Here is a 115,343-nt window from a genome sequence, read left to right as displayed (position 1 = left end):
ATGGAGCTCGTCGACGGCATCGCGCTCAACACCCTGCTCCGCCAGGAGGGCGCGACCGACCCGGAACCCGCCCTCACCGTTCTCAAGGGCTCCCTGCTGGGCCTGGCCGCCGCGCACGCGGCGGGCGTGGTGCACCGCGACTACAAACCGGCGAACGTACTCGTCGGCCCCGACGGCCGCTCCAAACTGGTGGACTTCGGCGTCGCGGTGCGCAGTGGCGAGAGCGGCAGCGTCGCCGGGACGCCCTCCTACATGGCGCCGGAACAGTGGGCGGGCGGTCCCGCCACCCCGGCCACCGACGTCTACGCGGCCACCGCCACGTTCTTCGAATGCCTCACCGGGACAAAGCCCTACGCCGGTTCGACCATGGTCGAGCTGGCCGTGCAGCACGCCGAAGCGCCCATCCCCAACGACCAGGTGCCCGAGCCGGTCCGCCCGCTGATCCGCCGGGGCCTGGCCAAAACGCCGCCCGAACGCCCGCAGAGCGCGGCCGACTTCGTCGCCGAACTCCAGGCGGTCGCGACGGCCGCGTACGGGGCGGACTGGGAGGAGCGCGGCCGGCGCAAACTCGCCGCGCTCGTCGCCCTGTTGCCGCTGCTCCTGCCGTACGGAGCCGGGCACGCCTCGGCCACCACGGCGCTCGCGCACACCGAGTTGGGAAAGGCTGCGGGTGGCGGCGCGGGCGGCGGGGGCGTGGCGGACGGTGCGGGCAGTGCGGACGGTGCCGTCGTCGTCGGCGCCGCGGCGGGTGCCGGTGCGGCCGGCGCCATGTCCCGCGGGCCCCGTTTCGGGCGGCGCGGGAAGGTGCCGGCCGGGGCGGTCGTCGCGGTGCTCGTCTCGGCCGGGCTCGCGGTGACGGCGGTGGCGACCGCCGGCGGCGGGCCGGACGACGCGGCCGGCGCGGGCGTCACCCCGTCGGCCCTCACCACTCTGATCTCGGGCACACCGGTCGCCCCCGCGACGGGGACCCCGGCCAGTGCCTCGCCCTCACCCACGGCGTCCCCCTCGGCCTCCGCGTCCGGGACCACCTCGCCGACCGCCACTCCGACGACCGTCACGCCCACCACGACAGCACCGGGCGGCACGGCCACGGCGATCCCTACGGGCGGCGCCACCGCCCCGGCCTCCGGCGGTCCTCCCGCGACGAAGGGGAGCCCCACCACCGCACCGCCGACGACGACGGCAGCGCCCCCGCCGCCACCCCCGCCCCCGCTGGACGTGACGTCGGTGTCCATCGCCGGCTTCGGCTGCGGCTCACCCGGCAGCGACGCGGCGGGCGGCACGGTCACCGTGCGGAGCAACGGGAGCGCGGCGGTGACGCTGACGCTCACCTGGTTCCACAGCCGTACGCCCGGGCCGTCGAACCTCGTGGTGGCCACCGCATCGGTGCGGGTCCCCAAGGGGAAGTCGTTCAGCCAGGCGTACGTCCACACCTTCGGCGCCGACACCACCAGGTACTGGGGGCTCACCGTCTCCACCACGCCGGCCGCGGACTCCGGAAGTGACACGGCGACGACCGCGGGCTGCGTCGTCATCACCTGACCTCCCCGCACTCCCCGACTCCCCGCCTCACCCTGGGACGACACCCATGCCGAACTCCCACGACCCCCGGCCGCACTTCAGCGGGCAGCCCGAAGAGCCCAGCCCGCCGGAAGAGCCCACGTTCCGGCTCGGCGGCACGGCCGCGGACCCCGGGGAGCCGACCCGCGCGACCGTACTGGACCCCGCCTCCTGGTCCAGCGACGTCCCGCACCCGGCCGCGCCTGAATCTGACCCCGGGCCTGAACCGTCGGCCGTGCCTGAACCGGCGCCCGCGCCTGAACCAGCGCCCGCACCCGTTGCCACCTCGGCTCCGCCCGCCGGAGGTCTGCGCAGGTTCGGGCCCGGCGTGCCCGGGCCCGATGCCTCCGCCGGGACCGCGCACACCGCCGCCGTGTGGCACGGCACCGTACGGCCCGGCGACCCCGTGGTCCCGCCCGGCCGGGGCGGGGGCCGTCGGCGGGCGCTGCGCGGCTGGCTGCTCCCGGTCGTGGTGCTGTTCGCGGTGGTGGCTTATCTGGTCTGGCGGCACTTCCCGGCCGCGGTACGGGTCGACGCCGTCTCGGTGCGCGACGCCGCCGCGGTCCAGGGCTGCCACAGCACCGCGAAGGTCGTCGGCACGCTGCGGACCAGCGGCGGCGCCGGGACCGTCCGCTACCGCTGGAAGCGCAGCGACGGCACGGTGTCGGACGAGCTGAAGCAGCACGTGGCGAAGGGCCGGCGCACCACCGACGTGGTCCTGCTGTGGACCTTCGACGGTCCTGGCGCGATCTCGGCGACCGCCACCCTGGAGATCCTCTCCCCGCAGCACCGCTCGGCCTCCGCCACCTTCCCGTACCGCTGCGCCTGACCGCCCCCTCCGCCCCGCCCGGGCGGGGCGGGGTGCACCTCAGGGGCCGGGTGCGCGGCTGCCGACAGCTCCCCCCGGCCCTGCCCTGGCGGGGTGCGGCTCAGGGGCGGGGCACGCCGGGCGGCCTGCCGGCGGCTCCTCCGCGCGGCCCGGGCGGGCGGGGTGCGGCTCAGGGGCGTTACGCCCTCGTGCCGTGCCGACGGTTCCCCTCCGCCCCGCCCGCCCGGGCGGGCCAGGGCTGGACCTCAGGCGCGGCCACCCCTGGCGCCTTGGCGGCTGCCGACAGCACTTCCCGCCCTGCCCGGGCGGGGTGCGCCTCCGGGCGGTCGCGCCGTCGTGCCTTGGCGGTTGCCGGCGGCTCCTCCTCCCCGCCCGGGCCGGGGCGCGCCTCAGGGTTGCCGGCGGCTCCTCCTCCCCGCCCTGCCCCGGCGGGACCCGTGCTGGACCTCAGGCGCGGCGGGGGCCGGGCTTCGCGGATTTGGCGGCCTTCGCCGCTGCCTTCGCCTGCTGTTTGTGGGCCCGCACCTTCGTCAGTGAGTCCGGGCCGGTGATGTCGGCGACCGAGCGGAAGGAGCCCTCTTCGCCGTAGACGCCGGCGGCTGAGCGCCAGCCCGCCGGCTGGACGCCGAGCTGCTTGCCCAGGAGCGCCAGGAAGATCTTCGCCTTCTGCTCGCCGAAGCCCGGCAGCGCCCTGAGCCTGCCGAGCAGGTCCGTGCCGTCCGCGACACCCGTCCAGACCGCCGCCGCGTCGCCGTCGTACGTGGCGACGAGGTACTGGCACAGCTGCTGCACCCGCTGGGCCATCGACCCCGGATAGCGGTGGACGGCCGGCTTCTCGGAGAGCAGCGCCGCGAAGGCATCCGGGTCGTACGCGGCGATCACCCGGGCGTCGAGGTCGTCGGTCCCGAGCCGCTGGGCGATCGTGTACGGGCCGGAGAACGCCCATTCCATCGGCACCTGCTGGTCCAGCAGCATGCCGACGAGCGCGGCGAGCGGGCTGCGGCCGAGCAGTGCGTCGGCCTCGGGCTGCTGGGCCAGCCGCAGGGTGTGCTCCATCCCGCCATTGTCCCGGCCCGCCCGCTTCCGCGCGCGGGCGGCCCGCGCAGTGGCTAGCGTGGGAAAAGGTGGTGCAAAGAGACCAAAGACCGTAAAGCTGATGATCGACGCATCACGTACCGGCCCCGAACGACGGAGACAGGATCATGACCGAGTTCCCGGAAGGCGCACCGTGCTGGGCGGACGCGATGTTCTCCGACCTGGAGGGTGCCAAGCGCTTCTACGGCGACGTGCTGGGCTGGACCTTCGGGGAGAGCGCCAGTGAGTACGGCCAGTACACCCAGGCGTACCAGGACGGGAAGGCCGTCGCGGCCGTCGTCCCGCCGATGCCGGGCGCCGAGGGCCACTCCGCCTGGTGCCTGTACTTCGCCTCGCCGGACGCGGCGGCGACCGCGGAGAAGGTGAAGGCGGCGGGCGGCGAGGTGGTTATGGAGCCGATGCGGGTCGGTGACTTCGGCACGATGGCGCTCGCCAAGGAGCCCAGCGGGGCGGCCTTCGGCATCTGGCAGCCGGGACAGCACAAGGGCTTCGAGAAGCACGGCGAGCCCGGCGCGTACGCCTGGGCCGAGGTCTTCACGCGCGACGCCGACGCGGTCGACGCCTTCCTGCCGAAGGTGTTCCCGTACACGGCCCAGCGGATGGAGAACGACCAGGTCGACTTCAAGGTCTTCAGCGTCGGCGGCAAGGAGAACCCGGTGCTCGGCCGGATGACGATGGACGACCAGTTCCCCGCGGACCTGCCGTCGTACATCAACGTGTACTTCTCGGTCGACGACTGCGACGCGACGATCAAGAAGGCGGTCGACCACGGCGCGGTGCTCCGGTTCGGACCGATGGACAGCCCCTTCGGGCGGTTCGCGGCCATCTCCGACCCGCAGGGCGCGGACTTCTCCATCATCGACATGACCACGACCACCGGCATGATGCCGCCGATGTCCGACGCGTGAGCCTGCCGCCGATGCGCGATGCGTAAGCCTGACGCCGATGCGTGACGCGTGACGCGTGACGCGTGACCCGTGACCCGTGACCCGTGACCCGTGACCCGTGAGCCTGCCGCCGATGTGCGAGGCATGAGCCTGCCCGGCAGTGCGTGCGGGGCCCCGACCGGAAGCCGGCCGGAGCCCCCGCGCCGTACCGGCGGAGCCGACCGCTCCGGAAGCCTGTACGAAGGCTTTGCCCAATGCGGCCGCTGATGTCGGACCGGACCGATAGCGTCCCTCTGCTCCACCACGGCGAAGACGTGGCGACCAGCGTGGTCAGCCCCTTCGCCGTTTTCGATGCGTACATCCCGTGGGGGGACCTCATGCGTTTTTCCAGGACTTCGGTCACCACGGCCCTGGCCGTTCTGATCGGGGTCACCGGCGGTATCGGCCTCACCGGCACGGCCTCGGCCGCCGACGGCCTGCCGCTCGACCTGCCCGGCTACTCGCACCTGCTGGTGGACGGGCCGCACGGGCATCTTTTCGTCAGCGGGGGCGAGGGCAGCACCGGTATCGCCGTCCTCGACTTCGACGGCGCCAGGGTGGGGACCGTGGCCGGCGAGCCCGGGGCCACCTCGATGGCCCTGTCGGCGGACGGCGGCACGCTCTACGTCGCGCTGCCTGGCAGCGACGCGGTGTCCGCGGTGGACACCTCCTCGCTCACCGAGACCGCCCGCTACCGCACCGGGACCAGCAGCCAGGACGACCCGCAGTACCTCGCGTACGCGGCCGGCAAGCTCTGGTTCGGGTACGGCGCCGGCGGGCAGGGCGGCATCGGCGCGATCGACGCCGCCGGCACCGTCTCGCTCGACGGCGGCGGCTGGTACGCCGCGCCGACGCTGGCGAGCAGCCCGGCCGCGCCGGACACCCTGGTGGCCGGCGACAACTACACCGAGCCGTCCCGGGTGACGGTCTACGACGTCTCCGGCGGCTCCCCGGTGCTCACCGCCACCAACGCCGACGGGGGCACGTTCGTCCAGGACATGGCGATCACACCGGACGGCAAGGACGTCATCGTGGCGAGCGGGTCGCCTTACCACCACCAGGTGCTGAAGCTGAGCGATCTCTCCGAGGACGGGCAGTACTCCACCTCGTACTACCCCGACTCGGTGGCCGTGGCCCCGGACGGCACGGTGGCGGCCGGTGTGGCCTCGGGGCAGCCGGACATCTACGTCTTCCCGCCCGGCGGCACCTCGCCCCTGCACACCTACGACGTCTCGTCGCAGGGCGGCAACGTCGACCTCGCCAGTGCGGCACTGGGCTGGGCCCCGGACGGCAGCCGGCTCTTCGCGGTCGCCACGGACGTGTACGACCAGCACCCGGTGCTGTACGTACTCCGTGACCCCAAGAAAGCGGGCACCCAACTCACCCTGCCGGCACCGCAGTTCGGCTACCCGTACCAACCGGTCGCGATCAGCGGGAAGTTGACCTCGGACATTCCGCTCGCCGACAGCCAGGCGGTGCACGTCACCCGTACCGACCCGGCCCATCCGGCGGGCATCGCGCTGCCCGCCGCCGGCGTCGCCGCGGACGGCAGCTTCTCCTTCACCGACACCCCGCAGACCGGCGGCACCGACAACTACACGGTGAGCTACGCCGGGGACGTCTCCCATGTGGCGTCCACCGCCAACCACGAGATCCAGGTGTCCCGTTCGGCCGCCACGGTGTCGGTGACGACCAACGCGACCAACTACACCTACGGCGCCACCGCGAAGGTCACCGCGCACCTCGGCACCGCGTACAACAACCGCACGGTGGCGGTCTACGCCCAGCCGTACGGCGGCACGAAGAAGCTCATCAGGACCGGCACGGTCGACACGCACGGCAATCTGAGCGTGAACTACCCGGTCACCGTGCGCACCAGCTTCACCGCCGCCTTCGCCGGCGACTACCGCTACGCGCCCGCGAGCGCTCCCACCCACACGGTCTGGGCGTACGCCCGGGTCACCGAGGCACAGAAGGGCTACTACACCAGCGGGCGCATCGGCACCGCCACCTACCGGATCTACCACCACAAGGCCAACCCCGTGACGGGGGCGACGATCGCGCCGGTCAAGAAGAACGAGTGCGTCGCCTTCACCGCCCAGATCTGGTCCTCCGGGGCCTGGCGCACCATCGCCACGGCGAACTGCGTCCGCACCGGCACGACGAGCGCGGCCTGGGCAACCTTGACCGGCACCCACGTCATCGGCGCGCACTACCGTTTCCGCGCGGAGTACGTCCGCCCGTCGACGGACCCGGCGAGCCTCACCACCTACGGCGCCTGGCAGTACTTCCTCTTCCGTACCTGACCCCCGCCCCACCGCCGGACGTGCCCGCCACCCGCCCCCGGCAGGCACGTCCGAGCACCGGCCCCCGCCGCGCCCAACGGCGAGGTGTGACAGCTCTGTTGCCGGAACTGTGGCCTCCGTCACAGCCGCTGCGAAGGTGGACCTGCTCCACTCGTGGCATGCGCAGACGAGCACGTACGGTCCCGGCCCCCGCCCCACTGCCCACAACCGGTGGCCCGGCCGCCGGGCTGTCCGATTTCGGTGGCGGCGAAGGGTGATGCTCGCCGTGCTCGCGCTGATCCTTCTGATCGCGGCCGTCACCGTCTTCGGGCTGGCCGGCTACGGCTTCGGCACGCTCGGCCGGGCCGGCCTGCGCCGGCCGGGCCCCGGCGTGGTGCTCCGCAGCGCCGCGGCGGTCCTGGGCGCCGTCGCCGTCGCCTGCTACGCGGTCGGTCTGCTCGGCGTCGCCGGCGCCGTGCTGGAGGCGCACGACGGCGGTGCGGACTCGGCGCCCATCCGCCCGTGCCGTACGGGTTCGCCGGAGCGGGACGCCCATATCGCCGACTATTCGGTGCGTTACGTGCCCCTGGGATTCGTCTGCGAGACCGCGGACGGCGCGAGCTACGTCACCGACGACGTCCCCGCCCACCTCAACTCCGCCGCGGCCGGCACCGCACTGGCCGCGGTCGCCTGCGCGGTCGCCGCGGCGCTTCACTCCGAGCGGCGTGCCCGGCAGAACCGCCCCCGCCCCCAGCCGCAGGGATCCTGACCACCACGCTCGGGGGCCAGGCCATCCGGCCCGGCTGCCGGGCACGCTGGTCAGCGGGGCGGGGCCGAGGCGCAGGTGACGCAGGTGTTCGTCGCCGGGCGGATCTGCAGGCGTTCCGCGGGGATCTGCCGTCCGCACCGCTCGCACCGGCCGTACTCGCCGCGTTCGAGCCGTTCCAGGGCCCGGTCCAGTTCGGCCAGCTGCTCGCGGGCCTGTCCCAGCAGCGCGGCGACATGAGCCCGCTCGAAGGCGGTGCTCGACCCCTCCGGGTCATGCTCGTCGTCCACCGCCACCAGGGCGTTTGCCTCGACGATCCCCTCGAAGTCCCGCCGCAGCGCCTCGATCCGCGCTTCCGTCTCCGCCCGCGCGAGCGCCAGCCGCGCCTGGACGGAGTCGTACTCCCCGGGCTCCTCGGGCACCGAACCATCACCACCGGACGAATCGCTCATAAGCCCCACAACATCACCTCCGGCGCCCGCATTCCACCCCGCGCCCCGCGCGGCACCCGGAACCGATCCCCGGACGCAGGCAACCCCACGGCCCGGCGAGGCCGTATGGAGGGTAGTGATCAGCGGCCACCGCCTCAGGCGGCAGCCGCGTACCGGCTGACAACTGGAGTCCCGACGTGTCTTCCCGTCCCGCCGGCGCCAAGCGCCGGACCCTCGTCGTGGCGGCCGCCCTGGCGGCAGCCGCTTCGGTCCTGTTCACCTCCGGCCCGGCCACCGCCGCCCCGGCAGCCGCTTTACCCGCACCCGACTACGCAGGGCTGCGGCAGGCGCTGCGGGACGTCGTCGCGGCCGGCTCACCCGGGGCCTTCGCCCAGGTCAGCGACCGGGGCGGCGCCGGCGGCACGGTCGTTACGGGCACCGGTGACATCACCACTCAGGCGCCGGTCGACCCGCACGGGCAGTTCCGGGTCGGCAGCATCACCAAGAACTTCGTCGCCGTACTCGTCCTGCAGCTCGTGGCCCGGCACCAGGTCGGCCTCGACGCACCCGCCGCCGGCTATCTGGCCGCCGGCGTGCTGCCGGCGGATTCGCCGATCACCGTGCGCCAGCTGCTCGACCACACCAGCGGGCTCTACGACTACAGCAACGATCTGCCCGGCATCCTCGTCGGCGACACCGTCACCGGCTACCAGCAGTTCCGGTACGCCACCTACGACCCGGCCGACCTGGTGGCGGACGCCCTCACGCACGGCTCGCAGTTCACCCCCGGCAGCCAGTACCAGTACTCCAACACCAACTTCGTGGCGCTCGGCCTGCTCGTCGAATACGTCACCGGGAAACCCTTCGCCCAGGTCCTCGACCAGCGGATCCTGCGGCCCGCCGGCCTGACCGGCACCCGCTTCGTCGTCCCCCGCACGGACATCCCCGGCCCGCACGCCACCGGTTACCTCACCGAGGACGACCGCTCCAAGCCGCTGTCCGACGCGACCGAGCAGACCGCCTCGTGGATCTGGACGGCCGGCGCGGCCATCTCCACCACCGCCGACCTCAACACGTACTGGCGGGCCCTGACCGCCGGCGAGCTGCTGCCCGCGGCGCAGCTCGCCCAGATGGAGACCACGCGGCCTGCGGACTCCACCGGCACCTCCTTCTACGGTCTCGGCATCCGCGCGTACACCCTCTCCTGCGGCACGCAGGTGTACGGCCACGACGGCATCGTGCAGGGCTACCAGACGTACTCCTACACCACGAAGGACGGCTCCCGGCAGGTCACCGTCTCGGCGAACGCCTCCAACAACGGGGATGTCTTCGCCGCCGAACGGACCGCCCTGGACCCGGTCTTCTGCGGCAGCGCCGCCAAGGCCCCGGCCGCGCGCGCGGCGTCGGGCACCTCCGCCGCCCACACCGAAGAGGAGGAGACCGCCGGCGCCGCGACCAGGCCCCTGCGCAGGTGACCGCCCGGCGGCAGCGGGGCCCGGCCACCCGGGCCCCGCGAGCCGTCGCCGCCGCTACAGCGGGTCACGGCCGGGGGCCCTCCTCGCCCGGTACGGACCGGGTCGTCGCCACCGGCGCGGCCGGGATCTTCTCGCCGGCCTCGATCGCGATCGTCAGCCGGTTCTCGGCCGGCGGCAGCGGGCAGGTGGCCAGGTCGGTGTACGCGCAGGGCAGGTTCGTGGCCCGGTTGAAGTCGATCAGCACCGTGCCGTCCGCGTCGGGCGCGCCGATGGACAGCGCCCGGTTGGCCGCGTAGGTGGTCACGCCGGAGGTGGCGTCGGTGAGCAGCACCAGCAGGCTGCCGGCCCGGCCGTTGAACGCGGTCAGCCGGTGGGTGGCGCCGTCGAGCGTGAACTCGACCTGGCCGGGGGCGTCGTAGACGTGCTGGAGGCCCTCGACGGCCGCGCCCACCGTGGTCGGGCGGGGTGCGTCGAACGGCAGGTAGCGGCCGGTGCGGGCCCAGCGCGGGTCCGGGGCGTAGGTGGGGGTGCCGGTGTAGGCGAGCCGCAGCGCGTTCTCCGGGTGCCGGGGGCGGACGATGTCGTAGCCGCCGCGCTTGGCGACCTCGATCACCGCGTCGCCTGACACCGGGAAGAGGCTGCCCCGCTCCTCGATCACGCCGAAGTCGTGCCGCCCGCGCAGCTCCTGGCCGTCGAGGGTCAGTTCCTCGTCGTCGGAGAGCTCCACCACCACGCCGTCGGCGGTACTCGACCAGGCGCCGGGCGCGTCGGGGAAACGGGTGGGGGTGGCGTCCAGCCAGTGCAGGCCGGTGATGGCGAGGAATCCGTGCGGGTCGGCGCGCACCTTCTCGTGCTGGGCGTGCCACTGCTCCCAGTCCGCGGCGAAGCCGGCGCGGTCGGTCTCTTCTGCTTGTACGGTCATGACGACTCCTTGGGTCGGGGGCGCGGGGGGCGCGCGGGGCAGTGGTGCGGGGTGTTGCCGGGGAGGGCGGGGGTCGGGGCAGGGCACCGGGCGGGCGGCCCTGGCGCGGGCCTTCCGGGAACCCGTTGCGGGCACGCGGTACGGAAGGCCCGGGTGCAGGAAGGCGGTGGGGGACCGGCGCGTGGAGCGCGGCTAGCCGGCGGTGCGCGGCAGCGCGGTGGGCCGGTGGTCAGGCCCCGGTACGGCCGTCGGTACGCCCGGACACAGGGCGCCGGCGACGCGCTGAAGGTCGATGTGCCGCCGGGAGAACGTGGCGACGGAGGGCAGGGACCGTGCACCCTTTTCCCGCACCGCGTCACCTCCCGGTCCCGATGGGCTCGCGCCGTGTCGGGTTCGCACGTGCCGAGCCGTCATCGGCTCCGCCGGGTCGTCACCTGGAGCACCCCGCTCCGCGAGAGGGTTGCCGGTCAGCCTGCCAGGGCCTTGATCGCTGACGCTCATGACCTCCAAGAACGGTAACTCCGCCGCTCACTCGAACACAATCCCCTCCCCCCGCAGGCGACAGGCCCCACCCCCGTGAAGCGCACCCGCGGAAACTTTAGTTCTCCTTCACCGGGCCATTGCCGTGCGCTGGCCGGCCGTGCCGTACACATGATCACGGCGATGCCGTTGCCGGGGGGCTTCCGGTGTGGGGGGACCTCCTCACCCGTCGATCGCGACCCCTTTTGCGTTCTCGACGGGAGAAGTGAGTGACCCGACCTGCTCTGCTGCGGGTGTCAGCGACCCTTGCCGTGCTCTGTGCCACGGTCTCCGGCCTCGGTGCCCTGAGCACCGGCGCGGCGTACGCCGACCCGCCCACCGAGACGGTCGTACCGCCGACCCCGAGCGGCACCCCGCCCCCGGACCTGGTCGTCTTCGCCGGTCCGGGCGGGTTCCTGCACCACGTGGGAGGCCAGGCCGCCTACGTCTGGACGAAGTTCTCCGGCGGTGACGTACCGGTCGCCGGCATTCCCGCCGGCGGTGTCGGCCAGTCCGGCGCGGATGCCGACATCGTCTCCACGTCCGTCACCGGCGGCGTCCAGTTGCAGGACATGGACACCGGCACCACCACGGTCGTGAAGCCGCCCACCGGGGACCAGTTCCTCGGCACGTTCGGCTCCCACGTCCTCACCTACACCAGGGCCGCCAACGGTTCCGTCGGCACGCTGCACATCCTGGGCACGGCGGACGGGCAGCAGACGCAGCTCTCCGCCACCGGCTGGCCGGCCGGCGTCTCCGTCGCCACGCGCGCCGCCGCGGGCGACGCGGACACCGTCCTGATGCGGTACTCGGACGCGAGCGGGACCGGGCTGGCCCTGGTCGACCTGGACACCGGTCGGGTGACGCCCGTCTTCAGCGGGCTGACCAGCATCTTCAAGGTCGTCCTGACGGACAAGTACGTCGGCTGGTACAACACTTCCTCACCGGCGGTGCTGCACCTGCGGGACCGCTCCGACCCCGGCGCCGCGGAGACGACCGTCCCGGTGCCGGCGCCCCCGCTGCCCAGCGGCGCGCTGGCGACGGTCTTCCAGCTGGCGATCGCCGGGAACTCCGTACTGGCCGACGACGACGTGGACTACTCGCAGGGCACGCCCCCGGCCGGCTCCCAACTGGGCTCGACGCTCTATCAGTTCCCGCTGTCCGGCGGTCCGTTGACCACTCTGGTCGGGCACGTGGCCTCCGCGACGCTCCAGCAGGAGTCCGACCGGGTACTGGTGGTGGGCGGCTCGTCGGCCGCCGACTGGGCAGCCCGGGTGCTGACGGCCGGCGCCGACGGCACCGCGGTGGCGACCGTCGTGCACCCCGAGCCGGCGCTTCCGGAGTCCGTCACGGGGCTCGCGGTGGCCAGGGGCCGGCTCTACACCATCGAGAACGCCGACTCGGGCGCCCAGTCGCTCGCCACCCGCACCGTCACCTGGGGTGCCACGCCGTCCTACGGCGCCAGGACGGAGATCGGCACCCCGGCCGCGGTGTCCGACTGCTCCACGCAGGACACCTGCGCGCCACCGCTCGCCACCGGCGACGGAGGGATCTCCCAACTCGCCCGCACCACCGGCCCGTCGGGGGACGAGGTCACCGTGCAGCGGGGCGCGGCAGCGGACTACACCGTGGTGCCCGCGCTGGCGTCCGGCGCCGGTACCGGCGCGCTGACCGGCGGCAGCCTCGTCGACTCCGACGGCTCCTGGGTCGTCTACGACAGCGCCGACGGCCGGCAGTTCATCGGGACCTCTCCCGCGGCCGGGATGGCGGGCAACGTCCGGCTGATCCGCCAGACCACCGGCGCCGCGCTCTCCGGCTCGTACCTGTGGGCCTCCGACGGGGCAGCCGGCGCCCTCAGCCGGATCGACCTGAACACCGGGCAGACCCTCCAGACCGTCGACACCGGTGCCCCCTGCGCGCCGACGGAGCTGCAGAGCGCCGTCGACCGCTGGATCTACTGGTCCTGCGGTGCCGCCGGCCCCGCCGGCGTCCTGGACCTGACGACCGGCAAGGACATCGCCGTCCCCTCCGGCGCGGCGCAGCTCGGCGACGGCTATCTGGTCCGGCACGACACCGCCGCCGGGAAACTGGAGCTGACCGACATCCACACCGGCGCCGCCGTCACCACCGACCTGGCCACGCTGCCCGCAGGACCGGTCCCCGACGACCGCCGGGTGACGTGGACGGTCGACAAGTACAGCGGCGGTATCGCCTACGTCGACGCGCAGAACAACGTCCACCTGGTCGACCCGCACATCCCGGCCTCCGCCGCGCTGCCCGGCGCCGGCCAGTCCCTGCTGCCCGGGGAGCGGATCACCGCCGGGCACAGCGTCAGCAGTGCGTCGGCGACGCTGACCGTGCGGAGCGACGGCAACCTGGTGGAGACCCTCAGGACCGGCGGCGGCGCGAGCGGTCCGGTGATCTGGACCAGCGGCAGCTCCGGCCACCCCGGCGCGTACGCGGTGCTCCAGAGCGACGGCAATCTGGTGGTCTACGCCGCGGGCGGCGGTGCGGCCACCGGCGGCGCCCTGTGGTCGTCCCGCACCTACGGTCACCCCGGCGCGTACGCGGTGCTGCAGGACGACGGCGGCCTCGCGGTCCAGCTCCCCGGCGGCGGGGGCGTCGCCTGGAGCAGCGGATCGGCCGCCCGGCCGCAGACCATCGCTTCCGGCACGCTGCTGAAGCCCTACGGGTGGACCCAGGGCCGCTACACGCTCCTGGTCATGCAGGCGGACGGCAACTTCGTCATGTACCGCAAGCGCGACGGAAAGGCCATCTGGTCCACCGGTACGTACGGTCACGCGGGCGCGTACGCGGACATGCAGAGCGACGGCAATCTGGTGGTCTACGGCCCCGGTGGCGGTCCGTCCACCGGCGGCGCCCTCTGGTCGACCGGCACGTACGGTCACGCCGGGGCGTACGCGGACATGCAGGACGACGGCAATCTGGTGGTCTACCGCGCGGGCGGCGGGACGTCCACCGGCGGTGCCCTCTGGTCGACCGGCACTTACCACACCGCTCCCTGACCCACCGCGGGCACGGAGGGCGGCCGGCACCGGCCGCCCTCCGGCGGTTTTCGTCAACGGCCCTTCGCGGCAAGGAAGACCGGGTTGGTCAGCGCGGCCATCGGGCCGAAGAGCAGGGCGTCGCCCATGGTGTTGCCCTGGCCCGGCGAGCCGTCGGGCAGCGGGTGGCGGACCTCGGCACGGACATACGCGGCGAGTGAGGCGGTCGTCCGCCACACCACCGTGCCGGTGCCGGCGGCGCTCACCGACTCCTGGTGCATCTGGCCCTCGTCGGTGATGAAGCGGACCGTGCCGTTCGGCACCCCCTCGACGTCCAGCCGGATGTCCACGGGCGCGTCGGCGGGGACGGTGAGCTTCTCGCCGATCCCGGCCTGCCTGCCGTTGCCGGTGGCGGTGAAGGTGAGTTCGACGGCGGCCGACTCCGCGATCCAGTTACGGCCCGCGCGGATGCCGTCCATGATCGAGTCGGTGGCCAGGTCGTCCGCCCGGACGACGTTGTGCGGCAGGCCGATGACCTGCGGCTCGCTGTGCGCGTCGCTGTTGCCGATCGCGGGAAGCCAGCGCTTGCCGGTGCGTACCGCCTCGCCCAGCTTCTGGTCCCAGGTGCTGATCGCGTGCTCGTCGTCGTACGTCCACGGGCCGGTCCACACCTCGGTGGCGTCCGCGTCGTCGAAGCCGAACTTCCACTGGCTGGCGATGTAGGCGCAGTACATGTGCGCGGGCACCACGAGGCCCCCGCCCCGGCGCACTTGGCGCGAGAAGCGCTCGAAGGCGTCGTCGCGCGAGCGGTAGCGCCAGTCGATCCACTCGCCCGCCGGCAGGCCGAGGGCCAGCCAGTGCCCGTTGCGGGTGGTGACCTCCTCACCGGTGATGATCAGCAGGTCCGGTCCCGCGTACGCGCCCCACACCGCGTGCGACGACGAGGTGTTGTGGTCGGTGGAGACCATGAAGTCCAGCCCGGCGGCCCGCGCGCCGGCCGCCACCTCCGCCGGCAGGCGCTTGCCGTCGGAGTGGACGGTGTGCAGGTGGCAGTCGCCGCGGTACCAGTCCCGGCCGCGGCCCTTCGCCCGCTGCGGCGGGTGGTTCGGCACGTAGGCGGGGCCGGGCCGGCCGTAGGTGAGGGTGATCCGCACCTGGTAGTTCAGGCCCTGCGGCGCCACCTGGTACGGGCCGAGCACGATGTGCCAGGTACCGGAGTTGACCGGACCTGGCAAGTACCCCGGTGTGGCGTCACTGGCGCTGATCTCGAAGGAGGTGCGGAAGCCGCCGGACCAGCCGCGGAAGCCGCGACCGCCCAGCGCGGTCCCCCGCTCGTCGAAGATCCCGATGTCGCAGGAGTTGGCAGGGGTGCCCGCGGGGACGCCCGGCTTGTCGTACGCGTAGGAGACGGCGATCTTCCGCACGCCCTTGGGGATCTCCACCGGCAGGTGGACGAAGTCGGCGACGCCGGTCTCCAGGAACCCGGTGATGACCCGGGTCACCTCGCCGCCGGCCGGCGGCCTGGTGGTGGTGCCGGCGGTGGTGCCGGTCGTGGTGCCGGCCGTGGTGCCGGCTGCCTGCGCGAAGGAGACCGGCGCGAGGGTGACCGCGGCGGCGCCGGCGATCCCGGCGGCCAGCATGCGGCGGCGTCCCGGGCCGGTGGCTCCGCCGGCCGGGGCACCGGTGGGGGCGGCCTCGGGGACGAGGGGGGCGGCGTTGTGTTCGCAATGTCCGTCAAGACACATGTTTGTCCTCGGAGAATCGGTGGTGGACGCACGGAAGCTCTGTGGACCCTGAACGCGCTCCGCTAACGCCGGATGGCCCGGGCATGGCCCGCCCGGCAAGACGCTGTGGCGGGTGAGGGTCGAGGAACCGTCGTGACGGATGGGGGCGGGTGGTGATGGCGCGGGGCCGCGCGACGACCGCGGCACCGGGCCGGGCCGGCCGCCGGGGGACGGAAAAACGTCCAGGCCGGCCCCGTGCGGGGCCGGCCTGGACGTCGTGCTCAGGTCGTACTCAGATCATCGTCGGGCCGTACTCGGGCCCTGTTCGGCCTGTTCGGGCCGTACTCGGTTCTGTTCAGGCCCTGTTCAGGCCGTGCTCAGGCGAGGTCGAACCGGTCGAGGTTCATCACCTTGTTCCACGCCGCGACGAAGTCGGTCACGAACTTCGCCTTCGCGTCGTCGCTCGCGTACACCTCGGCGAGCGCGCGCAGTTCGGAGTTCGAGCCGAAGACGAGGTCGGCGCGGGTGCCGGTCCACTTGACCTCGCCGGTGACCGTGTCGCGGGCCTCGAAGGTGTTCGCGTCCTGCGACGTCGCCTTCCACGCCGTGCCCAGGTCGAGCAGGTTGACGAAGAAGTCGTTGGTCAGGGTCTCCGGGGCGGTGGTGAGGACGCCGAGCTTCGAGCCGTCGTAGTTGGCGCCCAGCACGCGCAGGCCGCCGACCAGGACCGTCAACTCCGGGGCGCTCAGCGTCAGCAGGTTCGCCCGGTCCAGCAGCAGGTACTCGGCCGGCAGCCGGTTGCCCTTGCCGAGGTAGTTGCGGAAACCGTCGGCGGCCGGCTCCAGCGCGGCGAATGACTCCGCGTCGGTGTGCTCGTCCGTCGCGTCGACACGGCCCGGGGTGAAGGGCACCTCGATGTCGTGACCGGCGTCCTTGGCGGCCTTCTCGACCGCCACGGTGCCGCCGAGCACGATCAGGTCGGCCAGCGACACCTTTGCCGCGCCCGGGCCGGAGTTGAACTCCTGCTGGATACCCTCCAGGGTGCGCAGCACCGCCGCCAGCTGATCCGGGTTGTTGACCTCCCAGCTGCTCTGCGGCGCCAGGCGGACGCGGGCACCGTTGGCGCCGCCGCGCTTGTCACTGCCGCGGAAGGTGGACGCCGACGCCCAGGCGGTGGAGACCAGTTGGGAGACCGACAGGCCCGACGCGAGGATCTTCGCCTTGAGCGCGGCGATGTCCGCGGCGCCGACGGTCTCGTACTCCGCCACCGGCAGCGGGTCCTGCCACAGCAGGGTCTCCGCGGGGACCTCGGGGCCGAGCAGCAGCGACTTCGGGCCCATGTCGCGGTGGGTCAGCTTGTACCAGGCGCGGGCGAAGGCGTCCGCGAACTGGTCGGGGTGCTCGTGGAAGCGGCGGGCGATCGGCTCGTAGACCGGGTCGAAGCGCAGCGCCAGGTCGGTGGTGAGCATCGACGGCGCGATCTTCTTCGAGGCGTCGTGGGCGTCCGGGACGGTACCGGCGCCGGCACCGTCCTTCGGCCGCCACTGGTTGGCGCCCGCGGGGCTCTTGAACAGCTCCCACTCGTAGCCGAAGAGGTTGTCGAAGAAGCCGTTGCTCCACTGGGTGGGCGTGCTGGTCCAGGTGACCTCCAGGCCGGAGGTGATCGCGTCCGCGCCCTTGCCGGTCCCGTAGGAGTTCTGCCAGCCGAGGCCCTGCGCCTCGATCGGGGCGGCCTCGGGGTCGGCGCCGACGTTCTCCGCCGGTCCCGCGCCGTGCGTCTTGCCGAAGGTGTGGCCGCCGGCGATGAGGGCGACCGTCTCCTCGTCGTTCATCGCCATCCGGCGGAACGTCTCGCGTATGTCGCGGGCCGCGGCGAGCGGGTCCGGATTGCCGTTCGGGCCCTCGGGGTTGACGTAGATGAGCCCCATCTGGACCGCGCCGAGCGGGCTTTCCAGCTCGCGGTCACCGGTGTAGCGCTCGTCGCCGAGCCAGGTGGTCTCGGGGCCCCAGTAGACGTCCTCCTCGGGCTCCCAGACGTCCGCGCGGCCGCCGGCGAAGCCGAAGGTCTCCAAGCCCATCGACTCCAGGGCCACATTGCCGGTGAGGATCATCAGGTCGGCCCACGACAGGCTCTGGCCGTACTTCTTCTTCACCGGCCACAGCAGCCGGCGGGCCTTGTCCAGGTTCCCGTTGTCCGGCCAGCTGTTGAGGGGGGCGAAGCGCTGCTGACCGGCCCCGGCGCCGCCGCGGCCGTCGCTGATGCGGTACGTGCCCGCGCTGTGCCACGCCATCCGGATCATGAACGGGCCGTAGTTGCCGAAGTCGGCCGGCCACCAGTCCTGGGAGGTGGTCAGGACCTCCGCGATGTCCCGCTTCACGGCCGCGAGGTCGAGCGAGCTGAACGCCTCGGCGTAGTCGAAGTCCTCACCGAGGGGGTTCGCCACGGCGGGGTTCTTGGCGAGGATCTTCAGGTTGAGCCGCTCCGGCCACCAGTCGCGGTTTCCGCCGCCCTTGGTCGGGTGCGGGGCGCGCGTGTGCGCGACCGGGCAGCCGCCCCCGTCCTCCGATTTCGCGTCTACGACGATTGCATCATGGTTCTCAGACATGGGAATCCTTCCGGACCAGGCGGGGCACGGTGCTCAGCAACTGCGGAGGTGGAGCGGGGTGAACGGGGGAACGGTCGGAGTCGTCGGGCGGGGGCCGGCCTGCGTCCTCGGAGCGGACCGGGCCGTACGGGCCGGCCGGGTGCGGTGTACGAGGTGCGCGGGTGCGGCGCCCCGGTACGGGGAGACCGGCCCGCTTGACCGCCCGCGTGCCGGCCCGGCACCGGGGTGGCAGGCGTCGCGGGGGATCCGGGCCGCTCCGGGCAGCGGACGCGGTCGGCCGTCACCCGCGGGCCGGCACCGCGCGGATTCTCGGCGGTGGTCGCGTCACGTCTCTGTCTCCTGCCGTGCTGGAGTCTTTCCGTCCCTTGGCTATTGCCGGAACCGATCCTACGATGGACGCAGTCCAAGTCAAGAAGAGCACCAAATGTATATCTCGTCGGAATTCGGGCGTCCGTGGGTGAACTTCCGGTAATCCACCAAACCCGTCGAACCCCTCGAACCCCTCGAACCCGTCGAACTCAGCGCACCGAACGCACCGAACGAACCCAACGAACCCCACGAGACCGAACAGGTGAACCGATATGAGTGACCTGCTGGAGCGACTGCGGGGCCGTGGCTGGCGGATGACCTCCCAGCGACGTGTCGTCGCGCAGGTCCTCGACGGCGGTCACGTCCATCTCACCGCCGACGAGGTGCACGCCCGGGCGGCACAGCACCTGCCCGAGATCTCCCGGGCCACCGTCTACAACACCCTGGGCGAACTCGTCTCCCTCGGCGAGGTCATAGAGGTCACCACCGACGGCCGCGCCAAGCGGTACGACCCCAACGCCCACCACCCGCACCAGCACTTGGTCTGCGCCGGCTGCGGCACCATCCGCGATGTCCACCCCACCGGCGACCCCCTGGCCGACCTCCCCGCCGACGAACGCTTCGGCTTCACCGTCTCCGAGGTCGAGGTCACCTACCGCGGCCTCTGCCCCTCCTGCGCGTAGCCGCCGCCCCGCGGCCCCCGAGCGGAAGCTGACCCGCCCAGGGGGCGCGCGGGCCTGCGCCGGGCCGGCTCTCCCTTCGCCCGCTGTTGCCGGATCGTGCGGGCCCGCACCGCGTTGGGCGGCGTACGGCCGCGAAGCGGAGGGAATCGCACCGACGTCCTAGGGGTGAACGTGGGCGGATTGCCACGTGCCCGGGGGCGGCCACGCGGCACGCTGCTGAGTGTGAAGCCGGGCGGCGCTCGTGGCGGGAGGCGTCCCCGGAACGTCCGTGACACGCACCCGCCCGCAGGCCGCGGGCAGGGCAGCCGCCCGCGGGTCGACGGTTCGGCGGTGGCCGCCGGGCGCCACGTAGGGCAGGCGGCGCCGGGCGCCAACGGACGCTGTGGGGCGGGACGTTGCAGGTGGTGGAGGCGGCAGTGCGACAGCCAGGGGGCACGTGTGACGGTTGACCGGGACAGCGGAATCCCCGCTCCACCGTCGGCCCCCGCCCCTCCGTACCGGCCCGCCGGTACGGACCGCCGCAGAAGCGTGCCGCGGCACGTCGCGTGCGTGATGGACGGGAACGGCCGGTGGGCACAGCAGCGTTCCTTACCGCGGACGTCGGGTCACCGGGCCGCCGAAACCACGGTGATCGACGTCATCGAGGCGGCCCGCACCGCTGGGGTGAAGTGGCTGAGCCTCTACGCCTTCTCCACCGAGAACTGGCAACGCCCCGGCGCCGAGGTCGACTTCCTCATGCGACTGGTCCGCCGCGTCGTACGCAAACACGCCCCGCTGCTGCACGCCCGCGGCATCCGCTGCCGTTTCCTCGGCGTGTCCGACCCGCGGATCCCCGCCCCGCTGGCCCGGGACTTCGCCGACCTCATGACGCTGACCGACGCCAACCGGGGCATGACGCTGACCGTGGCGTTCGACCACGGCGGACGCCAGGACATCGTCGAGGCCGCACGCTCCCTCATCCGCAGCGGGGTGCCGGCCGACGCCGTCGACGAGCGGCACTTCGCCGCCCACCTCCCCTTCCCCGACACACCCGATGTGGACCTCGTCATCCGGACCTCCGGCGAACAGCGCATCTCCAACTTCATGCTCTGGCAGGTGGCTTACGCCGAGTGGACCTTCCCACCGGTGCTCTGGCCCGACTTCCGCGCGCCGCACTTCCTGGAGTGCCTGCACACCTACCGGCAACGCGACCGCCGTTTCGGCGGCCTGACACCGTACGCGAACGGAGAACCTCACCCGTGACGGACCCCGGCAACAGCCGCGACAGGCACCCGCGTTCAGGCGCCACCGACCACCACGGCGACCCCGTACGGCCGGCCCACCAGGGACCGGCTGACTCCCTCTTCGGCCCCGACTCGCAGTTCTACCGGTTCTTCAACGACCCACGGTGGGCACTGGCCCTGGTCAGGGCAACGGTCCTTGAGGCCGCCCACCCGCAGGTCGGTGCGGCGCTGATCGACAACTCGACCTTCGTGGCGCATCCGTGGCGGCGGCTGCGCAACACCCTGGTGAGCCTGCAGCGGATGTTCGGCGAGGACGACTACACCCGGCAGCGGGAAGCCGCCCGGCTCAACCGCCTGCACGCGCGACTGAGCGGCACCGACACGCAGAACCGGCCGTACGACGCGATGGACCCCGAAGTCCGCGCCTGGGTGGTCGCCACCATCTTCGAGAGCTCCGTGACCATGTGCCGGCTGAGCGGACAGCCGCTCGACCAGGCCACCATGGAACGGCTCTACGCCGAATTCCAGGCGTTCCTCGCCGCCTTCGGCAGCGGCGCCGGCCAACTCCCCTCCACGCTGCCGAAGTTCTGGCAGTACTACGACCACATGGTCGAGGAGGAGCTGGAGAACACCGAGGCGCTGCGGATCATCCTCTACAAGCTCTTCGACCATCTCCCGGCGCCACCGCTGCTCGACGGCCTGCCCACCGTGTGGGCGGCGGGCCGCGCGCTCGCCGGGCCGGTCATCGGCACGATCACCGTGGCCTCTCTCCCCGAGCCCTTCCGCCGGCGGGCGGGACTGCCGGAAATCCCGGGCGCCCAGACGCTGATGCAGGGTGCCTACCTGACCGCCGGCCTCGCCCGCTTCCTGCCCGAGAACTGGATCAGGACCGAGAGTCTCACCAACCTGCTCTACCTCTCCCCGGACCGCGACGACCCCCAGGCCGCCACCCTCGCCGCGCTGCACGGCCGGATGAAGCGGGCCGGTGCCTTCCTCCGGCTGGTCACGCCCTTCCCCACGCAGCGCGGCCCCGCCGGAGGAGCCGCGCCGCAGCGCAGCGCCGGCGAATTCTTCACCGCGGTGCTGGACCAGACCGGGGACGGCTATCTGGACTGGCCCGATCTCGCCGCCATGGCAAGGGAGTTGTCCTCCCGCCTCGATCTGGACGAACCCGAGGAGACCCGGCTCTACAAGGCGTACGCCGAGTGGTGGCGGGAACTTCAGGAGGCCCTCGACGCCGACGGCGACGGCCGCATCAGCAAGGAGGAGTACGCCGCCGCCGTCCCCTCCCTCGCCGGTCCGGCCCTGATCCGGGTCGCCGAGGTGCTCTTCGACGCGACCGACGCGGACGGCAACGAGTTCATCGACGCGGACGAGTACCGGGCCCTCTTCCGCACCGGCTTCGGCCGCACCGTCCCCGGCACCGATGCCCGCTACTCCCGGGGCGCCTTCATCAAGGACTTCCTCTCCTTCATGTCCGGCCGCCACCCCTCCACCCCCTTCGACCCCCTCCTCACCGACGCCTGACCCCTCCGGGGCCCGGCGCACACGGACCGCGGTCGGGGCCCGCCCGCCCACCTGACCGTGAGCCGTGGGGTGGCCGGGCTCGCCAACCGAACTCCGCGGAGCCCCTCGGTCACGGGATGACGGGGCCGACGCCCTGCGTACTCCGCCAAGGTGCGAGGACGAGCGCCGCCGTGTGCCACCGTTACCGGCCGGCTTCGGACGGCTCCGCTCGCGGGCCGAGCAGGCCGGCCAGGAGTTGGAGCCGTTCGGCGTCGGGGCCGCCCTCCTCGGCGGTGCAGACGATCAGCATCGGGCCGGGAGCACCCGGCATCGGGTACGCGTCCCAGTCCAGATTGAGCTCTCCGACCAGCGGGTGGTTGACGCGCATCCGGCCGCGGGTCGTCTCCTCCACGTCGTGGCGGGCCCAGAGCGCCGCGAACTCGTCGCTGCGAACGGCGAGTTCGCCGACCAGTTCGGTGGCGCGCGGATGCCCCGGGTCCGCGGCGACCTGCGCCCGCAGCATCGCGGTCAGTTCGGCGACCGTGGCCGCGCGCTCCGGGCACGTCTGGTCGGCTTCCGGGTGCAGCAGCAGCGACAACAGGTTCCGGTCCTCCTGCCGTTGCTGGGTGAAGTCGCCCAGCAGGACCCCGGCGAGCGGACTCCAGGCCAGGACGTCCAGGAAACGGCCGACGACCAACGCGGGTCCCGGCATGGTGCGCAGCAGCCGCAGCGTGGTGGGCGGGACCTCCTCCGGCTCGTACCGTCGCGGGCGGCGCGCGGGAGTGCGTGCCGCCGCGGCGAGGCTGTGCAGGTGCCGGTGCTCCTCCGCGGTGAAGTTGAGGGCACGGGCGAGGGCGTCCAGGACCTGCTCGGAGGGACGTACGTCGCGCCCTTGCTCCATGCGCTGGTAGTAGTCAGAACTCACCCCCGCCAGCAGGGCAAGTTCCTCACGCCGCAGCCCGGCGACGCGCCGCCGCGGGCCGGGCTCCAGACCGACGTCCTGCGGGCGCAGCCGGGTTCGGCGGGTCCGCAGGAACTCGGCGAGTTCGCGTCGGGGATCGTCGGTCACGTCGAGCGGGGCGTCGGTCACGGCGCCAGTATGCCGCCGGCGGCCCCGCTGAGGGTGGGTCTGCTTGTCCCAGGAAAAGCCGGCCGACGGTGGGGGCGCGAGCGGGGGCCAGTATCGGTTCCACCACCGCTCCCCACGGAAGGACAGCGACATGAAGGCCGCCCAGATCACGAGTTACGGTGCCGCGGATGTGCTGCGGGTCAACGACGTCGACCGTCCCGCCCCCGCCGCGGGCGACGTGCTGGTGGCGGTCGAGGCGTCCAGCGTGAACGGACACGATGTCGTCGTCCGCTCGGGGGAGTTGAAGATCGTGTCGGGGCGCCGCTTCCCGATCGGCGCGGGGCTGGACTTCGCCGGCACCGTCGTCGAGACCGGCGCCGGCGTCGAGGGCTACCAGACGGGCGACCGGGTGTGGGGCATGGTGCACCCCCGCCGACGGCATGTCACCGCCGCGGCGGCGGAGTTCGTCGTGGTCACCCCGGACCGCATAGCCCTTGCCCCGGCGGACATCCCGCCCGCCGACGCGGCCTCCCTGGTCGTCGCGGGCGCTACGGCGCTGATCGCGGTGCGGGACACCGTGCACGCCGCGGCCGGCGAGCGGGTCCTGGTCCGGGGCGCGGCGGGCGGAGTGGGCACCGCTGCCGTGCAGTTGGCGCACGCGGCGGGCTGCCACGTGACCGCACTGGCCCGCGACCGCCACGCCGAACAGCTCACCGGCCTCGGCGCCGACGAGGTACTCGACTACGGCACCACCACCTCGGACCGGATCGGACCGTTCGACGTCATCGTGGACACCGTCGGCACCGAACTCAACTGCTACCGGGGCCGTTTGGCCAAGGGCGGCCGCATGGTCACCGTCGGCCTGTCGGCCGGCGCCCTCGCCGCGATCGCCGCCTCCAGCGTCCACGGCCCCCGCCGCATCCGCACCTTCAGCGCCAACCCCGACACCGCCCTCCTCCGCGACCTCACCGACCACGTCATCTCCGGCGCCCTGCGCCCGGTGGTCCACACCGTCCACCCCCTCGCCGACATCACCGCGGCCCACCAGGCCTTCGAACGCGGCGGCGTCCTCGGCAAACACGTGATCGCGATCTCCGCGTAACCCGTACCGCCCGCGGGTGAGCGGTCCGGGGGTGGGAACCAGGCAACGCTCCCGGCACGCCGAATCCCCGGCTCCTCGAACACCTGACCAGCGTTCTCCCGACCACAGGCAGGACATGGCGACCACGACCGGAGACGCCGGGGCAAAAGTCATGCGTGACGACCAGCTGTTCTAAAGTTCTCAGGTCAGTAACCCGTCACCTGGTGACCTGAGAAGGACCAACGGATAATGCCGACCGAGACGTTCGAGTTTCAGGTGGAAGCGCGCCAGCTTCTGCAGATGATGATCCACTCGATCTACTCCAACAAGGACGTGTTCCTGCGGGAACTCGTCTCCAACGCCTCCGACGCACTCGACAAGCTGCGACTCGAAGCCCTCCGTGACGACTCACTGGGCGCGGACGTGTCCGATCTCCACATCGCCATCGAGGCCGACCAGCAGGCTCGTACCCTGACCGTGCGGGACAACGGCATCGGCATGTCGCGCGACGAGGTGGTCCAGCTCATCGGGACGATCGCGAACTCGGGCACGGCGAAGTTCCTGCGGGAGCTCAAGGAGTCCGAGGGCGCGACCGCGGGGAGCGACGGGCTGATCGGCCAGTTCGGCGTCGGGTTCTACTCCAGTTTCATGGTGGCCGACGAAGTGACGCTGCTGACCCGGCGTGCGGGTGAGAGCCAGGGCACCCGCTGGACATCGAGCGGTGAGGGCACGTACACGATCGACACCGTCGACAACGCGCCGCAGGGCACCGCGATCACGCTGCGGCTCAAGCCGGAGGACGCCGAGGACCGGCTCTACGACTACACCTCTCCCTGGAAGATCCGCGAGATCGTCAAGCGCTATTCGGACTTCATCACGTGGCCCATCAGGATGGTCGTGCCGCCGGAGGCCCAGGCCGCCTCCGACGCCCAGGGCGACGCCGGGGCCTATGACGCCGCGGACGAGCCCGAGACGCTCAACTCGATGAAGGCGCTGTGGGCACGCCCGCGCGACGAGGTCACCGACGACGAGTACCACGAGCTGTACAAGCACATCAGCCATGACTGGAGCGACCCCCTGGAGACGATCCGTCTGCAGGCGGAGGGCACTTTCGAGTACCAGGCGCTGCTGTTCATCCCGGCGCACGCCCCGCAGGACCTGTTCACGCAGGGCTACAAGCGCGGTGTCCAGCTCTATGTGAAGCGCGTCTTCATCATGGACGACTGCGAGGAGCTGATGCCGCCGTACCTGCGCTTCGTCAAGGGCGTCGTCGACGCGCAGGACCTGTCGCTCAACGTGTCACGCGAGATCGTTCAGCAGGACCGCCAGATCCAGCTGATGCACCGCCGCCTGGCCAAGAAGGTGCTGTCGACGGTCAAGGACATGATGTCCGCCCACCCCGACCGCTACGCCACGTTCTGGCGGGAGTTCGGCCGTGTCCTGAAGGAAGGACTGCTGGGCGATGCCGACAACCGTGACGTGATCCTCGGCGTGTCCTCGTTCGCCACGACCCACGACAAGGACAGCCCGACGACGCTGGCGCAGTACGTGGAGCGGATGAAAGACGGTCAGGAGCACATCTTCTACCTCACCGGCGAGTCCCGGCAGGCCATCGAGAACTCCCCGCACATGGAGGCGTTCCAGGCCAAGGGCATCGAGGTGCTGCTGCTGACCGACCCCGTGGACGAGGTGTGGGTCGACCTGGTTCCCGCATTCGAGGGCAAGCAGTTCCGTTCCGTCGCGAAGGGGGAGGTCGATCTCGGGACCGCGGAGGAGAAGGAGAAGGCGGGGACCGAGCGTGAGAAGCAGCAGCAGGAGTACGCGGGTCTGCTCACGTGGATGACCGACCGGCTGAGCGGGAGTGTCAAGGAGGTACGGCTTTCCTCACGCCTCACCGTCTCGCCGGCCTGCATCGTGTCGGACGCGCATGACGTGACACCGGCGCTGGAGAACATCTACCGCGCCATGGGCCAGGAGATTCCCCACGTCAAGCGCATCCTCGAACTCAACCCGAACCACCCGCTGATCGCCGGCCTCAACCGGACCCACGCAGAACGCCAGGACGATCCGGCCCTCGAAGAGACCGCAGAACTGATCCACGCCATGGCGTTGTTGGCGGAGGGCGGCGAACTCAGTGACCCCTCGCGCTTCGTCAAACTGATGGCGGACCGGCTCGAACGGACTTTGTAGACCGGCCAGTTCGTCGCCTCCGGCGGGCGGGTGAGTGGGTGAGCGGGAGCCTCTTGACCGGATTCCCCGCCCCGCCCCGCCACGCCGCCTTGCCTTGCCTTGTCGACCGCCCCCACGGTCGCCGCGCCCTCGCCGTATCCGATCGCGGCGTAGGCGCGGGCGTGCCACGGGCACGTCCGCCACGACCGCCTGGGCGCGCTCGGCACCGATGAATCCGCTCCCCAGCAACTCCCGCACCCGCGCCAAGGCTTGCCGATCGGCTCCGGACGGGGACGGTTCTCCCGTGGACGTCATCTTCCGGGGTCCCTCGGAGCCGGGTGTGAGTTGTGCCCACGGTACGAGAGTCCGAACACGTCGCGGGACGCGGGCCGGATGCCGAAGTTCATCCCCCCCCGCAAGCCTGAACGCGCATCGCTGACACGACGAAGCCCCGCGGCGACCGTGTCCGGCTGGTGTCCGACTTGCCGCCTTACTCCGAGCGTTCGGGCGAGATGCCGAGCGCGTGCAGCCACTTGTCGAGGGCGTTGAAGTCCTCGTCGGTCAGCCCCACCCGGGGGTCGACCCGGTGGAGAAGGGCAGGGCCGGCGTGGTGGGCGGCCACCCACGTGCGGTCCGTGTCGGTGATCTCGTCGTCCGCCCAGGCGAACGGGCGCCCCCCGGACCAGTCCACCAGCGTGCGGGTTTTCCAGTGGGGGCCACCCCACTCGGGTTCGTCGGCCGGCATCGGCCAGGTGATGAAGGGCAGTTGTGGCAGGCCCAGGAGCGGCGCGAGGTACTCGTTGGCGTCGGACTCCCAGGTGGTGGCCCACACCAGGTCGCACGGCAGCGCCATGAGCCGAGGCCCGAGCGCGGGATTGACCCTGGCCAGCAGCGGGTTCCCGCCGGTTTCGGGCGTCGTGTACGTCGGGTAGCCGTCCGGCCGCTGTTCCCGCGTCGCCCCGAAGGGGATGAGCGGTCCGTCGACGTCGAGGAAGAGAAGGGGTCTCGGCGGGGAACTGATCACAGCGGCACCGTAACGCCCTCCACCCCAAGACCGAACCGGACCGGCTACCGGCGCTCACTCCGGCGAGCCCCCCGCCGCAAGCCGTACCTGCGACGGCGACCGGCCGCAGCGTCGCCGAACACCGATCATGACGAGCGGCTTGGCGTGCGCGCCCCCGCAGTTGGGCGCCGGCTCAGCGGCGAAAACCCGGTGGCCCGCCGCGCCACCGGGCGCCAGCATGTATCCGTGCCTGCTGCGCCGCGCGAGATACGCGCCCTCTACTCCGCCGAGACGATCACGGTCTACCAGGCGTACTCCCCGCAGGTCGCCGACCCGGCAGCGGCCCGAGGGCGCTTTCCCGACGGATACGACCGCGGCCGGATGACATGGATCAAGCCCTCGTTCCTGTGGATGATGTACCGCAGTTCCTGGGCCTCCGCCGTAGGACAGGAACGGGTGCTGGCCATCCGGATCCGCCGCGACGGGTTCGCGTGGGCGCTCGCCCACAGCGCGTTGTCCAGCTACGACGGCCGGGTGCACACCTCGCGCGACCAGTGGAAACGCGAGATGCGCCGCAGCCCCGTACGTATCCAGTGGGACCCCGAGAGGGACCTCAACCTCCAGCCGCTGCAAGGGCGTTCGCTCCAGATCGGCCTGAGCGGCGAGGCGGTCCACCGTTACGTCGACGAGTGGGTGGTGGGGATCGACGACGTCACCGAACTCGCCCGGACCATCAACGAATTGGCCCGCGAGGGGCTGAGGGAACAGGCGTCCCGGCTATTGCCGGCAGAACGCCCCTACCCGCTGCCCGGACCACTCGCCTCACGCATCGGTGCGTCGCGCGCCCAACCGCACCCGGGCGATGAGCGGACGACACCTCGGACCAACACGTGAAGGAAGGGTGCCGCGGGTGAGCGATCTGTCACGTACCTTCGGCACGCAGCGCGGCCTGCAACTCCGCCGTCAACTCGCCGTCGAGCCGGGCTGCGGCACCCGCCGCGGTGAACGCGAACCCCGCTGACCGGAGCCCGGCAGCCGTATCGCCTCAGACCATCCGGGGCGACGCATCCGCCGATGGACGTCGGAAGGCGCAACTGCGAGCAGCGGCTCCTCCGTACGTCGTCCGGGCGGGTTTGTCGACGCCGTGACTTGCCGCTGAGCGCTTCCCCTTCACCTGTGCGGAGCCGAACGTAGCTCGGACCGCAACCCTTCGTCACCGACCCTGCCCCGTAGCGGCGCCGCCAGGGCACCCCCGCGGGGCACCGGCCCGGTCAGCTGTCGGCGTCCGCGCCCGTGCCCGCCGCGAAGTCCGCGCCGTCCGGAGCCGTGTCCCCCGTACGCCCCGCCGCGGTCGGCTCGGGTTCGCCCGACCGCAAGGTGAGCACCGTGATCTCGCTCGGCGCGAAGACCCGGAAGGGCGGACCCCAGAAGCCGGTGCCGCGGCTGGTATAGAGCTGGGTCCGCTCGCCGTGCCGGCTCAGGCCGTGCACCACCGGCTGGTCGATCCGGACGAGGAAGTTGAACGGCCAGATCTGTCCGCCGTGGGTGTGCCCGGAGACCTGCAGGTCGATGCCGGCGGCAGCGGCCTGCCGGACGTACTTGGGCTGGTGGGCGACGAGCAGGACCGGCCGGTCCGGGTCGGCCCCGGCCAGCGCGCCGAGCAGGTTCGCCCGGTGCCCGGCCAGGCCGGAGGACTCCGCGGTCACGTCGTCCACACCCGCGAGGACGAGGGAGTCGCCGCCGCGTTCCACCACGACATGGCGGTTGTGGAGCGGTTCCCAGCCCAGTTCCGCCATACGGTCCAGCCAGCCCTGTGCCTCCCCGAAGTACTCGTGGTTGCCCGTGACGTAGACCTTCGCCAGCCGTGACCGGATCGTCCCGAGCGGCGCGGACTGCTCCCGGCGCTGGACCGGGGTGCCGTCGGCGATGTCGCCGGCGTGGACCACGACGTCCGCGTCGAGCGCGTTGACGGCCTCGGCGACCCGCCTCGACCAGTCGGCCCGGTCGATCGGGCCGAAATGGGTGTCGGCCAGTACGACGACCTGCGTCCCGTCCAGACCGGCGCCGAGCCGCGGGACATGGACGTCCAGCCGCTTCACCCGGGGTACGCGCATGGCCTCGTGGTGTCCCCAGGCCAGCAGTCCGGCGGAGACCACGGCGACCGCGACCGCGATGACCCTGGCCCGGTCGGGCCCGCCGGCACCGAGCCCGATGAGTACGAGGTGCACCAGGCCGCCCAGCGCCGACCAGGTGAACAGCACCCAGACCATCCCGAGGGTGCTGTCCGCGGCGCGAGCCGCCCGGTCGGCCCGCCGCTGCCCGTGGCCCGCGGCCATGAGGAAGGGGAAGGCGACCAGCCAGCCCGCGAAGACGACCGTGCCGGCCAGGAAGACCGGGAACGGCCAGTCGACGCCGGAGGCGAACAGCGTCCACCAGGGCAGGAAGAACAGCAGCGCGAGGACGAGGAGGACCACGGTCACGCCCAGGCGCCGGCGCAGGGACCGCCGGGGATGCGGGGTCCCGCCGTCGTTGCCGGTTGCCGTTACGGCCTCCGTTACGGCAGCCGGTTCGGCGCCCGTGCCGGCGTCGGTCCCGGCAACCGGTTCCGCCACCGGTTCCGCCTCGGCACGGGCGACGGCCACGACCGTCTCCGGCCCCTCGCCGGCTCCCGGCCCCCCACCTTCCCCCCGAAGCTCCGCCTCCGACCGGATGGATCCGCTGTCCGTCACCGCGCCGCCCCTCACATCCGCCGTCCCACCGTCAGCCCCCATCATCCGGCACCCGGCGCCCGGTCGGAGTCGCCCGGCCCCCGTAGCCCCGCCATGTGGCCGGACCGCACAGTGCCCCCGCCGCTCCCACGCGCCGCCGTAGCCGCGTCCCCCGCCGTGACCGCGTCGCCGCCCGGGACCGACCGCGCTCCCGGAGGGCAAACCCGCCATCCGTCTTGTCGAACCCCCGAGCGATCGACAAGCTGTGTACATGACACCCACAAGGCGTCTGTCCACCGCGGCAGGCTGACGGAACGTCGGCTCGACGCGCCCTGTGGTGTCCCGCCAGAGGCGGCCTGGCGAACCCGCGAAATCATGCCTTTTCCCCGGAGGTCAGACATATGCGCGTGAGTTTTGCAAGGCCGCGGCGCGGCGGGTGGAAGAGAGCGCTCGTCCTCGTACCCGTCGTCGTGGTCACCATGGCGGCCACCGTCGTCGTATCGCTGAACGCCGAAGCGGCGGTGCCCCCCACGCCGCCGGGCTTCTCGCTCACCTGGAGCGACGACTTCAACGGTGCGTCCGGCACCGGCATCGACCAGAGCCTGTGGAAGTACGACACCGGGCCGGGCAGCAACTTCGGCACCGGCGAGATCGAGACCATGACGAACAGCACGTCGAACGTCTACTACGACGGCCAGGGCCACCTCGTACTCCAGGCCCAGCACTCCGGTTCCGATCCGCGGGGCGGATGGACATCCGGGCGCGTGGAGACCCAGGCGGCGACCTTCGGCGCCCCGGCGGGCGGAGTCGTACGCATCGAGTCCGTCCTCCAGCAGCCCAACGTCACCACCGCCAACGGCGCCGGCTACTGGCCGGCGTTCTGGATGCTCGGCGCACCCCTGCGTGACGGTGTGACCTGGCCGAAGTCCGGCGAGATCGACATCATGGAGGACATCAACGGCCGCAGCTCCGACTTCAGCACCATCCACTGCGGCGTGAGCCCGGGTGGGCCGTGCAACGAGTCGACGGGCATCGGCTCGGGTGAGCGCGCCTGTTCGGGCTGCCAGACCGGTTTCCACGACTACGCGGCGGAGATCGACCGCTCGGTGTCCCCGGAGCAGATCCGGTTCTACCTCGACGGGAACAACTTCTTCACGGTCAGCGCCAACCAGGTGGACGCGACAACCTGGTCCGACGCGATCGACCACCCGTTCTTCATCATCTACGACCTGGCGATCGGCGGCGGTTTCCCGGACGCCTTCGGCGGTGGGCCGAACGCGGCCACGGTCTCCGGCGGCAAGCTGGTCATCGACTCGGTGGCCGTGTACAACAAGGCGCCCGGCTCCGGGGGCGGCGGCGGAGGCGGCGGCGGTACGGTGAGCGGCCAGACGATCACCGGCCCGGGTGGCAAGTGCGTGGACGTGGCGGGCGACGACACCGGCGGTGACGGCACCGCGGTCCAGTTGTGGGACTGCCAGTCGGCGGCCAAGGACCAGCACTGGACCTGGAGCGGCCAGACCCTGCAGACCCTCGGCAAGTGCCTTGACATCGCGGGCGGCAGCAGCGCGGCGGGTACGCAACTGCAGCTCGCCACGTGCAACAGCGGCGGCTACCAGGCATGGGTACGGCAGACCGACGGCTCACTGCGGAACCCGACCAGCGGCCGGTGCATCGACTCGCCCTCGGGCGCCACGGCGAACGGTACGCGGCTGCAGATCTGGGACTGCAACGGTTCCGGGGCGCAGAAGTTCACCATCGGGACCCCGATCTACGGTCCTGGCGGCAAGTGCGTCGACGTGGCGGGCGACGACACCGGCGGTGACGGCACCGCGGTCCAGCTGTGGGACTGCCAGCAGGCGACCTCGCTCGACCAGAAGTGGACCTGGAGCGGCCAGACCCTGCGCACGCTGGGCAAGTGCCTGGACATCGCGGGCGGCAACAGCGCGGCGGGTACGCAGCTGCAGTTGGCCACGTGCAACGGCGGCGGTTACCAGAACTGGGTTGCCAACGCCGACGGTTCGCTGTCCAACCCGACGAGCGGCCGGTGCATCGACTCGCCGTCGGGCGCCACGGCGAACGGTACGCGGCTGCAGATCTGGGACTGCAACGGCTCCGGGGCCCAGAAGTTCGCCCTGGCATAAGAGCGAGGAGAACCAGCCCCGCCCGACCCGCAGCGAGCCCACCGGCCGGCGACCGTAGCCGTTGACCGCTTTCCGACCCGCCCGGCGCGGTCTCCGCGTACTCCAGGCCGGCTCCTCAAGGCCACCCGTACGGCCGTGGGAGCAACCTCCTTGCTCCCACGGCCGGTACGGTGTCATTTCTCTTGGTTCTGGGGGACGTTCACCTGGAGACCGACGCAATGACGTCGTCGAACGCCATTGCCAGGTCCACCAGGAGCCCCGTCTCCTCCCAGGACTCCTCTCGGCCGGCCGCCGATCCTGTGGCGAAGCAGTCGCGGCTCGCGGTGAGTTCGGTCAGGCGCGCACCGGCCCGGACGACCGTCTTGCCGTTCTCCTCCTGCACGGTGAACTGCCGTACGAGGCGTATGCGACGCACCGTGCCCGTCACCGGCGCCCTCGGCTCGCCGACTTGGGTTGCGTGCCACGTCGCGGCGAGCACCCCGCGAAGTCCTTCAACACCCTCGGGTCCAGCGCCGCCCGCCGACGCCGCAGCGGTCACCCACCGCGGCCGCGTCCTGGCCGCCGGCCGTCACTCCGGTTCGAGCGTCCACGCTTGCGCGTCCCGGGACGGGGCGGGCCGGATCGGCCACCGGGTACGGTCCACGTCCGGTTCCCCGTAGGCCACGTCGCCCTCGTCGTAGAGGCAGTAGGCCCAGTGCTCCGGCTCCTCGCGGCCCAGGAGGTCGGAACCGTCAGCCAAGTCCTCATCACCCCAGGCCACGTTGACGCGGGCGACCGCCTCGGCACGGCTCTGCCCGAACAGGCTGACCAGTTCTCCGACGATGCCCCGCAGACTTTCCAGTGCTTCGTCGGACGCGAGCATGAGGAACTCGGACATGTGGGCCTGCCCGCCCATGACCTCCTCCGCCTCCTCCACGAACCCAACTCATCCAGTCCCGGCCATCGTCGCAGAGCACATCCGACACGTGAAGAATCACCCGGCCCCTGCCTCGTCGGACCGTGGCGGGCCCGTCACGCAGGGCCTGAGACGGCGGTTTCCTCGCGGTCAGTGCAGCCGCTGCCACGCTCAGGGGAGGGGCTCACCCGGGCCCGCGTGCGCCGCAGGATCACGTAGAGCCCAACCGCTCAGCGGGAACAAGACCAGAACCGAGACCGGAGGACCGAGCGCCTCCGCTGCGAGCAGCGGGGACCATCGACGTCGTGCCCGGTGAGGCGCTGACGGAGGTTACGAGATGCGAACTCGTGAGGGGGTGCGCCCAACACGGCTTTCCAACGGGTCACGGCATGCTCCGCGGGCGGATGTAGGTGTCCTGACCAGCGGTGGACGGTTTGGCCGGAGGAGTGGTGGACGGGACCAGACGGAGGTGAATGAGACAGGAGCTGAGTCCGGTTCGGCCGTGCCACCTCGCGCCAGGCGGTGTGGAGCTCAGCGGCGCGTGGAGAAAGTGACGATGGGGCCGTCCTCTGTGGTCAGGATATCGACGTCGAAGCGGCGGTCCGGGTAGCAGTCGGCCAGGGCGGCCCGCCAGGTGCGGGCGATGACCTCGGCCACGTCCTTCAGGGCCGCGTCGTCGGAGGGCGTCTCGCCCGACTCGATGACCTGCCAGAGTTTGAGCTGGTTGAGGGTGCGTTCGATGTCGGCGGGTCGGTCGGGCAGCCGGTCCTGCCAGGACCGGAAGTTGTCAGGATCGTGGACGCGCGACCACAGCACGCAGCCGTCCGCCTCGACGAAGCGAGGCCACATGACGTGGCCGATGGCCAGCCAGTGGGACAGCGGCGTGTGGTGGGCCAGGAAGTCGACCGAGTCCACGTCCTCGCCCAACTCCCGAGCCCAGGCCGCGATTTCCGGGTAGTCCATGGGGTCCACGCGTCGCACTCCTCATTCATGGCGTAGGTGCCGGCACACTCCGGCCGACGGGACAGCCGGCAGCAGGTCAGGTCAGGTCAGGTCAGGTCAGGGAAGTTCGTCGGGCCGGGCCGGCCGGGGCATCTTCTCCCAGTTGTAGAAGACCTGGCCGGTCTTCGGATTGACATGCTTGCGCATTTCGAGAACATGGGGCGCCGGCACCCCGCCGTGGGGCGCCGAATCGGGATCGACATCCACCCGGCGCGCGATCACACCGTCCTCGTCGTACACGGCGTAAGCCGTCACGCTGCCGTCCTCCTTGGCACGGTAGAGCACCTCGCCGGGGTTCGCGTTCTTCGGGAACCGGCCGCTGACCTGTGTGGCACCCGAGAGGTCGAACTTCTTCGGATAGGGACTCAGCCCGAGCGGGTCGGAGGCAACGTGCGGGTTGGGAACGTACGCCTCGGGGTTGGGCGCCGGTGAGAGCCCGAGCGGATCCGGACTGGTGTAACGGGCGGTGGCCGGGTCGTAGTAGCGGTTGACGTTGTAGTGGAGTCCCGTCTCCCGGTCAAAGTACTGGCCGGGGAAGCGCAGCGGGGTGTAGGCAGCACTGTCCGCCGCCCAGGAGGTGTCGCCCCACAGGCTCGAACGGCCCTGCCAGGCCAGGGTGCCGTCTTCGCCTACGAGCTCGCGTGGGCAACCTGTCAGGTCGGTGATGATGGCGAAGAACCGGCTGTCGACCTCGTGCTGGGACATGTCGTCGGCGAGGATGCGCTCAGCCTGGGAGACCGGCTCGAACCCCTTGTACTCCCAGGTCAGTACGATCGACCGGGACGACGCCGGGTCCATGGCGCGCTCCTCGACGAGCAGGGAACCGTCCCACGCGAACGTGGATTCCGCCAGAACCGTTCCGTCGTCGCCGACGAGTCTCTTGGCCATACGGCGACCGAGCGGGTCGTACGCGTAGCGGTAGCGACGTCCGTCCGGCGTGGTCACCTGCGTGAGTCGGTCCTCGGCGTCCCAGGTGTAGTGCCACACCGCAGGCTTACGCGAGAGTCGCACCTGGCGGCGCATGACGACCCTGCCCTGGCGATCGTAGGCGTAGTGGACAGCCCCGGCCCGCTGGAGCCGGGACCCGGTGTACTCGCGTGAGCCTCCCGAGACGTCCGTTCCGCTGCCCGACGTCGGCCAGTGGGCTTCCGTAAGGTTGCCGGTGTTGTCATACGCGTACCGCTCGCTCCAGTTCCGAGCGTCGACGGACAGGACACGTCCTGCCGCGTCCAGCGTGAAGGTGCGCGCGCCGTGGAGGTGGTCGTCCGTGCCGGTCGGGTGGCCGTCGGCGCGGTAGACGTAGGCACGGCGTTGCAGGAGGTGCCGACCGCTCGCAGGCGCGGAGGCTGTTCCCGGGACGGCGTTCGGGTGGGAGGCGACCATCACCGTCTGTCCGATCAACCGGTTGACGGTGTCCCAGGTTTGCTCCAGCGCCGTGGCCCCGGCATGCCGGACGGTTTCGCGTCCGGCCTCGTCGTACCCGAAGGCCATGCTGCGGCCAGCGGATTCCACGGCGATGCGGCGTCCCACAGGGTCGTAGCGGTAAGAACTGCCCACTCCCGAAGGAGTCCTGCGCGCGGTGATCCGCCCGGCGAGGTCGTACGTGCGAGTGAGCCGGCGGCCGTTGCAGATGTCGGCGACAACCCTGCCGAGCCCGTCCCGTTCCAGCACGAGCTCCGCGTCGGGGTTCTCGGCCCGCAGGAGCCGGCCGGCGCCGTCGCGCACGAAGGATGTCGTGACACCGGCGGAGGTGCGGGTGGTGAGATGTCCCGCAGCGTTGTAGGCGAACCGGACGGACTGCCCCTCCCCGTTGGCGCGTTGTACCAGTTGTCCGGCCACATCGTAGGTGTAGGCGACGGTCCGGCTCGCGAAGTCGGTCTCCCTGACCAGGCGTCCCCCCTCGTCGTAGTCGTAGGTCCACCGTCGGCCGCTGGGATCGGTCACCGCGACCGGCCGCAGTTCGGTGTCGTAGTCGAACACGTGCTTCGTACCGTCGGGGTTGGTGCGGGACGCGGTCAGTTCGAAGTGCGTTGCGGTGTACCGGGTCGTCTGCCCGGTGGGATCCACGTATCCGAGCAGGCTTCCCTCGGCGTCCCAGTCCCACGACTCGATGCTGCCGTCCGCTGCCTCACGCCGTTGAGGCAGACCCTCGGTCGTCCACGTCGTCCGGGTCGCGTTGCCCAGCTGGTCGACGAGCATGGTCACCCTGCCGAAGGCGTCGTGGCCGACGCGTACGACGTTGCCGAGGGGGTCAGTGACGGCGGTCACCAGTCCCGCTGGACTCGTCTCCACATGGCGGGTGTGCCCCAGGGCATCCGTGGCGGCCCGTAGCCGTCCCTGGGCATCGTAGGCGTAGGACGTGACGGCGCCTTCGGCGTCGGTGATGGCGAGGAGGTTACCGCGCTCGTCGAACGTCTGACGCACGACTGAGCCGTCGAACTCCCGTACGCACACTGGCATGCCGCGGCCGTCGTACTCGGCGGTGGCGGAGAGGCCGTCCTGACGAGATATCCAGGTGACCCGACCGGCATCGTTGTACGCGAATCGCGTCGTACGGCCCAGCGGGTCGGTACGCGACAGCAGACGGTTGTGCTCGTCCCAGGTGCTGCGCACGGTGTTGCCGAGTGGATCGGTCACCGCGACGCACTGGAGGAGGGAGTTGAAGTGGTGGGACGTCACGTGGCCAAGGGAGTCGGTGAAGGTGGTGACCCGCGACTCGGTGTCGAAGCGCAGGGCGCAGTCCAGGAAACCGTCGGGACCGGTCCCGCGAACACAGCGGTCGGCGTCGTCGTACGCGAAGCAGTACGAGTCACCGTTGCGATCCGTCCACCGGACGACGCGGTGCCGGTCGTCGTAGTCCAAAACCAGGGGAATTCCCGACGAGTTGACGATCTCCGATAGGTTCCCGTGGTCGTCGTAGCGGTAGCCCGCGACGAGGGTGTAGCCCTCATTGCCGTCGGTGGGGGCCTGGCCGTCTGCGGGAGGGTGCAGCAACCGGACGGCCGTCACGCGGTCACCGGCAGTGTCGAAGGCAAGCCGGTACCCGCCGGAGTGCACCAGACGCGATGGCCGCCCCTCCTCGTCGTACTCGAGCGTGATGCGGTGGCCGTTGCGATCCGAGATGGCGGTGAGAGGCAGCACTGTGATGCCGTTCCCGGGCGCGACCGGGGTGAAATGCCGGACGTGACCGGTGATCGGATCGGTGATACGGACCTCACCGTCCGGGCCGGGGTCGCGCTCTAGGGGCCATCGCGGCCCGTGTTCCGGCAGGACCGTGGCCTCTCCCGGTTGCGGGTAGACGAGCAGCATGCCGTCGGCTGCCGCGAAAACGAGCCCCTCGTCATCCGCTTCGACCCTCTCGTCGAGAGTCGACGCCCAGGAGAGTCCGAACCGGCGCCCGTAGCGGTACGTGGACAGGTGCGTCCGTTGCAGTACGACCGGCAGCAGACCCGGCAACTCGAGGTCTGTCTCCTGCATCAGCATCTCGCCGGTGACCAGATCGATCGGGTCGCCGCCCTTGAGCCGGCCAACGAAATCCTTGCCCTTCTCGACGGCGTTGCGCCCGCCGCTGCGAAGACCCTCGCCTAGGTCTTTCACCAGGCTGCCGCTCTTGCGGACGGAGGTGGCGATACGCTCCAGCGCCTCGCCGGACTTGAGGAGGGCGGGGAGTTCGCGGGCCATCTTCAGCACGCCGCCGGCGGTGGTCAGGCCCTTGAACATCGGGATGCAGTCCAGCGCGGCGAAGGCGACGTCCCAGAGGCTTGCTTTGCCTTGGAGGTATTTGCTGACGGTGTCGGCGAGGACGATGACCGCTGCCGCCAGCACCAGCCACGCCAGCGGGCCGCCGATGATCAGGACCACGATGCCGAGGACCGCGACAATCACCTTGCAGGCAGCGACGATGTCGTCCCAGTGACCGGCGACGAAATCGACGGCCTTCTCCCACCAGTGCTTGTTCCTGATCCCGGCGTCGGAAGCTTCGTGCAGGGCATGCTGCGCGGCATCCGCGGCCCGGTCCCGGACACCGGCAGCCTGCGCGGCCAGCTCCTTCGCCGCGTCCAGGCGGGTCTGCGCGTCGTGGACAGCGGCGGAGGCGGTGGAGTGGGCGTTGCTCGCGGCGGTGGCGTTGCGGGCGGCGTCGCGGACGTCCTGCTCCGAGGGCGGCGGGACGCCGGGCTTGGGGTCCTGCTGGTATTCCTTGGACTTGACCTGCGCCCGCTTGACCCATGCGTCGGCGCTGGTCAGTTGTCCCTTCGCGGCATCCAAGTCCGCACGAGCCTGCCGCCCTTGCGACAGAGCGCGGTCGGCGTCGGCCTGCGCTGTCTCCAACTGCGGCCAGTAGCCGTCGAGGGCTCCCGAGGCCAGCCGGTAGGAGCGCTCCAGCTTGTCCAACTCGCCGGGCAAGTCGCCGAATTGGCGGCGGTATTCGTCGCCGGACAGGCCCGCCCATTCCTGGATGACGGTGTCGCCGTTGAGCCCGCGCACCGACCGCAGGGCGGAGGCCACGCCGTCCGCGAACGCTCCGAGCTTGCGGGCGAGTTCTTTGACCTCGTACGGATCGCCCGGGACCGGATCACGGTCCAAGTCCAGTATGTGCCAGTCCATCGGCCTGCTCATGACCGCCGCCTCCCCCGATTCGGCCCTACTGGTCGTGCCGCCCATCCTGGCAGAGCCGCTCCGCCCCTGAAAGGCCGCGCTGCTGCATCTCCCGCACGGCCCGGACCTTGCGTCGCCCAGAGGTTCGTCAGCGTCATGAAGTGCGAAACATCGCCACGACACAGCTCTTCCTCGATCCCGACCTCAGCCACCGACCGCAATGGCGAACCGGTCGCCGTCGCGGGCGGCTTCACCGCGGCCGGCACCCTGGATGATCAATTCAGGGGATGCCTGCGGAGGGTGTGGGGTGGGTGGCGGCCGAAGCCACCGCGAGACGGTCGGGCGGCGGGCTGCCGGCCCCGGTTGTCGAGGTGGCGGCGGGTGGTCAGGCGTCAGGGTCGACTTCGGGGTGCGTGAACCGCACGGGCTTGCCCAGCGACCGGGCGTAGGCGATTTCGGCTCGGGTGCTGTCTCCGATGTAGTCGCCGACCACGAGCACCTCATCAGCGAGCCGGATCTTCGCCCGGTGCAGATCGTCGAGTCGAACCTTCAGCTCCTCGGCCTCGACAGGATCGGACCAGAGTTCGTGCGGCGACTTCATGTCACAGCCCGGTTTGACGACGATCTTCCCGGCTTTGGTCTCCCGCAGATCGGCCTCGTTCATCTCGGTCATGAAGCGGGTGGAGCCGCAGATCACGACGATACGCGGGAGGCTCAACAGCTTCTTCGCGTCGGCGAGCTTCGCCTCGGGGGTGAGCGGTTGCGGGTATGACACGGGTTCCTCCTGGTGGTGTCGCCCGCGCCCGCGCCTCCATCGCAACCGCTCGCGCCGGTGGCGAGTACGAGCGGCGGTCAGCGCCGACCGGTCGCCCGTCGAGAAGCCTCAGCCGCTTCCGTCTCGCGGGCAAGTCGTTCGACCGCTCCCATGTGCTTGTCCTTCATGCGCTGCTCCGCGTCCGGGTGGCGGTCCATCCACCAGGAATGGGCCGTCGCCGCGGCCGTCAATGCGAGCATCACGGCCCCAGCCAGCAACGAGGCGGTCCAGCTGTGGCGCCCGGCGAACCGCCATATCAGCAGCAGCGAGACGTCAATCCCGAGGCCTCGGGCGGCTATACGGACGGTACGCGGTGAGAATCGTCTGCCGGACATGACCGGCAACCTATCCGAAGGACCGGATGCCTTCCCAGCATGGGTAGTTGCCGCCTGCCGCGGGCGACCGCTCAAGTCGTGGAGGACGTCGTACGCGGCCCCTCTCGGGACAGCCGCCCTCTCGCCGAATGCGCCGAAGGCGACCGTGTTGCTGGTGCTGGGCGGGAAGCGGCTGGCCGGCCCCGAGCGGCGCTATGAGGCCGGTCCGGGCGTTCGAGTGGGTCCCGGACCGGCCTCGTAGCGGCGTCGCAGAAGGCTATCAGCGGTTCGGCGATGCGGTGGGTCAGGGTCATGTGACTTTGAGTGACGAATTTTGCATGGCCTGATGCATCCAAATTTGGTACGTTCGGAACTGGGACTACCAATAATGGAACTTATTGGAGGCATCGTGGACGCGTTCATCGGACGGGCACGGGAGATCGCGGCCCTGGACCGCATGGTGCGGCGGATGCGGGAAGGGGGGCCGGGCGGGCGGCCGGGGAAGGCAGTACTGATTCGGGGACGGCGCAGGGTGGGGAAGTCTCGGCTGGTCGAGGAGTTCATTGACCGGGCCGGACTGCCGAGTGTCTTCTTCACCGCTTCGGCGCAGTCCACTGCCGAAGCGGACCTGCGCTTGTTCATGGAGGCGGTCACGGCTTCGGACGTACCAGAGGCGCAGATGCTGGACGGGCAGGTGCCGCAGAACTGGGCGGCGGCCTTTCGGCTGCTGGTGTCCGTACTGCCCGAGGACCGTGCGAGCGTGGTTGTCCTCGATGAGATGCCCTATCTGATCAAGAACGACCCTGGTTTCGAGGGCACCCTTCAGGCGGTCTTCGACCGGGAGCTGTCGCGTAAGCCCGTCCTGCTGCTGTGCGTCGGCTCGGACCTGGCCATGATGGAGCGGCTGAACGCCTACGACCGGCCGTTTCACCAGCGGGGTACGGAGATGGTGGTGCCGCCTCTCACCCCCGCCGACGTGGCGAAGGTGCTGGCCCTTGAGCCCGCCGAGGCTTTCGACGCGTATCTGGTCTCCGGTGGGCTTCCCCTGGTACTGGAGGAATGGCCGCGGGGGACCGGGGCCCTCGACTATCTCGCCGAGGTGGTCGAAGATCCCACCTCTGCTGCGATCGTCAGTGCCGAGCGCTCCCTGGCCGCCGAGTTCCCCGCCGACGCCCAGGCCCGACTGGTGCTCGGCGCGATCGGGGCGGGCGAGCGGACCCACACCCTGATCGGCCGGGCGGCGGGCGGGCTGCCCGCCACCTCGCTCAACCGGTCACTCCAGCTGCTCGCCGCGAAGCGGGTGGTGGAGGTGGCGGTGCCGCTGTCCACCCGTCCTTCCAAGGAGACCCGCTACTACGTCGCGGATCCTCATCTGCGGTTCTGGCTCGCCTTCCTGGGCCCGTACCTGCCGGAGATCGAGCGTGGCCGCGGTGATCTGACGCTGGCCCGTATCCGGCGTTCATGGACCTCATGGCGGGGGCGGGCCGTTGAGCCCGTCATCAGGGACGCCCTGTTCCGGATGCGGGAGGGCGGGCTGCCCGACGACACGGGGGCGGTCGGCGGGTATTGGACGCGTACGAACGATCCGGAGATTGACATCGTGGGTGCGGACCGCGGACCCGTCGCCAAGAGGATCACCGCGGTCGGCTCGGTCAAGTGGCTGGAGAACCGCCCCTTCGACTCCCACGACCTGACGCGGTTGATCGTCCACCGGTCACAGCTGCCGGGCGCCGACGAGTCCACGCCGTTGGTCGCGGTGACCCGAAGCGGCAGTACCGTGGCCGGCATCCGGACGATCGGGCCCGAGGAGCTCATCAGCGCATGGGAGTGACACGGCCCGTACGGTCTGTCTCGATGGAGTGTTCTTCGTGATCCGCTTCCGGTGACCGGGGTTCAAGGAGACCGTCGTGGACCGCGGGAAGCAGGTGGGCATCGACGTCGAAGTCGTCGAGCGCGCAACCCGGCCGAGACGGGGTTCGTGCCCCAGCACGCTCGGTCGCGCCGATGAGCGGACACGTCTGCCGGCCCGCCGAGGAAACCCGTTGCGAATGACCCGCACCGGATGTCTGATGGGTCGGCCAGCGACCAGGGAGACAAAGGGAGGGAACATGAGGGCGCCGCTGCCCACCCCCTCGTTGCACACCGCTCGTCTTCGCCTGCGTGCCTTCGAAGACGCGGATGCGAACGGCCTCTTCGCACTGCAGAGCAGCGCCCGCATCCTGCGTTACTGGGACGCGCCACCCTGGACCGAACGCTCGCGCGCCGAGAAGTTCATCGCCGCTTGCCGGCGGATGGAACAGGAGGGCACCGGGGCACGGGTGGCCGTGGACCGTGTCTCCGACGGGGCGTTCATCGGCTGGTGCACCCTGAACAACTGGAATCCGGACTTCCGCAGCGCGTCGCTCGGCTACTGCTTCGACGACGCGGCGTGGGGCCAGGGCTACGCGACCGAGGCCGCGCGCGCTCTGCTGGGGTGGGCGTTCGGCACGCTGGACCTCAATCGCGTCCAAGCCGAGGCCGATACGCGCAATGCGGCTTCCGCCCGCGTGCTGGAGAAGCTCGGCTTCACGCGTGAGGGGACATTGCGGGAGGACTGCGTCGTCAACGGCGACGTCTCCGACTCGTGGGTCTACGGGCTGCTCAGGCGGGAGTGGCAGCCGTCGTCCGAGCCGGTTCCCACCCCCTGAGCTCCGTCGCTCGGCACCCTTCCCAGGATCGCCCGGAGTTCGGCCCGGCGATGGGGGAGTCCGGCGCCGTGCAGCCAGCGGTCCCTGTTGGCGATGTTGCCCCAGCAGTCGTCCTTGCCGACGACGGCTTCGAGGAAGTCGCGCTGAGAAGCGGTCAGGGCCATGGCAGAGGTGAAGCCGTGCGGGAATGCTTTGGCGAGCAGCGGGCCCCAGTCGTTGTCGACGGTGTACTCGTCCGCCATCGTCAACAGGGCGAGAGCGGCGGGCAGGAGGGCGTCGAAGCTCTCGGTACGCTCTATGGCCGCGGCCAGCAGCGTGAAGCGGAACCAGCCGTCGAACTGGGGCAGTGGCTCAGGGAACCACGCGTCGGCGACAGCCGGCTCCAGCAGGGCCCGCAGGAGAATCTCGGTGGCCTCGCCGTTGCCGGCGTTGGCGGGTGACAGAGCCGCGCAGGCGCGTATCGCGGGGTCCTCGTCAGTGAGCAAGTCGGCGGTGTCCTGGTGGCAGACGCTGATCGACAGGACGGCCGCGGCCCGCTCGCGCCGGTCCGTCCTGGTGGCGAGGACCCGGCGGAAGTGCCGCACCGCGTCCGGGACTTGGTCCGCGAGGTTGGGAGCCTTCAGGAGCGCGCCCGCAGCTCCAACGGCTGCCTCCCGTACGTCAGGGTCCGGATCGTCGATGAAAGCGGAGACCGCTGCGTAGAGGGCCGGGCGAATCGCGCGGCACGCGGTGACGTCTGTGTCAGCGTCGTCCTGGACCTTGCGGGCGTGGTCGTCGCCGTCGGTTTCGCCGTAGGCGGCGGCGTCCGCCACCTGTCCGAGGAATTCGAGCAATGCCGCTCGCAGGGCCCGGGTTCGGTCGTCCCAGGGGTAGAAGCTCTCGTGCCTGGCCGTCGTGCGGGGGTCGCTGAGTATCCCGGCGATGAACAGCGCGGCGGGCGGTGTGGCGCTGTAAAGCGAGCCTTGGTGGAGGACGGACATGTCCAGCGCCCCCAGCGCCTCAGCCTGAACCTCCGGGCTGTCGTCCAGGAGCCGGAGCAGGCTGGACGGCGTGTCCTCAGCGGGCCCGTAGGCGTGGTGCAGCGCGGCCCAGTCCGTGTCCACGATTACGTCACGCGGGTCGGGCAATGTGCGGTCCACGGTACGGCTGTGGTGCTTGTCGTCATCGTTCCAAGTCGTCACGGGGGGAGTATCGCGCGCGGCACCGACAATCTGTCCGCGCCCCAGTCCGCCGGGCGGGAAGCCCGGCGGACTGCCCCGGTACGGCGACGCCCGGGGTGCCCTCGCAAGGCGGTTGTACGCGCGGGCTGGCTCCGGCAGCGTGTGTCTGTGCGCGTCGCCGTAGGTGTCGTTGCATGTGTTCGCCGCACGCCGGGCCTTGCTCTCGACCAGCGCGCCGGTCTGCAGACCGGCGCGACGGTCTGCACGAGGTCTGCACGGATCGAGCCGTACTCGGTCGCCGAGATGCAGAACCTGTTGCCCGAAGGCGGCGAGAGGCGCGACAGCAAGCGAGTGCGGAGGATACGAGACTCGCACTCGTGAGGGGTTGAAGACCGGAGGCGGTCCTCCGTGGCGTGCGCCCCTCGTGTGGCACGCGCGATGAACTTGTCGGGTGCGCGCCCCACCGGATCTATGCGGCCCAGGCACGTTCCAGCAGGGTGCGGAAGGTGGTGGGCTCCCGGCCGATCAGGTCGGCCAACGTCGGGTCGACGGCGGTGAACTCGCCATTCAGCGCTGCCGCGAAGATGCTCAGCATCAGGTCGGCGACCGGTGCCGGGGCACCGTGCGCCAGGGCCTGCTCGCGGAAGTCGTCGGCGGCGACGACGGTGCGGGTGAAGGACCGGCCGGTGACCTGGGCCGCGATCTCGGCGACGGCGTCGAAGTCCAGTGCCGCGGGACCGGTAAGCGGCGGGGTGGGGCCCTCGAAGCGCCCCTCGTCGGCGAGGATCGCCGCGGTGGCCTCGGCGAGGTCTTCGTGGCCGGTCCAGGCGACGGGGCCGTCGGCGGGGAGAGAGATGTCGCCGGTGTGGCGCGCGGACTCCAGGAACTGCAGGGCGCTGGCCGCGTAGAAGCCGTTGCGCAGGGCGCTCCAGGGCAGGCCGGTGGCGCGCAGCAGATCCTCGGTCCGGGCGTGGTCGCGGCATGCCTGGAAGCGGGAGTCGTGGGCGGCGCCCATCTGGCTGGTGTAGAGGATGCGGCCGACGCCGGCCTTCACGGCGGCGTCGATGGCGGTGCGGTGGCCGGTGACGCACTCCTCGCCCGTGCGGTCGAGGGAGATGAGGAGCAGTTGCCCGGCGCCCTCGAAGGCGTGGACGAGTGAGGCGGGGTCGTCGAAGCTGCCTTGCCGGACGCGGACGCCGCGGTCGGCGAGGTCCCGCGCCATGCGGGGGTCGCGGACACTGACCCCGACGCGGTGGGCGGGAACACGGTCCAAGAGGCGTTCGACGATGCGGCGCCCGAGCTTTCCGGTGGCTCCGGTCACGATGATCACGGGGGTTCTCCCAACGATGCTTCCAGTGGAATCAATTTAACGATAACATCGATATTAACGATGGAAGCACGATTCCGATATCGTTGAACCCATGTCTCTTCGCGACACCACCGACAGCCCTCGCCGTCGCATCGTCATGGCGGCCGTCGAGCTGCTGGAGAACGGCGGGCCGGACGCGGTGAGCACCCGCGCGGTCGCCGCCGCGGCCGGAATGCAGCCGCCCGCGATCTACCGCCTCTTCGGCGACAAGGAGGGGCTGCTGGAGGCAGTCGCCGAGCACGGCTACGCACAGTTCCTGGAGAGCAAGCGCGCACAGCTCGATCCCGCCCCGGAGGACCCAGTGGAGGAGCTGCGCCGCGGTTGGGACATGGTGGTGGAGTTCGGGGTCTCGCGCCCAGAGCTGTTCGCGGTGATGAACCGGGCCACCGGCCGGGGACCGGACGCGGCACACCGTGCGGGCCTGGAGATCCTCCACGGGCGGGTGCGCCGGCTGGCGGCCGGGGGATGGCTTCGGGTCGACGAGGAACTGGCCGCCCAGATCATCCAGGCCACAGGCCAAGGCGCGGTCACCACCTGGCACTCCACGCCCGCGGAACGCCGCAATCCGGCGCTGCTGACCATCCTGCGCGAGTCCATGGTCGCCGCCGTCACCCGCGCCGAACCAACGGTCTCCGCCACCGAGTCCGGCCCCGCCCCGGCGGCCCGCGCGCTGCGCGCGGCCCTCCCCGATGACGCCGATGTCCTGAGCGACGCCGAGCAGCGACTGCTGCGCGAATGGCTGACCCGACTGGCGGCGGACGGTGACACGCCGCGGGCCTGATCCCGCGCCGGCCGCTCTCGTGCAGGTCGAACGTCGCGAGGAGAGATCCTTCGCGGACGGCTCTGGCCCCGCCCGGCCCGTAGCTCCCGCTGTCTCATCACGGCAGCTGCGCCCGAACTGCACCGACGCGCGACGACGGCGAGCACCGCATCGATCGCGTACTTGTGACCGTGCACCTTGGCACCGGCCAGTAGCCGGCGGGCCTGTCGGGCTTCGTCTTTTCCGATGTCGGCGACTTTGAGGCGGGAGAGCACCCAGTCCCATCGCTGCTCGGTGATGCGGCCGTCGTAGGCCTCGACCAGCGCCATCGGGGACGTCACCACCTCGGCTTCGCCCCGGGCGGCGATGTCGAGCCAGGCGATCATCTTCCGGTCGCCGCGTACGGCGAGAGACAGGGCTTCGCCGTCGGGGACGAAGACCCGGAGCGCAGGCCGGTGCTCGCTACCGCGCTTCTTCACGCGGCCTCTCCGGCGCTGCCAGGTCGACGGTGCGCGTGCTCGGCGTCGAGGCTGTTCAGCTCATCGAGGGCCGCCGCGCGTTCATCCTCGGTGACCGGACCGTGCTCTTCCTCCAGCCAGCCGGCAAGCTCAAGGAGCCGGTCCCGGTCACGCTTGGCCCGCAGTGCCTCGGCGACGTACGCCGACAGGCCGCGCTCAGCCACTTCCGTCCGGATCTCGGCGAGGAGATCCTCAGGGATGGCCACCGTTACCTTCTTATACCTTCTTACTCGCCATACAAGGAACCATTCTCGCGGTATTCAGAACCTGCTGTACCGGCCGGCCGGAAGCTTTCCGGTGCTCACAGAGGCGATGCGGGCATGACGCTCGCAATGCGGGACAGCGTGAAGACGCGCTCGTCATTTCGGAGATGGCACCACGCATGGAGGCAGGGCGGGTCCAGGACCAGTTCGCTGACGCTTCGCACGCTGTGACCGCCGGATGCGGCGTCGTACTCGATGGTGATCACCTGACCGGTGTCGACGGCGTGGGCGAGCTGGCGAACGTCGGTGAGGGACAGCCGATTCGCGTACCCGGCGATGATCTCCTCGGTGTCTGTCTCGAAGGGGACTCCGCTGTCCGGGCCGGGCTCCGGGCTCGACGGAGGGGCGGCACACAGCCTGGCTGCCAGGTCCCGCAGAGTGCCGGGCCCGCTCACCCGCTGGACGGCGCCGGACGGGAGCCGTGAACCGGTGCTGCTCGGCGCGCGGCGGGGAGCGGGAACCGGCAGGGCGGCCCGACGCCGTTCTTCCTTTTCGATGCGTACGGAGCCGTCGGCGGCCTCGGCGACGGGTGAGTAGCCCTCGGCCCGTAGTGCCGCCAGGGTCTTGGCGAGGGGGGTACGGCTGATCAACACGGTCGGGGCCAACCGACGCAGTCCCAGCTTGGCGAGCTTGCGGTGCACGGCGATCTCGGCCAGGAGCGCGGCGTCCTCGCTGTGGATCACGCAGGCCGCTTGGGCGACGCGAACCCGCCCGTGGCGCCGTGCGGTGTCCGCGATCAGGTACGACAACGGTTGCGGCAGGGGCCCGGCAGCGGCGGCGGCCAGCCCCTCGGCGATGCCGTCGGCGGTACGTCCGGCGTCCAGGGCCCGGCGGATGCTCCCAGCGCTGAACCGCCACATCGATGCCGCACCGCCGGTCTCACGGTCAGCTACGGAGTCGAGGAGTTCGGTGAGCCCGGCTGTCGGGATCCCGGCGGCGACGGCCGTGAGGTCGGCGCCGATGAGCACCGTCCCGGTGGCGGTGGGCAGAAGCCGGCACGTGGTGGACGACAGGGCTGCCGCATCACCGGCCAGCAAGGCCGCCCCGACGCCGGACAGGGCACCGCGGGCGAGGACACCGAGCATTTCCGCCTCCCGGATGACGGTCGCGAACGGCGTCTCGTCTTCCGGAAGTTGATGAGCGAGCGGGCGGTGCCACGCAACCAGCGACCCCAGATCGGGGGTATGCCGCACCCCCTGCCCGGCCGGGAGGTCCGCCGCAGCGGTGAGCAGTCCATGCCTGGCCTGCCGGCAGCCGTCGCAAGGCGGTGTCCCGGCGAGCGCGGGAAGCGATTTGCCCTCCTCGTCGCGGGCCCGGGCAGGGGTGAGCGCCATCGCCCACCAGGCCTGAAGCAGCAGCGGGACCCGCTCTCCCGGCTCCAGTTCGGACCAGGCGTTGTACGCCTCGGTCAACGGCACGAGATCCCCGTCCCGTGCCAGCAGCCCGGCCGCGTACGCCGTCTCCAGCACCAGGCGCACGGCGGTCTCGTCGCACCGCGCCGCTTTGCCGAGGCGCGCCAGTTCGCGTGCCCCGACACCACCGGACTTGAGCCGGGCGGGCGGCTTGGCAGCGCACACCGACAGCACGGACGCCGTAAGCGCGGCGAACGCCGTGAGCGCGGCCGCCGCCTCCCGTTCCACTTCCTCCGCGGTGACCGGCTGGGTCCGCGCGACGGGGGGTACGGGTTCGAACGGCGCATGCCAACCGGGTCCACGCAGAGCCATCGCGACCTGGGCGGGCATCCGGGTCGGCCCGTACCGGTACCGGTCCTGAACCAGCAGTCCCCGCTCCAGCGCCCACCGGGCCGCCCGCCCGGAGGTGGGCTCCGGAGAGCCGAACACCTCGAACCGCGGGTTCTGGGACCCGGACTTCGCCATGCGGTCAAGCAGCTTGCGCGTATCCGCGGGGGCCTGCGCGACCACCGCGACGACGCGCTTCGCATCGCTGTGGTGATCCACCAGAGCCGCGAGCCGCTGCTGCTTGTTGCCGGGCGGCTTGACGCCCAGCGAGGCCAGCATTCCGCGCAACTCCTCGGACGTCACACCCGCCAGCAACTGCTCCAGCGGCGGGTCCAGCCCCAACGGTGCGTCCCATGCCTGCCTCAGCGGTGACACCATACGCAGCGTGCCGCCGCTGTCCGGCCAGACGAGCGCGTGATCGGCAAGGACTTCCAGTACGACGTCCAGCTCGCGGACTTCCGCCCCGTCCGCCAGTCCCAGCACGCTCGCGAGCGCGTCCTGCGTCATGGCCGTCCCCGACGCGGCCAGCGCCTCCGCGGCCTGCAGGGCAGGCCGCGGAAGCCGGGGCAGAGCCAGGGCCACCGACCCCGGACGCTGCAAGCGATCTGCCAGTTCCCCCAGCGACCTCGGCTCCGGGGGCGACACCGTGTCCGAACGGACCGCCAGCACCCGTTCCAAACGCGGCACGTCCAACTCCACCAACCACGACGCCAGCCTCGACCCACCTGACTTACCGATGACGGCACACCTCATCTCACACGAGCAAAGACGTGCCGCCGCACCCACGCGACACAGCTCAAGTTTGGCGCACCCAAGCCGACCGGATCAGACGGGGGCGGCGGCATCACCTCTGGGAGAGCTGATCGAAATGAACTATGTGCCGGAAATAAACGAGACCAGAAATGAGACCAGCGACTCTCACGCAGCGTGCGCGATGAACTCGACGGTGGAGGTCTCGCCGTCGAGAGCGATGTTGAGCGACGCGTCGAGTGCGCCGGCGAGCCGGGCGAGCAGGGGAAGGGTGGGGACGGTGCCGCCGAGTTCGAGCTTCGAGACCTGGGGTTGCGTCATGCGGGCACGCCTGGCGAGTTCGGTCTGGGAGATGCCCAGCTCGGTACGGCGGTCGTACACCGCTTGCCCGAGGTCGAAGGCCATGCGGATCTCGGTACGCATCGCTTCGACCTCAGGAGGCTCGCTGTAGCCTTCCGCGACCTTCCGCTCGCGGGCGAGCTTCCACCGGGCGTGGTTCATGGTCCTTCTCCCTTCGTGGCGTCGCGAGTGAACTCATCGTGAGCGGTGTGATCCTCAGCTTCACAGAGCTTCCTGGCTTGCTTGGCACGATCCACTTCCGCATCCTCCCGCATTCGCGCCTTGCGGAACACGGTCAGCAGCACGATCCGGCGACGGGGCGCGAGCCAGTACGTCAGACGGACGGCGTTGCCGTCATGACCCAGGCTGAATCGGAGTTCGCGTAACCCGTCGCCCAGGTGTCGCGCGTACGGCTCGGAGAGAGTGGTCGGTGCGTCGAGCAGACGTTCAGCCGCATGTTCAGCTTGGAGATAGTCGCGGTCGGACAGGTTGTCCAGCCAATGCCGGACTTCCGGTTCGATCTCGATCTCCCAGCCATCGCTCATATAGCTGACTATATAGATAGCCAAATGTATGGGCAAGCAGAGGCGAGCGACCGACGACGACTACCCCGCCCGCAGCCATGCGTCGAGCGCGGCGAAGTCCGCGTCGGTGAGGCCGTGGCGGTGGTCGACGCAGTGGAGGAGGGTGCGAGCGGGGTGGTGCGCCGCCGCCCAGACACGGTCGGTGTCGGTGATCTCGTCGTCGAGCCGGGCGAAGGGGCGTCCGGCCGCCCAGTCGAGAAGCGTGCAGGTCTTCCAGTGCAGACCGGCCGACTCGGGCCCGTCGGACCGCTCCGGCCACCTGACCACGGGGAGCTGTGGCAGCCGCCAGGAGCGGCGCGAGGCACTCGTTGGCCTCGGACTCCCACGTGGTTGGCCCACACCAAGTCGTAGCGCAGCGCCAACAGCCACGGCCCGAGCGAGGGATCGACCCTGGCCAGCAGCGGATTCGCGCCGGCTTCCTGCGGCACGTACGTCGGATATCCGTCCGGGTACTGCTCCCGCGTACCGCCGAAGGGGATGAGCGGACCGTCGACGTCAAGACGGAGGATGGGCCGCGGCGGGGAAACGCTCATGTCCGCACCTACGGGCGGCACAGGCCGACCCGGAGGCGGGCCGGCGGGCTGCCTCCCCGGACATGGCCGCGTCGCTGGTGCAACTCCGAACGTCGTTGGCCCCCGCTGCGAGCCGCGGGGGCCAACGACGTCGTGCCCGGTGAGGCACTGGCGGAGGATACGAGATTCGAACTCGTGAGGGGTTGCCCCCAACACGCTTTCCAACGGGTCGCCTTGGTATCCGGGGAGAGGCGGGGATGTCCTGACCTGCGGTGGACCCGAGGCGGGTTGACCTTTCGAACGCCCGCGGACGTCTGTGAATGAGACCAGAACTGAGACCGGGTGTATGGGGGTCGCACCCCTTGACGAATCTGGCCGCGACTACCAGCCGTGAGGCCGATCCAGGTGATCATCTTCTTTCCGCTGCACACGGCCAAGGACACCGCCTCGCAGCCGGGTACGAGGATGCGCAGCGGCTCCTGCCTGCGCTCAGCGGACTGCTACTTCATGAGTCTTCCTCGGTTCGCGCCCTCCGGCGGGGCTGCGGCGCTCGTGCGCGGCGTCGAGATCCTCCAGTCCTCAAGCGCCACCGCGCGCTCGTCCTCGTTTACCGGGCCGACGAGGGAGTCCAGACAGCCGTCGAAGCTTTGGTTGCTTCGTTCACCCTCTCACCGAGCGGCAGGTAGAGGCTCGGGACGTCGGTGATCTGCGTGCCGTTGAGCGTGGACGCGTGACCGGTCCGGACCGGCCGCGGGTGCACGCGTCGGCTGACTCCGTGTGACGAGGGCTAGTCGGGGCCCAACGTCCGTCACTTCAGGGGACGGCGAACTGTGGCTCCGGCGAACTTTGGCTTGATCCCACCTTTCGCACTTCTTGTCAGAATGACAAAAATTGAAGTATGTTAAGTGCATGCAAACAGACATATGGTCACCACCGCCCGTGCTGCTGGCGGTTGACCTCGTGATCTTGACGCTGCGTGAGGGGCGACTGTGCGCCCTGCTCGTGGAACGGGGTGAGGAGCCCTTTGCGGGCATGCCGGCGCTGCCCGGGGGTTTCCTCAGCCACAGCGGTGAGTCGATCCTGGACGCCGCGCACCGCGAGCTGAGCGAGGAAACCGCTCTGGATGCCGGGCGGCTGCATCTTGAGCAGTTGGCCACCTACGGGGACGCAGGCCGTGATCCGCGGGGACGGGTTGTTTCCGTGGCTCATCTGGCGATCGCGCCAGGACTTCCTGAGCCGGTCGCGGGAACGGACGCCAGGGGTGCTTCGTGGGTTCTTGCGGAGACCGTCCTGTCCGGACAGGTGAAACTGGCTTTCGATCACAGCCGGATCGTGGCGGACGGGATCGAACGTGCGCGTACGAAGCTCGAGTTCTCGGCGCTGGCCACGGCGTTCTGCGGAGAACTGTTCACCATCACCGAGTTGCAGCAGGTGTACGAAGCGGTGTGGGGCACCGAGCTCGACACCCGTAATTTCTACCGGAAAGTCCAGGGCGTGAAGGGATTCATCGTCCCTGCCGGCCTGGGGCGCAGGACGACAGGTGGGCGGCCCGCGCGGCTGTTCCGGGCCGGGCCGGGGACTGCCCTGTCCCCGCCGCTGATCCGGCCTGCGGCGTCCACGACGGAAGAGGAAGAGGAATAGATGCCGAAAGACCTGGTGGTAATACTCACCGCCCTCAATCTCGAGTACGAGGCGGTGCGCCGGGAACTGGCCAGTCCGCAGGTGCACCGTCATGAGCGGGGCACGCGGTTCGAGGTGGGCACTGTGCCCGGCACGTCGTGTCGTGTGGCACTGGGCCTGACAAACAAAGGGAATCATCCCGCTGCAGTGCTCGCGGAGCGCGCAATACAGGAGTTCTCGCCTGTGGCTGTGCTGTTCGTTGGCGTCGCCGGTGCCCTGTGGGACACCACCAGGCTGGGCGACGTGGTGATGGCGACCCACGTGTACGCGTATCACGGCGGGACCAGCGAGGATGACGGGCTCAAGGCGCGTCCTCGGGTGTGGGAGGCGGCGCACGGCATCAGCCAGCTGGGCTCGTATCTGGCCCGCAAAGGCGGCTTGGCCGGTGAAACGCCTGATGGCCAGGATTCGCCTCAGGTGCATTTCGGTGCCATCGCCGCCGGTGAAGTCGTGCAGAACTCGCGGATTTCCGCCGAAGCCAAGTGGATCCGGCAGCACTACAACGACGCACTCGCCATCGAAATGGAAGCCGCCGGTGTGGCGCAGGCCGGTCATCTCAGCGGGTCGCCGGTGGCCATCATCCGCGGCATCAGCGACCGGGCAGACGGTACAAAAAGCAACACGGAGGACCGCAACTGGCAGCCACTGGCCGCAGCGAACGCGGCGGCGTTCGCCATGCGGCTGGCAGCGGAACTGATCGGAGAACAGGAGCAGATCGCAATGTCCAGAGACGATGGGGCCGGCAGGCTCACCGAGCACGTCCGCAACACCGCCCGGGCCAGCACCGTGGGGATCATGGCCAGCTCCGTGACCGGGAGCAGCGTCTACCTGAACTCGCGGCCCACGATATCGAGTCGGGCGGACCTGGCCGCGGAACTGGACAGCTTCCGCGAGCACCTGAGGCGTCACCACGCTGCCGGCGCCCTCGACGACGACACCTACCAGGAGGCGCAGGCCGAACTGGACACCGCCGGCCGTGCGGCAAAGGAGACCGCTTCCGGGTTACCGAAGCAGGTGCCCATGGCATTGAAGAAGTTACGCGGTCTTATCGCAGACTGCCCTGAGCTGGTAGCCGGGCTGGCACCGCTGATCGTTGCGGCGGGCACACTGCCATGACCGATGACGCCCACTTCACACAGAATTCGGCCGCAAATCACTCCGCCGTCGGAATCCAGGCCGAGAGCGTGCACAACTCCCAGGTCTACTTGGTCCATCCGGAAGCATCTCCCCAGGAGAAATACACCGTCGGCGTGAGGTTCCTGGAGGACGGCGTTCCCAGTCGTGCTCGCACCATGATCAGTGATGCCATCGCCCACGGGTACGACAGCGCGGAGGTCCGTTTCCACTGGGTGCTTGCCATGCTCAGCAAACGCGCCTACCACGACCTCGGCGCCGAAGAACTCCAGCAGTTGTACCGGGCCTCCGAACTCCTGCGGACCTACGCTGACGGAGAGTGGAAGACTGCTCTGCACGTCGCTTTCGAGCTGCTGGCGCTCCTCAACGACACCGACGGCGGAACCGGACCCGTGCTGAAGCGGTTGCAGGGCCTGCCGCCGGGCCAACGCGACCCGATCCTCCACCACCTCGACCTTGTGCTCACCGGAGGGATGAAGGACAGCCTGTGGGCCGAGAGCCGCGACCTGGCCGAGGCCGCTCGGTTCGGTAATTACCGGGTCCAGCGGGTCTGGGCCTACTTCGAGCCAGACCCCATCGGGCCACGGGCTCAGCCACCCCGGGCGAACACCTCTTCTGTCGCCCCGGCAGGTCTGGAAGCCCGTGCCGTCCTGTTCGTTGTTGCCACCGGATTCCTCTGGATCTCCGCGATGGCCGCAGATCCGGCCGCAGCTGTCGTCGAGTTGCTGGTGGCGCTTGGTACCGGGTTCGGTGCCGCACGCTCCGGCCGGCAGTGGTGGTACCAGGACCATCAGTTGAAGGCCACCAACGACGAGTGCCCCTCCCCGCAGACCGGCAGTCCCGGCTTCGCCGGAGACGGGTTCACCGCACGGGTCCGTCATTCGTTCGACCACTACTTCAGTACCCGCGTCCCAACCGGACTTGCCTCGCACCAGTGGCTCGACCAGACCGCTGACCTCCGCAACAGACTCGTCGCCGAGATCGCACTTGTGTACCGGGAGAGCAGAATCAGCGTAGACCGGGTCAACTGGCTGATCCGCTACCTGGCCCAGGACGCCCGGGACCACTACACCAAGGGCACTCTGTCCGATCCGCGCGACCAGTACCGGACACCGGCGGCAACGAAAGCGCTGTGCGTGGTCGCCCTTACCGCTCTCGGCATCACGGAAATGGCCCTGGCAGTGACGGTCACGTCAACTGCCGGCCCATCGCGCATACTCCTGACCGTCCTTGCCCTGGCCGGTGCCGTCTGGGCCGGACGTGCAGTCGCGTTGTCGTGGCTGCATGTCCGCGGCGAAGAGCGCCGTCTGGCCGAGGAAACCCAGGAATATCATGAGCGCTTGGCCGCGCGGCGGATCGCGTACCAAAACTGGAAGACGTTCTTGGACACCACGCGACCCAGTGAGCTGGAGATGGAGACTTGGCTCACCTGCGACAAGACTCTGTTCGTTGACGAGGCGCTCAGCCACTACCGGCTCACCTGGCGCGAGATTATCACCCACACCATCCTGATGACGCCCGCGCGTCCCTACAAGCGAGGACGGGTGAAGGGCGGTCCGTGGCGGTACTCGCGCTACAGCTTCCACCTGTTCCTCGTCACCCAGGACGGCGTGCGTGAGATCAGCACAGAATTTGACTTCGCAGACGCGAAACGCACGAGCGGGCAGCGAAGCAACTACCGGTTCGACGCGCTGTCCTCCGTGCACGTCACGGAGCGCGCCAATGCCGGCTACGACCTGGAACTCGTTCTTACCAATGGACCAGCCAGGAACATCTGCATCAAAGACGCCGACACATACCAGCTCACCCCGGAAGAAAATGCCCAGGAAATATCCGAAATAAACCTCAGCGCGGCTGGTTTCACCCATACCTTCCGCCTCCTGGAAGGAATTGCCGCGGACGGAAAGGGCTGGCTCGAACGAAATAACCCCAACAGCCCGCCACCCTTCCTCCCTGCTGACTGATCTCTCGATCCTGAATCGGGCGAGGGTCCCGGCAGAGGTGCGGTCGCTCCGGTGGACGCTTGGGCATCGCACAACCTTGCCGGAACCCTGTCCGTCCACTCCTCAGTCCAGCCGCAACGTGAGTTTTGGGGATGCCGTGGCCGCCACCGAGGACGTCACCGAGGGCAGATTGCTGCTCGCCGAGTACGACAGCATCAAGGAGGAGCAGAAAACCCGGATCGGATTCCGTGACAACCTGCTCTACTTCACCCTCGCCGCGGCCACCGCGGTCCTGGCGGTCGCCGCGCAGACCAGGCAGGCTCAACTATTGCTTGCCGTCCCCGTAATCTGCCTGATCCTGGGCTGGACCTACCTGGTCAACGACGAGAAGATCTCAGCCGTCGGCCGGTACATCCACGACCGGCTGGGGCCGCGGCTGGCCGAACTCAGTGGTGCCCGTGGCGCCGTATTCGGCTGGGAGGAATACCATCGCAGTGACACAAGCCGTGCCACGCGCAAGCGCCTGCAAACCGCCGTCGATCTGTTCACGTACCTGGCATTGCCTACGACCTGCGTGATCGCATTCTGGTGCTCCCGTGCCGTCCAACCCTTGCTCTTGATCGTTTCCATCGTGCAGATGCTCACCCTAGCTGTGCTGGGCTGGCAGTTCCTGCGCTACGCCGAGGGCTAGCCTATGAGCGGCGTCGGTGCCGGCCGTTGGGCGGGGCCAGCGGCCGGGCGGTCTCGGGTCTTCCGACATGGGCGTATCCGTGCAGTTCGTTGCCGCCGATGTCGGAGGAGAGCTGGGAGGCCAGGATCTCGTCGCCGAGGCACTGGGCACAGGCAGCACAAGCAAACAGGTGCGCTGTGACTCCGCCGGGGGCAGTGCCCGTGCCGATCCACAGCACTCTTGCCTGTTCTCGGCCGCACCACAGCCAGCAACGGCCTGTCGTCCAGCGATTGCCGTCGTCAGGCTCCGCGGACGGTGGAAGACGCGCGATACGAGGAGCAGCGAGCGTCCCGAGCCAGGGCCGCAGGTCACTACTCATCGCAGCTCCTCCGCCTGGGTGGCGAGCGTCGACCAGTCCGCCCCCTTCGCGGCCCTGATGCGGGTCTTGCCCATGAACAGTCGGCCCGTTCGGGCCGCGACGGTCATGTACGCCTGAACCACTTCCTTGGAGGCCCGTGGTCGCAGCGGGTCCAGTCCGACGGCAACCGCTACGGTTCCGCCGCCGCGGACGAAGTCCCTCCATGCGTCGCCGATTGGGGCGTGCAGCAGGTGTTCGCAGCGGTCGAGTCGTAGGAACGCGTCCAAGTCGTCGATGTAGAGCCGGGATCCGATGTCTGGGAGCCGTCTGCTGCATTCGGCGAGCCGGAGCGAGGAGGCCAGTCTGCGCATGCGCATCTCAGCTTCATTCGGCGCGCCGAGGCGGCCGGATAGTGGACGGGCGAGCAGCAGGAAAGCCACCGGCCCTGCGGCGGTGCCGGCGATCCAGTGCCAGACGGCTAACGAGGCGATGAGGTCTTCGGTGGGCGCCTGATCCAGACGATTTGGTGTGCTCACCATGGGCTCGTCACACCCTGCCGTGCCGCGATCTTGAACTCGGTCCACACGACTTTGCCCCGCGGGTCCCGCGGTTCGACCCCCCATCCGTCGGCGAGTTCGTTGACCAGCAACAGTCCGCGGCCGGTCGTACTGTCGGCGCTAGGCGACTTGACCACCGGGTGCCGTCGGCTTGCGTCAAGCACCTCGATCCGCAGCAGACCGTCCCGGCCCGACAACGCGACGTGGAAGCTGTGGCCATGTGTCTCGTCATGGCGGACCACGTTGGCGGCCAGTTCCGAGACGCAGGTGAGCATGTCGTCGAATCGTTCGGTGACGCCCCATGTGTCCAGGACTTCGCGTACGAAGGAGCGGGCTTGGGGGACAGCGACGGCCTCCCTGGGGAACTCCCGTGTCACAGGCTGCGGCATCGTCGACCACTCGCCCGCCTGCTTCCATACCGCTCGGCCGTGGCGCGTCGCCGCCTCGTGGCCTTGACCGAGATCCGCGTTGCGGGCAGGTTGGCACGGACGCTGGATAACGGACGGCGGCCCATGGTTTCTGCCACGATGCCAACTCCCCTTTGTGTGATGACTTGTGGTCTGTTCGCCAAGCCAACCGCCGCAGTCCGTTAGCGGGTACCGTCGTGAGGGGTGTCAAAGGGTGTCACTTCCGCTACCGCTCGTGGCCGTGTCGATCTGAGGGGTAAAGGTTCACCATGAAGTTGCCGAACACCGACCTCGTCAGATGGCTCGACCGCTCAGGCATGAGTCATACGGAACTGGCCCGCCGGGTCAAAGCCGCAGCTCAGGTATGGGGTCAGCCGCACGTGACCCCGGATGCAACGACGGTGCGGCGCTGGCTGGGCGGCGATCGGCCGCGCCCGCCGGTACCGGAAATCCTCGCCGACGTCTTCTCCGCATCCTTCGGATACAAAGTCACCACCTACGATCTCGGGCTGGGCGAGAGCGGTACGGCGAAGCTCTCACTCGAGTACAACGCCTCGTTCGCCGTTACGGTGGAAGCCGTCGCCGACTTGGGGAGAGCGGACGTGGACCGTCGAAGCTTCCTTGCAGCAGCACCCTTCGCCGCCGTCGCGGCTGTCGGGCCGTCCCGCGACTGGCTGCTCAACACCCTCGACCAGCAGCCGGATCCCGGCCCCCGAGTACGGCTCGAAGACGTCGTCGCCGTAAGGAACATGTTCGGCGAGTTCCAGCGCATGGACGTCCTCCAAGGCGGAGGAACCGGCCGGCTCATCCTCGCCGAGTACATGAACCAGCACGTCTTCCCCCTGCTGCGCCGCACCTACACGGACGAGGTACGGCGGGCGCTGTGCGAAGCGGCGGCCGAGCAGACTTACCTGCTGGGCTGGATGGCCTACGACAACGGCGAACACGGCATAGCCCAGCGCTATCTCGTCCAGTCCCTGCGCCTTTCCGAGGAATCCCACAACGCCGCCCTCGGCGCCCACGTCCTGGCAGGCATGGCTGACCAGGCCACCCTTCTTGGCAACCCCGAGGAAGGACGGCGCTTGGCCCAGGCCGGCCGCGCCGGGCTCGCCAAGGGCACCTCGCCCGCGTGCCTGGCTGACCTGTGGGCCCTGGAAGCCCGGGCACTCGCGAAGCTTGGCGACAAGACCAGCGCCGCCCATGCCGTCGTGCAGTCCGAGGCAGCCTTCAGCCGCGTCCATCTCGACCACGAACAGGAATGGGCTGCCTTCATCGACCCCGCCTACCTCCACGGCGAACACGCCAATACCTTCCGCGACCTTGATGACGCGGATGCAGCCGAACAGCACGCTCGCCAGTCCATTGACCATGCCCGCGCTCAACGCCGCGCACGCCGAGGCGCCATGTCCCAGGCTGCTCTCGCCGCCACTCATCTGCAACGCGGAGACCTCGAAGCTGCGCACGCTGTGGGGCTGCGAACCCTGTTTCTCTCCCGGCAAGTGAAGAGTTCACGGTGCGTGGAGGCAATACAGGATCTCCAGCGCCGGATGCAGCCGTTCGGCAAACACCGGCTGGTCGCGGACTTCAACGACCGGGCTCGGGAGTTCGCGGCAGCTGCATAAAGACTGGTGGCTGGACGGTCGCCTGGTGGAGGATCAGTCGGGTGAGGTGCATCAGCCTGCTGCTCTGATGCCCTCACCTCGTCAAGCAGTCCAGGACGTGCCACGAGTGCCGCGCTCGCAGCTCCGAGTGCAGTAGACGCGGTCGCCGTTTGCTTTTTCGGTTGCGATGTCGCTGCCTGCATCGACGAGGCAACCCCGCGCCATAACATTGAAGCCGCCATTTTTATCGGCCGGCGGACACAGTTATGCCCGCATCTCAGCTCTTTCAAGCGACGCGCAGAGAACTTATATCCATGGCCAGAAAGGCCTGTGGCAGTGCCAAGAAGCCGTTACAACCATGCATTTTTTTGCTCCCTGGAAAGGTGATCCCGTGGCATCAGCTCATCACCTCATCGTGGTCGGATTCGATGAAATAGTCGTCAACAAGTACCTGTCGTGCATTCGCGATGCCATCAGGTCGGGCCACATCGACTCCTACTCCATCATCGACCTGGAGTCACAGCAGAAGGAAATCGACAGGCGCATAGAGGCGACGAGTACGAAGCCTCGAAGTGTCGTCTACCTGCCAGATTTCGGCGGCCGAGTACGAGAAACACCGCAAGAACTCATAGCAGCGGCAGTCCAGCGACTGCGAGTCCCCGGGGTGCCGACGATGATGTACATCGCCACCGAGGTACGGGCTCATGAGGCATACCTGCGATTCTGCATACAGAACCACATCGCCTCGCTGGTCGAGAAGCCGGTATTGGCTCCTGTCATCGACGGCCGGTTCGAGCCGTCGTACATCACAAAGACGATGGAGGAACTGATCGGTATTGCTTCCGGCTCCCCCGCAGAGCATTCGGTGATGACGCTGAGCCGGTACCACCAGATCTACAACCGGGTGGTCATCGCTTCGCTCAAGCAGAGGATGGAGCGGTGGGAAGCACCCTTGACTTCGTTCCATCTCCGGGCCGCCGGCGGGGTGTGGAACCTTCAGCGGGAGTTCGAGAGCCGCGACGACCACCCATACAAGTACGGCTACGGGATGATGATGCACGGCGCGTACCACTACGTCGACCTGGCGACCCAGATTCTGTCGCTCAACGCGGACCTGTTCCCTGAGCGGCAACTCCGGCTGGAGGTCAGCTCCTTTGGGGCCTTCCCCATCGACCAGCACCAGCGTGTCTCGCAGCGCATCGCCGTCAGGTTCCGGGACAGCGGCGCACGGTGGCCGGCGGAGTCGGACGAGAGCTTGCGATTCGGCGAGACGGATGTGGCCTCCGCGTTCCGCCTCTTAGACGCAGCCACGGGGAGGACCATCTCGCTCGGGACCTTGTCCTTCGAGCAGACCACGCCTTCCATCCGCGACTGGTCCGAACTCCCGGACGGCCTCTACAACGTCAATGGCCGCACGTCGAGCGTGGACCTGGAGGCCCAGTTGTCGACGCTGTTCTCCACTCATGTCCACTGCTACGACATACCCCGCGGCGTCAGTGCGGACGGGATCGACGCGTTCGCCCGCGTGACCACACGCGCCAACGCCGCCCTTCTACCCGAAGAGCATTACGTGTCCGAGGAGTCGTTCGGCGGGCTGTTCCACAGCGACAGCAACCGCCAGCTCATGGAGCAATGGCTTCACGGCTCCGAGCACCGCAGCTCACTTGCAAGCCACCTCCGACCCATGCAGGTCACTGAAGCACTCGCCTCGTCGGTGCTTACTCCTGGATGTCTGGTCGCGGTTCCTTTCTAATCGCCGATTGTTCAAGACGTCCGGGCCGTAAAGGAGTCAATCATGAATCAGCTTGTTTCGAAGGCGTCCGTGCACGCCTTCTACACGGAGGCGATCCGGAGCGGCAGGGACACCGCAGAGAATCTCCAGGCCTCCACGTCGGAGCGGTTCAACGCATTCCTGGAATCCGTAAGGGAGGGGGCCCCTCGAACGGCACTGGATCTGGGGTACGGTGCTGGCGCCTACGCAATTGCTTTAGCACGCGCCGGATTTCGCGTGTTAGCCGTGGATCAGATTCCCTGCGACGCGCTTCTCCGTCGAATCGGCGGTGCAGGAGTATTGGCCGACCGCATCGAACCGCGAGAATGCCTCGTCGAGGAACTGGTCATCGACGAGGACTTCGGTGTCATCGTCGCCAAGGACGTACTTCATTACCTCGCAAGACGCGACGTTGAATCTTTCCTTACGAGTGCGGTGACCTATGCGCGTGGGGCGAACCACCACTACCTCGAAGTCTTCACGGGAATCACGCGCACGTCAACCGACGGTCGGCCGCTGCGCGTTGAAGGAGAGGCCGACTACTCCCCGGGAAACTTCCGACGTGCGATCGAGCGCATCTACGACGGCTGGGATATCACACTGCTCTGGTCCGAGCATTCGGAACAGGACATCCGGACCGGGCGCAACTGCTTCCAGGCGACCCGTGCCACTGTCATTGCGGCCAATCGGGCAGCCTGATAAGAGACGAGGAATGTGCCTTGGAACCGAACACGCCCGAGGGGATCAGCTTCGTCGTCCCCTGCTTCAACTCCGGGAACTACCTGGAGGCAGCCGTGGAGTCCCTTTTGCAGCAGCCCCACGCCTTCCCGTACGAGGTCGTGGTGGTGGACGACGGCTCCGACGACCAGCCCACACTTCGTGCCCTTTCACTGTGCGCCGGGCGGGCCGAAGTCCGTATCGTCCGCCAAGAGCACAGCGGACACCATGCCGCCAGGAACGCCGGCATCGACGCCGCACGCTACGCGTACGTCATGCAACTCGACGCCGACGACCGACTCGCCACCGCGCCTGAACTTCTGGCGGCCGGCAGTTACCCGGACCGAGCCGTCACGCTCCTCAAGACGCACCAGCAGCTGGCCTTCGTCCACACGATGTCGCGGATGATCGGCGACTTCGAGGGGCTCACCATCTCCTCGTATCCCTGCCGCGAGGAGCTGATCTTACGCAAGCATCACGTGCCCACCTCGATCGTCTATCGCCGCGATGACGCCATCCGCGGTGGTCTTTATGATCCCCGTGTACGCAAGTGGGGGGACTGGGCGTTCGCTGTGAACCTCATCGCGGGGCGTTTCCGCCGAGGTGCCGCCAACAACATCGTGTGTATCCCGGCCCCCATGCATGAGTACCGGGTCCACTCCCGCACACGACGGGTCTCCGATGCTGACGTGTCCGAGTTCGACATGACGCTGCTGGTGGTCGAGAAGAACATCGACCTGTTCCGGGCCCGCCTCAACCGCGACGACTCCGCGGAGGACATGGCGCGCGAGGTTCTCGCCTCCAAGCCGTCTCGGCTCATTGATCTGATCCGGATGGCCGAGTTCGATGTCGAACAGGCCCTGACGGTCGCGAGCCAGCGGGAGTTCTCCTTGTCAAGCCCCTTCGAGGGCCTGGGGATTCCCTAGAAGCGGCCGCCCATGAAGGAGGCCCCGGACGCAGGGTCCGGGGCCTCCTTCGCTGATCCGGCTACTACGCGGGCGGCAGACCGCTGATCTGGTTCTCCAGGCGGATGATGTCCGCTTCCGCCTTCGCCAGGCGGGTACGAATCTTCTCGACCACGTTCTCCGGCGCCTTCGCCATGAACGCCTCGTTGCCGAGCTTGGCCTGCGTCTGGGACCTCTCCTTCTCGGCAGCAGCGAGGTCCTTGGCCAGCCGCTTGCGCTCGGCCGCGACGTCGATGGTGCCGGACAGGTCGAGGGCGACCGTGGCGCCGGCGACAGGGAGGGTCGCCGTGGCGTTGAACCCGTCAGCCTCCGGCTGGAGGCGCAGCAGCTGGCGGATGGCGGACTCGTGCGCGGCAAGGGACGTGCCGGACAGATCCAGGCGGGCCGGGACCTTCTGGCCGGGCTGGAGGCCCTGGTCGGCGCGGAAGCGGCGCACCTCGGTGATGACCTGCTGGAGGTTTCCGATCTCGGCCTCAGCAGCGGCGTCACGGAAGCCGCTGTCCGCCGGCCAGTCGGCGATGACGACGGATTCGCGGCCGGTGAGGGTGGTCCACAGGGTCTCGGTCACGAACGGGACGATGGGGTGCAACAGGCGCAGTGTTACGTCCAGGACCTCGCCCAGGACGCGTGCCGAGGCCTTGGCCGCGTCGCCACCGGCCATGAACGTCGTCTTGGACAGCTCGACGTACCAGTCGAAGACCTCGTCCCAGGCGAAGTGGTAGAGGGCGTCGGCGAGCTTCGCGAACTGGTAGTCGTCGTAGTACGCGTCCGCCTCGGCCACAACCGTGTTGAGTCGGGACAGGATCCATCGGTCGGTGGCCGAGAGCTGCTCGGCCGGAGGCAGCTCGCCCTCGATCGTGGCGCCGTTCATCAGTGCGAACCGCGTCGCATTCCAGATCTTGTTGGCGAAGTTCCTCGACGCCTGGACCCAGTCCTCGCCGATCGGCACATCGGTGCCCGGGTTGGCGCCCCGCGCGAGGGTGAACCGCAGCGCGTCGGAGCCGTACTTGTCCATCCAGTCCAGCGGATTGACGGTGTTGCCGAACGACTTCGACATCTTCTTGCCGTGCTCGTCACGGACCATGCCGTGGAAGGCGATCGTGCGGAACGGGACTTCCCCGTCCATCGCGTACAGGCCGAACATCATCATGCGGGCAACCCAGAAGAACATCAGGTCGTACCCGGTGACCATGGCCGAGTTCGGATAGAACTTGGCCAGGTCCTCAGTCTGCTCCGGCCAGCCCATCGTGGAGAAGGGCCACAGGCCGGAGGAGAACCAGGTGTCGAGGACGTCGGTGTCCTGCTCCCAGCCCTCGCCACTGGGCGGTTGCTCGTCGGGGCCGACGCACACGGTCTCGCCGTTCGGGCCGTGCCAGACGGGAATCCGGTGGCCCCACCACAACTGCCGTGAGATGCACCAGTCGTTGAGGTTGTCGACCCAGTCGAAGTAGCGCTGGGACAGGTCGGCGGGATGGATGTTCACCCGCCCGTCGCGGACCGCGTCTCCCGCGGCCTTGGCGAGTGTCTCGACCTTCACCCACCACTGCAGGGACAGCCGCGGCTCCAGCGTCGTCTTGCACCGCGAGCAGTGACCGACCGAGTGGACGTACGGCCGCTTCTCGGCGACGATCCGGCCCTCGGCGCGCAGGGCGGCGACGATCGCGGAACGAGCCTCGAAACGATCGAGCCCCTCGAAGGGACCGTGGGCGGTGATGACTCCGCGCTCGTCCAGGACGGCGATCGACTCAAGATTGTGGCGCTGTCCGATAGCGAAGTCGTTCGGGTCATGGGCGGGCGTGACCTTGACAGCACCGGTACCGAACTCCGGGTCGACGTGCGTGTCGGCAACAACGGGAATCGTGCGCCCGGTCAGGGGAAGCTTGATCTGCTTGCCGACCAGGTGCGCGTACCGCTCGTCGTCCGGATGAACGGCGACCGCGGTGTCGCCGAGCATCGTCTCGGCGCGGGTGGTCGCCACAACGACGCTGTACTCGCCCTCGCCATACTTCAGAGAGACAAGCTCACCGTCGTCGTCCTGGTAGTCGACTTCGATATCCGAGATGGCAGTCAGGCAGCGTGGGCACCAGTTGATGATCCGCTCGGCGCGATAGATCAGGCCGTCGTCGTACATCCTCTTGAAGACGGTCTGGACCGCCCGGGACAGACCCTCGTCCATGGTGAAGCGGTCACGGCTCCAGGCCACGCCGTCACCCAGACGTCGCATCTGGCCCGCGATCTGACCACCGGACTCGGCCTTCCACTGCCAGACCCGCTCGACGAACGCCTCACGGCCCAGATCGTGACGGGACTTGCCTTCCTTGGCGAGCTCCCGTTCGACGACGTTCTGCGTGGCGATGCCCGCGTGGTCCATCCCTGGCTGCCACAACGTCTCGTAGCCCTGCATGCGCTTGCGGCGGGTGAGGGCGTCAATCAGCGTGTGCTCGAAGGCATGACCCAGGTGGAGGGAGCCGGTGACGTTGGGAGGGGGAATGACGATGGTGTACGCGGGCTTGGCACTCTTGGCGTCCGCCTCGAAGTAGCCGCGCTCTACCCAGCGCTCGTACAGTGATCCCTCTACTTCGGCCGGTGCATACTGAGTCGGCAGTTCGGGGGCGCTGTTGTTCAGCCCGGGCTCTGGGCGCTGGGTGTCGTCAGTCACAACGCCCATTCTATGGCTCCCACACCCCCGACCCGCCTGAGTATCCACGCATGGCGTGGGCGCGGCGGGACAGAAGAAGTGGCCGCACGAAGGCACTTTACGTGTGACCGAAAACACTCTCGTGCGGCCGGTACCAGCTTATCTCTCGGGTCTGGTGCGATCGCAAATCCGCAAGTCACCGGGGGACCTACGTCGAGCGGGTGCGGGGCTGTACGGCTGTAAATCCCAGGCCGGGCAGGCACCACGTTGGCTTGGGCTGCACAGCAGGGGTGCAAGAGCTGTACGGCAGTCTGTCGTACTTTCTGAGCTCGGTTGGGTTGGGCACGGTGCGCAGGCCAGGGTGATTCCCAAGCTTCCAGCGTCTCTGCGTCCTTCGCTCGCTACCGGTAGCGACGCTGGTGATCGTTCGGCGGAATGGGGCGAGGCGGCGTTGGTTCATTGATGTGCTGGCGCGTGGTCGAGCGAAGTGTAGATCGCAGGAGGGCCGCTTCCGCTCGCGGGTTCGGGGCCGGATTGCGTGCAGTGTGCTGGATACGGGCGAGCAGGACACGGGCTGGCATACGGGCGGTGTGGAGTTCGCGTTGTTTGGCGGCCTCTTTTAGGAGGCGGGCTGGTTTGTGGCCGCCGGCTTCGGCGTCGGCGAGGACGGTGGCGAGGGCGGGCCAGTCGGGGTCGGCGAGGATGCGGGCGGCGTGGTCGGGGACGGCGGCTCGTACGTCGTTGGCGAGGGTGGCGCGGGTGTCCGAGTTGGGCTGGCGTTGGGCGAGGGCTGCGAGTTGGGGTGCGGCGGCCTGGTCGTAGGCGGCTTGGAGGTGCTGGACGGTCTGGTGGGCGGCGGCGGCCTGCTGGGCGAGGTTCCGGGCGGTGTGCCAACGTTCGGTGAGGATGGCGGACCAGATGAGGGCTGAGAGCAGGACGGCAAGGGGGCCGCCATCGTTGCCCGTGCCCGCGTTGACGAGGTCCCGTGCGGCAGTTCGCAGTCCGGTGGCGGCGCCGTGTTCGGCGCGGATCTGGGAGCGCTGGGCGTGGGCGAAGGCTCGCGCTGCCATCCGGAGTTCGGTGCGGAGTTCCGGGGGGGCGGCCTGGGCGGTGGCTTCGATCAGCTCGCCGAGGGCGGCGAGCTGGGCCTGGCCGCGACTGTCAGCGCTGTCGCCCGTACGGCTGATCTCGTAACTGAAGGCGTCGAGGGCCTCGGTTGCGTGCTGCCATGGGGTGCCGGGCCGGTTGCGGCGGGCGGTGGGGTACTCCTCGGGTGCGCTGGCTTCCAGGCGTGCTTTCAGCTTGGCGAGGGTGAGGTCGGGGGCGATCTTCCCGCCGGGGTGGAAGATCTGCTCGCCGTCCTTGTTGACGTCGCCGGGGCGGCCGACGGAGTAGCCGAGGAGGTCGCCGGACGGGCCGCGCCGTGGCTTGACCATGACGTCGCCGGCTTCGAGGTAGGCGAGGAGTTCCTCGGCAGTGGCGGCGTGGGGGATGGCGGCGCGGATGCGGTCCTGGAGCCAGGCGCGGCTGGTCTGTTCCCAGCCGAGGCGGGCCGCCTTGTGCATCTCGGCCTGGGTGGGGGCGCGGGTGGCGGTGCGGTCGCCCTTGTTGAGGCGGCGCAGGCCGTAGTCCTTCTCGATGTCGCGGCATGCGGTGCCGACGCGGATGCCGCTGTCGTGGAGTTTGGGACGACGACCGTCTTCGCGGACGGTGGTGGCGAGGATGTGGATGTGGTCGTCGGCGTGACGGATGGCGATCCATCGGCAGGCGAGGTCGTCGCCTTCCGGAGCGATGCCCGCAGCGTGGACGATGCGCTCGGCGATCTCGCCCCACTCGGTGTCGGACAGGAACCTGTCTTCGGGTGCGGCGCGAACGGGGCAGTGCCAGACGTGGTCTGTGACGTGCTTGCCGAACTCGTTGTTGCGCAGGGCTACGGGGGCGTCGAGGTAGTGGCCGAGTTCGGTCAGGGTGGCGTCTTGGTCGCGGCCGGGGTCGGGCATGCCGAGCATGGCGAAGCCGGCCACGATGTGCGGGTCGAGGTGTTCGTCGTGGCGGCCGGGTCCGTAGAGGTAGGCGAGCAGTCCACGGGTGTTGGCGCCGGAGGGCTTGATCGCGGCGATCACGGGTGCCGGACCCCCGTCGGGTCGGCGGGGCCGCGCAGGGCTTCCGCGATCGTGGTCAGCAGGCGGTGCAGTTCGTCGAGGCGTTCGCGGATGTCGGGCGGCGTGTAGTCGCTGTTCAGGGCGCGCGCGATCTGGTTGATGTTGGCGCCAATGCGGTTGAGCGCACGCAGGACCTGGGCGCGGAACACGTGGATGCGGCGGCGGTCCTCGCTGAGCGGAAGGTTGGCGGTGAACCGACCCGCGACGAAGGCGAGGACGATGTCGGCGGCGAAGCCGGATTCGCCCTTGTAGCCGTGCTCCACGGCGGCTTCGCGGAGGCTGGTGTGCTCTTCGGGGGTGAAGCGCAGGGGGCCGACGCGGGCGGTGCGTTTGTCGCCGGTGAAGCGGCGGATCGCGGGCTGAACGCCTTGCACGCTCGGCGGGGCGGATTCAGCGGACGCGCTGTCGAGGACGGCTCGCTGGGCGGTGCGGAGCGTGTCCGGATCGGAGCCGGCCCCGATCTCCTGGCTCGGCGCGCCCTCGCGCCGGGCCCTCTCCGCCACCCCTGGGGCGGAGATCCCCTCGATCCGGCCGCGAGTCGGACTCGGGGTACTACTGGCTCCGCCAGGGGCCGTCTTTCCGAACGCCCTCTGCCAACGGTCCCTCAGCTTATGGGACTTCGTGGCAGTCGACGGCTCGTCGTGTGGGGCTTCGAGGTGGTGTGGGGTCTGGGTCACGGCTGGTACTCCGGAGGGGGCGGTGGGGATGCGGTCGGATCGCTGGCGACGGTTCGGCGAGGAGAGGGGCCGGGCCGTCTCTTCGGGTGTCGGGGCCGAGCCGATGGGGTGGGAAGCGCGGCGGCGGGGACGGGGTGGTCGGAACTGTTCCGACCACCCCGGCTCCGTTCCGGTCGCCCTTGCGCTCACTCATCGCTGCGTTCGGTGCCGAGTTCCGCTCGCAGGACGCTCATGGCCTGGGTGAGGCGTTGGCCGCCGACCTTGAGGCCCTTGTCGCGTATGGCCTGTTGGACGACGGCGCGGGTGGCCCGTCCGTGTTCGCTGGCCGCTGCCCGTCCGATCTCGACGAGTTCGTCGAGCGTGGCGTCTGCGGGGCGGCCAGTACGCGGCACCGTCTGCGGGGCGGCGGTCTGCGGATCGGCGGCGCCCTCTGCGCCCTGCGTAAGGGCGGGCGGCCGTTTCGCCGGCTGTGCGGATACCGGCTCCGCGGCGCTGTCGGGCACGGTGACGAGCTGGTGGATCTGCCGCATCAGCACGCCGAAGGCGAGCAGCGCGGCGGTCGGTGGGACCGCGGCGACCACGTAGTCGAGGAGAGGCACGGCGGAGGCGTTGCCCGTTCCGCTCACTCCGGCCACGTTGAGCGCAATGGATCCGACCGATCCGGTCGCGGTCAGGCCGATGGCCCACCAGTCCGCAACGTTGCGCAGACCCGCGCGGAGCATCAGCAGTTCGCCGGCGACGATGAAGGCGTCCAGGGTCGCGGGCCATGTCCATTGGCGGGCCGGGTAGTTCCTCAGCCCGTGTTGTCCGGCGACCTCGGCGAGGTGCGCGTACGAGAGCCAGAATCCGCCGGCGGTCAGGACGACGATGACGGTTCCGGCGGCGGCGAGCGCGTATCGCTCGGCCGTGTGCTTGGTCATGCGGGGTTCTCCAGGGGTGGTTGTGGGGGAGCGATCACGGGCTCCGCCGAGGGGGCGTACACGCGAACCCCCTTCTAAAGGGGGGTCCGCGCGTGTACGCCTGGCCGCGTGTGCGCCGTGTACGGTCGCGTGATCGTCTGACCTGCGGGTTCGTTGCGGCCGTGGACGCGTGGGCACGCTTCGTGCGGCCTGGTCCGGACAGGGCCGCGTGTACGCCCCCGTGTACGGTCCGGGCCCGGCGGCGAGGGTGCGGTCAGCCGACGGCGATGTGCAGGTTGGAGACGTGGTAGCGGGCCTGCTGACCGCCTCCGTTGCCGCCTGCCGTGCCCTCGGTCTTCCGGGCGAGGCCGGTCTTGACGAGGCGTTCCAGGTGCCGCCTGGCCTTCTCCACGTCCGACCGGTCCGGGTTGGCCTGGCCGCCGAGGATCGCGGCGAGGTCGCGGGTGCTGAGTCCGCCGGGGTTGGCGCGCAGGATGGCGACCGGGTCGAAGGTGGGCTCGATCGTGGTGGTGCCGCGCTCGTGGTCGTGGATGACCTGGAGGGGGCCGATCTCGCCGGTCGGGGTCTTGAGGTGGTGGACGGTGACGGCGGGGTCGCCCGCCTCTCCGGCGATGAACAGCACGCTGCCCGCGCCGGAGGTGATCCAGGTGGAGCCGTAGACCCGGTCGAGGGTGGGGCGTTGGCCGCGTGGGGCGTCGGCGGTGGCCTTGCGCTGGTGGTGGAGTTCCATGACCTCGACGCCGTTGCGCAGGGCGCGCATGCGGGCGTTGTGGAAGGCGACGGCGAGCGCGTCGTCGACGAGGGTGCTGACCGCGTCCTTGAGGCTGTCGATCACGATGGTGTCGGCCTGGTGGGCGGCGGCGAGGTCGGCGAGGAGGTCGGGCTCCTTGTCGAGGGTGGCGGGCAGCGGGCCCTGCCAGACGGCGAGCCGGTCGCGCAGGACCGGCTCGTGCTCGGGCGCGACGCGGCGGGCCATGGCATGGGCGATCTGCTTGGGCCGGTCCATGGCCAGGTACAGGACTCGCTCGCTGGGGGAGACGGGCATGTTCAGGACGGTGTCCTGGAGGCCGAGGCGGGCGAGGATCACCTGGTGGGCCAGGGTGGTCTTGCCGACGCCGGGCGGGCCGACGATCATCAGGCTCTCGCCCGAGGACCAGGCGGTCTGCTCGCGGGTGCCCCACAGCGGGTCGGTGTCCGCGCCGGTCTCGGTGACGAAGCGCCAGCCGTCGACCAGGTAGCGGGACAGCCTGCCGCCGCCGGTGGCGAGGGCGCGGTCGCGTTCGGCGCGCAGCTCGGCCTCGGCGGCGCTGCGTATCGCGTCGGGGTCGGCGCCTGGCTCGGCGGCCCGCTGGAGGGTGCGGAGGCCGTTCTCCCGCAGGCGGCGCAGGTCGGCTTTGCGGCGGACGATCTCGGCGTAGTACGCGGCGTTGGCGACTGTCGGCGGGGCGCCGGCCAGCACGTGGAGGTAGGTGGTGCCGCCGATCCGGTTGAGGTCGCCCCGGCCGAGTAGGAAGTCGCCCAGCACGATCGGGTCGGTGGGCGCGTCCTCGGCGCGCAGGGCGAGGATGGCCCGCCAGACGGTCTCGTGCGCCGGGCGGTAGAAGTCCTCCGGCACCAGCAGTGCCCGTACCTCGTCCACGGCCTGGTGCTGGAACATGCACGCGCCGAGGACCGCTTGCTCGGCGACCAGGTCGTTGGGCGGCTCGTCGGCAGCCGGGGCCGCTGTCGGCGGGCGCGATGGCGTATCCGGCCCCGGGGCCGTACGCTGGTTCACGGAAACTCCTCACCTGGCGGGCAGCGGGACGGCAATCCCAGCCCTGCCGGTCTTGATCGTTCGTGGGTACGGGCGGTTGTTGAGGTTTCTGCTTCAGCCCCCGGCGTTCGTAGCGCCGGGGGCTTCTTCGTTCTCTCCTTCGTGTTCGTCGCTGTCCAGGGGGTCCCGCACAAGTGTACCAGGAGCATTGCGGAATGACTAGCTTGCATTCTGCTCCCGAATGAGCTTTACTACTTGAGGCCCCGCCCGCGCCGTCGCCCGACGGCCCGAGACGAAAGAGGTGGACGCGATGGCCGAGGAAGGAGCAGCCCGAGCTGCTGGACCCGAACGACCCCTCGCGGAGGACTACATCGCGCAGCGCGTCAAGCTGGAACGCGAGGTCCGGGGCTGGAGCACAGTCACCCTGGCCGAGCGCATGACCGCGGCCGGCCACCCGATCAACCAGTCCGCGATCTGGCGCATCGAGAGCGGCAAGCCCCGCCGCCGGGTCAACCTCGACGAGGCGCTCGGCTTCTGCAAGGTCTTCGACATCACCCTCGACGACCTCACCGCCGCGCCCGGCCACATCGCCAACCCGAAGGTCCGCAGACTCGTCGGCGAGTACGTCGAGCAGTGGAAGCAGTGGCGAGCCCTGGGCAAGGCCATGGACGCCATCCAGGCCGAACTCCGCGAGTACACCGAGGCCCACCCCGATCAGGACGACCTCGTGAAGGCTCTCCTCACCCACGAGCTGGCCGTCGCATCCAACGGTGAGTTCCGCCACCACCTCGGTGCCCGTCCCAAGATGCAGAGCTGGCTCCGCACCCCGGACCAGGGCACCGCGTCGTAGTCCAGACCCCCGCCTCCGCCGGTGCTACGAACACCGGCGGAACAGCTATGTCCTCCCGCCCCAACAGCACAACCGCCCGTACCCACGAATGAACAAGACCGGCGAGGCCGGGGTTGCCGCCCCCAAGCCTCGCCAAGAGAGGTTTCCGCCTTGCACTCCAACGACCTTCCGGTCGCGCAGATCGCCCGCCTCCTCGGCGTTGCGGAAGAAGACCTCCGGGCGCTCATCGCCGCCCGGGGCGGATCGGACGGCGATCCCACCCTCGTCGCCCTCACCGTCGCCGAAGCCGCCCGCCGTATCGGCATCAGCCGCACCAAGATGTACGAGTACGTCTCCTCAGGCCAGATCCCGTCCGTGAAGATCGGCAGCCTCCGCCGCATACCGGCCGGAGCGTTGGCTGCCTTCGTCGCCCGGCAGGGCGGCTACGCCTCCGGCTTCACCACCGCGGCCTGAGGGAGACGACATGGCCAACTCCCGCCAGCCCAACGGCGCGTCGTCCATCTATCAGGGGAACGACGGCCGGTGGCACGGCCGCGTGACCGTCGGCATCAAGGACGACGGCACCTCGGACCGACGTCACGTTTCCCGCAAGACCCGGGCCGAAGTCACCAAGCTCGTCCGCGAGCTGGAGAAGCAGCGCGACGCCGGCACCGTCCGCAAGCCTGGCCAGGCATGGACGGTCAAGGCGTGGCTCACGCACTGGATCGAGAACATCGCGCCGATCAGCGTCTCCGAGAACACCATCGCCGGCTACGAAGTCGCAGTCCGCGTCCACCTCATACCGGGGCTGGGCGCCCACCGGCTCATCAAGCTGGAGCCGGAGCACCTGGAGCGCTTCTACAAGAAGATGCAGGACAGCGGCAGCAAGCCGGCCACTGCTCACCAGGCGCACCGCACGCTACGGGTCGCCCTGGGCGAGGCTGTACGGCGGGGGCACCTCACGGTGAACGTCGCCAAGATCGCCAAGGCGCCGCGCCTCGAAGAGGAGGAGATCGAGCCGTACTCGGTGGAGGAGGTGCAGCGCATCCTGCTGGCGGCTGGCAAGCGGCGCAATGCAGCACGCTGGGTCATCGCCCTAGCCCTCGGCCTCCGGCAGGGGGAGGTGCTCGGCCTCCAGTGGTCGGACGTCGACCTGTACGGCGGCGTGATCCGCGTCCGCCGAGGACGCCTGCGACCGAAGTACGCCCACGGCTGCGGCGGGGAGTGCGGCCGGAAACCCGGCTACCGCCGCCAGCGCACCCAGATCCGCCGGGAGACCAAGGACACCAAGTCCCGCGCGGGCAAGCGTGCGATCGGCCTCCCCGACGAGCTGACCAAACTGCTGCGCCAGCACCGGGAAGTCCAGGCGCAGGAGCGCGCAGCGGCCCGGCAACTCTGGACGGAGAAGGGCTATGTCTTCACCTCACCCACCGGCGAACCCCTGATCCCCAACACCGACTACCACCACTGGAAGGAGCTGCTCCAGGAAGCTGGCGTCCGCGACGCGCGCCTCCACGACGCCCGCCACACCGCCTCGACAGTTCTCCTGCTCCTCGGTGTACCCGAGCGAATCGTGATGGCGATCATGGGCTGGTCGTCGGCATCGATGGCGAAGCGGTACCAGCACGTGACTGATCCACTGCTTCGGGAGACGGCAGTGAAGGTTGACGGCCTGCTGTGGAAATCACAGGGATGCGAAGAGGAGAAGCAGCGCCGCTGACACGGGAGAGCGATCCGGCCGAATCTTAAGCCGGCGCCATACCCGAACTGTGCGCTATCGCACCCCACAGTTGCTCTGGAAACGGGACGCAATGTGGGGTGCGATAGCGCGAGTCGGCGCCTGCCGACAAGCCCCTAAGCGTTGTCCCGTAAATGATCTACGGCGTGCTGGTTGGCCTGCCTGCTTCTTCGTCAGCCGGTCAGGGTGAGGTTGTGGAGGCGGGCTATGCCGAGCATGGCGTGGTGCACGCCGTCGCCTTTGAGGCGGCAGTCGCGGAGGATCTTCCAGGTCTTCATGCGGGCGAAGGCGTGCTCGACGCGGGCGCGGACCTTGCGGTGGGAGGCGTTGTGTTCCTCTTTCCAGGCGGGGAGTTCGGCCTGGCCGGGTTTCTTGCGGTGCGGGATGATGAGGCCGGTTCCCCGGTAGCCGCCGTCCGCGATGACCGTGGTGCGGCCGACGGCGGCCCTGGCGCCGGATTCCTCCCATGCTGTGCAGTCGTTGCGGTTGCCGGGCAGGGGCTTGCCGACGGCGACGACGAGCCGGGTGTCGGCGTCGATGATGACCTGGTGGTTGGTGGAGTACCGGTAGTTCTTCGACTGCGCGGCGACGCTGTGGTCGCGGGTGGGCACCAAGGTGCCGTCGACGATCAGCACCGTGTCCTTGCGGAACCGCTTGCGGGGCTCCAGCGCGAGCATCGGGCCGAGGTGGTCGACGATGCGGCCGGCGGCCGACTTCGAGACGCCGAACAGCGGGGCGAGCTGGCGCAGGGTCAGGTTCGTCCGCCAATAGGCCGCCACCAGCAGGACCCGGTCCTCCAGGGGCAACGACCACGGACGACCCTTGCCCACCGGATCAGCACCCTCCCGCCGCAGGGCCGTGACGAGCTTGCCGAACTGCCGAGGGCTCAACCCGCTGAACGGGGCTATCCACGAGGGCTCCGACGCCGCGATCACACCAGCCACGGCAAGATCATCTCACCTACGACCAGCACTTACGGGACAACGCTTAGCCAGTCGGTAGCGCCTGACCATCAGCCTTGGCTGCCGAGCAGGTTAATCGGTATCAACGCGCGACAAGCACTGCTGGCACTCATCGGCACTCAAGCGCACCGAGACGGATGTGAGTGGCCTCTGGAATTGGCATGGCAGTGGCAGGGCGATCATCCCGCCTGCGAGGTTGGTGATTCTCAGAACGCCCGTACTGCAGAAGCCCATACCTCATCACTAGTCCCATGGCACGTCACAGGGCGGCGACGCCTAGTGAGCGCAGGCGGTGCCCGTACTGCTGTACCGCCCATAGCTCGCTCTGGAGCGAATTGATCTCCTTTTGATTGGAGGAAGGTGCTACATGGGCGAGGGCGGTGTGCAGCTCCGTGGCTCTACGTTCGACGGCGCTTAGGCGTACCCTAACTAGCACTTCGCCTGCGTAGATCTCGGGCGTCTTGTGCGTTATCGGTTCTGCGGCCAGTTCGTTGATGAGGAGACGTGTGGGCTGGTCATCAGCTGCCTCGCGGATTCGCGCGAGGTAGGAGTCCCCCGCAGCAGACGTTCCCCCAGCGCTTGCGATAGCGCGGAATACCGCAGAATAGGGGGCTGCCGTAAATTCGGACTGATTATATTCATCGAAAGCAGGAGAAACCAACTTCGGAAATTGAAGAGCTAGTTTGATCAACTCACGCTCGACTCGATGGGCGGGGCTGCGCAGGTCGAGTGCAGGCGCCCAGCTTGATGTGGCGCTGTTTTCCTTCGTTCGGGCCAGTGCTCGCGCTCGGCGAATCGTTGACTGTTGTTCGATCGGGCTGGTCATGCCAGTCATGTTGGCCAGTTTGAGGGCATAATGGTCACGTAGCGCATAGTCTCTTATTGCCGCCACCACGGGAATGGCCGCGCCGACCGCAGCCACGCGGCCCTCTCCGGTGTCTAGGTCGTAGTGTGAAACGATAGAGCGTAGTACGAACGCGAAGAGCGGGGTGCGATCATCGATCAGCCGCTGCACCGCTGCATCCCCCTCGGCCAGTCGTAGTTGGCAGGGGTCCATGCCATCCGGGGTGATTGCGATTGAGATCGTCTTGGCGAACTTTTGGTCGTCTTCGAAGATTCGCAGCGCTGCCTTCTGCCCTGTGTCGTCGCCGTTGAAGATGAATACGACCTCGCCGAAGGAGTTGTCCGTCAGTAGTCGCTGCAGGATGTTGATGTGCCCTCCGCCGAAGGCGGAGCCGCAGGTGGCGATTGCGGTAGTCACCCCCGCGAGGTGACAGGCCATCACATCGGTGTAACCCTCGACCACCACTGCCCGCCCGGTGCGGACAATCTCCCGCTTGGCATGCTCGATGCCGTACAGGATCTGGGACTTCTTGTACAGGGGCGTCTCGGGCGTGCTGATGTATTTCGGCCCGTGGTCCTCGTCGCGCAGCTTGCGCGCGCCGAACCCGATGACTTCACCTTTGATGTCCCGAATCGGCCAGATCAGTCGGCCCCGGAACCGGTCGATGGTCCCGCCGCGGCGGCTCTCGGACGCCAGCCCGCACAGAATCAATTCCTTGTCCGTGAAGCCCTTCTCGCCCAAGAACCTGACCAGTTGGTCCCACGCGGCCGGCGCGTACCCCACTGAGAACCGCTGCGCAGTCGCTTGGTCGAAGCCCCGTGTGGCCAGGAATTCCCGTGCGATCTTCGCTTCGGCGCTGCCTAGGTGTTCCGCATAGAACTGTGCGGCGATCCTATTTGCCGCGATGATCCGGGTGTGATCCTCCGGCCGGATCGGTGTGTGCTTCCCCTCTTGTACGGTGATCCCCGACCTGGCTGCGATCCATTCGATGGCCTCGTCGCGAGACAGGCACTCCATTTTCATTACGAAGTCGAGGACGTGCCCGCCCTGCATGCAGTCATGGCAGTAGAAGACGCCCTTAGCGGTGTTGACGCTGATCCCTTGCTCTCCCCCTTCATGGAGAGGGCAAGGACCCCGCAGTTCGTTTCCGGCTTTGCGCAGTCGGGTGTAGGTGGAGATGACGGCTTCGATTGGCGCTGCATTTCTTAGCGCGGACAAATCATCTCTACGAATAGCCAATGACTGAGGTGTGCTTACCTCTAACCCTGCAGCCACGAAAGATCTTGCCGGCGCGGACTGCGATGAAGCCGACATAACGTCCCCTGTAGCCGGTTTCTCAGACGACCTGAAAGCAGCACTCGGGGCATGGCGGCTAGAAGGGGGAATTTTGGCGTCCGGTCCAGGCAGCGCAAGGAAATATTCCGGGTTGCCGTGAGGAACGACGCGGACACGTTGGAGTTTCCGCTTCTTTCCATAAGCTCGATGGATCTCTTCGATACGCTGCTGTACCGCTTCTTCGAGATCGGTCAAGCTCATAGCATAGGGGTTGTCCTTGATTACATCGCACAATGCTCGCGAGAAGAGACTGAAAGACTCACCGGGCTTCGTGTCAATCTCATAACCGGACTGAACGGATTCTTTGTCATGTATGAATAGAGCTAAGGCTCCGTCGGCGCACGCGTACATGTAGGCGACTTTACGCAGAGCCGCCGCGTCTATCTTTCTTCTGCTCCAAGCGTGAATACCGACGGCGGATTTTGCTCCATAATCGACGCCTTCGCGGCAGGCGTCAATAAGGAAAAGAACCTGTTCCGCTGCCGAGTCCTCAATTTCCCCTGCCCAGTCGATCTTGATGCCACTTTCAATCAAGTTGATGCTCGTCGGGGCATCCTCGGGAATCAGATAGTCGGCCCCTTGGGAGTGCAGGCCATGGCCGCTGAGCACAATAAGTAGTCTATCGCCACGACTGGCATGTTGAAGAAAAGTGGCTACCTTACCCACTACGAAGTTTCTGCTCACTACCTGACGCCGTGCTTCGGCGATCTCAGCCGAATAGAACCCTCTCGTCTTCAATGCGGCAGCTAGCTGTTGCATGTCATTCGGGATGAAAGGGAGCGGAGAGAATGTCTCGGACTCGTGGTAATCGTGAGCTCCGATCAACAGCGCCTTGTATCGAGGCATTTTCTGCTACTGACGTTTGAACGTGAGGACGAGGCCCCGTCCGCTCTGTATCTGCCCTGTCCCGATGAGCTGAACTCCACCGCTAGCCGTCACCTGAAACGTGAGCTGGGCCTCCGCCAGTGGGAGGATGCCCTCACGTGCGGCGACATCGGCGAAGAGCTCCTGCAGCGCGTCTACTGTCTCGGTGAGGTTCTTGCGCAGAGGCCCCAGCGGCACAGCCCGAAGTGCAGCTTCGCCGCTGCGACCGAAGATTCCCATCGTTTCGCCTGGCTCCGTGTCGTCGTCGGAGACGGCAACCCAGAAGGGAAGGCTGGTGCTGTCTGCGCCTACCTCGTTCTCAACCATGCTGCTCCCATGACCTTGACCATGCCGACCGGACGGCGTGTCAACTTTAGTCTCAGACGGCCACTCTCCTGTGCTCTTGACGGCTAGAGAGCGTGGGACGAGCCGCCAGCCCTGTCCCATGCCGTTGACGGCTGAGGTGGTCGGGGCCGCGAGTCTGCCTGCGCCTATCGGTACGGCCACGTACCCGTAGCACTCGGGGCTCCCTCTGTCGGAAACCCGAGCCGAGACAGCACTTGAGGGAGCACCTCGCCAGAGCCCTTGGCGTCGCTCTTGTCCGATCACAAAGGTGAGTGGGACGAGCTGGGGCGAGTGTGGTACGACATCGTTCACGCACGTGCACGGGACGCCGAATGAGACCACAACTGAGACCACACAACGGTGTAGGGCCCGACCGCGATGCGGTCGGGCCCTACATCTGCCCTGGTGGGCGGGTGCGGAGGATACGAGATTCGAACTCGTGAGGGGTTGCCCCCAACACGCTTTCCAAGCGTGCGCCCTAGGCCTCTAGGCGAATCCTCCGTGGGGAACAGTACAAGAAGGGAGGGGGTGGGTGCGAACTCGATGTGGGGGGAGGGGATCGGGTAAGGTGGCGGCAGCCCCTCACGTGGCGCTATCTCGCTGAACTCCCCCAGGGCCGGAAGGCAGCAAGGGTAGGTGGGCTCTGGCGGGTGCGTGAGGGGTCTTCGTATGCCCGGGAGAGTGGGCGCGCGGGGACGCCGGGCCGGGACACGGGGGATGACCGGCCGGGGCACGGGGATGCCAGGGCGGGAGAGGCTGACGCGGGGGCGGCGTGCGGCCGACGCGGGGCCGGATGTCGGTGGGCCCGGATATGGTCGTAGGCGTGTCCCTCGCTCTGTATCGCCGCTACCGTCCCGAGACCTTCGCCGAGGTCATCGGGCAGGAGCACGTCACGGACCCGTTGCAGCAGGCGCTGCGGAACAACCGGGTCAATCACGCGTACCTGTTCAGCGGGCCGCGCGGGTGCGGGAAGACGACCAGCGCGCGGATCCTGGCCCGCTGCCTGAACTGCGAGAAGGGCCCCACGCCGACCCCCTGCGGGGAGTGCCAGTCCTGTCGGGACCTGGCCAGGAACGGCCCCGGGTCGATCGACGTGATCGAGATCGACGCGGCCTCCCACGGCGGCGTGGACGACGCCCGTGATCTGCGGGAGAAGGCGTTCTTCGGGCCGGCCGGCAGCCGCTACAAGATCTACATCATCGACGAGGCGCACATGGTCACCTCGGCGGGCTTCAACGCCCTGCTGAAGGTGGTCGAGGAGCCCCCGGAGCACCTCAAGTTCATCTTCGCGACCACCGAGCCCGAGAAGGTCATCGGCACCATCCGGTCGCGCACCCACCACTACCCCTTCCGCCTCGTCCCGCCCGGCACCTTGCGCGATCACCTCGTCGCGGTGTGCGAGCACGAGGGGATCCGGGTCGAGGACGGCGTGTATCCGCTGGTGGTACGGGCCGGCGCCGGTTCGGTACGTGACTCGATGTCGGTCATGGACCAGCTGCTGGCCGGCGCGGGCGCGGACGGTGTGACGTACGCCATGGCCACCGCGCTCCTCGGTTATACGGACGCGGCCCTGCTCGACGACGTGGTGGACGGGTTCGCGGCCGGTGACGGTGCCGCGGTCTTCGAGATGGTGGACCGGGTGATCGAGGGCGGGCACGACCCGCGCCGGTTCGTCGCCGACCTGCTGGAACGGCTGCGGGACCTGGTCATCATCGCCGCCGTGCCCGACGCGGTGGAGAAGGGGCTGATCGACGCCCCGCGGGAAGTGGTCGAACGGATGGCGGTCCAGGCGTCCGTCTTCGGCGCCGCCGAGCTGAGCCGGGCCGCCGACCTCGTCAACACCGGCCTGACGGAGATGCGTGGCGCCACCTCACCGCGCCTCCAACTGGAACTGATCTGCGCCCGCGTGCTGCTCCCGGCGGCGTACGACGACGAACGCTCGATGCAGGCGCGGCTGGAGCGGCTGGAGCGGGGCGTCGCCTCCGGGGCGATCGGGTTCGGCGGCCCTGGAGCGCCCGACGCGGCGCCGTCCCCCGGCGGTGGCGGAATCCCCGCGGGTCCCGGCGGTGCCGCGGCTGCCCGCGCGGCCCTCGGCCGTACGGCTCCGGATACGGGTCAGGCACCTGCTCAGCCTCCCGCCGCCCAGGCCCAAGCCCCAGCCCAGGCCCCCGCGCCCGTGCAGCCCCAGCCCCCGGCCCCCGCTCAGGCCGCACCCCCGCAGCCGCCAGCCCAGCCTTCGGCCGCGCCGCCCGCATCGCCCGCACCGTCCGCCGACGAACCCCCGGCCGCCGCCCCCCGCCCGGGCGCCTGGCCGGTGGCCCAGAGCGGCGGTACGAACCCCGGCGGTACGAGCACCGGTGGCGCGCAGACCCCCCCGCCGCCGCCCCGCCCCGGCGCATGGCCCACCACCGCCGGCCCCGGCGCCCAAGCCCCCGCCCCCGCGTCCGCCCAAACCCCGGCCCCCGCCCCCGCATCCGTACCGCAGCCCGCCGCGCAGCCGGCCCCGGCCGCACCGCAGTCCGCGCCCAACTCCCCGGGAGGGAACGCCGCGCGGATCGTCGGCGACCCGACCCGGGTCCGGCAGATGTGGCCGAACATCCTGGAGGCGGTGAAGAACCGCCGCCGCCTGACGTGGATGCTGCTCTTCAACAACGCCCAGGTCGCCGGGTTCGACGGGGAGACCCTGCAGATCGGGTTCGACAACCCCGGCGCCCGTAACAGCTTCACCAACAGCGGCAGCGAGGACGTACTCCGGGCCGCGATCAGTGACGCGCTCGGCGTGGCCTGGCGGATCGAGGCGATCGTCGACCCCTCGGGCGGCAACGGCACCGCGAACGGCGGTGGCGGATACGGCGGTACGGGCCCGGGCGGTCCCAGCGGCTTCGGCGGCTCAGGCGCCTCCGGCTCCGGCTCAGGCGGCCCCGCCGGCCCCAGCGGCTTCGGCGGCGGCGCCCCCCGCCCCCCCGCGCCCCCGCAGACCCAGCCGCCCGCCGGGCCCGCCGGCTCCTCGGGGTACGGCGGCGGCCCGGCCCCGGCCGCGTACAGCCAGGGTCAGGGTCCTGGCCAGGGCCCCGGTCAGGAACAAGGACAGAGCCGGGGCCAAGGCGGCAGCCCGGCCGGTGCCGTCGCCCTGACCGCCGAACGGCCGGCCCCGCCCGCGCCCCGCTCCTACCCCGCCGCCACCGACCCCGCGGAGCCCCCGCCGCCGCCCGACGACCACCCGGACTACGCCCCGATCGAGGACGACATCCCGCAGGACGACGACCTCGACCTGGTCGAGTCGTCGGTCAGTGGCCATGACCTGTTCATCAGCGAACTGGGCGCCACTGTGATCGAGGAGATCAACCACGACTGACCGCCCGCCGTACCGCGCTGACCTGCGGGTTCGCCGAGTCGGACGCGATGACGTACAGCTGCCGTCCCGCAGGTGTACGCCGCGCCGCGCCGATCCTCCGTACGGCGTAGGGCGCTGGGCCGTACGAGCACGTAGGCTCGCCCTGTCACCGAGTCGCGCGCGTGGCCAGGCGGCCCCGCCGCGGTGCTCGGTGCGGCCGTCAGTGCGCAGCGGCAAGGGCGCCGGCTGGTCAGTGCAGCCGAAGCGCAGCCGTACGTCAGGAACGTCAGGAATGTCAGGAGCGAAACCGTGATCCCTGGTGGTCAGCCGAACATGCAGGCGCTGCTCCAGCAGGCCCAGAAGATGCAGCAGGACCTCGCCGCCGCCCAGCAGGAGCTGGCCGAGGCCGAGGTCGAGGGCTCGGCGGGCAGTGGACTGGTCAAGGCGACGGTGACCGGCGCCGGCGAGCTGCGTTCCCTGGTGATCGACCCCAAGGCGGTCGACCCGGAGGACACCGAGACGCTCGCCGACCTGGTGGTGGCCGCGGTCCACAATGCGAACGAGGCCGCGCAGAAGCTGCAGCAGACCAAGCTCGGCCCCCTCACCGAGGGGCTCTCCGGCATGCCGGGCCTGCCGTTCTGACGAGCGGGCCCCGGCAGTCCGGCAATCCGGTGGCGACTCGGGTTCCACCCACCCCATGACCTGCAACGACAGACCCAATGAAGCCAAGGAAGGCGCGTCGGCGTGTACGAAGGCGTGGTTCAGGACCTGATCGACGAACTGGGCAGGCTGCCCGGCGTGGGTCCCAAGAGCGCGCAGCGCATCGCCTTCCACATCCTGCAGGCCGATCCGGCCGATGTGCGGCGTCTCGCGCATGTGCTGTCGGAGGTCAAGGCGAAGGTACGGTTCTGCGCGGTGTGCGGGAATGTCGCGCAGGAGAAGCTGTGCCGGGTGTGCAGCGATCCGCGCCGCGATCCGGCGGTGATCTGCGTGGTCGAGGAGCCCAAGGACGTGGTGGCGGTCGAGCGGACCCGCGAGTTCCGCGGGACGTACCACGTACTGGGCGGGGCGATCAGCCCCATCGAGGGCGTCGGCCCTGATGACCTGCGGATAAGGGAACTGCTCGCCCGCCTCGCGGACGGCACCGTCACCGAGCTGATCCTGGCGACGGACCCCAATCTGGAGGGGGAGGCGACAGCCACGTATCTGGCCCGCATGGTGAAACCCATGGGGCTGCGGGTGACGCGGCTGGCCAGCGGGCTCCCTGTGGGGGGCGACTTGGAGTACGCGGACGAGGTCACGCTCGGGCGGGCCTTCGAAGGAAGGCGGTTGCTGGATGTCTGACACCGTGACGAACAAGAAGAGTACGGCGGCCAAGAGCGCGGCCCAGAAGAGTACGGCCCGCAAGAGCGCAGCTCAGAAGGGCGTGGCTCAAAAAGGCGCAAAGAGCAAGAGCACGGTGAACGAGAACGCGAGTGCGGACGTTGACAAGAACGTGACGACGATGAAGAGCGCGACAAAGGACAGGCCGGCCCGCGTCTCCGAGGGCGCGGAGGAGCCGGACGAGTTCGCGGTCCAGATCTCCGACCAGATCGAGAGCTTCATCCTCTCGGTCCGTGAGGTCGCCAAGGGCGACGACCCGGACAGCGCCGTGCCGTACCTGCTGCTGGAGGTCTCGCAGCTGCTGCTGGCCGGCGGCCGCCTCGGCGCGCACGAGGACTTCGTGCCGGACGAGCGGTACGAGCCGGACGTCGGCCCCGAGCCGGACGAGGACGATCTGCGGCAGCGGCTGGCCGCCCTGCTGGAACCGATCGACGTCTACTCCGAGGTGTTCGACCCGTACGTACCCCGGTCCACGCCGGTGGCCTGCCGGGTCTCGGACGACATGGCCGATGTGGTGGCCGACCTCACGCACGGCCTCGCGCACTTCAGGGCCGGGCGGATCTCCGAGGCGCTGTGGTGGTGGCAGTTCTCGTACCTCTCCAACTGGGGGTCCACGGCGAGCGCGTCGCTGCGGGCGCTGCAGTCGCTGGTGGCGCACGTACGGCTGGACAGCCCGCTGGACGAACTCGACGGTCTCGACACCGGGAGCGACGGGGACGACGAGGAGCGGCTGGCGCAGGAGGCCGGGAAGGTGATGGAGGCGGAACTCGGGAAGATGGGGCGGGACAAGAAGAAGTAAGGGGGCGGCGGGGCGGGGTCGAGGGCGGGACCGGGGCCGGGGGCGGGGAGGCCGCCGGGCCTCGGGAAGCCGTACGGCCGGGGGAAGTTGCGGGGGCGCCGGCGTCGCGGGGATCCGCCGAGGTGATCACGTACTGAACGCCCTGTCTCACCATGCAATACGTCCGGGGCGTACCCGCCGTGCTCGTTAAACTGGGCTGACCGCATTCACCCCTGAGCGAGGAGCGCACGTGGGCCTTGTCGTGCAGAAGTACGGCGGCTCCTCTGTCGCCGATGCCGAAGGCATCAAGCGGGTCGCCCGACGGATCGTGGACACCAAGAAGGCCGGCCACCAGGTCGTCGTCGTGGTCTCCGCGATGGGCGACACGACGGACGAGCTGATCGATCTCGCCGAGCAGGTCTCGCCGATTCCGGCCGGCCGCGAGTTCGACATGCTGCTGACCGCCGGAGAGCGGATCTCCATGGCGCTGCTGGCGATGGCGATCAAGAACCTCGGCCATGAGGCGCAGTCCTTCACGGGCAGCCAGGCCGGTGTGATCACCGACTCGGTGCACAACAAGGCGCGGATCATCGATGTCACCCCGGGCCGGATCCGTACCGCGCTCGACGAGGGCAACATCGCGATCGTCGCCGGGTTCCAGGGTGTCTCCCAGGACAAGAAGGACATCACCACGCTGGGGCGGGGCGGTTCCGACACCACCGCGGTGGCGCTGGCCGCGGCGCTGGACGCCGAGGTGTGCGAGATCTACACCGACGTCGACGGGGTCTTCACCGCCGACCCGCGGGTGGTGAAGAAGGCCCGCAAGATGGAGTGGATCGCCTTCGAGGACATGCTGGAGCTGGCCAGTTCCGGTTCGAAGGTGCTGCTCCACCGCTGTGTCGAGTACGCGCGGCGCTACAACATCCCGATCCACGTACGGTCCTCGTTCTCCGGTCTTCCGGGCACCTGGGTCAGCAGCGAGCCCCCGGCGGGCTACCGGTCATTCCAAGCGCGGACTCTTCAAGGGCCGCAAGGGTCAGCGCGAGCAGCACAATCTGGGCAATCTGGGCAAGGGGACAAGGCGATGGAGCAGGCGATCATCTCGGGTGTCTCGCACGACACGTCCGAGGCGAAGATCACGGTCGTCGGGGTGCCGGACAAGCCGGGCGAGGCGGCGACGATCTTCCGGGCCATCGCGGACGCCGAGATCAACATCGACATGGTGGTGCAGAACGTGTCGGCCGCCGCCACCGGGCTCACCGACATCTCCTTCACGCTGCCGAAGTCCGAGGGGCACAAGGCGATGGAGGCGCTGACCAAGGCGCAGACGGTGATTGCCTTCGACTCGCTGCGCTACGACGACCAGATCGGCAAGATCTCGCTGGTCGGCGCAGGGATGAAGACCAACCCCGGGGTCACCGCGACCTTCTTCGAGGCGCTCTCCAACGCCGGCGTCAACATCGAACTCATCTCGACCTCCGAGATCCGTATCTCGGTGGTGACCCGGGTCGACGATGTGAAGCCGGCCGTGCAGGCGGTGCACTCGGCGTTCGGACTGGACAGCGACAGCGACGAGGCGGTCGTCTACGGCGGCACAGGGCGCTGACGCGCCGTTGACACGCCGTTGATACGGCGCTCATAGATGGACGGTGCGGGGCGTGACGGTGAAATCGTTGCGCCCCGCAGCGGTTTTGGTCAAAACCGCAGGTCTGGACCACTTGAACCATCCCACCCACCCGTTGGACAATTTGCTCTCCCTCGGCTGCAACCGACTGCTGCGGGGGAGCGTCTTTGTGTCAGCGCATCGTGCCTATGGCGCTGCGCACCGAGCGTGATCCGGGGAAACGTCGGTGCAATCAAGGCATTGAGGAAGAGCTGGTACGCATGGGGATAACTGGCGCCCGGTGGGGTGACCTGTCTTGCGCGTACAACCCTGAGGGGGGGATGCGTGTCCAACTGGCGTGGCGGAGGCTTTGGGTATCGAGACAGCGGTATTCGGACGGCGTGGCAGTGTGCTCGCGCCGCCGCGGAGCGGTGGTCTGCCGGTGATCGCGCCCTGGCCGGTCAAGGTGGCCGGTACGACGACCGCAGACAGTGGGGATACTGACACCGCAATGGCTGTCGGCACCACGGTCGACCATCTCACCGAGACCTATCGTGCGCACTACCGCTCACTGCTGGGACTGGCCGCACTGCTGCTGGACGACATCGCCTCCTGCGAGGACGTGGTCCAGGAAGCCTTCATCCGGGTGCACTCGGCACGCAGCCGGGTGCGCGACCCCGAGAAGACCCTCGCCTACCTCCGGCAGACGGTGGTCAACCTCTCCCGCTCGGCGTTGCGCCGCCGCATACTCGGCCTCAAACTCCTCTCCAAGCCCATGCCCGACATGGCCAGCGCGGAGGAGGGGGCGTACGAGATCCTGGAGCGTGATCAGCTCAAGGCCGCGATGCGCAAACTGCAGCGCCGCCAGCGCGAAGTGCTCGTACTGCGTTACTTCGCCGACATGACCGAGGCGCAGGTCGCCGAGACCCTGGGGATCTCCCTGGGCTCCGTCAAGGCCTACGGCTCGCGAGGCCTCGCGGCGCTCCGCGTCGCGATGGAGGCACCGGCATGAGCACCCCCGACTCACCCACCCCCGACGACTCTCTCGCCATGGATTCGCAGAACTTCCCGAAGTCCCCCGCCCCGGCGCCCGATCCGGACCCCGCCACAACAGCCGGCCACGACGACCGGCCGCTGGGCGACGGCGGCACCCTCTTCGGCGGCGGGCCCTTCGACGATTCAGCCGACGAAGAGGCCCTGCGCACTCTGATGCTGGAAGCCGTCTCCGGCCTCCATGGCTCACCCGACGCCCTCGATCACCTCCGCAAGGCCATCCCGCTGCGCCGCCAGCGCCGCCGCCAGGCCCTGGTCGGTGCCGCAGCCGCCGTGCTGCTGGTCGGCATGGCGGTGCCCGCACTGCTCCGGGCCACCGGCAGCGAACACAACGCGAGCACCACCGCGGCCGGTGTCTCCGCCTCCCACACCGGCTCGCCCGGCGAGGACGGGCACACCAGCGCCTGGGGCGACTCCGGCGGCACCGCGGGCACCGTCTCCCCGGGACCGGGCGACGGCACGAAGCAGCAACCGTCCACCGCCGGCGGCACCAACGGGCCCTCCAACGCCACGGCACCGACTCCGTCCGTGCCCGAGTGCTCCCCCTCCCAGCTCGGCAACGGCACCAGCAAGGCCGACGCCCCCGACTCCGGCGGCCGGGTCTACGGCTGGTTCCGCCTCGCCAATGTCTCCGACAGCCCTTGTACGGTGCCCAGCGGCGGCATCGTCAAGGTGGTGGCGCAGGGCGCGGCCGACCCGGCCCGGATCCAGGTCGTGGGCCACACCCAGGGCGACGCCGCTGCCGGGCTGCCCAGCGACCCGAGCACCGGACCGGTCGTCCTCGGCCCGGGCCAGCGGTACGAGGTCGCCTTCGCGTGGGTGCCGGACGGCGACGGACCCGGCGGGTGTCCCACTACCCCGACCACGCCTCCCACGACGCCGACCACCCCCCCCACCACGCCGACCCCGACGGCCACCCCGACCGACACCACCGGGGCGGACCCGGGCGGCACCGACCCGGGCACCGTCGGCAACGCGGCCTCCCCGCAACTCGGCGAGGACGCCCCCGCCTCACCGCCCCCGGGCAGCGTCACCCTCAACCACACCCCGGCCACGGGCTCCCCGGTGATAGACGGTCCGGTCATCCCGGACGCCTGCGCCGGCACCATCTACACGACCTCCGCGATCCCGGAGGCCCCGGCGACCCCGGCACCCTGACCGCCAAGGGGCGGGCCGGACCCCGGGTCACGGCCGGCGGCGGGCCACCCGGCTACCCGGGGCCGGTTGCGGGCGAACCGGCGGGCCCCCGTACCGTGGGAAGCGTGTACCGGTTCCTGCTCACCCGCGGCTGGCTGGCGGTCAGCGTCCTCGCTCTGCTCGCCGTGCCGTTCTGCGTGTTCATGGGGAGCTGGCAGCTGAGCCGGTTCGAGGTGCGGGTCGACCAGCACAAGAGCACCCAGAACGACGAGAAGCAGACGGCCACCGCGCCGGCGGTCCCCCTCCGGACGGTACTGCCGGACACCCGCACCGCCCTGTCCGGTGACGACGCCGGGCGGATCGTCAGCACCACCGGGCGGTACGACCCCGGGCACCAACTCCTCGTCCCCGACCGCACCCTCGACGGTCACAACGGCTTCTACGTCCTCACCCCGCTGCGGCTCGGCAGTGGCGCGGCCCTGCCCGTGGTCCGCGGCTGGCTCCCCGGCGACGCGTCCGCCGCCGAACGCTCCGGTACGGTGCCGCCCGCACCGGCCGGTCAGGTCACCGTGGTCGGGGCGGTGCAGTACCCCGAGACCACCGACACCAGCGGAGTCGCGACCGGGGTGCTGCCCACCGGCCAGCTCGGCATGATCAGTTCGGCTTCGCTCGTCAACGTCCTCCCTTATCCGGTGTACGGCGGCTGGGTCACCACCTCGCATCCCCCGGCGCCGCTCAAGGCGGTGCCGCCTGCCACTCCTCCCAACAGCGGTCTTGATCTGAAGGCGTTCCAGAACCTCGGCTACACCGGGCAGTGGTTCGTCTTCGCGGGCTTCGTCGTCTTCATGTGGTTCCGACTCGTCCGGCGGGAGGCCGAGACCCGGGCGGACGCCGCGCTGGGGCTGCTCCCGGAGGGGGAGCCGGGCGGCTCCTCCGAGGCCGCGGCCGCAGCCTCGGAGGGGGCGGAGCCGGAGAAGGTCTCCCCGGCTCCGGCCGGCTGACCCGGCAGGGACGCCGCCCCGGCGCCTGCCGCCCCAGCCGGTTCCGCAACCCCGGCTCCCCGTCGGCCGTCCGGATCGGCCGTGCGGTCAGCCGCCCACGTGCCGCAGGGCGAAGGCCAGCTCCAGGCGGACCTGCTTGATCCGCTCCTCCACCACGAGCGAACCGTGTCCCGCGTCGTACCGGTACACCTCGTGCGGCTTGTCCAGCTCCCGCAGCCGCTCGACGTAGTTGTCGATCTGGCGTATCGGGCAGCGCGGGTCGTTCATCCCCGCACTGATGTAGACGGGCGCGGCCACCTTGTCGATGTAGGTGAGCGGTGAGGACGCCTCATAACGCTCCGGGACCTCCTCGGGGGAGCCGCCGAAGAAGGTGCGGTCCAGGGATTTGAGGGCCTCCATCTCGTCGGCGTAGGCGGTCGGATAGTCCGCCACCGGGACCGCGGCTATGCCCACCGTCCACGCGTCCGGCTGGGTGCCCAGACCCAGCAGCGTCAGGTAACCGCCCCAGGAGCCGCCGGTGAGCACCAGCCGGGACGGGTCCGCCAGGCCGGAGGAGACCGCCCACTCGCGGACCGCCGCGATGTCCTCCAGTTCGATCAGGCCCACCCGGTGCTTGAGGGCGTCCGTCCACTCCCGGCCGTAGCCGGTCGACCCGCGGTAGTTGACCCGGACCACCGCGAAACCGTGGTCGAGCCAGGCGGCCGGCCCGGCGGCGAAGGCGTCGGAGTCGTGCCAGGTCGGGCCGCCGTGGATCTCGAAGACGGTCGGGAACGGCCCCGCCGCGGGCCCCTTCCCGTCCTCGGAATCCGCGCCGCTTCCGGCCGGGCGCTGCACCAGTGCGTGGATGGGACCGCCCGGCCCGTCCACCCACACGTCCTCCACCGGTACCGAGTCCGGGGCCCGCAGCCCCGGTGCTTCGAGCACCGTGACGCCGGTCGTGGACCGTACCGCCGGCGGCTGCGCGGCCGACGACCACAGATACTCCACCGTGCCGTCGGGCCGGGCCGTCGCTCCGCCCACCGAACCCGCCGGGGTGTCCAGCGGGGTCATCTTCCCGGCCGCCAGGTCGTACCGGAACATCTCGCTGCGGGCGTGGAAGTCGTGCACCACCAGCAGCGCGGAGCCGTCCGGATACCATTCGGCGTGCACGTCACCCGGCAGGTCTATGGCAAGCGCGGTCTCCTCGCCGCTTGCCACGTCCCAGATCATCGGCAGCCAGCGGTCGGACCGTTGGTGGCCGACGAGCAGCCGGGTGTCGCCCGGAACCGGGGCGAAACCGAGGCAGTCCAGGCCGAGTTCACGGGTGCCACCCGCGGTGTCGTCCAACTCCGCGACCGTCGTGCCGTCGGTGACCTGGACCACCCGCAGGGCGCTGTGCATGGCGTCGCCGTGCTCGGTGTGCTCGATGACGACCAGGGAGCCGTCCTCCGACAGATCCCCGACACCCGCGGATTCCTCGTGCCGGTAGATCTCGTAGGGCGCGGTGCCGCCGGGGCGCACCACGTGTACGGACGTGCCCTCGTCGTCCGTGGAGCGGCCGATGACGGCGATCCCGTCGACGCCCAGCGCCAGCCCGGCCGGGTAGGAGGGGGCGAGGCCGGGTGCGGCCGGTATGTCCTCGCCACCGCCGAACGGCTGCTTCATCCAGACACCGAACTCGTCCCCGTCGGTGTCCGAGAACCACCACACCCATTCGCCGTCCCGGCTGAGGGCGCCGTCCGTCGTTCCGTTCGGGCGGTCGGTCACCTGCCGCCGGCCGCCTGTGCCGCGGTCCCACGCGTACAGCTCATACGTACCCGTCACGTTCGACACGAACAGGCTGCGTTCCGGGGCGTCCTCGGCCCATTCCGGCAGGCCGACGCGCGGCGCGCGGAACCGCTTCTCCCAATCGGGCATGGACCCGCTCGCGGGTCCGGTGATCTCGTTCATGTCACCATCATGCTCTGCCGCACGCACATTCGGTGAGATGGCCTTCGCAGCCTGTGGATAACTTCCGGCCGGGCTCGAATCCTGGCGGGTACGTTCCGCTTCTTCCCTACGCGCCGGCCTGCGCCGCGGTGCCACGCACCACCACGACCGGACATGTCGCGTGCATGGTGACCGTATGACTGACGGAGCCGAGCAGTGTCGCGCGGAACGTTCCGTGGCCGCGGACACCGACCACGATCAGCTCCGCGCCTTCCCCCCGGTCGAGAATGGCCTGCGCGGCGTTGCCCAGCACCACGATCTGGGTGACCGGCACCGCCTGCTCGCCGGGCAGTGCGGTGGCCACCGCTTTCGCCAGGGACCCGCGGGCCGGTTCTTCCAGGTCGATGTCGTCGGGCAGCTCCGGCAGACCCGCCCAGCCGACCGCCCCGGGCAGTTCCCAGGCCATGACCGCTTCGAGAGAGGCATCGGTCAGCGCGGCCTGGCGGGCGGCCCAGCGCAGGGCCTGCAAGGACGGCTCCGAGCCGTCCACGCCGACAACGATCCGGCCGGGCGCCAGAGCGGATTCGCTCGTCGGCGCGGTGGCGGCTTCACCCAGCTGTTCCGGGCCCTGCGCGCCTGTCGGCCCGCCCGCCGGAAGCTCCACGGGATCGCCCTCCGGATCGGCTATCGGCTCGACCATGGCCGTCTCCTCACATTCGCGCATGCGTACGCGGCTGCATACACGCATCGGATGCCCCCGGCCCTCGTACGGCAAACGCCAATCGAATTGCATGTAAGCCGTATAACCCGCATAACTCGGAGAAGAGAAAAAACTCAGAATCCGCTGTTTACCGCTGAAATGTGGAGGGGATCACTTCAACAAGCCGCGCAGGAACCGCGACCGCTCATCCCCGCTCACGGTTCCGCCGCCCCGCGCGAGCTGTACGGCCGGTCGTCGATCCTCTTCGCTCCTCCCACGCGTGCAACGCCGCAAACACGGTGGAGAGCGGAACGGACGGCCGGTGGTGGTCGAGGCGGGCCGCAGGTTCCGGTGCCTTACGGACGCGCCACGACGCAGCTGTCCAGCAGTGGTCCCAACTGCTGGGCGACGGTGGTCAGCGGACGGATGTCCTGCTCGGAGCGGGCAATGAGCAGTGCCCCCTCCAGGGTGCTGATCATCAAGATGGCCAGCGCGGGCGCCTGGCCGGCGGGCACGCCCATGTCGGTGAGGGCGGCGGCGACGGGGGCGTTCCAGGTGGCGAAGGCCGCCGCGGCAGCCGCCCGGGTGGAGTCGGTCGACTCCGCGCAGTCCACCGTCGCCGCGGCCACCGGGCACCCGGGGGTGAAGCCGGACCTCTGGAACTCGTCCGTCCACTGCCGCACCATCGCCGAGAAGAGCAGGCTCGGCGTGGGCTCCTGCGACATGGCGGCGAGGAAGCGGCCGACCCGCTTGCCCGCGTAGCGGCCCGCCCAGGCGACCGCCTCGTTGACCAACTGCTCCTTGCCACCGGGGAAGTAGTGCTGGATGGAGCCACGGGGTGCCTGGGCGTGAGCGGCGACCTCGCGCATCCCGGTCGCGCTCACTCCGTCGCGGCGGATGAGCTGGGCGGCACTGAAGACCATGCGCTCGCGCGGGCCGTGGGTCTTCTTCTGGGCGTCCCCTGGGGGCCGCTCTTCCGGAACCGCCATCGCCGACCGCCCACCTCTCCGATTCCGTGTCCGTGCTCGATTCCTGCCCGGCCCGCACCTGGTCCGTGCCCTGTGCGGTGCTCTGCGCGGTGCCTTGTGCCCTGAACGGGTTCGCAGGGCGACCCCGACCCCACTGCGGGAGCGGACCGTCCCCGCAGCCGGCCGGCTTACGCCCGGGGCGCCAGCTTATAGACGCCGGTGAGTCCGTCGCGGGAGCGGAGACCGGGGCCGTCCCGTTCCAGCCGGCGGGTGAGGGCGGCCAGCAGTTTGGAGCGGCTGGGCAGCACGGTGGCCGCGACCCGTTCGAGCCCGCGGTCCCGCGCCCGGGAGAGCAGCAGGTCGATCATCGCGGTGCCCACGCCCTGCCGCTGCCAGTCGTCGGCGACGAGTACGCCCAGCTCGCCGATGCCCGGGCCGGCGTCGGACGGGGTGGCGAGGCTGGCCAGCCCGAGGAGATCGGTCCGGCCGGGGCGGTAGGCGACCACCGCGTCGTGCTCCGCGGGTCGCCCGGCCAGTGCGGCGTCCAGGTATTCACGTGGCCACTGCTTGAGCCGCCCGAAGAAGCGGAGGCGGACCGTCTCGGGCGAGCAGGCGGTGAAGAGGGCCGCCAGGGCAGGGCGGTCCCCGGCGTGCGCGGGGCCCACCTGCCACAGCACGCAGGATCGGGCCCGTACCGCGCCCGCTCCCGGGCCGACGGGAACGCCAGGCGCCGGCGGCCGACCGGATCCGGCCGCCCGGGCAACCGCGGGCCCGTCCGCTCCCGCCGCCGCGGGGCCGCCCGACGTCGCTGGCCCGCTGGCTCCCGCAGCCCCGTCGGGCGCCAGGCTGGATTCCTCGTCTATGACGGTCGTCATAGTCTCAGTATTATGACGACTGTCATAGGCGGCAACCCCTTCCACGAACACGGCGGTACGCGATGCCCGAAACGGTCCCCGTAGGTTTCCTCGGCTTGGGCGTCATGGGCCGGCCCATGGCCCTCAATCTGGCCCGGGCCGGTACGGCTCTTACGGTCTGGAACCGCACGCCCGCCGGGTGCGAGCCCCTGCGGGAGGCAGGCGCGACCGTTGCCACCACCCCCGGCGAGGTCTTCCGGCGGGCCGGGGTCGTCTTCCTGATGCTCGCCGACGAGGTCGCCGTCGACGCGACTCTGCGCCGGGGCATGCCGGAGTTCGCCGCGTACGTGGCAGGCCGGACGATCGTGCACATGGGGACGACGTCCCCCGACTACTCGCGGGCGCTCGAAGCGGATGTGCTGGCGGCAGGCGGGAGTTATGTCGAGGCGCCGGTCTCCGGGTCACGGGTCCCCGCTGAGCAGGGGCGGTTGGTCGCGATGCTGGCCGGTGCGGAGGCGGCGGTCGAGAGGGTACGGCCGCTGCTCGCGCCCATGTGCCACGAGACGTTCGTCTGCGGCCCCGCGCCGAATGCCCTGCTGATGAAGCTCTCCGTCAACCTCTTCCTGATCACGCTGGTCACCGGTCTCACCGAGGCGTTCCACTTCGCCGACCGGCACGGCCTGGACAAGGGGCAGTTCCTCGACGTGCTGGACGCGGGACCGATGGCCAGCGGCGTCTCCCGGATGAAGTCGCCCAAGCTGCGGGACCGCGACTTCGCCGTCCAGGCCGCGGCGTTGGACGTACTGAAGAACAACGAGCTGATCGCCGAGGCCGCCAGGAAGTCCGCGCTCGCGTCTCCTCTGCTGGACGCGTGCCACGCCCTCTTCGCCGAGACGGTCGCCCTCGGCCACGCGGACGGGGACATGATCGCCGTCCTGCACGCCATCGAGGCCCGGACCGACCGGGCAGGTGCGCCCCGCGCTGACCACGTCCGCGCCCCGCACTGACCCGGCCCGCCCCTCACCCCCCACGCTGCAACTGCCGTACGTGCAGGATGAATTGACATTACCGAGGGGGCGGGACGATGGGCGTGCCGACGCGCAGGGCCGGGGCGGACGACAGGACCGCGGTGGTCGACCTGTTGCACAGGGCGTTCTCGAAGGATGCGGTGAGTCTGTGGGTGTTCCCGGATCCCGGCCAACTGGAGCGGAATCACGGCAGGTTGATGGGCGCCTTCTTCGACATGGCCCTCGAAGGAGGCTGGATCGACCTGGTCGAGGACGGGTCGGCGGTCGCGCTCTGGCAGTCCGTTCCGGCCGGTGATCACGGGGACGACGACCCGGCGGGCTTCCGCGCCTCGATCGACCCCGCCAACCAGCGCATCGAGGAGATCTCCCGGCTCACCGCCGAGGCCCACCCCAAGGGCCGCGCCCACGACCACCTGATGGTCATCGGCGTCGAGCCGGAGCTGCACGGCAAGGGCATCGGCGGCGACCTCATCGCGTCCGTGCTGGGCCGTTGCGACCGGGAGGGGCGGCCGGCGTATCTCGAAGCGAGCAGCCTGCGCAGCCGCGCCCTCTACGAACGCCTCGGCTTCACCTTCATGGGCCGCACGATCGACCTCCCCGGCGGCCCGGCGATGTACCCGATGTGGCGCGAGCCCCGGGGCTGACCCGCCCGGCGGTAATCGCCTCGCCATGGTCCACGGAATCTGCCAGCGTGGGGGCCATGGCGGAACTCCTCCACATCACCGAACGCTCCCTGTGGGAAGCGGCCCGCGCCGTCGGCGCCTACACCGGGTCCACCCGCGGCCGCACCCTTGAGCAGGAGGGCTTCATCCACTGCTCCTTGCGCCACCAACTCGCCGGTGTGGCCGCGTTGTTGTACGGCGACCCGCCGGACAGGGACGACCTGGTCGTCCTCGTGATCGACGACACGCTCGTGCCGTCGCCGGTGCGTTACGAGTCGCCGGCTCCCGGCGCCCCCGAATTCCCGCACATCTACGGGCCGTTGCCGGTCACGGCGGTACGTGCGGTGGAGTCGTGGCCGGCGGATCTGACGGATGCGGCGGATCCGGTCCGGGCCGGAGCGTCGTAAGGCGCCGTGAGGTCACTCCCCGTTCTCCGTCAGCAGCAACTCCACTTCCGCCGGCTCCCATTGACCGGCGGCCCCGGGCAGCCCGGCCAGATAGGCCGCGACCGACTCCGTGTCCCAGGTGCCCGCCTCCAGCAGGCCCGCGCCGAGGTGCCGCAGGTAGGCGGCCGACGGCGGGGTCAGTTGAACGTCGGCGGCCCGCCACGGCGCGGTGAAGGTCAGCACCGGCAGACCGTCCACGTCACCCGCGTGGACGAGCGTTTCGTAGCGCCCGGGACCCAGGCGGGCCCGGCCCTCGGTGAGGACCGGCGTGAGGTCGAGGTCCCGGCCGGGCGGACCGTACATCTCCTGGGCGGCGATGTCGGCGAACTGCTCCGCGGTCACCAGATGGGCCCGCATACGGGCGCGGCCCGGCGCGCCCGGATCGTAGAAGGCCCGCCCGCCGCCCCAGACCGGGGACTGGGTGGCGAAGTACACGGTGCCGGGGAGTTCGAGGGCCAGCGAGCGGCGCGGGGTCCGCGGGTCGCGGCAGCCGGGATACGTGCGGGCGGCGCCGGGCGGCCGGCCGCCGACGAGGTACGAACGCAGGCGCGCGCTGTGCATGTTGGCGCCGTACGAGGCGTACCAGATGTGTTCGGCGGGGGAGGTGGGCGGCCTGCCGGCCCGGGCCCGGTGCGCTTCGGCGTCGCGTCCTTCGTCGCCGTGTCCCTCGTCGCCGTGGCGCCCGGCGTCCCAGCCTTCGGCGCCGGCCCCGCCGCCGCTGCCGCGCACCCCGTGGACGTTCACACCGCTCCCGGGGTGGGCGGCGCCGGACGCGCTCCACCGGCCAGGTTCGGCCTTCCGACCAGCCGCGGACGTGGGAATCCCGCCCGCACGACCCCCGAAGGAGTCCCCCTCATGACCGCCACCCCCGTGGATCCCCGCATCGGCCCGCCCAACTTCGCCACCGAGCGCGACATGCTCCGCGCCTTCCTCGACTACCATCGCGCGACCCTCGCCCTGAAGTGCGAAGGACTCACCGACGACGAACTGCGCCGGCAGTCCAGCCCGCCCTCCACGCTCACCCTGCTCGGCCTGGTCCGCCACCTCGCCGAGGTCGAACGCACCTGGTTCCAGAGGGTGTTCGTTGACAACGACGCGCCGATGCTGTGGTCCGGGACCGTCGACTTCCAGGCCGCCTACGACGCGAGCGGGTCCTCGCGTGCCGAGGCGTTCGCCGCGTGGGAGGCCGAGGTCGAGAACTCGCGCCGGGTCGAACGCGAGGCGGAATCCCTCGACCAGGCCGGCTACCAGCCCCGCTGGGAGGAGGAGGTCTCACTGCGGATGGTGATGATCCACGTCCTCCTGGAGTACGCGCGGCACAACGGCCACGCGGACTTCCTCCGCGAGGGGATCGACGGCGTCGTCGGTGCGTGACGCCGTGCCGGCGGCTTACCGGGGTTGGCTGACGCCGTGCGGCGGCTGACCGGGGCCGCTGGCCGTGGCGTGCCTGACGCCGTGCCGGCGGCTGACCGCGGGTGGCTGATGGCGTGCGGGCGGCTCACCGAGGACCCTGGCCGGCGGTGCGTGACGCCGTGCCGGCGGCTTACCGGGGTTGGCTGACGCCGTGCGGCCGGCTGACCGGGGCCGCTGGTCGTGGCGTGCCTGACGCCGTGCCGCGTTACCGGGGTGGTTGACGTCGTGCGGGCGGCTCACCGAGGACCCTGGCCGTCGGTGCCTGATGCCGTGCCGGCGGCTTGTGGGAGTGGCTTACGCCGTGCGGCCGGCCGACCGGGGCTGCTGACCAGCGGTGCCTGACGCTGTGCGGCTCGGCGTGGAGCCCGGCTTCCGGGTGCCGGCCGGAGAACCTGGCCGGCGAGCCCGAGCGCCGTGTGGGGGGCGGCCGGACCGCCGCCACCCCCCGGCCGCCTCAACCCGCGTCCCGGCCCCCCGTAAGGCACCGTACGGTTGCTCCGTCGTTCCGGAGCTCAGAAGGAGTCGAGATGTCCGCAGTCACGTCGCCGCCGGGCGGGCCGGCCGCACCGCAGCCGCCGGGTCCCGCTCCTTCCGCGTGGGCGCCGCTGCGCATCCGCACGTTCCGGTCGCTGTGGCTGGCACAGCTCGGCTCCAACGTCGGCACCTGGATGCAGACCGTCGGCGCGCAGTGGATGCTCGTCCACCAGCCGAACGCCGCCACCCTCACCTCGATGGTCCAAGCGGCCTCCCTCCTGCCGGTGCTCTTCCTGTCGCTGCCGGCCGGGGTGCTGGCCGACGTCATGGACCGCAGGCGCCTGCTGATCGGCCTCTCGGTGGCGATGACCTGCCTGAGCGCGGTCCTCGCCCTGCTCACCGCCGCCGGTCTCACCACCCCCACCGTGCTGATCGCCCTGGTCTTCCTGATCGGCTGCGGCAGCGCGCTGACCGGCCCCGGCTGGCAGGCGATCCAGCCCGAACTCGTACCGCGCGAGCAGATCCCGGCCGCCGCGGCCCTCGGCAGCCTCAATGTGAACCTCGCCCGCGCCGTGGGCCCCGCGCTGGCCGGTGTGATCGTCGCACTGACCGGGCCCGACGTGGTCTTCGGCATCAACGCCGTGTCCTTCATCGGCGTGGTCGGCGCGCTGCTGCTCTGGCACCGCGCCACCGCCCGGTCCGGCGCCGCGCCCGAACGGATGCGTTCCGCGCTCTCCGCCGGCACCCGCTACGTGCACAACGCGCCCGGCGTCCGGCGGGTGCTGCTGCGTTCCGGGCTGTTCGTCGTGCCCGCGTCCGCGCTGTGGGGACTGCTGCCGGTGGTCTCCTCCTCCCGGCTCGGTCTCGGCGCGGGCGGTTACGGTCTGCTGCTCGGCGCGCTCGGTCTCGGCGCGATCATCGGCGCGGTGACCATCAAGAACGTCCGCAAGGTGTTCGGCCGCAATGTGCTGCTCGGGGCGAGCGGCGTGGCCTTCGCGGCCGGCAGCGCGGTCGCGGCCGTCGTCACCCAGCCGGCGGTGGTCGCGGTGGTCCTGATCGTCACCGGCGTCGGCTGGCTGTACGCCCTGTCCACGCTCAACACCACCTTGCAGCTGGCGCTCCCCGCGTGGGTGAGGGCCCGGGGCCTGGCCCTCTACCTGATGGTGTTCATGGGCGGCCAGGGCATCGGCACCCTGCTGTGGGGCCTGCTGGCCGACGCGGCCGGCACCCCCACGACGCTCCTCATCGCCACCGGTCTGCTGCTGGTCACCTCCGCGTCCCTGGCCCGCTGGCCGATGCTGACGCTCACCGGCACCCTCGACCGGGACATCGTGGCCCCCTGGCCGGAACCCATGCTGACCACGGATGTGGCACCCGACGACGGCCCCGTTCTCGTCGAGGTGACGTACGAGGTGACGGCCGAGCAGGTGGGCCCCTTCCGCGAGGCGATGGCCGCGCTGGCGGTCTCCCGGCGGCGTACCGGCGCGGTCCACTGGTCGCTCTACCAGGACGCCGAGCACGACGACACCTGGGTCGAGGTCTTCGAGGTCCCCTCCTGGGAGGAGCACCTGCGGCAGCACGAAGGGCGGCTCACCGCCTACGACGTCGAGCTGCTGGACCGGGCGTGGAGCAAGGCGGGGCGGGAGCCGGTGGTACGGCATCTGGTGCCGCCGGCGGGCTGATCAGCGCTGGCGGGGGCGGCCGGGGTCGCCCAGGATGGGCGGGGGACCGGACGGCGGTACGCGCCCGGCCCGGTCCCGCCGACCCCGGAACCCTGGAGCGCCCGATGGAACTCTTCCCGCCCCTGCCGCTGGAGTCCTGGCGGGACACGAAGGAGACCCTGCACCGCTTTCTGCAGGTCGTCGGCAAGATCCGGCTGGCCGGCAGCTTCCGCCGCAACCACTGGTGGAACGTCCCCTTCCACCTCACCGGCCAGGGCATCACGACCCGGCCGATGGGACCGCTCGCCGACGGTGACGCCTTCTGCGTCGACTTCGACTTCGTCGGGCACCGCCTCGTCGTACGGACGCTGACCGGCCGTGAGACGTCCTTCCCGCTGGCCGGCCGTTCGGTCGCCGCCTTCTACCGGGACACCCTGGCCGCGCTGGTCGCGCTCGGGATCGAGGTGGAGCCGCAGCACCCGTACCCGTTCGACCTCCCGGACGCGGACCGCCCCTTCGCCGAGGACCACGAGCACCGTGCGTACGACCCCGCCGCGGTCAGCCGCTACTGGCAGATCCTCAGCCAGGTCGCCCTCCTGCTGGAGGAGTACGCGGCCGGCTTCTCCGGGAAGACCAGCCCGGTCCACCACTTCTGGCACACCTTCGACATCGCCGTCACCCGCTTCTCCGACCGCGAGGTGGAGCCGTCGCCGGGCGCCGACCCGGTCACCCGGGAGGCGTACTCGCGGGAGGTGATCAGCGCGGGATTCTGGTTCGGCGACGACACCGTCCCGGCGCCCGCGTTCTACTCCTACACCGCCCCCGAGCCGGCGGACCTGACCACCCGCCCGCTGCGCCCCGACGCGGCCCAATGGTCCCCCGCCCGCGGCTCCCACCTCGCCACCCTCATGTACGACGACGTCCGGACCGCCGCCGACCCCTGGACGACGGCCCTCACCTTCCTCAACACCGCCTACCGCGCGGGCGCCGACCTCGCCGGCTGGGAACCCCGCCGCGAATGCCCCGGCGGCGTCACCGACCAACTCCTCCGCGCCTGACGGGAGCCGCGCGGCGCCCGCCGACCACTCGGGATGGTCAGCGACCGGCTTCCAGGCGGTCGAGGACGGAGGACGCGTGGCGTTCGAAGTCGTGGTCCTCGCGCGGGCGGGCGTACGGGAAGATGCCGGCGGCGGCCCACAGGCGGACGGTGTCGATCGCGTCGAGCCGGACGGGTTCGGCCGCCGGCCAACTCCGTTGGTAACCGCGGAGGAAGACTTCCCGGTCCGCCGGGGCGTCGAGTTCGCGGTCCCACAACTTGGCGAAGTCCAGCAGCGGATGACCGATCGCCGCGTGCTCGAAGTCGAGCAGCCACAGCCGGCCGGCGGGGTCGGTGTGGAGGTTGCGCCAGCCCATGTCGCCATGGAGCAGGCATACGCTGCCGCCGTTCCCTTCCCTGTTCCCGCCGCGGGCGGCGATCCGTTCGTGGAGCCGCTGGACGCGCCGAGCCAGGGGCGCGTCGAACTCCGCGATGCGGGCGGTCTTCTCGGCGATGAGCCGGTGCACATCGGCGTACCGGCGCAGCGCGTCGTCCTGGATGCCGTTCGTCGCGGCGTGCAGCCGGCCCAGCAGGTGTCCGGCGCGCTCGACCAGATCCCGCACCGGGACGAAGGCGTCGAAGTCCCGCCACTCGTACGCCAGCCACCACCGCCGCTCGCCGACGGCCCCGTGGTCGAGGAGGCGGGGCACCGGGACGCCGCCGTCCAGGAGATGCCGCTGCGCACGGACCTCGGCGGTGTAGTACGCGGGATTGCCGTCGATCACCTTGACGAACACCCTGGTCCCGTCGGCGGTGACGCCGCGGTAGTGCGTGTTGCGGTGCGGGCGGTCATGGACCAGGGGTGTCAGGCGCCCGCCGAAGGCAGCCTCGACCGACGCCGGGGTGTCACCGGTCATCACGGCGTACCTCTCGTACGGCTGGGGGCTTTCCGTGCCTGCGTAGTGCGCGACGGGACCGACTGCCGGGAGGGGCGGGGGCGGCCGGCCGCGTACGGCGGTGAGCCCGCCGGCTCGGGCGGAGCCTCAACGCGCCTATTTGCAGGGCTGTTTCAGTAGTGCCAGTGCGAGTTTCCGGACTGCATGACGCAGGTGATGGAGCGGCCGTCCGCGTCGGTGGTCGACTTTCCGAGATCCGCTTTTCTGCAGATCTGGCCTGCGTGGTAGCAGTTTCCGGCGTTGGAGCGGATGCTGCATGTGCCGCTCGCCGGCGGGGCGGTGGTGTGGTGGACCGCGGGCGCGGTGGTGTGGTGCACCGCGGGTGCGGTCGTGTGTTTGTGGGTGGGCGCCGGCTTGGGCGCCCGGCGGGTGGCGGGCGCGGTGGTGTGGTGGGTGGCCGTGGTGCTCGGCGCGGCTGGGCTGGTGGACGGTGGCGCACTCGGCGACGCGCTCATGGGCGTTGGTGTCGGGGTGGCGGTGGGAGACGTGGTGGCCGCGGCGGCCGTCGTGAGGGTGCTGGTCGTCGGCGTACCGTCCTGCGGGCCCTGTGCTCCCGCGGCCCCGCAGGCAACGAGTGTGAAGGCGGCAAATCCGGCGACAACTGCGGCAGCTATGCGATGGGGATTCATGCCGCGCACGGTATTCCCGGGCCGTGCGCCGGTGTGCCGAAACGAATCGACCTACGCCGCACGCGCCCTCCCCCTGTGGACGGAACGTCCGATTCCCGTGTGCCTGGGGCGTAACCCCCGCGAGAGCCCGGGCGCCGCCGGGCCGAACCACCGACCAAGCCCCAGGCCCTGCGGACCCGCCTGGCGCCGGCGCAGGCCGCCCGCGCTGCTGGCCGCCGGGCCGATCCGCCCTAGCACCCACGCCCAGGCCAGGCCCGGGTCGGCCTCCCGGACCAGCCCTGCGGACCGCCGCGCGGGCTGACCCTGCGGACCTGGCCCGCGAACCCGCCGCGCGGGCCCGCCCTGCGGACCGGCCGCGCGGACCCGCCCTGCGGTCCGGCCTTACGGACCGGCCGCCCGGACCGGCCCTGCGGACTACCGAGCTGACCGCCGCGCCGACCGCCCCCGCGAACCCGGCCCGCGCGCTGGCCTCGCGGACTCGTTCTGCGGGTCGGCCTCGCGGGCTGGCCTCGCGGACCGGCCCCGCGTATCCGCCCTGCGAATCCGTTCTGCGGACCGGCCTTGCGGATCCGCCGCCCGGACGCCCCTGCGAACCCGGCTCGCGCGCTGGCCGCGCGGACCCGCTCTGCGGTCCGGCCGCGCGGACCCGTTCTGCGGACCGCCCCCGCGTATCCGCCCTTCGAACCCGTTCTGCGGTCCGGCCGCGCGAATCCGCCGCCCGGACCGGTCCTGCGAACCCGGCCCGCGCGCTGGCCGCGTGAAACGGCCTCGCGTATCCGCTTCGCGGGCTGGCCCTGCGGACCTGGCCTGCGGACCCGCTCTGCGGTCCGGCCTTACGGACCGGCCGCGCGGACCCGCTCCGCGAATCCGCCCCGCGGGGCCGGGCCCCGCGAATCGGCCCCGCGGGGACCCGGCCCGGCGCTGCGCGCCGTACCCCCCGAGTATCACCCGAACGCACCCTTTTTCTGGGCTAATCGGGTGAATAAGTACGCTATCGGATAGTTGATCTCTGTGGCGGGCGAGACTGATGGGGACCTGGGCCTCCACCAGGGCCCGTAGCCCACCAGAGAAGAAGGATGTGATGTCCCATGCTGCTGTCCTCGCTGCTTGCTTCCGTGACGGAGTTCCTCACCACGGTGATCGGCGCGCTGCTCTGAAACTGGTGAGCCCTGTGCGCCCCGGGCGCCTCGGGCGGTAGCCGCGACCACCCGTCAGTGACGACGGGGCGGACGGTTACCGCTTCGAGGCGCCCTCGGGTTCCCGGGTTCCCGGGTCCCGGTTCACCCCAGGGTGGGACTCGGGCGCTCCCGGGGCACCCCGGGATCACCGGCTTCCCGGGGACCGGGAGCCGTGCCGGGCTCCTGGGAGAGCTGGCGGCGGACGAGTTCATGGAAGAGCCCGGCCGTGTCGGCGAGCAGAGCGGCCGGCGGGCCCTGCTGGACGACGCGGCCCTCGGACAGGACGACCACCCGATGGGCGTCCATGACCGTGGAGAGCCGGTGGGCGATCACCACGCGGGTGGCCCGCAGTTCACGGGTGCTGTCGATCACGACGCGCTGGGTCTCGTTGTCGAGCGCACTGGTGGCTTCGTCGAAGAACAGGATGCGCGGGCGGCGGATCAGCGCCTGCGCGATCATGAGGCGCTGCCGCTGGCCTCCGGAGATGGCGCCGCCGCCGTCGGAGAGCACGGTGTGCATGCCCATCGGCATCCGTTTGACGTCCGCGGCCAGGCCCGCCAGCTCGGCGGCCTCCCACACCTCTTCGAGGGAGAAGCTCCCGGTGCCGCGGATGCAGTCGAGGATCGAGCCGGTGAAGGGCTGTGCGTTCTGCAGCACGACACCGCACTGGCGGCGCAGGGCCGCCTGGTCGAGGGCCGACAGGTCCTTGCCGTCGTAGAGCACGCTGCCCGAGGCCGGCCGGTCGAAGCCGATGAGCAGCCGCAGCAGGGTCGACTTGCCGCAGCCGCTTGCACCCACGATCGCGGTGAACTCGCCCGGCTGTACGCGGAACGACACGTCGTCGAGCACCAGCGGTCCGTCGTCGGCGTACCGGAAGGACAGGTTCCGTACCTCGATGGCACCGGACAGGACGCCGGGCGGCATGCTCCCGCCGCGTACCTCGGGGGCCTCGTCGAGGATCGGCCTGACCTGCTCGAAGAGCGGCAGGACGGAGGCCGCCGAGATGAGGGCGCCGGTGAGCTGGGTCGCCGGGGTGAGCATCATCGTCACGGCGGTGTTGAAGGTGAGGAAGCCGCCCGCCGACAACGCCCCCCGCGCCGGACCGGCCAGCAGCACGAACATGGTGAGGCTGCAGACGGGCAGGCAGGCCGCGTTGAAGACGGTGGTGAGGTTCTGCATCCGGCCGACCCGCTGGCGCAGTTCGCGGCTGCGGGCGAACTCACCCGCCCAGGCCGCGTAGGCGAAGTCCTCCGCGGCGGCGACACGGAGCTTGGGCAGGCCGCGGAGCGTCTGGAAGGCCCGGTTGTTCAGCTTGTTGGTGAGTACGGTCAGCTCGCGCTGCCACCGCAGCTGCGCCAGGCCGAGAGCGGCGACCACCGCGGCGGCGACGGCCAGCATGGCGACCGCGGTCAGCGCCAGCGGAACGCTGTACCAGAGCAGCAGGACGAGATTCACCGTGCCGACCGCGCCGGCCTGTACGACGACCGTGCTGATGCCGGAGAGCACCCGCCGTATCGCGCTGATGCCCATCGCCGCACCGGCCAGTTCCCCGGTCGAGCGCTCGGCGAAGAACGCCGTCGGCAGCCGCAGCAGCCGGTCCCAGACCGCGGGTTGCAAGGTGGCCTCCACCCGCCCCTCGATGCGCAGGATCGCGGTGTTCTGCATCAGCATGAAAGCGGTGGAGATGACGGTGGTGGCCACGATCGCCAGGGTCGTCCGGACGATGAGGCTGTTCTCGGCGTTGGGTACGTAGACGCCGAGGACGCGCCCGGTGGCGATCGGCACCAGCGTCCCGAGCCCGACCGCCACCAGCCCGCCCAGCAGCAGCCCGCGCAGGTCGGCGCCGGTGCCGTGCATGCTGAAGCGGAGCAACCGCCGTGCGGACAACGGCTCTTCGGGCAGCGGGCGGTAGAACATGACCGCGCGGGGGGGGCGAATTCGCCGGCGTTCGCCCGGCTGATCCGTGACCGCCGGCCGGTGGCGGGAGTCACCGCCTCGTATCCGCCGCGGCGCCACAGCAGGGCGACCGGGGCCCCGCTCGCGGCCCGGTGGCCGACCAGGGGGCCGGCGTTCTCGCGCCACCAGTGTCCGGTGAGCCGGACCACGCGGGTACGCAGCCGCGAGTGCACCGCGACCCGCTCGACCGGACTCATCCGGTCGTCCGCCGTCGCGCCCCGCGCGGGCGCGGAGACGGTGACCCCGGCCGCGCGGGCGACGAGCCGGCAGGCGGCGAGCGTGCCGTCGTCACCGGCCGTCGCGCCGGGGCCGGTTGGCTGGTCGTCGCCCGCCGCCCCGCCGGGACCGGGCGCCGCCTTCCCCGGCCCGCGGCTGCCGATGGAGGCCAGCAGGGCCTGGTCGGCCCGCGCGCGGATCTCCTCACCGGCCTTGATACCGGCGGCTCGCTACCGCAGAGGCCCGCGATCCGGGCGGGATCCGCCTCGGCACCAAGGACGGCGACGGCGCCGGCGACGCCGAGGGCGTGCGGCGATATCCGGCGCAGCCGGGCCCGTATCCGGGACGCGAGCCCGGGTACGGGGACTTCGCCGAGCCCGGCCGCCGCGCCGGACGTGGGTGTGACCTCCCGGTCCCTGAGCGCCGCCGCCAACTCCGTCACCAGCAGCGGATTCCCGCCTGCCTCCCGCATCACCGCGGCGACGAACGGCGCCTCGGGTGCGGTGGTGAGAGCGCGTTCGATCAGCGCCGCGGTGGCCGGCGGATCCAGCTCCGACGGACGGAGTTCGGCCGCGCTCATCGCCAGGAGTTCGTCCAGGAGCGCGGGGTCGGAGCACGGCTCACCCAGACAGGCGGTGACCAGCACCGCGATACGCGCATGCTCGACGCGCTGCGGCAGGGCGCTCAGCCAGCGCAGCGACTGCCGATCGATACAGGGGAGGTCGTCCACCGCGACGAGTACGGGCGCCCCGGCTGCCAGCCGCGCCAACGCCTCGTGCAGAGCGCGCAGTTCGGCCGACGACGCCGCGCCTGCCGGTCCGGAGGACGGGGACTCGGCCGCCCCGGGCACACAGACGGCCCCCGCTTCCCCGAGTTCCGCCACGACGGGCTCGAAGAGCCTCGTCACCAGCCCGAGGGGCAGATCGCGTTCGGACGAGATGCCACGTGCCGTGAGCACGGTGCTCCCTCGCGGCGGGCCCGGTCGAGCGCGGCGCCGAGCAGGGCCGTCTTCCCTGACCCCACACCGCCGCTGACCACCACCACGCGGCCGGCGCCTTCCGCGGCTCCGGCCGGCATCGCCTCGATCTCGTCGATCTCCTTGTCACGGCCGACCAGTCCTGACTGGGCCGTCTCCATGTGCCACCCATTCTCGCGGCCGAGTCGGCATGACGGGCGGGGCGGATGAGCGGGCCGCGGAGGTCACGACGGGCTGTCTCCCGCCGGCGTCCGGCCGTACTCCGTCATCCGCGCGGTCCCGCTCCGTCGCCAGGCCGCGGTTCGTCGAGTTCGTCGAGCTCATCACGTGCGTCGAGCTCGTCGCCTCCGTCACGTACGCCCGAAAGGGCACGCGTGGTTCGAGGGTTCGCCGCCGGGTCTTCGGACGCCGCGGACACGGGAGAAAGGGCCGACGGGGACCATGGCCCGGACGCGGACGCGGACGCGGACGCGGACGCGCTCCGGGCGCGGGACAGCGGCGGCGCCGTCGGACATCCGCCGCACCACCGGGACGCCGGGGGCACGGCAGCGTCGAGTGCCGGGTCGTGCCATGCTCGAACACCACAGATCGGTGGACTGGTCAGGTCAGGAAATCGCGCTCCGTAACCATAGCGGCCACGGTGATCACGGGGAACCGAAGCCGCTCCGGGCCGCCTATTTGCCCTTGGCGCACGGGTGTTGGGCGCGGGAGTCGCTCCGCCGAGGGGAACGCGGTGCGAGTGCGGGCCTGTTCAGCCCTCCCGACGACGTTCGCCGAACGGTTCCGCACAACCCGGGCGGGTGTGTAACAACGAGTCGCCGGGACTGTCGTTCAGTCAGGAAGCCGCAGTGACACGGCTGTTGCCTGCCGCCTTCGATACTGGTCGTCACCTGGCCACCACGTTCGATCACTGGGAGAAACCGTGTCTCGTGCCCTGCGCACCGCCGCCGTCGCCGCCACTGCCGTAGTCGTGGCTCTCGGGCTCTCCGCCTGTGACGCGGGGACGTCCACGTCGGCGGACGGCTCGGCGAAGGCGTCGGCGAAGGCGTCCACGCCGGGGGACGCGGCCACCCCCGGGTCCGCGCCCACCACGGGCGGACCGGGCGCTGCGGAGACGGCCGGCGCGAAGCCCGACCCGGCGAACACGGGGGCGCCGTCCTCCGCTGACCGGCCCGCCGCTGCCACCATCGGCCGCTGCCACACCGCCGGGCTGAAGTTCTCCTTCGGCAACGGGGACGGCACCTACAGCAGTTCCGACGACCAGCAGCATCTCCAGGTCCTGATGACGAACAGCGGCGGATCGACCTGCACGGTGAAGGGCTTCCCGGGCGTGGACCTCAAGGCCGCGGACACCTGGTCCCTCACCCGCGCCGCCAAGACCGCCTCCACCGTCACCCTCAAGCCGGGCGCCACCGCGAGCTTCGTCATCACTTTCCTTCCCTTCGAGGTGGGTTCCGGCGAGGAGTTCAAGGCGGCGAGCGTCGTCATCACCCCGCCCAACGAGACCACCTCCGTCACCCTCAACTGGCCCGGCGGCAGCGTCCTGCGCCAGGACGGCGCCACCCACCCCGGCACGTACGTCGGCCCGGTCACCGCGTCCTGACCTCCGTCCGCTGCCGAAGCTGCGCTCGTGGCGCGACCGCTGGGCCGTCGAGCGCCCGGGATGCCCAACTCCGCCTGGGCCGCGACGGCGTGCGACGCGCGCGGCTGCCGGACCATCCGCTGCGCTGTGCTGGCCCCCGCACGGCTGGGTCGGCGGAGCAGGAGGCGTGCCCGCCTCTGCCCGATGTCGCCGAACGCCCCTCGGTGCGCGGGAGCAGGTCAGCCGGGTGCGGGTGCGCCAACGCATCGCCCGGCAGCTGGCCCCCACGACGTGGTTGCCGAACGCACCGCCCGCGTCACTGGCACGCGACGCAGCGGGCGGTGGTGTGGCCGACGGGTCCGACCGGCATCCGGCAGGATGGCGGCATGGAACGTGTGCTTGGTATCGGCGGTTACTTCATGCGTGCTGCGGACCCGGCGGCCTTGGGCGCCTGGTACCGCGACTGCCTCGGCCTGGATGCCGACGAGAACGGCCTGTGGCGGCAGGAGGCCGGACCGACGGTGTTCGCGACGTTCGAGTCCGGGACCGACTACTTCGGCCCCCGCGCCCAGCAGAGCAGCATGCTCAACTTCCGCGTCCGCGACCTGGATGCGATGCTCGCGCAACTGCGCGCCGCGGGAGCGGACGTGGACGAGGCGACCCAGGACATGGAGGGCGTCGGCCGATTCGCCTGGGTCACCGACCCCGAAGGCAACCGGATCGAACTCTGGCAGCCCGCCTGAACGCCTCCTCAGCCGGGCGATGACGTGCCGGCACCCCACCTGACCGTCGCGCGGTGAACCTCCACGCCGGCATGTACCGTCGGCGCTCCAGCTCGATGGGTCCGGCAGCCCCAGCCGGCACGTACCCGCGCGCTCTCGCGGTGATCCACTACCGTCCTCTGGCGGCCCGCCCAGATCGCCGTGGCGGGTGAGGGAGCCGGCCTGGCGTCGGCGGATCAATGTCAGACCAGCCCGACAGCGTCGGCACCGTCGAGCCGAGGGAGGGAACGGCGCCGACGGGAGTCCCCGCAGAACCGGTGCCACAGCACATCGAGAGCCGGAGAAGGTCATCGCCGACGTACTCGGCGTCCTTCGGATCGGTTCCGGCAGCGCCCTGGCGTCCCGGTTCGATCGAGGGCCCCCGGGTCCGGAGTGCGGCTTCTGCATGCGTGAACCCTGCGCGCCGCGCGGTGACGGCCCCGACCGGCACGTCAGGGCGTCGGGCCGGTTCCGTTGGCGGCGCAGGTGCGGGAGGGGGCGCGCCACGGGGAGGTGATTCTGCTGGTGGCGCCGGCTGAGGCCCGCGCCCGGAAGGGGACTGAGCGAGGACCGGCATCTCCGTGGCCCGCGCCGGGGGCGCGACCTGCCAGGCCGGTCCCTCGACATCGACGGCACGCTTGTGACGTGCTGGTCAGCCGTGGTCGTAGACGGTGACCGGTACGCCGGCGGTGACGAGACGTGCGGTGATCGATGGTTCGACGCGCTCCCACTTGCCGCCTGCCAGGCCACAGCCGATCCGCGGCATATGGACCGAGGCATTCAACTCCGCGGCCCGGGCCGCGACAGCCCCGAGGGCCGTGTCGATCGCGTCGTAGCGCACGGGCACGCCCTTGCTGCCGGTGCGCGTGCCGTGCTGGCCGATCATGTTGGCCACCCACAGCAGTCGGTCCACCTGGACGACCTGCACAGCGCCCAGCCTGAAGTCGTTCTTCGCGCGCTCCCGGTGCCATCGCCGATAGGCGGCCTCCGGTTCGGGCCAGCGCTTGGAGATGGCCAGCACGAAGCCCTTGCCCCAGCCGCCCATGTCGTTGCAGACGTGGGCGATCACCTTCGGACCCTTGCCCAGCGGTGTCGTCGCGTCCCCGCGTACGTACGCGATCCCTGTCCCCATGTCCGCCACGGTATCCGCACGCACTGACAACGGCCGGTGCCCGGGCCGGACCTTCACGTCGAAGGGCCCCTCGGTGGGACTCCAGCCCACTGCCGTGCGGAACCCGGTCGGTCCTGCGGGAGCCGGGCCAGCAACGCCGAGCGGGCCGGCGCGTCCTCGTCCCCCGGCTTTCGCTCGTCGGCCTGTTCGGGCCGGGGCAACTCCCCGGCTCAGTCCCAACGGAAGCCCGGGGACCCGTTCCGCCACAGGTCGTCGCCGCTGAACGGGTCGCGCCGAAGGCGCCCTTGGAAGGTGCGCACCAGGAACTCCGCGATGCCGCAGTGGTAACGGCTCCACGCGGGCTCACCGGGACCGGGACCGCCTGCGGAAGATGACGACCGGCCACTCCGCCGGCTCACCGGCGGTGCTCCAGAAGGCGGTGTCGCCGTCGGGGTCGTAACCCCACCCGAACAGGCCGCCGTGCAGCAGGTACTCCGGCTCGATGCCCGCCACGCCTTCTTCCGCCTCGGCGGCGGTCGGCCAGACCCCGGGAGAGCCTTTCCGACCTCGGAGGCGCCGACCGGGGGCAGATCCCGAGGCAGTCCGAACAGCGGCGCGGACCTGCCCGGGGGTAAGTCCGCGAGGCGGCCCGTACCCCCGGTCATGACCCGGATCGCCGATTCGGTAGGGCCGTCGGTCGGCGCGGCCACCGTGCCGTCGCCGTCGCCGTCGCCGTCGCCGGCACCCGCACCGGCGCCGACCGCACGAAAACCCTTGTGAACGAAGGGCCCGGCGCCAACAGAATGGCGCGCATGTCCATGGAGCCTCACGATCCCCGCGTCGCCGTCGAAGACCTCTTCGCGACCCTCGACCCGCTCGTGTACCCGGCCCGCATGCGCGCGCTCGCCACCTGGACGCGGGACCAGGTCCGGAGCAGTCACGGGCAAGAGGAAATCCGGCCGCTGCTGGACGAGTTGGCGGCGCGCGGGCACTACGGACGCGGCCTTGCCGTCGTCGCCGCGACCGTCGCTGGGGACCGTCGGTTTCCTGGAGGCCCGGCTTGCGGATTCCGATGCCACCGTCCGCGCCCACGCGCTCAAGGCCACGCTCCACCTGCCGATCGGCGACGCCGCCCTGGAGCGGGCGATGGACGATGCCCCGGTGGCCGTACGCCGGCAGATCGCCACCGTGGTCGTCTCCGGCGGGCGCACCGATCTGGCGGAACGGCTGGTCTCCACCGTGCGTGACCGGTGGGGGGACGCGGAAGCCGCGCGGCTGCTTCCGGGGTGCGGAGCCGAGGCCGTGGAGCGGCTGCTTCCAGAGCTCTTCCCGGCGGTGGCGCGCTGGCGCCCGCTCGCCCGCCGCCACCCCGGCCTCGTGCTCGACGAGGCCGCGCGCCGGCTCGCCGGGCCTTCGGCATTCCCGGCCAACACCCCGACGTGCAGGCAGCCTGCGTGCCCGTCGCCGCCGAGCTGCTGCCCGCACCGCCGGCCTGGAGACTTCTCGAACGCGCCGCCGACGGCCCCCCGGTCATCCAGTCCGCGCTGCTGCGTGTCAGGCCGTACGAACTCCGGGCCGCTGACCTGTCGCGTTACGCGCGGCTGGTGGGCCGGGTGGCGGGCAGCGGCGACGTGGAGACCGCGGCTGCCGCGACGGGTCTGCTCGCGAGCTGGTCGCCGTGGTACCCCGAAGCCGTACCACTCCTGCTGGCCCGCACCGTCGACCTGGACAACCGCTCGTCCTGGAGGGCGGCTGCGGACGGGCTGGTGGAGCTGACCGCCTCGGCCGGCGGCTCGGAGCCGCTGCTGGAGGCACTGGCGCAGCTCGTAGCCGCGGAAGCGGAGGCCCCCGCACTCCACTTGGACGCAGAGAGCGAGCGGGACCGACCGGCCCGGCAGCGTATCGATCACTTGGTCGGACGATTGTCGACCGCTGTGACGATGCGTCAGGTCGAGGCATCCCGGACGGCGGCTGTGCGCGCGTCCGAACTCCTCTGCGCGACGACGGACTTCGTGCCACAGGGAACTCATCTGGCCGTCACGGCCCTCGGTCTCGACGAGAAGCCGGCGGTGGTGCTCGCCTCACTGGACCGTTTGGCGGCCCTCCACACCGACCGCCCCGCGCTGGCCGCCCGTACCGCGGAGACCCTCCGCAGCCGGCTCAACACCGCCCGCCGTCCCGGCGATCCGCTCGTGCTGCTGATCGCGGTGCAGCGGCTCATCGCGAACGCCGACCACGCAGGCGGGATACTCGCCGTCGCCCTCACGCACGCGCTGGGTTCGCGCACCCGTTGGCCGCAGGACTGGCGCGCCCAGTTGCGCGCCCTTCGCCGCCACCCTCACCCCGATGTCCGGGACGCCGCCCTGGCGTTGAGGACGGCCGCGGAGTGACGGGGGGAGAGCCGGACCGCCTGCCGGCGCGCGACCCGAGAGGAGCGGGACCGCGCACGGGTGAAGACCTCCGCGGCGCCCGCCGCGGACGGCAGGCAGGTCATCTGCTCCGTCCGGCGCGTGATCGGTACGGGACCGGTGCGGGATCACGTGTGATCGGCGCGGCCATCCGCGGCGCTCAGGGCCGGCAACGGCCCCCGCCCTCATAGGGAGTAGCCGCGCGTCGCCGCGCTGTGGACCACCGCCGCGATCGTGCCGTCGGCGAGGACTGCCGTGATCCGGAAGTACGTCGTGTCGCCGAGGGCCGCCGGCAGGAACGTCTCGTACTGGGGGCCTTTGGAGCCCGCAACGGTTTTGAGCCGTGTGTAGGTGTGAGTGGTCGGATTCCAGGTGTCCACGTCGTACTCGGCGACGCCGGCGCAGAGGGCCTCGTCGTCGCACGTCCATCGCACGTAGCCGAGGTTGCCCGTGCTTTCCCGTTTGACGACGGTGAGCGGGCCGGTTTGCTCACCGCGGGCGTCGTCGGGCCTGTTGTCGGGTTCGGTGACGGTGACGGTGGGGGCGTCGCTCCAGGCGATGTGGTTGCCCCACGGGTCGATCGCCGCGACGAAGAAGGTCACAGTTTCGCCGTCCGAAGGTCGCGCGCACAGCAGCGCGTTCGGCACATCCCTTTCGGGAAAGGTGGTCCCGGCGTCCTGGCAGCCGGTGCCGTTGTAGGAGATGCTGCCGTCGGGGCGCCGTACGACACGGGCGGCGACGTAGCTCAGGCCGCTCTCGGCGGGGAGGTCCCAGCTCAGTACGACGCCGTCCGCGCGCGGTGTCGCGGTCAGGCCGGTGAGTGCGGGCGGGGGAACGCTGTCCGGGGTCGCCGTGACCGGCTTCGACATCGGGGACACGTTGCCCGCTGCGTCGGTGACCACGGCGGCGTAGGTGTAGCTGGTGCCGTCGAACGGGAGTTCGTCCATGTAGTCGTCGACCGAAGGTGAGGCCGCCGTCACCGTGGCGATGCGTTCGGGGCTGCCGCCGAGGGTGCCGCCGGTGGAGCGGTAGAGGGCGAGGGTGCCGCCGGCGCGCAGCTCCGACTGGGTGCGGTTGGAGGGCTGGTCCCAGCTGATGTCAAGGAAGTTGGCGGTGCCCACCCGGTGATAGACGGCGAGGACGGGCGCCGTCGGCGTGGTGGTGTCGGGCGGGGTGACCGTCAGCACGGGGGCTCCCACGGAGACGTTCCCGACCCGGTCGGTGGCCTGGACGGTGTACTGGCGCGGCCTGCCGTCCTGCGGCACGTCGGGATCGGTCCACGTGGTCTTGTTGAGCGACCCCATGGGAATCCAGCCGCCGGCATAGATCTGCCGGTACACCTGGTAGGGGTAGGAGGCCAGATCCATCTCCTTGTTGGGCGCCCATGTGAGGGTGGCAGAGCCGGCGTGCTCGTCGTACACCGCCTTCACGCCGGTGGGCGCGAGCGGGGCGACGTTGTCCCGGCCCGACGTGCCGGACGTGCCCGGCGTGTAGGTGAAGGTGACGGCGGCGGCGCCGTTCCAGTTGACGTAGTCGACGCGGAGGGTGTGTGTGCCTTGGGGGACGGTGACGTTGACCGTTTTGGAGACGGTGGTGGCCACGTTCTTCCACAGGTCGATCGTGCGTACGCCGTCGAGGTAGACGCGGATGCCGTCCTGTCCTGAGGCGGTGAAGGTGAAGGGGCCGCCGGAGCCGAAGTCGCGGTTCACGCTCCAGCGCACCGCGAAGCTGTCCTTGCCGACGCCGGGCACGCCGGGGGAGTTGTTGCCCCAGTTCTCGCCGATCGCGGTGTCGCAGTCGGTGCGCTTCGGGGTGCCGGTGAACGTGGCGTTGGCGAAGAACTGCCGGGTGTAGGTGTTCGTCGCGCACGACGACGCTGCCGCCGAGGCCGCCGAGGCCGCCGACGCCCCCGAGGTGACGCCCGCGACGAGACCGCCCGCCAGCGTGACCACGACCGCGGCCGCGGCAGCCGGACGGGATCTTCCGGCACTGCTCACTGAGTCCCCTTTTGAACACCTGGCTGCCCCGCGGGCGGTCGCACAGGATGTGAGATGCATGAGAGCAGGCGGTGGTTGTACGACCAGACCGTTTCCCGCCGCTTTCGAACGGGGCGTCGAGCGAGTGCGTCAGCGTGAGGACCCGGCTCATCCGCCCCGGTCAGAGGCGGTGTTGCCGAACAGCACCCACCGCGAACACCACGGCCCCAACGCGCCAGGACCCCGGATCCCCCTCTCCGGGCCGGGAGTTCGGTCGCCCGGGCGTCGCGGTGCCGCTCTTCCCGGTCGCTCAGCGCGGCATGACAGCCGCGTGCTGGTCGCGCAGAGCGGCCCAGGCGGCCCGTTGTTCGGTCGCCACAGTCGTAGGCACGGGGCGTCCCGCACGGTCGAGGAGTACCAGGGCCGTGGCGATGAACCCCACGGTCAGCGTGCGCTGGATCCCCTGATCCGTCGCACCGTATTCGGCGAGGGAAGCCGCACAGAACGCTTCGAGAACGGAATCGTCCACGCTGCACTCGTCATTGATGACATCGCCGATTCCCGAAGGAACGCCGAGCAGATCGGCGAACAATTCCGCATGGCCGAGGAACAGGCCGGCGACACGGCCGTCGGGCCGCCACAGCCCGACAGTGACAGCGACACCGGCACTGGCACCGGCACCGGCACCGGCACCGGCGGCGTAATGCGAGGAGCCGGTTCTGAACCGCACATAGGATGTCGTGCCGGGGCGCGGCGCGGAAGACCTGCCAGATACGGATATGCCGTCGGCGCTCATTGATCCGAAGCCTCCTCCACCCTCACTCCTCGGAAAAAGCATGTGTGGCGCGGCGGTAGGGCTGACTTACGACAGCCAGGCGCCGCGGAGGCCAGAGGTCGTTTCTTTCGTTCAGACTCAGGTCGTCACCGCGCCGCAGCAGCCAGATGGTCTCGTCGTGGAACAGCAGTACGGCGTCCCCGGGGACTTGCCGCAGCAAACCGGCCACCACCGTGATGACGTCATCCTCCTGGCCGGACAGGTCCGCTTCCTTGTCGAAGACGAACGCGACCCGCACGCTCGGCATGATCCCGAGGTCCGTGACCACCGGACTCCACGGCTGGGGGCGGGTGGCGACGACCCTGATCCACGTGCCGCGCTCCGAGACCGCCCCCGGGTCGAGCAGCGACTCGGGCGTGACCGCCGCCGTGAAGAGGCCGGCGTCGCCGCCGATGGTCTTCAGCGCGTGCGCGACGTCTCCCGGCGGCATTGCTGTGGCGATACTGAAGCTGTGGGAAATAGCCATGTCAGGTGTCCGTCTCGATGGTTCTACGGGTACAGGTGAAGTACGTTGCCCTGCTTGTCGATGACGATGACCTCTTTCAGTCCTTCGATCGGCCAGTCGTGCAGCTGGGAGCGCAGCTTTCCGACGGCCGCTGAGCTGTCGGCGAGATTCACCACAACGCGGTCGGTCTGGCCGTCCTCCACCTTCTGGGAGATTCTGCCGGCGATGTTGCGGGGATTTCCTGTGGAGGGTGCGACGTTGTCGAAAACCTGGCCCTCGACACGATAGTCGGGATTCTTGTTCCCGGGAATGCTGGGGTTCTGCTCGACGTCGTACCCCGATTTGGACAGGGTATCGGCCGTTTCGTTCTCGCGCTGCAGCGCCAGCTTGTTCTCCGGGGCGTCGCTGTCGTTGATCGGCGTGCGACGGCCGCGTGGCGTGGCACTGGGGTCGGGCTCGTTCGAAGGGCCGGTGCGCGATGCGACCGCGGAGGGATCCCAGTCGCCGCCTCCGCCGGAACCGCCGTCGGAGGACATGTTCACGCGGTCAGGGCCCGCCGCATCGTGGGCGATCGTGCTTGCGCCGAGGCCCGCCAGGCTCAGCCCGCCCGCAATGGCCGTCGCCGACACCGCAGCTGTCGGTACACCGAGAAGCGCGCCGATGCCCGTGGCATCGAGAACGATCCCGCCGGCCTCACCGCCGGCACCGAGCGTGGCCAGCCCGATGCCCCCGAGAATCTCCATCACGGCGCCCGCGTCGTGGGCCATCGCGTTGCCGATCGAGGCGAGGTCCGTCAGGGCGGTCTCGTCGGCATCCTCCAGCGTGTGACCCACGTCGGAGAGGGCGTCTCCCACGGAGTGGCGCACTTTGTCCCACCGGCTGTCGTGCAGACCGTCGTGGGTGATGGCCCGATGGATGTGCTGCGCGGCGGAGTCGGCGGCGTTGTCCCGTACGTCCTTCGCGGCCCGCAGCGCGGACTTCGCGGCCCCGAGTGCGGTTGAGGCGGACTGCTGCTGTTTCTGGAGACCGGTCAAGGTCGGATCCGACGGGTCGGTGTCCTTCGGCAGCGCGGCGATCTTCGCCACCGCGGTCTTGTGATCCGCGTCGGCGGTCTGTGCGTCCTTGAGCGCCTTGTCCGCCATCTTCTGGGCCTGCTCGAGAGCGCTCGCCCAGTCCGTCTCGTTCCCCTCGCGGACCTGACAGCCCATGGCTTGGGCGGCTGCGTGATAGCGGTGGTACGCCTTGCGCAGCGTGTCCGCGGCGTCCCCCGCCGCGTCCCGGAAGCGGTCGGCGGCTTCGGACTTCCACGATTCCACCGAAGCCAGGGCCTTGATCTCACCTGCCTGACGCCAGATGCGTTCAGCGGTCTCCCGGAGCGCCGTCCCGAGCAGGGCGACGGCATCCGGGTCGCCAGGCACCGGGTCGCCGTCCTCGTCGAGCACCGCCCACTCATGGGCGGGCGGCCGCCTCACTCCGGTGGTCCCTGCCGCTTCGCCGCGGCGTCCTGCCGGCGCAGCGCATCGGCCAGGGCCTTGTCCACTCCGTCGTACGTGTCCGCCGCGTCCTCCGTGGCGACCCCGAGCGTCCTGATCCGATCGGCCAGGTGCTCCCGGTGAATCTTCCAGTTGCTGCCGAAGGAGTGGAAGGCGCCGGCTATTCGGGAATCTC

The 115,343-nt window shown here is 70.3% G+C and carries 91 protein-coding genes, 1 tRNA gene, 1 other RNA gene, 2 pseudogenes and 1 riboswitch (2 of these 96 only partly in view); of the genes and pseudogenes, 46 read left to right on the top strand and 49 right to left on the bottom strand.

Annotated features, from left to right (window positions below):
• Nucleotides 1-1,542 carry the 3' portion of a protein kinase domain-containing protein gene (locus OG552_RS16730; protein WP_329133712.1) on the top strand. 312 nt of this gene lie to the left of the window's left edge, so 1,542 of the gene's 1,854 nt are visible here — the last part of the coding sequence; its start codon lies off the left edge, out of view; it ends in the stop codon at nt 1,540-1,542.
• A 346-nt stretch (nt 1,543-1,888) separates the two neighbouring features.
• Nucleotides 1,889-2,389 carry a hypothetical protein gene (locus tag OG552_RS16725; RefSeq protein WP_329133709.1) on the top strand — a complete coding sequence of 167 codons (501 nt, stop codon included), beginning with the start codon at nt 1,889-1,891 and terminating at the stop codon, nt 2,387-2,389.
• A gap of 447 nt (nt 2,390-2,836) precedes the next feature.
• Here the strand turns inward: OG552_RS16725 and OG552_RS16720 are convergent, their stop codons facing one another.
• The gene (locus tag OG552_RS16720; RefSeq protein ID WP_329133707.1) at nt 2,837-3,445 is read right to left on the bottom strand and encodes an HhH-GPD-type base excision DNA repair protein; all 609 of its coding nucleotides are present in this window, start codon (nt 3,443-3,445) and stop codon (nt 2,837-2,839) included.
• 146 nt (nt 3,446-3,591) lie between these two features.
• On the opposite strand from OG552_RS16720, the gene OG552_RS16715 reads away from it, so the two are divergent.
• The 3 genes from OG552_RS16715 to OG552_RS16705 all read left to right on the top strand — a co-directional run bounded on the left by OG552_RS16715 (nt 3,592) and on the right by OG552_RS16705 (nt 7,464).
• Nucleotides 3,592-4,392 (top strand): VOC family protein, encoded by an 801-nt coding sequence (locus OG552_RS16715; protein WP_329133705.1) that lies wholly within the window; start codon nt 3,592-3,594, stop codon nt 4,390-4,392.
• A gap of 356 nt (nt 4,393-4,748) precedes the next feature.
• Nucleotides 4,749-6,716: an Ig-like domain repeat protein gene (locus OG552_RS16710; protein WP_329133703.1), complete on the top strand. Its 1,968-nt coding sequence runs from the start codon at nt 4,749-4,751 to the stop codon at nt 6,714-6,716.
• 256 nt (nt 6,717-6,972) lie between these two features.
• Nucleotides 6,973-7,464 (top strand): hypothetical protein, encoded by a 492-nt coding sequence (locus OG552_RS16705; RefSeq protein WP_329133700.1) that lies wholly within the window; start codon nt 6,973-6,975, stop codon nt 7,462-7,464.
• A gap of 50 nt (nt 7,465-7,514) precedes the next feature.
• On the opposite strand, the gene OG552_RS16700 is transcribed toward OG552_RS16705, so the two are convergent.
• Complete coding sequence (locus OG552_RS16700; RefSeq protein WP_329133698.1) at nt 7,515-7,913, bottom strand: TraR/DksA family transcriptional regulator; 399 nt, start codon at nt 7,911-7,913, stop codon at nt 7,515-7,517.
• A 176-nt stretch (nt 7,914-8,089) separates the two neighbouring features.
• On the opposite strand from OG552_RS16700, the gene OG552_RS16695 reads away from it, so the two are divergent.
• The gene (locus OG552_RS16695; RefSeq protein ID WP_329133696.1) at nt 8,090-9,367 is read left to right on the top strand and encodes a serine hydrolase domain-containing protein; all 1,278 of its coding nucleotides are present in this window, start codon (nt 8,090-8,092) and stop codon (nt 9,365-9,367) included.
• A gap of 64 nt (nt 9,368-9,431) precedes the next feature.
• Here the strand turns inward: OG552_RS16695 and OG552_RS16690 are convergent, their stop codons facing one another.
• Nucleotides 9,432-10,289 (bottom strand): DUF1684 domain-containing protein, encoded by an 858-nt coding sequence (locus OG552_RS16690; RefSeq protein WP_329133694.1) that lies wholly within the window; start codon nt 10,287-10,289, stop codon nt 9,432-9,434.
• Nucleotides 10,290-10,481: 192 nt separating this feature from the next.
• On the bottom strand, nt 10,482-10,703 hold the full coding sequence (locus tag OG552_RS36430; protein WP_443070946.1) for a putative leader peptide: 222 nt from the start codon (nt 10,701-10,703) through the stop codon (nt 10,482-10,484).
• Nucleotides 10,680-10,794, bottom strand: a riboswitch (SAM riboswitch). Its footprint overlaps the gene before it by 24 nt.
• Before the next feature lie 244 nt (nt 10,795-11,038).
• Here OG552_RS36430 and OG552_RS16685 point away from each other — a divergent pair.
• A complete protein-coding gene (locus OG552_RS16685) occupies nt 11,039-13,834 on the top strand; it encodes a hypothetical protein (RefSeq protein WP_329133692.1) in 2,796 nt (931 codons plus the stop codon).
• Between the two features lie 53 nt (nt 13,835-13,887).
• On the opposite strand, the gene OG552_RS16680 is transcribed toward OG552_RS16685, so the two are convergent.
• The gene (locus tag OG552_RS16680) at nt 13,888-15,453 is read right to left on the bottom strand and encodes a CehA/McbA family metallohydrolase (protein WP_329140873.1); all 1,566 of its coding nucleotides are present in this window, start codon (nt 15,451-15,453) and stop codon (nt 13,888-13,890) included.
• A gap of 461 nt (nt 15,454-15,914) precedes the next feature.
• Nucleotides 15,915-18,143, bottom strand: coding sequence for a catalase/peroxidase HPI (gene katG / locus OG552_RS16675; protein WP_329133690.1), 2,229 nt, complete (start codon nt 18,141-18,143; stop codon nt 15,915-15,917).
• A 581-nt stretch (nt 18,144-18,724) separates the two neighbouring features.
• Here katG and OG552_RS16670 point away from each other — a divergent pair.
• The 3 genes from OG552_RS16670 (at nt 18,725) to OG552_RS16660 (ending at nt 21,885) form a co-directional block, all read left to right on the top strand.
• Nucleotides 18,725-19,135, top strand: coding sequence for a Fur family transcriptional regulator (locus OG552_RS16670; RefSeq protein WP_329133688.1), 411 nt, complete (start codon nt 18,725-18,727; stop codon nt 19,133-19,135).
• A gap of 462 nt (nt 19,136-19,597) precedes the next feature.
• The gene (gene uppS / locus OG552_RS16665) at nt 19,598-20,377 is read left to right on the top strand and encodes a polyprenyl diphosphate synthase (protein WP_443071168.1); all 780 of its coding nucleotides are present in this window, start codon (nt 19,598-19,600) and stop codon (nt 20,375-20,377) included.
• Nucleotides 20,374-21,885 carry an oxygenase MpaB family protein gene (locus tag OG552_RS16660; RefSeq protein ID WP_329133684.1) on the top strand — a complete coding sequence of 504 codons (1,512 nt, stop codon included), beginning with the start codon at nt 20,374-20,376 and terminating at the stop codon, nt 21,883-21,885. Before uppS ends, OG552_RS16660 begins: the two co-directional genes overlap by 4 nt.
• 181 nt (nt 21,886-22,066) lie before the next feature.
• On the opposite strand, the gene OG552_RS16655 is transcribed toward OG552_RS16660, so the two are convergent.
• Entirely contained in the window at nt 22,067-22,954 is an 888-nt protein-coding gene (locus OG552_RS16655; RefSeq protein ID WP_329133682.1) for a helix-turn-helix transcriptional regulator, read from the bottom strand.
• Nucleotides 22,955-23,084: 130 nt separating this feature from the next.
• Here OG552_RS16655 and OG552_RS16650 point away from each other — a divergent pair, with 130 nt between their 5' ends.
• Both OG552_RS16650 and htpG read left to right on the top strand, forming a co-directional pair.
• The gene (locus tag OG552_RS16650; RefSeq protein ID WP_329133680.1) at nt 23,085-24,035 is read left to right on the top strand and encodes an NADP-dependent oxidoreductase; all 951 of its coding nucleotides are present in this window, start codon (nt 23,085-23,087) and stop codon (nt 24,033-24,035) included.
• 228 nt (nt 24,036-24,263) lie between these two features.
• A complete protein-coding gene (htpG, locus tag OG552_RS16645; RefSeq protein WP_329133678.1) occupies nt 24,264-26,204 on the top strand; it encodes a molecular chaperone HtpG in 1,941 nt (646 codons plus the stop codon).
• 469 nt (nt 26,205-26,673) lie between these two features.
• Here the strand turns inward: htpG and OG552_RS16640 are convergent, their stop codons facing one another.
• Nucleotides 26,674-27,207 carry an HAD domain-containing protein gene (locus OG552_RS16640; protein ID WP_329133676.1) on the bottom strand — a complete coding sequence of 178 codons (534 nt, stop codon included), beginning with the start codon at nt 27,205-27,207 and terminating at the stop codon, nt 26,674-26,676.
• 225 nt (nt 27,208-27,432) lie between these two features.
• On the opposite strand from OG552_RS16640, the gene OG552_RS16635 reads away from it, so the two are divergent.
• Nucleotides 27,433-28,080 carry a DUF4291 domain-containing protein gene (locus tag OG552_RS16635; protein WP_329133674.1) on the top strand — a complete coding sequence of 216 codons (648 nt, stop codon included), beginning with the start codon at nt 27,433-27,435 and terminating at the stop codon, nt 28,078-28,080.
• Between the two features lie 377 nt (nt 28,081-28,457).
• On the opposite strand, the gene OG552_RS16630 is transcribed toward OG552_RS16635, so the two are convergent.
• Entirely contained in the window at nt 28,458-29,684 is a 1,227-nt protein-coding gene (locus OG552_RS16630) for a metallophosphoesterase (protein WP_329140871.1), read from the bottom strand.
• 617 nt (nt 29,685-30,301) lie between these two features.
• On the opposite strand from OG552_RS16630, the gene OG552_RS16625 reads away from it, so the two are divergent.
• On the top strand, nt 30,302-32,035 hold the full coding sequence (locus tag OG552_RS16625; RefSeq protein WP_443070944.1) for a ricin-type beta-trefoil lectin domain protein: 1,734 nt from the start codon (nt 30,302-30,304) through the stop codon (nt 32,033-32,035).
• Nucleotides 32,036-32,234: 199 nt separating this feature from the next.
• Here the strand turns inward: OG552_RS16625 and OG552_RS16620 are convergent, their stop codons facing one another.
• From OG552_RS16620 to OG552_RS16600, 5 genes are all read right to left on the bottom strand, one after another.
• Nucleotides 32,235-32,450 carry a hypothetical protein gene (locus tag OG552_RS16620; RefSeq protein WP_329133670.1) on the bottom strand — a complete coding sequence of 72 codons (216 nt, stop codon included), beginning with the start codon at nt 32,448-32,450 and terminating at the stop codon, nt 32,235-32,237.
• Nucleotides 32,451-32,603: 153 nt separating this feature from the next.
• Nucleotides 32,604-32,951: a hypothetical protein gene (locus OG552_RS16615; protein ID WP_329133668.1), complete on the bottom strand. Its 348-nt coding sequence runs from the start codon at nt 32,949-32,951 to the stop codon at nt 32,604-32,606.
• 510 nt (nt 32,952-33,461) lie between these two features.
• Entirely contained in the window at nt 33,462-33,902 is a 441-nt protein-coding gene (locus OG552_RS16610; protein WP_329133667.1) for a hypothetical protein, read from the bottom strand.
• Between the two features lie 87 nt (nt 33,903-33,989).
• On the bottom strand, nt 33,990-38,549 hold the full coding sequence (locus OG552_RS16605) for a DUF6531 domain-containing protein (protein WP_329133666.1): 4,560 nt from the start codon (nt 38,547-38,549) through the stop codon (nt 33,990-33,992).
• A 364-nt stretch (nt 38,550-38,913) separates the two neighbouring features.
• Nucleotides 38,914-39,303, bottom strand: coding sequence for a hypothetical protein (locus OG552_RS16600; RefSeq protein ID WP_329133663.1), 390 nt, complete (start codon nt 39,301-39,303; stop codon nt 38,914-38,916).
• A 762-nt stretch (nt 39,304-40,065) separates the two neighbouring features.
• On the opposite strand from OG552_RS16600, the gene OG552_RS16595 reads away from it, so the two are divergent.
• Nucleotides 40,066-41,487, top strand: coding sequence for an ATP-binding protein (locus tag OG552_RS16595; protein WP_329140869.1), 1,422 nt, complete (start codon nt 40,066-40,068; stop codon nt 41,485-41,487).
• Between the two features lie 277 nt (nt 41,488-41,764).
• Entirely contained in the window at nt 41,765-42,343 is a 579-nt protein-coding gene (locus OG552_RS16590) for a GNAT family N-acetyltransferase (protein WP_329133661.1), read from the top strand.
• Here OG552_RS16590 and OG552_RS16585 read toward each other — a convergent pair.
• Both OG552_RS16585 and OG552_RS16580 read right to left on the bottom strand, forming a co-directional pair.
• On the bottom strand, nt 42,286-43,524 hold the full coding sequence (locus OG552_RS16585; protein WP_329133659.1) for a HEAT repeat domain-containing protein: 1,239 nt from the start codon (nt 43,522-43,524) through the stop codon (nt 42,286-42,288). The genes OG552_RS16590 and OG552_RS16585 overlap by 58 nt on opposite strands.
• A 448-nt stretch (nt 43,525-43,972) precedes the next feature.
• Complete coding sequence (locus OG552_RS16580) at nt 43,973-44,833, bottom strand: SDR family oxidoreductase (RefSeq protein ID WP_329133657.1); 861 nt, start codon at nt 44,831-44,833, stop codon at nt 43,973-43,975.
• A 91-nt stretch (nt 44,834-44,924) separates the two neighbouring features.
• On the opposite strand from OG552_RS16580, the gene OG552_RS16575 reads away from it, so the two are divergent.
• Nucleotides 44,925-45,653, top strand: coding sequence for a TetR/AcrR family transcriptional regulator (locus OG552_RS16575; RefSeq protein ID WP_329133655.1), 729 nt, complete (start codon nt 44,925-44,927; stop codon nt 45,651-45,653).
• A 454-nt stretch (nt 45,654-46,107) separates the two neighbouring features.
• Here the strand turns inward: OG552_RS16575 and OG552_RS16570 are convergent, their stop codons facing one another.
• The 5 genes and pseudogenes from OG552_RS16570 to OG552_RS16550 form a co-directional block, all read right to left on the bottom strand.
• The gene (locus tag OG552_RS16570) at nt 46,108-46,356 is read right to left on the bottom strand and encodes a CopG family transcriptional regulator (RefSeq protein WP_329133654.1); all 249 of its coding nucleotides are present in this window, start codon (nt 46,354-46,356) and stop codon (nt 46,108-46,110) included.
• Nucleotides 46,357-46,451: 95 nt separating this feature from the next.
• Nucleotides 46,452-48,839, bottom strand: coding sequence for a helicase-associated domain-containing protein (locus OG552_RS16565; protein WP_329133652.1), 2,388 nt, complete (start codon nt 48,837-48,839; stop codon nt 46,452-46,454).
• A 231-nt stretch (nt 48,840-49,070) separates the two neighbouring features.
• Nucleotides 49,071-49,403 (bottom strand): helix-turn-helix domain-containing protein, encoded by a 333-nt coding sequence (locus tag OG552_RS16560; RefSeq protein WP_329133650.1) that lies wholly within the window; start codon nt 49,401-49,403, stop codon nt 49,071-49,073.
• Nucleotides 49,400-49,786 (bottom strand): type II toxin-antitoxin system RelE/ParE family toxin, encoded by a 387-nt coding sequence (locus OG552_RS16555; RefSeq protein ID WP_329133648.1) that lies wholly within the window; start codon nt 49,784-49,786, stop codon nt 49,400-49,402. Before OG552_RS16555 ends, OG552_RS16560 begins: the two co-directional genes overlap by 4 nt.
• A gap of 60 nt (nt 49,787-49,846) precedes the next feature.
• Nucleotides 49,847-50,358: pseudogene (locus OG552_RS16550) on the bottom strand (HAD domain-containing protein).
• An 888-nt stretch (nt 50,359-51,246) separates the two neighbouring features.
• Between OG552_RS16550 and OG552_RS16545 the strand changes: the two are divergent.
• The 4 genes from OG552_RS16545 (at nt 51,247) to OG552_RS16530 (ending at nt 55,785) form a co-directional block, all read left to right on the top strand.
• The gene (locus OG552_RS16545) at nt 51,247-51,978 is read left to right on the top strand and encodes an NUDIX hydrolase (protein ID WP_329133646.1); all 732 of its coding nucleotides are present in this window, start codon (nt 51,247-51,249) and stop codon (nt 51,976-51,978) included.
• Nucleotides 51,979-53,133 carry a 5'-methylthioadenosine/S-adenosylhomocysteine nucleosidase family protein gene (locus tag OG552_RS16540; RefSeq protein ID WP_329133644.1) on the top strand — a complete coding sequence of 385 codons (1,155 nt, stop codon included), beginning with the start codon at nt 51,979-51,981 and terminating at the stop codon, nt 53,131-53,133.
• Complete coding sequence (locus OG552_RS16535; RefSeq protein WP_329133642.1) at nt 53,130-55,115, top strand: hypothetical protein; 1,986 nt, start codon at nt 53,130-53,132, stop codon at nt 55,113-55,115. The genes OG552_RS16540 and OG552_RS16535 overlap by 4 nt, the downstream gene beginning before the upstream one ends.
• Before the next feature lie 136 nt (nt 55,116-55,251).
• Entirely contained in the window at nt 55,252-55,785 is a 534-nt protein-coding gene (locus OG552_RS16530; protein ID WP_329133640.1) for a hypothetical protein, read from the top strand.
• A gap of 1 nt (nt 55,786) precedes the next feature.
• Here the strand turns inward: OG552_RS16530 and OG552_RS16525 are convergent, their stop codons facing one another.
• Genes OG552_RS16525 through OG552_RS16515 form a run of 3 tightly spaced genes read right to left on the bottom strand, consistent with a single transcriptional unit; the run spans nt 55,787 to nt 57,056 of the window.
• A complete protein-coding gene (locus OG552_RS16525; RefSeq protein ID WP_329133638.1) occupies nt 55,787-56,143 on the bottom strand; it encodes a hypothetical protein in 357 nt (118 codons plus the stop codon).
• Complete coding sequence (locus OG552_RS16520) at nt 56,140-56,661, bottom strand: hypothetical protein (protein WP_329133636.1); 522 nt, start codon at nt 56,659-56,661, stop codon at nt 56,140-56,142. The genes OG552_RS16525 and OG552_RS16520 overlap by 4 nt, the downstream gene beginning before the upstream one ends.
• Nucleotides 56,655-57,056 (bottom strand): ATP-binding protein, encoded by a 402-nt coding sequence (locus tag OG552_RS16515; RefSeq protein ID WP_329133634.1) that lies wholly within the window; start codon nt 57,054-57,056, stop codon nt 56,655-56,657. The genes OG552_RS16520 and OG552_RS16515 overlap by 7 nt, the downstream gene beginning before the upstream one ends.
• A 299-nt stretch (nt 57,057-57,355) precedes the next feature.
• Between OG552_RS16515 and OG552_RS16510 the strand changes: the two genes are divergently transcribed.
• From OG552_RS16510 to OG552_RS16495, 4 genes are all read left to right on the top strand, one after another.
• The gene (locus tag OG552_RS16510) at nt 57,356-58,708 is read left to right on the top strand and encodes a transcriptional regulator (RefSeq protein WP_329133631.1); all 1,353 of its coding nucleotides are present in this window, start codon (nt 57,356-57,358) and stop codon (nt 58,706-58,708) included.
• 370 nt (nt 58,709-59,078) lie between these two features.
• Nucleotides 59,079-60,440 (top strand): hypothetical protein, encoded by a 1,362-nt coding sequence (locus tag OG552_RS16505; protein ID WP_329133630.1) that lies wholly within the window; start codon nt 59,079-59,081, stop codon nt 60,438-60,440.
• Between the two features lie 42 nt (nt 60,441-60,482).
• Nucleotides 60,483-61,157 carry a class I SAM-dependent methyltransferase gene (locus OG552_RS16500; RefSeq protein WP_329133629.1) on the top strand — a complete coding sequence of 225 codons (675 nt, stop codon included), beginning with the start codon at nt 60,483-60,485 and terminating at the stop codon, nt 61,155-61,157.
• Nucleotides 61,158-61,177: 20 nt separating this feature from the next.
• Nucleotides 61,178-62,101 (top strand): glycosyltransferase family 2 protein, encoded by a 924-nt coding sequence (locus OG552_RS16495; RefSeq protein ID WP_329133626.1) that lies wholly within the window; start codon nt 61,178-61,180, stop codon nt 62,099-62,101.
• A 64-nt stretch (nt 62,102-62,165) separates the two neighbouring features.
• Here OG552_RS16495 and OG552_RS16490 read toward each other — a convergent pair whose 3' ends face one another.
• The 5 genes from OG552_RS16490 to OG552_RS16470 all read right to left on the bottom strand — a co-directional run bounded on the left by OG552_RS16490 (nt 62,166) and on the right by OG552_RS16470 (nt 70,311).
• The gene (locus tag OG552_RS16490; RefSeq protein WP_443070943.1) at nt 62,166-64,808 is read right to left on the bottom strand and encodes a valine--tRNA ligase; all 2,643 of its coding nucleotides are present in this window, start codon (nt 64,806-64,808) and stop codon (nt 62,166-62,168) included.
• A 371-nt stretch (nt 64,809-65,179) separates the two neighbouring features.
• Nucleotides 65,180-66,901, bottom strand: a complete 1,722-nt coding sequence (locus OG552_RS16485) for a relaxase/mobilization nuclease domain-containing protein (protein WP_329133622.1) — start codon at nt 66,899-66,901, stop codon at nt 65,180-65,182.
• A complete protein-coding gene (locus OG552_RS16480) occupies nt 66,898-67,443 on the bottom strand; it encodes a MobC family plasmid mobilization relaxosome protein (RefSeq protein ID WP_329133620.1) in 546 nt (181 codons plus the stop codon). Before OG552_RS16480 ends, OG552_RS16485 begins: the two co-directional genes overlap by 4 nt.
• Nucleotides 67,444-67,802: 359 nt before the next feature.
• Entirely contained in the window at nt 67,803-68,537 is a 735-nt protein-coding gene (locus OG552_RS16475) for a DUF2637 domain-containing protein (RefSeq protein ID WP_329133618.1), read from the bottom strand.
• A gap of 253 nt (nt 68,538-68,790) precedes the next feature.
• Nucleotides 68,791-70,311 (bottom strand): DnaB-like helicase N-terminal domain-containing protein, encoded by a 1,521-nt coding sequence (locus OG552_RS16470; RefSeq protein WP_443070942.1) that lies wholly within the window; start codon nt 70,309-70,311, stop codon nt 68,791-68,793.
• Between the two features lie 289 nt (nt 70,312-70,600).
• On the opposite strand from OG552_RS16470, the gene OG552_RS16465 reads away from it, so the two are divergent.
• The 3 genes from OG552_RS16465 to OG552_RS16455 all read left to right on the top strand — a co-directional run bounded on the left by OG552_RS16465 (nt 70,601) and on the right by OG552_RS16455 (nt 72,839).
• On the top strand, nt 70,601-71,140 hold the full coding sequence (locus OG552_RS16465) for a helix-turn-helix domain-containing protein (protein WP_329133616.1): 540 nt from the start codon (nt 70,601-70,603) through the stop codon (nt 71,138-71,140).
• Between the two features lie 150 nt (nt 71,141-71,290).
• The gene (locus OG552_RS16460; RefSeq protein ID WP_329133614.1) at nt 71,291-71,593 is read left to right on the top strand and encodes a helix-turn-helix domain-containing protein; all 303 of its coding nucleotides are present in this window, start codon (nt 71,291-71,293) and stop codon (nt 71,591-71,593) included.
• A 10-nt stretch (nt 71,594-71,603) separates the two neighbouring features.
• Complete coding sequence (locus tag OG552_RS16455; protein ID WP_329133612.1) at nt 71,604-72,839, top strand: tyrosine-type recombinase/integrase; 1,236 nt, start codon at nt 71,604-71,606, stop codon at nt 72,837-72,839.
• Between the two features lie 191 nt (nt 72,840-73,030).
• Here OG552_RS16455 and OG552_RS16450 read toward each other — a convergent pair whose 3' ends face one another.
• From OG552_RS16450 to OG552_RS16435, 4 genes are all read right to left on the bottom strand, one after another.
• A complete protein-coding gene (locus tag OG552_RS16450; protein ID WP_329133610.1) occupies nt 73,031-73,801 on the bottom strand; it encodes a transposase in 771 nt (256 codons plus the stop codon).
• A gap of 277 nt (nt 73,802-74,078) precedes the next feature.
• Entirely contained in the window at nt 74,079-76,844 is a 2,766-nt protein-coding gene (gene dnaG / locus OG552_RS16445; protein ID WP_329133608.1) for a DNA primase, read from the bottom strand.
• A gap of 6 nt (nt 76,845-76,850) precedes the next feature.
• A complete protein-coding gene (locus OG552_RS16440; protein ID WP_329133606.1) occupies nt 76,851-77,189 on the bottom strand; it encodes a Pepco domain-containing protein in 339 nt (112 codons plus the stop codon).
• 434 nt (nt 77,190-77,623) lie between these two features.
• A tRNA-Ser gene (locus tag OG552_RS16435) sits at nt 77,624-77,708 on the bottom strand.
• 72 nt (nt 77,709-77,780) lie between these two features.
• Between OG552_RS16435 and ffs the strand changes: the two genes are divergently transcribed.
• The 9 genes from ffs (at nt 77,781) to OG552_RS16390 (ending at nt 87,496) form a co-directional block, all read left to right on the top strand.
• An RNA gene (gene ffs / locus OG552_RS16430) (signal recognition particle sRNA small type) lies at nt 77,781-77,877 on the top strand.
• 153 nt (nt 77,878-78,030) lie between these two features.
• Complete coding sequence (locus OG552_RS16425) at nt 78,031-80,562, top strand: DNA polymerase III subunit gamma and tau (RefSeq protein WP_329133604.1); 2,532 nt, start codon at nt 78,031-78,033, stop codon at nt 80,560-80,562.
• 288 nt (nt 80,563-80,850) lie between these two features.
• The gene (locus OG552_RS16420; protein WP_329133602.1) at nt 80,851-81,183 is read left to right on the top strand and encodes a YbaB/EbfC family nucleoid-associated protein; all 333 of its coding nucleotides are present in this window, start codon (nt 80,851-80,853) and stop codon (nt 81,181-81,183) included.
• Between the two features lie 102 nt (nt 81,184-81,285).
• Nucleotides 81,286-81,885 (top strand): recombination mediator RecR, encoded by a 600-nt coding sequence (recR, locus tag OG552_RS16415; protein WP_329133600.1) that lies wholly within the window; start codon nt 81,286-81,288, stop codon nt 81,883-81,885.
• 160 nt (nt 81,886-82,045) lie between these two features.
• Nucleotides 82,046-82,723, top strand: coding sequence for a DUF5063 domain-containing protein (locus OG552_RS16410; RefSeq protein WP_329140864.1), 678 nt, complete (start codon nt 82,046-82,048; stop codon nt 82,721-82,723).
• 229 nt (nt 82,724-82,952) lie between these two features.
• Nucleotides 82,953-84,308: an aspartate kinase gene (locus OG552_RS16405; protein WP_329133598.1), complete on the top strand. Its 1,356-nt coding sequence runs from the start codon at nt 82,953-82,955 to the stop codon at nt 84,306-84,308.
• A 355-nt stretch (nt 84,309-84,663) separates the two neighbouring features.
• Nucleotides 84,664-85,317, top strand: coding sequence for a SigE family RNA polymerase sigma factor (locus OG552_RS16400; RefSeq protein ID WP_443070941.1), 654 nt, complete (start codon nt 84,664-84,666; stop codon nt 85,315-85,317).
• A complete protein-coding gene (locus OG552_RS16395) occupies nt 85,314-86,516 on the top strand; it encodes a hypothetical protein (RefSeq protein WP_329133596.1) in 1,203 nt (400 codons plus the stop codon). The genes OG552_RS16400 and OG552_RS16395 overlap by 4 nt, the downstream gene beginning before the upstream one ends.
• Nucleotides 86,517-86,620: 104 nt before the next feature.
• The gene (locus OG552_RS16390) at nt 86,621-87,496 is read left to right on the top strand and encodes an SURF1 family protein (RefSeq protein WP_329133595.1); all 876 of its coding nucleotides are present in this window, start codon (nt 86,621-86,623) and stop codon (nt 87,494-87,496) included.
• An 87-nt stretch (nt 87,497-87,583) separates the two neighbouring features.
• Here the strand turns inward: OG552_RS16390 and OG552_RS16385 are convergent, their stop codons facing one another.
• The 4 genes from OG552_RS16385 to OG552_RS16370 form a co-directional block, all read right to left on the bottom strand.
• Nucleotides 87,584-89,425 (bottom strand): S9 family peptidase, encoded by a 1,842-nt coding sequence (locus OG552_RS16385; RefSeq protein ID WP_329133594.1) that lies wholly within the window; start codon nt 89,423-89,425, stop codon nt 87,584-87,586.
• A 106-nt stretch (nt 89,426-89,531) separates the two neighbouring features.
• Nucleotides 89,532-89,981: a universal stress protein gene (locus OG552_RS16380; RefSeq protein ID WP_329140862.1), complete on the bottom strand. Its 450-nt coding sequence runs from the start codon at nt 89,979-89,981 to the stop codon at nt 89,532-89,534.
• 479 nt (nt 89,982-90,460) lie between these two features.
• Entirely contained in the window at nt 90,461-91,093 is a 633-nt protein-coding gene (locus OG552_RS16375; protein WP_443070940.1) for a TetR/AcrR family transcriptional regulator, read from the bottom strand.
• A gap of 167 nt (nt 91,094-91,260) precedes the next feature.
• Nucleotides 91,261-91,749 (bottom strand): GNAT family N-acetyltransferase, encoded by a 489-nt coding sequence (locus OG552_RS16370; protein WP_329133592.1) that lies wholly within the window; start codon nt 91,747-91,749, stop codon nt 91,261-91,263.
• A 260-nt stretch (nt 91,750-92,009) separates the two neighbouring features.
• On the opposite strand from OG552_RS16370, the gene OG552_RS16365 reads away from it, so the two are divergent.
• The 3 genes from OG552_RS16365 to OG552_RS16355 all read left to right on the top strand — a co-directional run bounded on the left by OG552_RS16365 (nt 92,010) and on the right by OG552_RS16355 (nt 94,023).
• Nucleotides 92,010-92,933: an NAD(P)-dependent oxidoreductase gene (locus OG552_RS16365; RefSeq protein ID WP_329133590.1), complete on the top strand. Its 924-nt coding sequence runs from the start codon at nt 92,010-92,012 to the stop codon at nt 92,931-92,933.
• A 77-nt stretch (nt 92,934-93,010) separates the two neighbouring features.
• Complete coding sequence (locus tag OG552_RS16360; protein ID WP_329133588.1) at nt 93,011-93,598, top strand: GNAT family N-acetyltransferase; 588 nt, start codon at nt 93,011-93,013, stop codon at nt 93,596-93,598.
• Between the two features lie 56 nt (nt 93,599-93,654).
• A complete protein-coding gene (locus OG552_RS16355) occupies nt 93,655-94,023 on the top strand; it encodes a DUF952 domain-containing protein (protein ID WP_329133586.1) in 369 nt (122 codons plus the stop codon).
• 12 nt (nt 94,024-94,035) lie between these two features.
• On the opposite strand, the gene OG552_RS16350 is transcribed toward OG552_RS16355, so the two are convergent.
• On the bottom strand, nt 94,036-94,623 hold the full coding sequence (locus OG552_RS16350) for a histone deacetylase (RefSeq protein WP_329140858.1): 588 nt from the start codon (nt 94,621-94,623) through the stop codon (nt 94,036-94,038).
• Between the two features lie 294 nt (nt 94,624-94,917).
• Between OG552_RS16350 and OG552_RS16345 the strand changes: the two genes are divergently transcribed.
• The 3 genes from OG552_RS16345 to OG552_RS16335 all read left to right on the top strand — a co-directional run bounded on the left by OG552_RS16345 (nt 94,918) and on the right by OG552_RS16335 (nt 98,668).
• The gene (locus tag OG552_RS16345; RefSeq protein WP_329133584.1) at nt 94,918-95,436 is read left to right on the top strand and encodes a DinB family protein; all 519 of its coding nucleotides are present in this window, start codon (nt 94,918-94,920) and stop codon (nt 95,434-95,436) included.
• Nucleotides 95,437-96,002: 566 nt separating this feature from the next.
• Complete coding sequence (locus OG552_RS16340; protein WP_329133582.1) at nt 96,003-97,631, top strand: MFS transporter; 1,629 nt, start codon at nt 96,003-96,005, stop codon at nt 97,629-97,631.
• 104 nt (nt 97,632-97,735) lie between these two features.
• On the top strand, nt 97,736-98,668 hold the full coding sequence (locus tag OG552_RS16335; RefSeq protein WP_329133580.1) for a DUF5996 family protein: 933 nt from the start codon (nt 97,736-97,738) through the stop codon (nt 98,666-98,668).
• 37 nt (nt 98,669-98,705) lie between these two features.
• Here the strand turns inward: OG552_RS16335 and OG552_RS16330 are convergent, their stop codons facing one another.
• The 4 genes and pseudogenes from OG552_RS16330 to OG552_RS16315 form a co-directional block, all read right to left on the bottom strand.
• Nucleotides 98,706-99,563: a phosphotransferase enzyme family protein gene (locus OG552_RS16330; RefSeq protein WP_329133579.1), complete on the bottom strand. Its 858-nt coding sequence runs from the start codon at nt 99,561-99,563 to the stop codon at nt 98,706-98,708.
• Nucleotides 99,564-99,715: 152 nt separating this feature from the next.
• On the bottom strand, nt 99,716-100,231 hold the full coding sequence (locus OG552_RS16325) for a hypothetical protein (RefSeq protein ID WP_329133577.1): 516 nt from the start codon (nt 100,229-100,231) through the stop codon (nt 99,716-99,718).
• Between the two features lie 1,364 nt (nt 100,232-101,595).
• Nucleotides 101,596-103,808 (bottom strand): annotated as a pseudogene (locus OG552_RS16320) (NHLP bacteriocin export ABC transporter permease/ATPase subunit); the annotation flags it as partial.
• A 676-nt stretch (nt 103,809-104,484) separates the two neighbouring features.
• Nucleotides 104,485-104,718: an AAA family ATPase gene (locus OG552_RS16315; RefSeq protein ID WP_329133575.1), complete on the bottom strand. Its 234-nt coding sequence runs from the start codon at nt 104,716-104,718 to the stop codon at nt 104,485-104,487.
• A gap of 761 nt (nt 104,719-105,479) precedes the next feature.
• On the opposite strand from OG552_RS16315, the gene OG552_RS16310 reads away from it, so the two are divergent.
• Both OG552_RS16310 and OG552_RS16305 read left to right on the top strand, forming a co-directional pair.
• Complete coding sequence (locus tag OG552_RS16310; RefSeq protein WP_329133573.1) at nt 105,480-106,160, top strand: DUF4232 domain-containing protein; 681 nt, start codon at nt 105,480-105,482, stop codon at nt 106,158-106,160.
• Nucleotides 106,161-106,525: 365 nt separating this feature from the next.
• Nucleotides 106,526-106,882 (top strand): VOC family protein, encoded by a 357-nt coding sequence (locus OG552_RS16305; protein WP_329133571.1) that lies wholly within the window; start codon nt 106,526-106,528, stop codon nt 106,880-106,882.
• 670 nt (nt 106,883-107,552) lie between these two features.
• Here the strand turns inward: OG552_RS16305 and OG552_RS16300 are convergent.
• Both OG552_RS16300 and OG552_RS16295 read right to left on the bottom strand, forming a co-directional pair.
• Entirely contained in the window at nt 107,553-108,032 is a 480-nt protein-coding gene (locus OG552_RS16300; RefSeq protein WP_329133569.1) for a macro domain-containing protein, read from the bottom strand.
• A gap of 342 nt (nt 108,033-108,374) precedes the next feature.
• Nucleotides 108,375-108,524 carry a hypothetical protein gene (locus OG552_RS16295; RefSeq protein ID WP_329133567.1) on the bottom strand — a complete coding sequence of 50 codons (150 nt, stop codon included), beginning with the start codon at nt 108,522-108,524 and terminating at the stop codon, nt 108,375-108,377.
• 926 nt (nt 108,525-109,450) lie between these two features.
• On the opposite strand from OG552_RS16295, the gene OG552_RS16290 reads away from it, so the two are divergent.
• The gene (locus OG552_RS16290) at nt 109,451-110,401 is read left to right on the top strand and encodes a hypothetical protein (RefSeq protein ID WP_329133564.1); all 951 of its coding nucleotides are present in this window, start codon (nt 109,451-109,453) and stop codon (nt 110,399-110,401) included.
• 203 nt (nt 110,402-110,604) lie between these two features.
• Here the strand turns inward: OG552_RS16290 and OG552_RS16285 are convergent, their stop codons facing one another.
• From OG552_RS16285 to OG552_RS16265, 5 genes are all read right to left on the bottom strand, one after another.
• Nucleotides 110,605-112,416, bottom strand: a complete 1,812-nt coding sequence (locus OG552_RS16285; RefSeq protein ID WP_329133563.1) for a PA14 domain-containing protein — start codon at nt 112,414-112,416, stop codon at nt 110,605-110,607.
• A 289-nt stretch (nt 112,417-112,705) separates the two neighbouring features.
• Nucleotides 112,706-113,191 carry a DUF6086 family protein gene (locus tag OG552_RS16280; RefSeq protein ID WP_329133561.1) on the bottom strand — a complete coding sequence of 162 codons (486 nt, stop codon included), beginning with the start codon at nt 113,189-113,191 and terminating at the stop codon, nt 112,706-112,708.
• Between the two features lie 22 nt (nt 113,192-113,213).
• Nucleotides 113,214-113,696: a SitI3 family protein gene (locus OG552_RS16275; RefSeq protein WP_329133559.1), complete on the bottom strand. Its 483-nt coding sequence runs from the start codon at nt 113,694-113,696 to the stop codon at nt 113,214-113,216.
• Between the two features lie 23 nt (nt 113,697-113,719).
• The gene (locus OG552_RS16270) at nt 113,720-115,117 is read right to left on the bottom strand and encodes a hypothetical protein (protein WP_329133557.1); all 1,398 of its coding nucleotides are present in this window, start codon (nt 115,115-115,117) and stop codon (nt 113,720-113,722) included.
• A gap of 26 nt (nt 115,118-115,143) precedes the next feature.
• On the bottom strand, nt 115,144-115,343 hold the 3' portion of the coding sequence (locus OG552_RS16265) for a hypothetical protein (protein WP_329133555.1). It continues 121 nt past the right edge of the window; only the last 200 of its 321 coding nucleotides appear in the window; its start codon lies off the right edge, out of view; the stop codon is at nt 115,144-115,146.

Source organism: Streptomyces sp. NBC_01476, from assembly GCF_036227265.1.
Lineage (GTDB): Bacteria > Actinomycetota > Actinomycetes > Streptomycetales > Streptomycetaceae > Actinacidiphila.
This window is presented reverse-complemented; position numbering and strand designations above follow the sequence as displayed.

Coding starts and splice junctions, on each gene's coding strand:
- OG552_RS16520 (WP_329133636.1), bottom strand. CDS start 56,661: ATGGTGAGCACACCAAATCGTCTGGATCAGGCGCCCACCGAAGACCTC.
- OG552_RS16330 (WP_329133579.1), bottom strand. CDS start 99,563: ATGACCGGTGACACCCCGGCGTCGGTCGAGGCTGCCTTCGGCGGGCGC.
- OG552_RS16575 (WP_329133655.1), top strand. CDS start 44,925: ATGTCTCTTCGCGACACCACCGACAGCCCTCGCCGTCGCATCGTCATG.
- OG552_RS16705 (WP_329133700.1), top strand. CDS start 6,973: ATGCTCGCCGTGCTCGCGCTGATCCTTCTGATCGCGGCCGTCACCGTC.
- OG552_RS16315 (WP_329133575.1), bottom strand. CDS start 104,718: ATGGAGACGGCCCAGTCAGGACTGGTCGGCCGTGACAAGGAGATCGAC.
- OG552_RS16690 (WP_329133694.1), bottom strand. CDS start 10,289: ATGACCGTACAAGCAGAAGAGACCGACCGCGCCGGCTTCGCCGCGGAC.
- dnaG (WP_329133608.1), bottom strand. CDS start 76,844: ATGCCTCGATACAAGGCGCTGTTGATCGGAGCTCACGATTACCACGAG.
- OG552_RS36430 (WP_443070946.1), bottom strand. CDS start 10,703: ATGACGGCTCGGCACGTGCGAACCCGACACGGCGCGAGCCCATCGGGA.
- OG552_RS16475 (WP_329133618.1), bottom strand. CDS start 68,537: ATGACCAAGCACACGGCCGAGCGATACGCGCTCGCCGCCGCCGGAACC.
- OG552_RS16465 (WP_329133616.1), top strand. CDS start 70,601: ATGGCCGAGGAAGGAGCAGCCCGAGCTGCTGGACCCGAACGACCCCTC.
- htpG (WP_329133678.1), top strand. CDS start 24,264: ATGCCGACCGAGACGTTCGAGTTTCAGGTGGAAGCGCGCCAGCTTCTG.
- OG552_RS16350 (WP_329140858.1), bottom strand. CDS start 94,623: ATGCACAGCGCGCGCCTGCGTTCGTACCTCGTCGGCGGCCGGCCGCCC.
- OG552_RS16535 (WP_329133642.1), top strand. CDS start 53,130: ATGACCGATGACGCCCACTTCACACAGAATTCGGCCGCAAATCACTCC.
- OG552_RS16300 (WP_329133569.1), bottom strand. CDS start 108,032: ATGGGGACAGGGATCGCGTACGTACGCGGGGACGCGACGACACCGCTG.
- OG552_RS16545 (WP_329133646.1), top strand. CDS start 51,247: ATGCAAACAGACATATGGTCACCACCGCCCGTGCTGCTGGCGGTTGAC.
- OG552_RS16455 (WP_329133612.1), top strand. CDS start 71,604: ATGGCCAACTCCCGCCAGCCCAACGGCGCGTCGTCCATCTATCAGGGG.
- OG552_RS16280 (WP_329133561.1), bottom strand. CDS start 113,191: ATGAGCGCCGACGGCATATCCGTATCTGGCAGGTCTTCCGCGCCGCGC.
- OG552_RS16680 (WP_329140873.1), bottom strand. CDS start 15,453: ATGCTGGCCGCCGGGATCGCCGGCGCCGCCGCGGTCACCCTCGCGCCG.
- OG552_RS16335 (WP_329133580.1), top strand. CDS start 97,736: ATGGAACTCTTCCCGCCCCTGCCGCTGGAGTCCTGGCGGGACACGAAG.
- OG552_RS16440 (WP_329133606.1), bottom strand. CDS start 77,189: ATGGTTGAGAACGAGGTAGGCGCAGACAGCACCAGCCTTCCCTTCTGG.
- OG552_RS16720 (WP_329133707.1), bottom strand. CDS start 3,445: ATGGAGCACACCCTGCGGCTGGCCCAGCAGCCCGAGGCCGACGCACTG.
- OG552_RS16700 (WP_329133698.1), bottom strand. CDS start 7,913: ATGAGCGATTCGTCCGGTGGTGATGGTTCGGTGCCCGAGGAGCCCGGG.
- OG552_RS16355 (WP_329133586.1), top strand. CDS start 93,655: ATGGCGGAACTCCTCCACATCACCGAACGCTCCCTGTGGGAAGCGGCC.
- OG552_RS16385 (WP_329133594.1), bottom strand. CDS start 89,425: ATGAACGAGATCACCGGACCCGCGAGCGGGTCCATGCCCGATTGGGAG.
- OG552_RS16375 (WP_443070940.1), bottom strand. CDS start 91,093: ATGGCGGTTCCGGAAGAGCGGCCCCCAGGGGACGCCCAGAAGAAGACC.
- OG552_RS16395 (WP_329133596.1), top strand. CDS start 85,314: ATGAGCACCCCCGACTCACCCACCCCCGACGACTCTCTCGCCATGGAT.
- OG552_RS16650 (WP_329133680.1), top strand. CDS start 23,085: ATGAAGGCCGCCCAGATCACGAGTTACGGTGCCGCGGATGTGCTGCGG.
- OG552_RS16500 (WP_329133629.1), top strand. CDS start 60,483: ATGAATCAGCTTGTTTCGAAGGCGTCCGTGCACGCCTTCTACACGGAG.
- OG552_RS16555 (WP_329133648.1), bottom strand. CDS start 49,786: ATGAGCGATGGCTGGGAGATCGAGATCGAACCGGAAGTCCGGCATTGG.
- OG552_RS16510 (WP_329133631.1), top strand. CDS start 57,356: ATGAAGTTGCCGAACACCGACCTCGTCAGATGGCTCGACCGCTCAGGC.
- OG552_RS16710 (WP_329133703.1), top strand. CDS start 4,749: ATGCGTTTTTCCAGGACTTCGGTCACCACGGCCCTGGCCGTTCTGATC.
- OG552_RS16715 (WP_329133705.1), top strand. CDS start 3,592: ATGACCGAGTTCCCGGAAGGCGCACCGTGCTGGGCGGACGCGATGTTC.
- OG552_RS16560 (WP_329133650.1), bottom strand. CDS start 49,403: ATGAACCACGCCCGGTGGAAGCTCGCCCGCGAGCGGAAGGTCGCGGAA.
- OG552_RS16340 (WP_329133582.1), top strand. CDS start 96,003: ATGTCCGCAGTCACGTCGCCGCCGGGCGGGCCGGCCGCACCGCAGCCG.
- OG552_RS16305 (WP_329133571.1), top strand. CDS start 106,526: ATGGAACGTGTGCTTGGTATCGGCGGTTACTTCATGCGTGCTGCGGAC.
- OG552_RS16525 (WP_329133638.1), bottom strand. CDS start 56,143: ATGAGTAGTGACCTGCGGCCCTGGCTCGGGACGCTCGCTGCTCCTCGT.
- OG552_RS16605 (WP_329133666.1), bottom strand. CDS start 38,549: ATGAGCAGGCCGATGGACTGGCACATACTGGACTTGGACCGTGATCCG.
- OG552_RS16275 (WP_329133559.1), bottom strand. CDS start 113,696: ATGGCTATTTCCCACAGCTTCAGTATCGCCACAGCAATGCCGCCGGGA.
- OG552_RS16540 (WP_329133644.1), top strand. CDS start 51,979: ATGCCGAAAGACCTGGTGGTAATACTCACCGCCCTCAATCTCGAGTAC.
- OG552_RS16670 (WP_329133688.1), top strand. CDS start 18,725: ATGAGTGACCTGCTGGAGCGACTGCGGGGCCGTGGCTGGCGGATGACC.
- OG552_RS16360 (WP_329133588.1), top strand. CDS start 93,011: ATGGGCGTGCCGACGCGCAGGGCCGGGGCGGACGACAGGACCGCGGTG.
- OG552_RS16410 (WP_329140864.1), top strand. CDS start 82,046: ATGAAGAGCGCGACAAAGGACAGGCCGGCCCGCGTCTCCGAGGGCGCG.
- OG552_RS16590 (WP_329133661.1), top strand. CDS start 41,765: ATGAGGGCGCCGCTGCCCACCCCCTCGTTGCACACCGCTCGTCTTCGC.
- OG552_RS16490 (WP_443070943.1), bottom strand. CDS start 64,808: ATGGGCGTTGTGACTGACGACACCCAGCGCCCAGAGCCCGGGCTGAAC.
- katG (WP_329133690.1), bottom strand. CDS start 18,143: ATGTCTGAGAACCATGATGCAATCGTCGTAGACGCGAAATCGGAGGAC.
- OG552_RS16325 (WP_329133577.1), bottom strand. CDS start 100,231: ATGAATCCCCATCGCATAGCTGCCGCAGTTGTCGCCGGATTTGCCGCC.
- OG552_RS16345 (WP_329133584.1), top strand. CDS start 94,918: ATGACCGCCACCCCCGTGGATCCCCGCATCGGCCCGCCCAACTTCGCC.
- OG552_RS16365 (WP_329133590.1), top strand. CDS start 92,010: ATGCCCGAAACGGTCCCCGTAGGTTTCCTCGGCTTGGGCGTCATGGGC.